This window comes from Bradyrhizobium tropiciagri (assembly GCF_018130505.1).
Lineage (GTDB): Bacteria > Pseudomonadota > Alphaproteobacteria > Rhizobiales > Xanthobacteraceae > Bradyrhizobium > Bradyrhizobium tropiciagri_B.
Genome location: NZ_JAFCKH010000002.1, coordinates 227,387 through 340,145 on the forward strand (window position 1 = coordinate 227,387; position 112,759 = coordinate 340,145).

Genomic DNA, 112,759 nt, shown 5'->3' on the forward strand with positions numbered 1-112,759 from the left:
CTCGACGTCACGCGCGAGGGCGATGCCGTCAACATCGTGACCTCGGCGCGCTCCTTCCTGCACAGCCAGGTGCGCTCGATGGTCGGATCGCTGGTCTGGGTCGGCGAGGGCCGCTGGAGCGCCGACGATCTCGCCGCCGCCCTCAAAGCCCGCAACCGCGCCGCCTGCGGCCCGGTCGCCCCGCCCGATGGCCTCTATTTGATGCGGGTGGATTACGAGTGACCCCCAACCCCTACTGTGCATGGGGTTGTTTTCGAGGTTTTGTCGGTCGCGTAGGATGGGTGGAGCGAAGCGATACCCATCATCCCGCCCCTAACGCGATGGGTATCGCTGCGCTCCACCCATCCTACGGCTGCGGGCTTAGCTGAAATACCGATCCAAAATCCCGCGATAGATCCGCGTCAGCTTCTCGAGGTCGGACACCGGCGTGCGCTCGTCGACCTGATGCATGGTCTGGCCGACCAGGCCGAATTCGATCACCGGGCAATGGCTGAAGATGAAGCGCGCATCCGAGGTGCCGCCGGAGGTCGAGAGCTCCGGCTTGCGGCCGGTAACCTCCTCGATCGCCGACACCGCGAGGTCGGTGAACGCGCCGGGTTTGGTGACGAACACGTTGGAGTTCGACGGCGCCCAGTCGATGCGGGCGCGGATGCGGTTGCCGCAAGCCTTTGCGAGGCGCTCGTCGACCAGCCGGCGCAGGCTCTCCTGGCTGTGGTTGTCGTTGTAGCGGATGTTGAACTTCGCCCGCGCCTGGCCGGGGATGACGTTACCAGCGGTATTGCCGACATCGACCGTGGTGAATTCGAGGTTCGACGCCTGGAATTGCGCGCTGCCGCGATCGAGCGGCTCGTCGCTCAGCGCCACGATCAGCCGCGAGATATCGGGCACCGGGTTCGAGGCGCGATGCGGATAGGCGACGTGGCCCTGCACGCCGTCGACGATCAGCGTGCCGGATTGCGAGCCGCGCCGGCCGATCTTGATCATGTCGCCGAGCACCTCGACATTGGACGGCTCGCCGAGCACGCAATGGTCGAATTTCTCGCCGCGCTCGGCGCACCATTTGAGCAGCTTGACGGTGCCGTTGATCGACACGTCCTCCTCGTCGCCGGTAATCAGGAACGAGATCGAGCCGCTGCCGTTGGCCGTTGGCTGGCCGCCATGGTCCTTCAGATATTGCAGCACTGCCGCGACGCTGCAGGCGATGCCGCCCTTCATGTCGACCGCGCCGCGGCCGTAGAGGTAGCCGTCCTTGACCTCGCCGGAGAACGCGCCCAGCGTCCATGCGGCTTCATCGCCCGGCGGCACCACGTCGGTGTGGCCGGCGAAGGTGATGTGCGGCGCCGTGGTACCGATGCGGGCATAGAGATTGTCGACGTCGGCGGTGCCGGGCTCGGAGAAGGTCACGCGATGGACCTCGAAGCCGGCAGCCTTCAGCAGCGCTTCGAGAACGCCGAGCGCGCCGGCATCGGCGGGCGTGACGGACGGACAGCGGACGAGATCGCGGGTAATCGAAACGGCATCACTCATGCCCCCCGCTTAACACGCCACACCGGAGGTGGACCAGCTTTGTGCGGCACGATTTCGATCTCGCTCTGCTGATCCCAGCCCTGCGCTGTACGCGGCCTGTTGTCGCGGTCGTCGCGCGGTCTTCCCTGGACTTTTCCGAGCGGATTGGGGCCGTAGAGATTGGGATGACGGGTGCCGCTCAAGCATGCCAGTTCGATGAAGGCCCAGATGTACAGCGCGATGGCGATCGCACCGGCGATCGAGTATGCGTAGACGCTCTCCGGCAGCCGGTCCGCGAACTGGTTGATGAGCCCCGGCACCACGAAGAACGGGATCATCCACCACGCGCTCCTGTCGCGGTCGTGCAGGCGCTTGATCGAGATCGCGAGATAGACCCAGGTGAACAGCGCCGTTCCGCCGGCCTTGACGAGCAAGGTGGGTATCTGGCCGGCGGTCAGGGACTTGTAGGTATCGGGATCGAGGGCCCTGAAGATGTCCTCGACATTGAAGCCGAACGACGTGCCTTTGCCGCCACCAAGCCCGAGCGCGATCAGCAGCGCCGCCAGGAAGACCATCCAGCAGACGATGATCAGCCCTCCGAGCCAGAACTTGGCGCGGTTGATGCGGCCGTTGAAGCGGAACAGGTACCAGACCCAGTCCATGGCGAAGCTCCGGGCGGCGGGTGTTGCGGCCCGGAGATTGGTCGTTGCTGACGGTATTCTGGTTCGAGACCTTCAATCCCGTCACCCTGAGGAACGCGTAGCGCGTCTCGAAGGGTGCACGGCCATCAGTCGGGCCGCGACCCTTCGGGACGGCCACTTCGTGGCCTCCTCAGGGGTGACGGTGACAGGCTGAACGTCGGGGCTATCGCCGCTCAATCCCGAGCAGCTCGTTGATGCTGGTCTTGGCGCGCCCGGCCTTGGCCGGGACGACGGGTGGAGAGATCAGGGCGCCAGCCGCTGCAAGAACCCGGTCAGATCATCCGTGACGTGGTCGACATGCGCGGCATCGCGGCCTTCGAGCTCCCAGGTCTCGCGCACCACCTCCTGGCTGCCGTCGGGCACGACCAGCACCGTGGTCATGCCGAGTTCGTGTGGCACCACGAGGTTGCGCGCGAGGTCCTCGAACATCGCCGACCGCGTCGGATCGACATCGTGCAGCCTGAGGAATTTCTGGTAGGTCTGCGGCGCCGGCTTCGGCTCGAGCTCGGCGGCGATGATGTCGAACACGCCGTCGAAATGATTGGTGATGCCGAGCCGGTCGAGCACCGCATCGACATGGTCGACCGAGCCATTGGTCAGGATCAGCTTGCGCCCGGGCAGTTGCTCGATCGCAGCCCCCATCGCCGGATTGGGCTGCAGCGGCGAGTGGTCGATCCTGTGCACATAGGCGAGGTAATCATCGGCGTTCACGCCGTGCTCGGTCATCATGCCGCGCATCGTGGTGCCGTAGCGCAGGTAATAGTCCTTCTGCAGCACCCGCGCTTCCTCGGGCGTGATCTTCAGCCAGTTGCTGACGAATTCGCCGATCCGGGCGTCGACCTGCTGCCACAGATTGACGTGATGCGGATACAGCGTGTTGTCGAGGTCGAACACCCAGGTGTCGACCTGGCTGAACGCGCGGGGAGTTTTCATCGTTCGCTCCATTACGGCAGCGCAAAGCGCAGCGTCTTGCCGCCGGTGGTCATGTCGACGGTGGTGAAGCCCGTTGCGGCGAGGCCGCGGCTGGCGCAATCGCCCTGCTCGTTGACCTCGAACTTGCTCTCGCGGGTGCAGAGCTGTACCGCGCCGCCCCAGTTCAGCGGCTTGTCCTTGATGCGGATGGTGCGGTTGTCGCTGTCGACGGCCTCGGCGAAGGAGTAGATCTGCTTCGGGGTGCCCGACACGTCGGGATGCAGGCACTTGCCGGGATCGATGCGATACCAGCCGCGGCTGGTCACGGCCTTGCCGTCATCGGTCGCAACCGCCGCCATCACCTTGTACGACGTGTCGTTGCACCAGGTCAGCCCCGATGCCGACGGCTTCTGCACGGCATCGACCATCGCGGTGAAGAAGTTCGGCGACTGCACGATATCGCTGTTGAGCCCGCGGCTCTTGAGGAACGCCGACAGCGCAGCCTGGGTCTTCGGGCCGTCGACGCCGTCGATCGGCGCCGCGTCGTAGCCCGCAATGACAAGCAGACGCTGGATGCCGGCGAGCCGCGCCTGCTCGTCGTCATATTCGCTGTCCTCGGCGAGGTACGCGACGAAATTGCCGTCGTCGGTGCGGGTCGGCGTGATCTGGGTGAATTGCGCCGGCGTTTGACCGGAGCGGCACTGGCGTGCGGCCGCGATCACGAAATTGTCCTGCGCGACGCAGAGCGTATCGGTGCCGCTCTGCGGGATCGGCGAGGCGCCGTAGACGCCGAGCGCGCGGGCATTGAGCAGCACGCGATCGGCGGTCAGCGCGCCCTGCACCACGACGCGGCAGGTCGCCGGATCGATCCGGAACCAGCCGCGCGTCGCGCTCGCCGCCTTGTCGTCGATGCCGATCGCGGCCTCGATCACATAGCTCATGCGGTTGCAGAGCTTGAGATCGGCGTGCGCCGGCGCCGCCGAGACCAGGAACGAGATCGCGGCGGCAGGCAGCGCCATCATCAGCCGCGCGGGCGGCGACCGGCGCGGCCGCCGGGCCGTGAGCCCTGCGACGACGGTCTGCACTCGCGCGGCCGCGGCTGCCATCACTTGTGGATCAGCGTGCCGGTGCCCTGGTTGGTGAAGAGCTCGAGCAGCACCGCATGCGGCGTCTTGCCGTCGATGATCACGACGCCCTGCACGCCCTGTTCGAGTGCGTAGATGCAGGTCTCGACCTTCGGGATCATGCCGCCCGAGATGGTGCCGTCGGCGATCAGCTTGCGGGCGTCCTTGATCGAGAGATCAGAGATCAGCTTCTTGGACTTGTCGAGCACGCCGGGCACGTCGGTCAGCAGCAACAGGCGCTTGGCCTTCAGCGCGCCGGCCACCGCGCCGGCGAAGGTGTCGGCGTTGACGTTCAGCGTCTGGCCGTCCTGCGAGGTCGCCAGCGGCGCCAGCACCGGGATCAGCTCGTAGCCGATCAGTTGGTTCAACAGCGTGAGGTCGACCTTCTCGGGGTCGCCGACGAAGCCGAGATCGACCGCCTTCTCGATGTTGGAATCCGGATCGACCATGGTGCGCGTCGTCTTCGACGCCTTTACCATGTTGCCGTCCTTGCCGGACAGGCCCACGGCCTTGCCGCCGGCCTCGTTGATGTAGCCGACCAGCGACTTGTTGACCGAGCCCGCCAGCACCATCTCGACGATCTCGATGGTCGCGGCATCGGTGATGCGCAGGCCCGCGGCGAATTCCGACTGAATGCCGAGGCGCTTCAGCATGGTCGCGATCTGCGGCCCGCCGCCATGCACCACCACCGGATTGATCGCGGTCTGCTCCAGCAGCACGATGTCGCGGGCGAACGCCTTCGCGGTGTCCTCCGCGCCCATGGCATGGCCGCCATATTTGATGACGATGGTCTCTTCGTCATACTCCTGCATGTGCGGCAGCGCTTCCGACAGGATGCGGGCCTGATCGAGCGGGCTGATGTGCTGGTCGGTCATGGGGCTGGTCTCGTCGTCAGCAGAGGGGTCGGCGCGGTTCTAGCTGATTGCCGGGCAGGGCGCAAAGCGGGGCGGGTATTCGCAGATTTCCGTAGCTCGGATGGAGCGAAGCGTAATCCGGGAATACAGACCCCGGATTGCGCTGCGCTCCATCCGGGCTACGGATCACCGCTTCGGCCACATCGCGGCGACGGCCAGCGCCACCCAGCTCAGGATCAGCAGCGTTCCGCCTGTTGGCGCGGCCATCGGAAACAAGCCGTGGCCGGCATATTGGCGCAGGGTCAGGTCGCCGGCGAACAATGACGCCGCGATGACGAAGCTGGCCGCCGCCACGATGCCGATTTTCGCGTGAACGATCGCGCGGTCCGCAACCGAAACGGTCGCGATCGCCGCGCAGGCATGAAACAGCAGCATCGAGGAGGCCGACGCCAGCCGCGAGGCGTCGGGCAGATGGGCCGCGGCGGCAGCCAGCATCACGCCGCAGGCGCCCATGATGGCGGCGAGGCCGATCAGCAGGCGAGACGGGCCGCTCACCGGCGCCGCTCCTCGATCAGGCGCACCATCGCGGCGCGCAGTTCGGGCATGCCGCCGCCGGTGCGGGACGAGGTCACCAGCAGCTCGGGGAATGCCGCGGGATGCTTTGCCAGCGCCGCCGTGGTGCCGGCGATCATGGCCGTCAATTCGCCGGCCTTGACCTGGTCGGCCTTGGTCAGCACGACCTGGTAGCTGACGGCTGACTTGTCGAGCGTCTTCAGCACATCGAGATCAACATCCTTGATGCCGTGGCGGGCATCGATCAGCACGTAGACCCGCGCCAGCGTCGCCCGCCCGAGCAGGAATTTGTGGATCAGCTCGGTCCATGACGCGACCTTGGACTTGGCCGCCGCCGCATAGCCGTAGCCGGGCATGTCGACGAGGCGGAAGGCTGCGTTCTCCGGTCCCTCGAAGAAGATCAGTTCCTGGGTGCGGCCCGGCGTGTGCGAGGTGCGTGCCAGGCTGTTGCGGCCGGTCAGTGCGTTGATCAGGCTCGACTTGCCGACATTGGATCGGCCGGCAAACGCGACCTCGAGCCCCGCCATCGGCGGCAGCGTCGCGATCGAGGGCGAGGCCCAGATGAAGCGCCAGTCGCCGGCGAACAGCTTTCGCCCCTGCTCAATCAGTGCTGCGTCCGGTTCGGTGCTCATGCGTAATGGTCTCGGATACGTTCATGCCCGGCACGGGGCCGGGCATGATGAAGTGCAGGCTGACGATGCGGAAGCGCTAGGTCGCCTCAGTCGTCACTTTTTTTTTGAACACGTTGCGGATGTTGTCGAACAGTTCCACCTTCACGCCGTTGAGGCGCATGATGTAGCTCTGCTGCGCGACAGACAGCGTGTTGTTCCAGGCCCAGTAGATCACGAGACCCGCCGGGAAGCCCGCCAGCATGAAGGTGAAGATCAGCGGCATCCAGTCGAAGATCATCTTCTGGGTCGGATCCGGCGGCGCCGGATTGAGCTTCATCTGCACCCACATCGTGACGCCCATGATCAGCGGCCAGACGCCGAGCCACAGATAGTGGCCGATGACCGGCAACTGCGTCGGATCGTAGTGCAGCAGGCCGAACAGCGTGAACAGATTGGTCGGATCGGGCGCCGAGAGGTCCTTGATCCAGCCGAAGAACGGCGCGTGCCGCATCTCGATGGTGACGAACAGCACCTTGTAGAGCGAGAAGAACACCGGGATCTGCAGCGCGACGGGAAGACAACCGGCGATCGGGTTGATCTTCTCCTTCTTGTAGATCTCCATCATCTCCTGCTGCTGCTTCACCCGATCGTCGGGATAGCGCTCCTTCAGCGCCTGCAGCTGCGGCTGCACCGACTTCATCTTCGCCATCGAAGCGTAGGACTTGTTGGCGAGCGGGAAGAACAGCAGCTTCACGATCACGGTCACGAGCAGGATCGAGACGCCGAAATTGCCGAACAGGCGGAAGAACCAGTCGAGCGCCAGGAACATCGGCTTGGTGATGAAGTAGAACCAGCCCCAGTCGATCAACAGGTCGAAATGGTTCAGCCCGAGCTGCTTGTTGTAGCCGCCGAAGCCGACCAGCGGGAAGTTGATGCCGACGACGCTGGCTTCCTTGGCGCCGGCGAACAGCCTCGCATTGGCGCTGATGGTGCCGCCGATCGGCAGCGTCTGCGCGTCCTGCAGATAATCGGTCTGGTAGTTGTGGCTGGTGCCGACAGCGTTCGACCGGTAGGTCACATGCAGCTTGGCCGAGGTGTCGGGCAGCAGCGCCGACGCCCAATACTTGTCGGTCATGCCCATCCAGCCGTTGGTGACGTCGAACGTCACCGACTTGGTCTCGTCGATCTTCTTGTAGGCGTATTCCTGCAGGCCCTGTTCGCCGAGATAGCCGATCAGGCCTTCATGCAGGATGTAGTAGCCGGAGACCTGCGGCGTGCCGTGGCGCGAGATCAGCGCGAACGGATAGAGCGTGACCGGCGCGCTGCCGAGATTGCTGACCTCGTCCTTGATCGTGAACAGGTAGCGGTCGTCGACCGCGATGGTGCGGCGGAAGGTGAGGCCTTCGCCATTGTCGTATTTCAGCGTGATCGGGGTCGTCGGCGTCAGGCTGCCGGAACCCTCCTGCTGCCACACCGTGTTCTGGTCGGGAATCTTCGTCGTCGTGCCGCTCGCGGGCACCCAGCCGAACTCGGCGTAATAGGGCGCGGCGGTCTGCGACGGCGCGAACAGCACGATCGGCGGCGAATTCGGGTCGACCGTCTCGCGATACTGCACCAGCGCGATGTCGTCGACGCGCGCGCCCTTCAGGGCGATGCTGCCGGCGAGACGCGGGGTCTCGATCTTGATGCGCGGGCCGGCTTCGAGCGCGGCTTCGCGGCTGACGACCGGTCCGGGACCTGCCGCCTGCGCCGGAGCGGGCGTGCCGCCGGCCGACGGGGTCGGCGCCGTCGAACCCTGGCCCGGCTGCGCCGGGGTCGGCTGCGGCGCGGACTTCTGCAGCTCGGCCTGCCGCTGCTGCTCGGCGCGCTGCTTCTCCATCTGCGGCATGTTGTAGAAATATTGCCAGGCGATCAGGACGAGGCCGGACAGGATGACGGCAATGATGGTGTTGCGGTTGTCGGACATCTCTTAAGGTCTCGTCATTCCGTTCGGATTACGCGCTCTGGTTACGCGCTTTTGGCGCAGGCCGGTCGAGCCGGCGCAGCGCCGACCGCAGGTCGTCAAGCATGGTCGCAAAATCGCGTGTCAGCGCATCACGGCGGCCGACTAGCACATAATCATGATGGGGTCGCATCGATACATCGTCGATACGCTTCACGACTTCGCGGAGCCGGCGGCGGATGCGGTTGCGCTCGGTCGCGGTTCCATTCTTCTTGGTGACGGTGAAGCCGATGCGGGCCGGGCCGTCATCGTCGCGGCGGCGGCCCTGCAGCACAAAGCCTGCGGTATTCGCCCGCGCGCCATTGGCAACGGCGAGGAAGTCCGCCCGCTGCCTTAGCCGATCCATAAAGAATCTCCTGAGGAGGAGACGTCCGGGCTCAGGCGCTCAGGCGCTTGCGGCCACGCGCACGGCGCGCGGCGAGGACCTTGCGGCCACCGGCCGTGGCGAGACGGGCGCGGAAGCCGTGACGGCGCTTGCGCACCAGTTTGCTGGGTTGATAAGTCCGCTTCACGGGTAAGTCTCCGCTGACCGGGCAATTTGCCGTTGAATTGAGATGAAGTCCGGTGATGCTGGCGGGCTCAAAGCAGGCCGTTTGCGGCCCCAAACGAGCCGCCCCCGGTCAAGAACCGGGCCATCGCGGACAGTTGGCGCGGCTTATAAGGGAGTGCCCAGTTTTCGTCAATCTCGGAGCGCGCCGCAAAGCGGCTTCTTTGAAACGTCGCAATTGGGGCGAATATATCTGTTTTCGCGGGGTTTTTGCCGGTGAGGGAGCGCGTAACGGCGCCGGGGAACCCGGCCGACATTAGCGATCCGTAATTTGACCGGCTTGGGGGCCGGACGGCATCTTCCAGCCCCGGAGCCAAACAAGGCCTTGTCTGTGGCTGATACTGACGATCAGGCTGCACCGCAGATGCCTCGGCCCAAGCCGTCTGTCCGGCTGGGGCTGTCGGGCAAGCTTCTGCTGCTGACCATTCCCCTGGCGATGATCGCCGGGATGCTGATCTATGTGCCTGCGATCGCCAACTTCCGCGTCAACCGCCTCAACGACCGGCTCGCCGCCGCCAACACCGCGGCGCTGGTGCTGGACGCGGCGCCCTCCGGCATGGTGCCGGATTCGCTGGCACGGCAGATCCTGTCCAGCATCGGGGCGCGCGCGGTCGCCATCAAGCTGGGGCAGCAGCGCCGCCTGCTCGCCAGCGCCGATCTGCCGGCCGCGATCGACCATGACATCGACATGCGGACCATGACGATATGGTCGGCGATCGTCGATTCCTTCGAGATGATGCTGGAGCACGGCGACCAGACCATCCGCGTGGTCGGAGCCGCGCCGGGCCAGGCCCAGTTCATCGAGGTCGTGATCGATGAGAAGCCGCTGCGCCAGGCGATGTACCGCTTCTCGCGCAACGTCCTCGTCGTGGCACTTCTGATCGCCGGCCTGACCTCGGGCCTGGTCTACCTCGCGCTGCATTATCTGTTCGTCCGGCCGATGCGACGGCTGACGGCGAACCTGATCGGTTTCCACGAGAATCCGGAGAGTTCGGCGCGGATCATCGTGCCGAGCCAGCGCGGCGACGAGATCGGCGTCGCCGAGCGCGAGCTATCGGACATGCAGCGCGACCTCGTCTCGATGCTGCATCAGAAGAGCCGGCTCGCGGCGCTGGGCCTTGCCGTCTCCAAGATCAACCACGATCTGCGCAACCTCTTGGCGTCCTCGCAACTGCTGTCGGACCAGCTCGCCAGCGTGCCCGATCCGCGGGTGCAGCGCTTTGCGCCGAAGCTGCTGCGCTCGCTCGAACGCGCCATCGCGTTCTGCCAGTCGACCTTGTCCTATGGCCGCGCCCAGGAGGCGGCGCCCGACCGCCGCATGATCCTGGTCGAGCCGGCGGTCTCCGAGGTGCGCGAATCCGCCGGGCTGGCGACCGACGCTTCGATCACCTGGATCAGCGCGATCGAGCGCGGCCTCACCATCGATGCCGATCCGGACCAACTGTTCCGCGTGATGCTCAATCTGGTGCGCAACGCGGCGCAGGCGCTGGAGAGCCGCACCGGCGGCGATGGCGGCGCGCAGCAGATCCGCATCACCGGCCGCCGCGAGGGGACGGTCGCGATCATCGAGGTCTCCGACACCGGCCCCGGCGTGCCGGCCAAGGCGCGCGAGCACCTGTTCGAGGCGTTCCAGACCTCGGGCCGTCCCGGCGGCAGCGGCTTGGGCCTTGCGATCGCCGCCGAACTGATCCGCGCCCATGGCGGCAACATCCACCTGGTCGAGGGCACCATCGGCGCCACCTTCCGGATCTCGATCCCGGACCGCCCGGTGGAACTGCTGTCGATCCGCAGCGAGCGGGCGAGGGCGTAGACCCCGGTCTTGTTTTCGGTGAGCACAGAAACTCGAGATTCCGGGTTCATCGCTGGCGCGATGCCCCGGAATGACGAAAAAACGAGGCTCTCCCCGCCAAATCGCCGTTCCAAACATGCCAGCCAGACACTTGCCAACGGGACCGGGACGCTGTAGCTAGAGCGCTCTTTCGCGATGGTTCGGGCCTCCCGGATCCCCGCGGGCTTTGAGCCCTGCCGCGAAAATGCGCCCGTAGCTCAGCTGGATAGAGCACCAGACTACGAATCTGGGGGTCGGACGTTCGAATCGTTCCGGGCGCGCCACGCACCTGAGTTCCTATTGAAAATCAATAACTAACGCAGATACAAGCGTTTAGCTGCCGTGTGGTGGTCACAGGCGGTGGTGCTAATCGTGCGTGTATTGATGGGCGTGATCAAAGACAGACACGGGACGTATTGTGTTCGGAAGACGGTGCCAGAGAAGCCCAAGGGACTGCAGGCGGCAGTCGCGCGCGAACTGGACAACGGCAAATCGGCGCAGAAACACTTGAAGCGCTCGCTTGGCACCAAGAGCCTCCGCGAGGCCAACATACGTGCCAAGCCGGTGCTGGTAGAGTTCGACAGGATCATTGCCCGGGCAAAGGCCCGCCTCGCCGAATCCACAGCTCCGCTGATCAAGCGCACCAGCCTGAATGACACCGAAATCAAACGCATGGCCGAGTGGGTGTACGCCAAGGCGCTGGCTTGGGATGAGCGCATACGGTTTGGCGGGCGCGACGAGCAGGCGCGGATTAGAGCCGAGGTCAAGGCTGAGCGTCCATGGCAAATGGCGCGCCCGGAACGAGGCGACCAACACCCAGCCTTCACATTGAAAAATCAGCGCAAATCAGCGTAGCTGCTTGCTTGCTCGTACCACCTTTTGTGACCACCGGCAACGGCGCAACGAAGCCAAACGGTAGTGCCTCGCTGGTTCATCCAGCTTTGCCGCGCGGTGCCAACTCATGGCGCAATCTCCACCCGATAGGGCGGCGGAAACTCGGCATCGATCTGCTGGATAACGGCTGGTAGATATGACTGGTCTATGCCAAACGAAAACTTAAGTCGTATCGGCGCCACGTGGTCGGCAACTATCTGGACGTGGACGCCAATGCCGCCCCTCCCATTTCCGACCAGAACTACTTCAAGCCCTTCATAGCTGCTGAGTTTGGCTTCACCCTTCAGGGTTTTATGAAGCGCGATGAGCTGGGTGCGGAAGGGCTCGACACCGACAGTCTCGTCCAACACAGCGCCTTGGAATGGACCTGCCCGAGCATCGATGATGGTGGGATAGCCCAGTTCATTTGCAGGGCCGCTCTTCGTTAGACGAACCCAACAACGGCCGTCGCCGATCAATACGCCTTCGCCCACGTCTGCCAACCCCCTGGCGTGCCAATCCAATCGCAAGAGCCCTACGATGGGCTGCAAGTACCTATCTCTATGTAAAGGTCGTCTGGCTTCGACGGATCGCCCGCGCGCCCAGAAGCAAGAAGCCTCGCGAACTGCTCGGGCGCTTCTCGTCGAAACTGCTCCCAGAACCCTTGGGTGATGTAGCCGTTGCTAACTACGACCTCAAATCGGCGAGTATCCTTGTCAAAGTGCGCGTCGTGGATGATCGGTTGGCACCTGAAATCTTGGGATAATCCTGCGCCTTCCTTAACTTCAACGCATGCGGTCAATGGCATCGGGTCATCTTTGCCGTGCTCATTGTTGTTTTCGTTGCGCTTTTCTTGCTGCGCCACCGCTTACCTTGATTGCACGGCGGTCTTTGGGCCGTCGGTTTGCGTCGCGTTTGCTGTCTTCTTTCAGCCTACAGCATGAGGCCGTCGAAGAACGCCGCGAGCGCGGCGTAAGCGTCGAGCGGCAGCACATGGGCGACATATTGATCGGGCCGCACCACGACCATGCATCCCGCCTCGCGGTCGATGCCGCGCGTGGCGAAGATGTCGTGGCCGCTCTTCAGGTCGGGGCAGAACATCTTTTCATAGTCGCGCAGGGCGTAACGTCCCTTACGCGGCAGCAGCACGGCGGGCATTGCGTCAAGCGCGAGCTCGCGATGGGGCTGCTGGAGGATGGCGCGGACATCGATCACCGCATCGATGTCGGCTCCATGTGGCGTGTAGCGCCGCACCGGCGATTGCGGGCCCTCGGCGAGGAAGTCGCATAAGCGGCGGACGCCGGAGTCGGCGGCGGTCGGATCGCCGCTGCCGGCGAAAGCGTAGATGCGCCAGCGGCCGTCGGCTTCGGCAACATGACCGAGGTGAATCGGCTTGGCATCGGCAAGACGAATGACTGGCGCCGAGTGGAAGCGCTTGCCGATCACGAAGCCTTTGGCCAGATGCTGGTAGCGCGCTTCGCCCGTGAGAGCCGACTGACGGTATTGCGCCGCCGTGCCCGCCGTGTAGCGTCCGTGCTGGACGAAATAGTGCTGGGTCCTGGCGGGATCGGCACCTTCGGCAGAGCCCAATATTGCCGCCCACTCGCGGTCGAAGTCGATCAACTCCTTCGCAACCGCCTGGCGTTCTGCGGAGTAAGTATGCAGCAAATGCGGCGCGCAGCGCTTGTGCAGGACTGCAGCCAGCTTCCAGCCGAGATTGAAGGCGTCCTGCATGGACACGTTCATGCCCTGGCCCGCCTTCGGGCTGTGGGTGTGGCAGGCATCGCCGGTAATGAAGACGCGCGGCAAGCGGCTTGCCACCTGATCCTCCGGCACGTCGTCGAACTTGTCGGCCAGACGCTGGCCGATCTCGTAGACCGACCACCACGGGATCTCTTTCACCTCCAATGTGTAGGGCGCGAGAATCCGCTGCGCCTTCGCAATCACCTCGTCGGAGGTGATGTTGCGGTTCGCGACACGCTCGCCGACCTCGAGCTTGGCAAGCTCGACATAGAGCCGCACCATGTAGCCGCCTTCACGGGGAATGATGAGAACGCTGCCTTCTCCGGCCGACTGGATCAGCGACTTGAAGCGGATGTCGGGAAAGTCGGTGACCGCAAGCACGTCCATGACGCCCCAGGCGTGGTTGGCGGAATCGCCGTGCAGCTCGCGGCCGATTGCCTTGCGCACGGTCGAGTGCGCGCCGTCACAGCCAACGACATGACGCGCCTTGACGGTTTCGACCTGCCCCTGATGCTCGGGATCGATCCGTTCAAGCCTTGCCGTTACCGCATGATCTTCGAAGCGCGCGGCTGGATCGATCTGAAGGTCGAGCAGGCGGCGCGAATAATGCGGCTCGAGCTTGGCGGGCGAGTGACGCATGACATCAAGGAAGCAGTCGTGCACGCGGGCCTGATTCAGGATCACATGCGGAAACTCGGACAGTCCGTCCTCGACATCCTGCACCCAGCCGCTGCGGACGATATTGTGCTTGTTGCGGTCGTCGGGCTTCCAGAAGCTCGTCTCGTTGACCCAGTATGCCTCCTTCAGCACGCGCTCGCTGAAGCCATAGGCGTGGAACATCTCCATGGTGCGGCAGGCGACGCCGTCGGCCTGGCCGACCAGGAGCCGGCCGGGCTTCTGCTCGACGATGCAGGTCGTGATGTCGCCGAACGCGGCGAGTTGTGCCGCGAGTGTCAGGCCTGCCGGACCGCACCCGACGATAAGGACGTCGACCTCCCGCGGCAGGGGCTCGGAGGTAGAGGGAGCCGGATGACGCTCCGCGGGATCGGAGATGGTAGGATCGCCCGGCACAAAGCCATTCTGGTGAAACTGCATCGATGCTCCCTCCGTCATCTGGTCGCAGTTTAACAGTATACTTATCATCAGTATGCTGTCAATTAGGAGCCAAGCCGACGCTGCGCCATCATCAGGCCATCTTCGTCGACGGCAAGGCAATCATGTTCAAGGGGAACACTGATCGGATCGTTGCGCAGAGGCCCGCACCTAAGGCCGCTGCCGGAAGCGGCGTCGACAGCAATGAGCCGAGCACGGAGCCCTGGACGCCGCATCCCAATATCAGTTTCCCAATCGCCAATCCCTGACATGCTGCTCGTTAGGTCGTTGTAGCGATCAGGCCAGATCAGAACCGCGGCTCTTGCTGCGCGTCCCGTACCTCACGGGATCCTTGCCGCAACGTTGGCCGGTTTTTCCTGAGCCAGGCGAGGGCCTCGGGTCCGTCGACGACGCACTCAAAGGTGTCCCAGGTCGGGTCCTCCAGCGATTCCCCTTGCAGTCGCTTCGCTGCATATTCGACGAGGTCGTGCAGGCCTTCATCCGCGTCGGCGCTCGAGCGAATCTGCAATCGCCGGACTGGCCCAACCTCGTTGGGCCAGATCGACGATGCTCGGCGCGTCGGCCTCGTTGAACCACGGCGTCGCATCGAACTCGATGCAGCGGACATTGTCGGCGGTATGGCAAGTGGCATGGATCATTGGATTCCTCCGTTCGCCGGCTACGCCCCCACTTGCATTGCACGTCCTACATCGCGGTCTCTCAGGCCTTGACCAGGTCCCCCAGCAGGTTTGCCGCCACCGTCAGCTTGGCGAGGGTCAGGCCACTGGCGGCGATCTCCTCGACCGAGCGGCGGATGCGCGCCGCTTCGGGGTGGGCCGCGAGCCAGGTCTCGACGGCCTGCTGGCCGGACTGGCCGGTCGCCAGCATATCCGCAGCCAGTCTCCTTTCAGCGCCGGCGATCTGCTCGACGGCGCGATCGATCGCCATGCGTTCGAAATAATCGTTCGCCGGCACATTGCGTGCGGCGGCGATGATGCGGTCGAGACGGAAATTCGCCTCGGCGGCGTAGAAGGTCGCGGCGGCATCGCCGATGGGGCGCGTGGTGCGCTCGGCAACCGTCACGATGTCGGGCGCCGAGACCAGGGCGTCGAGATCGGCGAGCTCGCCGGCGAGGCCGGCCGGGACGCCGGCGTCGGCGAGTTCCTGCCGCCGCTTGACGCGCGCGGCCTGCAGGTCCGGCGGTAGCGCAGTGTCGAGCCCGGCGACGATCTGGCGGATGGCCGGGCCGAAGCGCGCGACGACGGTCTCCAGTCCATCCTTGAAATCGACATTGCGCACGTACCAGACCATGCGGGAGAGCAGCAGGTCCTGAACCGAAGCGTAGAGGGACAGCTGCAGCTGCCCGTCGATGCAGGCGTCGAGTGCATCGATCGCGTCATTGAGCCATCTCAGCCCGTAGCATTCATCGACCGCCACATAGGCCATGACGATGGTCGCGACATCGGCGTCGGTCTCGTCGATCAGGCGCACCACACAGGCCGGGCCGCCGCGATTGATCACCGCATTGGCGAGACTGGTCGCGATGATCTCCCGCCGCAGGCGATGCATTTCGGCCGCGGTCGGGAATTTGTCCTCAACCTCGCGCGGAAAATACTGGGAGAGCTCGCGGGCAAGATAGGGATCGTCTGGCACGCCGGTCTCGAGCAGGTCGTCGTAGAGGGTCAGCTTGGCGTAGGCGAGCAACACGGCAAGCTCGGGCCGCGTCAGGAACTGGCCGCGCCGTGTGCGCTCCGTAAGCGCGGCGTCGTCGGGCAGGAACTCGACCGCGCGGCTGAGCAGGCCGCGAAGTTCGAGCGACTGCATCAGGCGGGTGAGGAAGCCGGTCTCGGCCACACCCTTGCGCTCGGCCAGCGAGAGCGCCAGCGTCTGCAGGTAGTTGTTGCGCAGCACCAGCGTGCCGACCTCCTCGGTCATCGCGGCAAGCAGGCTGTTGCGGTCAGCCGGACTGAGGCGTCCCTCGCGCTCGGGGCGCGCCAGCGCGACCTTGATATTGACCTCGACGTCGGACGTGTTCACGCCGGCCGAATTGTCGATGGCGTCGGTGTTGAGCCTGACGCTCTTCTGCGCCGCTTCAATGCGGCCGCGCTGGGTCACGCCGAGGTTGGCGCCCTCGCCGATCACCCGGGCGCGCACGTCGCCACCGGTGATGCGGATCGGATCGTTGGCGCGGTCCCCGGCCTGATCGTCGCTTTCCGCGGAGGAGCGGATGTAGGTGCCGATGCCGCCGAACCACAACAGGTCCGCGCGAGCCTTCAGGATCGCCGTCATCACCTCGAAAGGCGTAGCCTGCGGCTTGTCGAGATCGAGCAGCGCGCGTACTTCCGGCGCGAGCGGGATCGCCTTGAGCGAACGCGAGAACACGCCGCCGCCCTGCGAGATCAGCGATTTGTTGTAGTCCTGCCAGCTCGATCGCGGCAGATCGAACAGCCGCTTGCGCTCGGCGAAGCTGGTCGATGGATCGGGCGAGGGATCGATGAAGATGTCGCGATGATCGAAAGCCGCCACGAGCCTTGTCGCCGGCGAGAGCAGCATGCCATTGCCGAACACGTCGCCCGACATGTCGCCGACGCCGACCGCGGTAAACGGCATGGTCTGAATGTCGGTACCGAGCTCGCGGAAGTGGCGCTTGACCGCCTCCCAGGCGCCGCGCGCCGTGATCCCCATCTTCTTGTGGTCGTAGCCCTGGCTGCCACCGGACGCAAAGGCATCGCCGAGCCAGTGGTTCTTCTCGGCCGAGATCGCGTTGGCGACGTCGGAGAAGGTGGCGGTGCCCTTGTCGGCGGCAACGACGAGGTAGGGGTCATCGCCGTCATAACGCACGGTGGATTCGGGCGGCACGACGATGTCGCCGTCGAGATTGTCGGTGAGTTCGAGCAGCGAGCGAACGAAGATGCGATAGGCTTCGGTGCCCTCCGCGAGCCAGGCGTCGCGATTGGAAGGTGGCGGCAGGCGCTTGGGCACGAAGCCGCCCTTGGCGCCGACCGGCACGATCACGGCGTTCTTGACCTGCTGCGCTTTCACGAGGCCAAGGATCTCGGTGCGGAAATCCTGCGGCCGGTCGGACCAGCGCAAGCCGCCGCGCGCAACCTTGCCGAAGCGCAGGTGAATGCCTTCGACACGGGGGGAATAGACGAAGATCTCGTAGAGCGGCCGTGGCGCGGGCAAGTCGTCGATCCGGCGCGCCTCGAACTTGAAGGAGATCACCGGGCGCGGATGTCCGTCCTCGCCGGTCTGCCACAGATTGGTGCGAACGGTCGCCTGCACCAGATTGGCGAAACGGCGCAGGATGCGGTCTTCATCGAGCGAGGCGACGGATTTGAGCTGCTCCTCGAACTCGGCGAGCAACGCCGTCTCGCGTGCCGAGCGCTCGGCATCCGTCAAGACGAGGCGCGGATCGAGGCGGGTCTGGAATAGCGCGACCAGGGTGGCCGTGATCGCGGCGTTCTTGCGCAGGGTCTCCCACATGTAGTCCTGGGTGAACGGAGCGCGGATCTGGTGCAGATAGCGCGACAACGCCCGGATGGTCGAGACTTCCCGCCAGCTCAGCGCGGTGCGCAGGATCAGGCCGTTATATCCGTCGGATTCGGCGCGATCGGTGACCACAGCCATGATCGAGGCTTCCAGGCGATGGCTGAATTCCGGGTTGATCTCGATCGGCTGGCCGTCGCTGGTCTCGATCGTCATGTCGTGCAGCCACACCGGCTCCGGTCGGTTGCCGGGCGTGATCTTGTAGGTGCGTTCATCGACCACGCGCAGGCCGTGATTTTCGATCACCGGCACGCGATAGGACAACGACAGCGGTACGGCGTCCGAGAACACCTTGAGGCCGAAATGTCTCGGATCGTCGCCAGCGACGCGGTAGACCGAGATCGTCACCGGACGAGCCGACGTCAGCTTTTCGACGGTCGTGATGTCGGTGATCGCCTGCTCCGCGCCGAACACCTCGGTGTAGCCGCCGCTAAAGGCCTGGCCGTATCGGCTGGCAAGCATGCGCGCCCGCATGCCGTCGGTCGACGCAGCGAGTGCGGCCTTCAGCTTGTCAGCCCAGGTTGCGGCAATGGCGCTGATCCCGGCTTCAAGCGCGGTGTGCTCGACGACGGGCGTCTTGCCTTCATAGCGCCCGATGATGAAGTGGACGCGCGCCAGCGCTCCTTCGGGGAATGATACGTAGGAGGCGGACAGCCTGCCCTTGTAGGCCTGCGCCAAAAAGCTTCCGACCCGCGTGCGGACGTCGGTGTCGTATTTGTCGCGTGGAATGAAGGTGAGGATGGAGACGAAGCGATCGAACTTGTCGACCCGCGCCAGCGCCCGGACGCGCGGGCGCTCGTAGAGGATCAGGATCTCGATGACGAAATTGTAGAGCGTGTCGACGTCGATCTGGAACAGCTCGTCACGCGGATAATCTTCCAGAATGTGCATCAGCGCCTTGCCGGAATGGCCGTTCGGGTCGAAGCCCGCGCGCTGCAGCACCCGCGAAACCTTGTGGCGCACATAAGGGATCTGCCTGACCGATCGGGTGTAGGCGCCCGAGGTGAACAGGCCGACGACGCGCAGTTCGCCCTCGAGCCGGCCGTCGGGCGAATAGAGCTTGATGCCCACATAGTCCATCCGGATGCGGCGATGGACGCGGCTGGAGACATTGGCCTTGATGACGATGAGCAGCGTCGGCTCGTGCATGAACTCGCGGATTTCCGGCGTCATCACCACCATGTCGTTGCCGCGGCGCAGCACCTTCACGTCCGGATCGCGCAGGATGCCGAGGCCTTCGCCGGTCGTGATGTCGTCCGACGCCTCGCCGTCGGGCGAGAAGCGATACTCGCGCACGCCGAGGAAGGTGAAATTGTCCGCGCAGAGCCATTGCAGGAATTGATTGGCTTCGGCGACCTCGTCGATCGGCAGCGGCGGCGGATTTGAAGAGAACGTCTTGATCGCTTCCTCGACGCGGTCCCGCATGGCGCGCCAGTCCGCGACGCAGGCGCGCACATTGCTCAACGTTATGGTCAGGCCGTCGATCAGCTTCTGGCGATCGGCATCGGCGTCCAGGCGGGTGATGTGGAAGTGAATCAGGCTTTCCCGCGCGCCCTTGGCTCCCTCCGGCAGTGCTTCCCCGTAGAACCGCAGCAGCTTGCCCTCGTCATCGCGCTCCACGGCGATGATCGGGTGCGCGACGAGGCTGACTTCGATGCCCTGCTCGGCGAGCTCCGCGATGGTGGAATCGAACAGGAAGGGCATATTGTCGTTGAGGATTTCGAGCACGGAAATCTCGCGCCCGTTCGGCAATGTCGGGTTGACGACGCGGATATCGGCGCTGCCGGCCGTGCGCCGCTGGACGTGCTCCCAGGCCTGCTCCGCCAGGAGCGCGAGCGAGGCGGCATCGTAATTGGCGAGATCCTCGATGTTGGTGTAGCCGAACAGGGGCTCGGCAAAGGCACGGGGGCTCTTGCCCGCTGGTACGCTGCCCGCGGCATCGCGGATGAGGGTTGCCCGGGCCTTGTCATCGCGCCACGCCATAATGTCCTCCATTTTGCCGTGCCGTCCGATCGCAGCCGCGATCATCAGCTTGTTCTGGAGTGCATCCCTTCGAGCGCCGCGATCGATTGATCGGCGGTATCGAAGCTTCGACGGCTTTCGACGACAATACACGATCCCGCAGCGAAAGGTGCACGCTGTCGTAAGGCGTGCCGAACTTCCGGACGACTACGGGTGAGGCCGAAGTCGGCGCCCACGGCGGTCGACCAATACGGTGAGAAAATCGCGTGTAATTTCAATTATGTATGAGTTTCGTGGATTTGTCCTGAATGGCGCGCCATTCCGCAAGGATTGTCGTGGACGGAAGAAACCTCCGCCGCTTCACCTCGCAGGCTGAACCGAGTCCAACTCGGCTTTCGTTAGCGAACCTTAGCGCAGTCGATAAGAATTTCGGTGGTGCCGGTAGGCGGGCCGAAAGGACCGTGCCGTATCAATCAGCCGTCAAATGCCGAGTTCACGATGCGCAAGGAACGCCAGAAGCCGCTCAAGGTTCGTCCGAGCCTAATCTACAGGATGCAACTGGCGGCATCCTCTGGCCGGAAGGTCGATGGGATTTGGATCGGATCCTACTTTGCGCCGGAGCACTTGTCGCGCGTTGAACATGCGCTTCTCCTAGTAAAGCAGCATAGTCCCTTGCACTACTCACGCATTACTAGGGATCTTGAGCGCATTTGGATCTACCTGCTGCCGGACGGGCTTGCCGAATACAAGCGTGCACTGAAAGCCTGTGTGCTCGACGAGCGATTTGTCGCCAATTCGGCAACGAGTGTAGAGCGCATCGCTTCGGCTATCGTACACGAAGCCACGCACGCAAGACTGGAGCGATACGGGATCGGATATGATGAAGAGCAGCGCGCGAGGATCGAAGCAATCTGCTTTCGTCGAGAACGCGCCTTTGCTGTTCGATTGCCGGACGGCACCGGACTACAGCAAGACATTGCAGGATATTTGCATTCGTATCCGGCCAATACAGACTACTTTAGCGATGCTCACGCCAGCGAGCGCTATGCTAATGGTGAAATCGAGGTGCTTCGCCATATCGGGGCGCCGGACTGGCTTATCCGGATGATGCCCGCGCTCAAATCAATCATCGGCGGGGCAAAGAGGCTGTTCCACATCGCCTCGCGTCCGGGTTCTAGCAGCTAGCACGAGATCGTCGCCGACTATCCAGTCGGAGATCGACTGCGGCGCATTGCGCTACAGGCACGGTAAAGCGCGCTGGCCTGAGCGACACCGAAATCAAGCGCTGCCGAGTACGTCTGCGAGCGCAGCTCTGATGGCGCCATGGGCAGACGTTGGTAGCTGGGCGGCGGTCGCCTCGTTCCGGGCGCGCCAATCCGCCGAATCCATCATTGCCGCGATGCGCAATGCCGGGCCGTGCCGGGCACGCGCCAGGATTCACGCGGGAGCGTAGGTCAGTCTGACCGTGTCCTCGCCGACGCGCTCGTTGGCGATCAGGCGCAGCGGTGGGCGGGGGCCGGTGAAGAATGGTCTGCCGTGACCGAGCACGACGGGGCGGACGTAGAGCTGATACTCGTCGATTAGGCTAGGGTCGGCGAGGCTTCCTGCAAGGACAGGTCCGCCAATGTCGATCCTCCCGACGTGCTCGGCCTTCAGCCGGCGTATCGTCGCCTCGACGTTGTCAGCGACGAGCGTGGCGTTGGGGCCGACCGACTTCAGGGATCGTGAGACGATCCATTTCGGCTGGTTGCGCCAGGCCACCGCGAACTCGCGCAGCTCCGGCGTCCACTCGGGATGGTTATCATCCCAATAGCGCATCAGCTCGTACAGGCCGCGGCCGTACACGCTGCCGGTCAGGCCGCGCACCTGCTCGATGAAGTGACGGAACAGCGCGGGGCCCGGCGCAAATCTGTCATGGTCGACATAGCCGTCGAGCGACACGTTCATTCCGAACACGATCTTCGCCATCTTGCACAAATCTCCATCCCGGGCCTATCAGGATAGCTTGAGGGGCCGCTCCGTGTAAGTGGAGGCTGTTACCATGCGCCATTTCACCGCTGGAACTGGCTCAGGATGCTGCGGTCGGTGATCTCATCGTCGGCAGCGAGCATCGCCGCCTTCGAAAGGATGATCGACAGCATGTTGTCGCCCTCGAACGGCAGGCGCACTTTGACCTCGCCCGCGGACGCCGGGACGATGCACAGATACTGATCGGTGGGCTCGATCAGGATGTTGCCGGAGCCGAGGTGGATCTTGTATGCGCGCAGCTTGCCCTCGACGCGCAGATATTTGTCGTCGATGATGCGCGAGACCTTGCCGATGGCGAGACGAGGCAGCAGCGCGCGCAGCAGCGCGAGGCGCGTTTCGGCCATCATGCCGAGATCGCCGAACGCCTGTGACCGCCAGTAATTGGCGCCGACCGTGCGGCGCCACTGGTTGGGATGTTCGGCGGCCTCGCCGCCGTCGGTCCAGTTGGGATCGTTCGCCACGGAAGCGACGCCGACGAACAGGTCGCAATGGCGCATCACCTCGGACAGCACCAGCGGCGGGACATCCGCGATGCTGACGGCTTCTCCCCGTCGCGGGCCGCGCGCCGCCGCGGTGACCTTCTCGGCCGGATCCGCGATCCGGTAGAAGCCGACCCGGTCGGTGGTCAGATAGAGATAGGCCTGCGCATCATTGACCTCGGGATCGTCGCCGCCGGCGCCCTCGGTCCAGAGCTCGGCGATCAGGCCGTGCCGCGGCAGCACGATGTGGGTCGGCTCGTCGTTGGGCCGATCGGCCCAGATCCGGTGCGTCACCATCCAGCCGTTGAGGCGCGCCAACGCCATGAACTGGTGCTGCTTGACGATGTGCCCGGCAAACCGGTTGGAATAGGCGCTGGTGCGCCGTTCGGCGTCGGTTAAGAGATAGACTTCGCGGTGCGCCTGCTTGAACGGCTGCGTGATCTCCATCGCGTCGAGCCTTGCGCGCCAGGCCATCACTTCCTCGACCGTGCAGCCGATCGGATGCCACAGCGTAATGTCGGCACCGTCGATCGAGACCGGCTTGCCTCGGACGTCGGTCATGCCGTTACCGGTCCACACGCCGGCGACGCGGTCGTCTGCGTGGTGCACGTTCCAGATCAGCCGGCGACTGAGCGCGCCGACCAGCGGATGCTCCGCGTAGCGCTGCCGCCAGGTTTCGGCCGTCCAGCGCCGGTCTTCGAGCCACGAACGTTGCAGGCGTTGCGGCTGCACCGAGAGATCGGCCTCGATCTCCTTGGCGAGCGCCTTGACCGACTTGATGGCGTCCTTGTGCTCCTTGAGCGCGGCCGGAACCGATCTGGACACTTTCCCGTTGGCGGCGCGCCACGTCACCTCGACCGAAGCGGTGCCCGCGATCGAAAGCAACGCCGCGCCGTCGCCGACCGCGATCTCGGCAGTGCCGCGCGCGTCGAGGTCATGAGTCGGGATCGACAATTCGTCGAGCTCGCCGCGGCTGATGCCGGCGGCGGCCGTCGCCTCGTTCAGCGCCGCCTCGATCCGCTTCTTCACCTTCGGATATTTCACGCGCGACAGCAGGCGGGCGAGATAGCGCACGCCGCCGCCGTCAGGCAGATGGATCAGGGCCCACAGACAGGCGTTGCCGAGGCGCTCGTTGCGCATGCCCCAGCTGGGAATGGTATCGAAGCAATGCTGCTGCGCGTGGCGGGTCAGGATCGGCCCAACGACATCCGCCGCCCAATCGGCCGAGAGATAGATGATCGCGCGCGCGAGCAGATCGGTCGGCGATCCCAGCTCCGGTGTCAGCAGGTCGAGGACCGTGGTCAGAAACGCGACGCGCTGATCCGCACTCAGGCTCGCCATCGACTGGCGCGCGGCCTTGAGCCATTTTTCCGACGGCGCACTCTTGCCCTCGAGCTCATAGGTGTGGAGATGCAGCTCCTTCCACGCCGCGTGAAACTCCGCGGGGACCTCTGCCGCCTTCCGCATCCGGTCCAGGAGTGCCGGCCGGAACAGCCGCGAATAGGTCGCCCAGTGGCGTATCGCCCACTGCTCGTCGAACTGTTCCTGTGTCGTCTCTTCGGTGACCTTGTATGGCGTCGCCGGGCGCTCGGGTCCCCTCAGGTAGTTCTCGACGAAAGCGATATCCTGCCGGGTACATTTGCGCAGCTCGGTGAGCTCGCCATAGTAGGCCGTCAGCGCTTTCTCGAACGCAACGGAGTTGGCCCACCCGTTCAGGACCGGGCGCGGCGGCAACGGCTCCTCGGCTGCAGGCTTGCCGCTTGCCGCGGCGCCGGTGTCGGCGAGCGCGGTCTTGAGGCGGTGCACGGCCTGGACGCCATAGGACTTTTCCTTGGCGGAAGCCCAGCTCCAGTCCTTCTTTTCGAGCCACGCCAGATATGCGCCGGCGGCTGCGATGGTTTGCGGAGCTGCTTCGGCTTTCATCGTTGCGATCGCGGTGTTGACGATCCGAAGGTCCTCCAGGATCTTCACGACGGGCATCGCGGTGAGCAAGGCGGCCGCCGCGGCGTCGCCGGCGACAAGCTTGGCCTTGAGAAGCTGGCGCAGCAAATTCCCAAACGGACCGGAGCCGTAATAGGTCACGCTGCCGATCGATGCGTAGTTTGAATACTCCGCAAAGGATGGAAAGTCGGCAATCTGCTTTGCCTCCAGCGCCTCCTTGCGGCGGTTCGCTTCGGCCATCATGCCGAGCGCGTCTGCCTTTGCCGATGCGGTCAACGCCAGGACCTCCGCCGGGAACGAGTTCCGCAGCTCCTCTGTCTTGCTATCCGGGGATCTCTGGCAAAGCGCCTCGAGCCAGGCCTTGATCGGTGGGCTTGCCCCCTCGCAGACATAGGCGACGGCGAGACGCGCCGTCTCCGTGGCCCGCTCTCTGCGCTGAAACAGCACGCTGTCGGAAAACGCACGCCCGAGCCGTTGGTACAACGGCTCCACGGCGCGGATCGCATCTGCATAGCGATGCGGATCCCAGGCCAGCCCATCAATCAGGTCGGCGACGTCGGCGAGCGCCTGCCGCTGCGCGTCGCTCATCGGCTCGGGCGTGCAGCCGGCGAGGATGTCGGCGACATACAGCGGATGAACCCTGCCGGCTTTCTCCAAAGGCATCAGCGCGCTGATGCGTGCCGCGCGCGCCAGTGCCGCGGCCGTCCGGTCGTCGAGCGGCGGCTTTGTGTCCGCGATCGAAGCCACGGCATTTTCAACGAGGCCGGCCCAGCAGCGGGCCTTGCCGGTTTCAATCGTCTCGGGCCATGTCAGGTGAATATAGGTGACGAGCGCCGCAGTCTGCGCCGCGCGGCCGAGCAGCAACAGCCTGTCGGTCTCGGGCAGTGCGCCGGCGATCTGCCATGCCCGAAGATAGTCGACGATGAAGGGCACCCTTTCGCCATCGAGGCACTCTCCCGCAAACTCGTCGAGCGCCGCAACACCCGACCGGCGCATGTCGGCGAGCAGCGCGGCCATGTCGATGTGCGCGCGATCAACGTGCGGCGACCAATCCTCCAGCGTACGCACCCTGGTGGTCGACATATCGAGCATCGTCATCTGCGATGATCCTTCAGGCGCGAGAGCGCATCGGGTTTCTCAGCCGCCGACCAGCGGCACCAGCCGCAGGAAGGTCACGGCGCTGTGCTGTTCGACGGTCAGGACTTCGTCGAGATCGACGACCTGCCGGCCGTCGAAGATCATGAAGAAGCCGTTGCGCGCGAACGCCGCGAGCGCGATCTCGATCAACGGCTCGCTCTCGATCAGGGGTGCGCGCGGCTTGATGCCGGGGCCGTAGGCGCGCGGGCCGTTCAGGGCGCGTTCGACCGCGCCAGGAGTCACCAGCCATTGGTTGCCAGCGTCGCGGTTGGCGTCCTGCGCGGCGATGGCGCCGCCGAAGCGCGCGCGCTCGATGGCGTTATGGATCGCGACGTCAGCCTCGATGCGGCAACGGATCAGGTCGCGCGCCGTCATTCGTGCGCTCGGCAGTTCGAGCCGGTGACGCAACTCGGGTTCGGCGCCCGGTCGCTGCTCGTCGTAGATCTCCAGCACCGCACTCATGCATCGCTCTCCGTGCACAACCAGTCCGGGAGAATGATCCCGCGAGATTACGATTCTGAGAATGCGGTCTGTTGTGTTTACGGTACCATAGTAAGCCGGTTGCAAGCCTTGGCGAGCGCTCTCACGCACCGGCGCCGAACCGAAGGGCGCAGTCGCGGCCCAGGCCTTCGCAGGGATCGCCGGGTCGAACGATGCCGCGCGGCAGCTACTTTCATTGCACCGGGAGAACCTGTTAACCGTGGCGCGCGACCAATATCGCGAAGCAAATGCGGATCGGCCCGCTCCGATCCGGGAGATGAAGTCATGTCGGACAGAGCCTTGATTGCCAGCATCGTCTGCAGCGTCGTGATCCTCGGTGCGCTCGGCGCGCCGGTCCACGCGCAGACGCCTTCGAACTGCAGCAAGCAGCCGCAGACAGGCACCAAGCGCGTCCCGATCCTCTCGCCGCCGCTTGCCGGCGTGGTGACCGGAACGCGGCGGGTGCAGTTCTATTCGTCGCCGAACCTGCACTGTCCGGTCCGCGGCGTTTTCGTGGTGCCAAGGGACGAACTCGTCGCCTATGCGCAAACCCGCGATGGCTGGTCGTCCGTGATGTACCTCAACCCCAGCACCGGCAAGGACGTCTCGGGCTGGGTCAGGTCGGCGCGGCTGAAGCTCACCGGCACGGTCGGCCCGAAGCAATAAGCGGCCGCGCGATGCTTGCGCGGCGCGGGGTTGCCGGCCTGCGATCGTCGGGCGCGGAAATTTTTCCGGTGAATCGCTTCGCGTTAGCCCGTCTCGAACGGTCTTATAGTGTGACATCCAGTTCAGCCGGCTTCGCCCGCGTGCGGCAGGCGAGGCATCATGCGTCCGGATGCACTAGATTTGCTTGCCGGGACGGCACCACGTCAGTTCCGGTCGGAGCGCCGTGGCCGCTTGCCATGAACGGGCCCGAACCGTCGGTCCGTGTCGCCGGCCTATTGGCCCGCGGTTAGACAGCCGTCACATTCCGGATATAAACAAAGCTGATACCGGGGGCCGGAAGGCCGATCCACGCACACATGCTGGCCGAGTTCATCCGCGGTCACGTTTGGGCCGAAGCAAGGCTATGACAGCAGTTGGGTTACATGACGCTGGCACAGCGAGCGGGTTCGATCGTGCCGCCGCGCGGCCGCGATGCCTGCTCGGGATCGGCGCGGTGCTGTTGATGGCCAGCATTTGCGCCGCCGCCGCGCAGCAGCGCGAGGTCGCCGCCGCTTCTCCGCCGGTCGAATTCCACATTCCCGCACAGCCGCTCGCCAGCGCGCTGCAAGCCTATGGTCAGCAGGCCGGCATTCAGGTGCTCTATGAGAGCGGCTCCGCCAGCGGCCGCAAATCCATGCCGGTCGACGGCAAGCTGTTGCCGGAGGATGCGCTGCATGCGCTGCTGGCCGGGACCGATCTTCGGGTCCAGTACATCCGGCGAGATGCCATCACGCTCGCCTTGCGCACTTCGCAGCCCGACCACCCGCCGGCGAGTCCGCTTGCCTCTGCGGATTTGTCGCTCGGAACGCTGCAGGTGCGGGCGACCAGCGACGGCGACGATGGCAGCGCACTGCATGATTACAGCGAAAGCCTCCAGACCGACATCCAGAAGGCGCTGCAGAAGCATGCCGGGACCCGCGGCGGCAGCTATCGGCTGATACTCGATCTGTGGATCGATTCATCGCGCACCATCCTGCGGACCCAGCTGCTGCGCTCGACCGGCGATCAGGACCGCGATGCGGCCGTGGCCACCGCGCTGCGCGGGTTGACCGTCAGCCGGGCGACGCCGGCGAATGCCCCCCAGCCGGTGCGGATCGCGATCCGCGTGACGTCACTGCAATGAACCCCGGCGACACACGCGCACGCAATCACGTTCCCGGCGCCGGGCCGATGACCGCGCTGTTCTATCCAGACGACCCGAGTGCCTGGACCTCGCGCGAGGTGCTGCGGCTGCTGCTGGTGCCGACCATCGCGACGCTGTTGTTCGTCGGCGGCATCTACTGGATCCGGTTGCAACCGCCGGCCGGTCCGGCGAGCCGCGAGCAGAACTCGATCGTGCAGGTGCGGCTGCTGCCGAGCCCGTCTCCGGCACCGATCCCGGTTGCGCCCGTGACGCAGCCGCCGGCCGCGGCGCTCGCCAGCCGGACCGACGTGACGCCGGAGAATTCCGATCAGGCGCCGGACAACACGGCAGCGACGCCGACGCGCGAGCCGATGCCGACCGAGCCGACGGTGCCGAGCCTGCGTCCGACGCCGTCGCCCGCCGATGCGCCGCCCAACAGCATCGCCGCGAAGTTTCAACAGGCGTTGCTCCGCCACGTCGCCCGCTACCAGCGTTACCCGAACGCGGCGCGGCTCGGACGGCTGCACGGCGCCGTCGAGACGTTCTTTTCAATGCGGCGGGACGGCACTCTGCTGGACGTCTGGGTCAAGACCAGCTCCGGACAATTGGTGCTCGACCGGGCCGCGGTGGATGCGATCCGGCGCGCGCAGCCTTTGCCGTTGATCCCATCCGAGCTGCCCGACCGGCTCAACATTCAGATCACGCTGGTATTCGAGCCCACCTGATCCGGGTGCTGTGATGCCCGCTATCAACTTTTGGATGATGCCCGGCGACGTGATCCGCACTCGCATGTGATCGTATTGCAGCATACGAACGGTTGTTTCGCCGCCATCTTACTACCGTCATAAATGTGTTGTGCGGGGCCGCTACGACGACGCCACGTTCAAGAAGAATTCAATTCTGGATATCGGGCTGGTGTCTGGGGGGCCGCGAAACGTGGCTGGTGTCAATCGAGTGCGGCTGCGGGGCCAACTCGTCGAGAACTATGACGGTCTTGTCAAGAAACTGACACGCCGCCTGGGATCGTCCGACTTTGCCTATGAAGCCCTGCACGAAACTTTTCTGCGGCTGGAGAGGGTGACCGACGCGGTGCCTATCCGCAGCCCGGCGGACTATATTTTCCGGATCGCCATCAATATCGCCAAGGATCGTCAGAAGGCGCAGAACCAGCGGGTCAGCGCCGCCGAGGTCGACGCGCTGCTCGATGTCTGCGATGACGGCCCTAGCCCGGCAAGGATCGTGGAGGCGCGCTCGGATATCGACGCGTTCAAGCGCGCGCTGGCCGATCTGCCGGCGCGGCCGCGCGATGTGCTGCACAGCATCGCGGTCGAGGGACGATCGCCGCATGACGTTGCAACGCGGCTGGGCGTCAGCGTGCGCACCGTCGAAAGCGATTTGAAGCTCGCCTTGAGCCATTGCGCGGATTGTCTTGATTATACATTGATCCGGCGCCTCGGAGGCCCGCGGCCGCGTTCGTGATCGCGCGCGGCCGGTCGAATGCCGCCGGGCGAACAAAGCGACGTGGTGAGCGCTCGCTCACGCGTGCCGGGACTTTAAATTTGCTGCAGAGAGATTTGCGCGCGGCCCGGGACTTGGTATCAAGAATAATAATCTAAAGGAATTTCAACTTCCGTTCTGCGGGTTAGCCCGCTTTCAGTCGTCTATCGAATAGAGAACCATCTCATGGAACCGTCGGGGGCCTGGGAAGGGTTCACTGAAATGTTGAGCCGTTTGAAAACAGGCCCGGATGAAAATCACCGGTTGAGCAGTCTTCTACGCGAGACCTCGCGCAGGCTGCGATTGCTGGATGTTTCTGTTCGGGATTTGCGCAGCCATGCATTGCGGTCCCCGAACACCGCAGGAATCATCTATATGACAGCCTCCGACATGCGTTCGCTCGACACGACCGGAGGCCGGGCATTGACGAGCATGGTGATGAGCAATCCATCGTGACCGAGCCGTTTCGAACATCCGACACCGATCCGTTGCTGGACGAGGCGCTCGATTGGGTTGCCCGGCTGAAGGCCGGCGCGCCGACGCGGGCCGATGTCGATGCCTTGCAGACCTGGCGCGCGCAGAGCCCGGCGCATGAGGATGCCTTCAGGAAGGCCGCACGGCTGCTCCGCACCGCCACCATCGCGGCGCAGGAACTGGCCGGCGAGCATGGCGCGGTGGCCGCGGGCGCGATCGTGCAGCGGCGGCCGCCGCATTTGCTCACGCGCCGCCTGCTGCTCGGCGGCGCCATCGCCGCCGCTGCCGGCTACTTGATGATCAATCCGCCGCTCGACATGTGGCCCTCGCTCGAGGAGTTCTCGGCCGATTACCGGACCGGAAAAGGCGAGCATCGCAAGGTCATGGTGACTGCGGATGTGTCGGTCGAGTTGAACACCCAGACCAGCCTTTCGCTGCGGCCGGTGCCGAACGAAACCCGGATCGAACTGATCTCCGGCGAAGCGTCGGTTGCGGCCAGGCGGTTGTCGTCGATGCCGCTGGTGATGCTGGCTCGTGACGGCCGCATCAGTGCAGTGCAGGCCAATTTCAACGCGCGTTGTCTCGACGGGGTGGTCTCGGTGACCTGTCTCGACGGCATCGTCAGTGTCGAGCAGGACGGCCGCACCGTGCAGCTGCGCAAGGCCGAGCAGGTCAGCTATTCGCGTGCGGGATTGCAGCCGTCGCGTCCGGTCGACGCATCGCAGGTCACGGCATGGCAGACCGGACTTCTGATCTTCCGCGACCGGCCGCTGGCGAACGCGGTCGACGAAGTGAACCGTTACCGTTCCGGCAAGATCATCATCACCAGCACGGAACTCAAGCGCCGTCTGGTCAACGGCACCTTCCAGCTCGACAAGCTCGACAGTTTCGTCGCCCAGGTCGAGCAATTGTTCGGCGCGCGCATCACGTCGCTGCCTGGCGGCGTCGTGCTGATGAGCTGAGCCGGCCGAACGGCAAAAGCTTGATTCCCTAACAAAACGAAAATTTCTTTCGCTAAGCGGCAAAATCTTTTGCAGGTTAGCGCGCGCCCAGCCGTCTTCTGAGTAAGGCGTCGTCATCCCGGCTATTCTGCCGCGATGGCGCGCGCCTGCTTGAGGCGAGCGAAGTTGGTGCGTAGTCGAACAGATCATCGGAGCGTTGGGCATCGCAGGCGGTGCCGGGTTGGATTGCGTGCCTCGGCCGCGGCGATCACCGTGGCTGGAACCATGGCCGCGATCGTTCCGGCATATGCGGCGAAGGATTCGGCAGATGCCGCGCCGGCCGCGGCCGCCAAGCCCACTCAGGGTAAGCCACCGGCAACCGCCAATGCACCGGCCCAGGCCAATGCACCGGCGCAAAAGCCCGCCGCACCGCTGCAGCATTTCGATATCGACGACTTCGCGGTGCAGGGCGCCGACACGCTGCCGCAGATCGAGATCGAGGAAGCGATCTATCCGTTCCTCGGGCCGAACAAGACCGCCGAGGACGTCGAGAAGGCGCGGGCTGCGCTCGAGAAGGCGTACCACGACAAGGGCTTTCAGACCGTCAGCGTCGCCATCCCGCAGCAGAACGTGCAGGGCGGCGTGGTCTCGCTGAAGGTGACGGAGCTGAAGGTCGGGCGGCTGCGGGTCAAGAACTCGCGCTATTTCGATCTCGACAAGGTCAAGAACGGCGCGCCCTCGCTGAAGGAGGGGAGCGTTCCCAATTTCGGCGACGTCACCAAGGACATCGTGTCGCTCAATCAATGGCCGGATCGCCGCGTCACCCCGGCGTTGCGCGCCGGCGTGACGCCCGGCACCGTCGACGTCGATCTCACCGTCGAGGACAAGGCGCCGCTGCACGCCAGCCTCGAGGTCAACAACCGGCAATCGCCGTCCACCACGGCGAGCCGCATCGCCGCCACGGTGCACTACGACAATCTGTGGCAGCTCGGCCATTCGCTCAGTTTCACCTATCAGGTCGCGCCGGAGCGTCCGAGCGATGCCGAAGTGTTCTCCGGCTCGTATTTGGCGCGGACCAACCTCGACTGGCTCAACATGCTGTTCTACGGCGTCAAGTCGAACAGCAATGTCGCGACCGTCGGCGGCACCAACGTGATCGGCCCCGGCGAGATCATCGGCGAGCGCGCCGTGATCACGCTGCCGACCCGCGAAGGCCTGTTCCACACGCTGTCGTTCGGCATCGACTACAAGCATTTCGACCAGACGGTGAAGCTCGGAACCGACGGCTTCTCGTCGCCGGTGACTTATTATCCCGTCGTCGCGACCTACGGGGCTTCGTTCCAGGGCGAGAAGTTCACCACCCAGCTCAATGCCGGCATCACCTACAATATCCGCACCCTGAGCAGCCCGACCGACGAGTTCGACGCCAAGCGCTACAAGGCATCGCCGAGCTTCACCCATTTCAATCTCGACGTCTCGCATACCCAGGAATTGCCGGAAGGCTTCCAGGTCTACGGCAAAGTCCAGACGCAGCTGGCCGACGGGCCGCTGGTGTCGAGCGAGCAGTTCAGCCTCGGCGGTCTCGATACCGTGCGCGGCTATCTCGAATCCGAAGTGCTCGGCGACAACGGCGTGGCCGCCAATTTCGAGTTCCGCACGCCCAATGTTGGCAATTTGCTGCAGGCCGAACTCAAGGACGAAACCGGCCAGGGCAAGCCGCGCTTCATCACCTTCAACGACTGGCGCTTCTTCACCTTCGTCGACGGCGGTTACGCGGCGATCCAAGACCCGCTGATCGATCAGCAGTCGACGTTCCGGGAATGGAGCTACGGCCTCGGCACACGCTTCAAGACCCTCGAATATCTCAACGGCATGGTCGCGCTCTCGGTGCCGATGATCAGTCAAGCCTACACGCAGGCACGCAATCCGCGCGTGAATTTCCGGATCTGGGGTGAATTCTGATGGGGACGAGTCTTGATTTCACGCGGCGCATGCGCCGGATGGCGCTGCGGCGGGACATCGCGAACGTCGCGACCGGGCTGCTGATCGCGCTCGGCGTGCTGCTGACGTCGATTTCGCCGGCCAAGGCCTGGTGGAACGATGAATGGCAGCTGCGCAAGAAGATCACGATCGATGTCAGCGCATCCGGCGCCAACGTCACCGATCCGATCGGCGCCACGCCGGTGCTGGTGCGGCTGCATGTCGGCAATTTCCGCTTCAACTCGGCCAAGGACGACGGCGGCGACCTGCGCTTCGTGGCCGGCGACGACAAGACGCCGCTGAAGCATCACATCGAGAAATTCGATTCGCTGCTGGGCGAGGCGCTGGTCTGGGTCGCCGTGCCGAACATCGCGCCGGGCACCAAGAACGACATCTGGCTCTATTACGGCAACAAGAAAGCGATCGCGACCAGCGATCCCAAAGGCACCTACGAGCCGGAAACCCAGCTCGTCTATCATTTCAACGAGCGCGGCACGCCGGCACTCGATTCCTCGGTCTGGGCCAACAATGCCCAAAGCGTCGGCCAGCCCGCCGACGGCGCGCTGATCGGCACTGGCCTGCGGCTGGATGGCCGCACGCCCCTGACACTGCCCGCCTCGTCGTCGCTGGCCTGGGCCGAGGGATCGGCGCTGACCTGGTCGGCCTGGATCAAGCCGGCGGCGCTGCAGCCGAACGCCGCGCTGTTCAGCCGGCGTGATGGCGCAGGCGCACTCGTGATCGGTCTCGACAACGGCATTCCGTTCGTCGAGGTCACCAATGCCGGCACCACGCAGCGCAGCGGCGCTGGCGCACCGATCGCGGCCGGCACCTGGCACCACGTCGCCGTCATCGCCGCGAACGGCCAGCTCACGCTCTATCTCGACGGCGCGTCCTACGCCTCGCTCGGCGCGACCGTGCCGGCACTCAACTCCGTTGGCCTGATCGGAGGAGACACGTCGACCTCCAGCGCTGCTCCGATCGCGCCTGCGCCGGCCCCGTCCGCAGCGACATCATCAGCGCCCCCTGATGCATCGACTGCGGACGGTGGCGCCGCGCCCGCCGCCACGCCGGATGCGGCTGCGACACCCGCACCGGCGCCTGCCGCCGCGATGGCGGGCTTCGCTGGCGACATCGACGAATTGCAGATCAGCAAGATCGCGCGCCCCGCCGGTTTCATCAAGGTGATGGCGATCGGGCAGGGCCCCGACCAGGCCAAGCTGATGGCGTTCAGCGTCGACGAGGAAACCGCGAGCTGGCTGTCCGGCTACTTCGCGGTGATCCTCAAATCGGTGACGCTCGACGGCTGGGTCGTGATCGGCATCCTCCTGATCATGGCGGCGATCAGCTGGGTCGTGATGATCGACAAGGCGGCGTATCTCAACAGGCAGTCGAGGGCGAACACCCAGTTCATGAAGGGCTTTCGCGAGATCGCCGCCGATCTGACCATGCTCGATCGCGGCGATGCCGACGAAGTCTCGACCTTGGGCGGCCGCCTCACCGAGGCCGACGCCAAGATGATGCGCGCGTCCTCGCTGTATCGCATCTATCACATCGGCGCCGCCGAAATCCGCCATCGCTTCGTGAACAACAACGGGCAGCAGCGTGCGCCGGTGCTGTCGGCGGCGTCGATCGCGGCGATCCGCGCCTCGCTCGATAGCGGCGTCGTCAAGGAGATGCAGCGCCTCAACCGCATGATGGTGGTGCTGACGATTGCGATCTCCGGCGGACCGTTCCTCGGCCTGCTCGGCACCGTGGTCGGCGTCATGATCACCTTCGCGGCGATCGCCGCGAGCGGCGACGTCAACGTCAATGCGATCGCGCCCGGCATCGCCGCGGCGCTGGTGGCGACCGTCGCAGGCCTCGGCGTCGCGATCCCGGCGCTGTTCGGCTACAACTATCTGATATCGCGCATCAAGGACCTGACCAGCGACATCCAGGTGTTCGTCGACGAGTTCGTGACCAAGATGGCGGAGTTCTATTCCGCCGACCGGCCGGACCCGGTCGAACACCGCATCGCCGCGGAGTAACGGCGATGCAGGTCCAGAGCGACGCCAAGCCGTATGACGACATCAACATCACCCCGATGTTGGACCTCGCCTATGTGCTGCTGGTGATCTTCATCATCATGACCACGGCGACGGTGCAGGGGCAGAAGGTCAACCTGCCCAAGGCCTCGGCGGCGCCGAGCCTTGCGACCCAGACCACCAAGGCGATCACGGTGGCGAATGACGGCAAGATCTTTCTCGACACCGTTCCGGTCACCCTGGCCGAGCTCGAGCAGCGCCTGATCCAGCAGAAGGCACTGACGCCGGAATTTCCGGTGGTGCTGCGCGGCGATGCGCAGGCGCAGTACCAGAGCGTGATGGATGTGTTCGATCTGCTCAGTCGCATCGGCCTGACCCAGGTCGGGCTTGCGACCAAGCCGCTGGTGAAGTGAGCGGGGGCCAGGGAAGTGCTGCCATGATCACGCTGACACCGCCATTCGTACTTCGACAGCACAGGACGCTGCGGTCCTGGCTGAGCAGTGTGCTGCGGTCGCTTGATCATGGCAGCGATAACGCGGGCGGCGCAGCCGAAGCGCCGCCGCTGTCGCCGGCGCTGCTCCCGCCGGCCACGGCTCCGGAGTTCGGCGCGCTCCCGCCTCGTACGGACGGCAGCGAGACGCCGCGCGGCGAGGTGGTGGCGTTTCCGCTGCATGGCGAGGCCGTGCTGGTCAGGCTGGCGGACGTGCTGCGCCAGCGCGTCGCGGACCGGCAGCCCGCCCACGATCCGCTGTGGCTGACGATCTCGCGCGGTCCGTGGACCCGGCTGTCGATCGATCGCTCGGCCTATGTGGACTATGTCAGCGAGGCCGCGGTCTATCGCGCCGCGATCGAAGCCGCGCCCGACACCAAGGTGATCCTGAAGACCACCAATTTCGACACGCTCGTCAGCTTCATCATGCAGTACATCGATGACCGGCTGCTCGACGGCGCGTCCGCGGAGGCCTCGCGATGAACGTGCCGGTCCGCAATCCGAACAGGCAGGCTGAGGACGCCACCCGATCCGGCGACGATCGCGACGTTGCCGCAGCGCCCGGGGCTGCGGCCGCCGCACCGCCGCCGCGGCCCCGGGCCGGCAAGACCGTTGCCGACAGCAGGGACCGTCGTTCGCTGCTGCGCTACGTCGCCGTGGTGGTGCCGGCCGCACTCTTCATCTCGGGCCTGATCTATTACTTCGCCCGGCCGGACGAGATGCCGCCGCCGCGTCAGGTCCGCGATCTCACCATCGTCAACGTGACGCTGCCGCCGCCACCTCCGCCGCCCCCGCAGCAGCCGCCGCCCGAGCAGAAGATGGTCGAGCAGCCCAAGATGGCGGACCCCGAGTTCAAGGAAGAGAAGCCGGTCGACAAGCCGAAGGACGAGCCGGTCAAGGACGCCAAGAACGATGAGCCGCCCGGCCCGCTGTCGCTCGATGCCAAGCCGACCGGACCCGGCGATCTGTTCAATCTCGGCGGCAAGCCGGGCGGCAATCCGTATGGCGGCGGTGGCGGCGGCGGCAGCCGCTGGGGCTGGTACGCCACCATCGTGACCTCGCAGATCGAGGCGGCGATCCGCGCCAATCCGAAGACGCGGAACATGACGACGCAGATCCAGGTGCGGTTATGGGCCGACAGCTCCGGCCGTATCAACCGGGTCGTGCTGACGCCGTCGACCGGCAGCGCCGAGATCGATGCGGCGCTCCGCAACGAGGTGATCGGCAGCCTGACGCTGCGCGAGCCGCCGCCGAAGGACATGCCGATGCCGGTGGTCACGCGCGTCACTGCGCGGCGGCCGACCTGACCAACGCAATTTTCTAACTTGATGTGCGAGTGAGAACTGGGGGACTGATGTTTAAGAACAGAGCTGACGCGGAATGGCGCGCGTTGCCGCTTGCGGTGTCGTTGAGCGCGCTGATCTGCGCAACGCCCGCCTTGGTAACTCCCGCCCTGGGTCAAACCGCGGACGAAGCTCCCGCGACCCCGGCCAAGCGCACCGATACCAAGCGGCCGGCGGTGTCGAGCACGAAGCCGACATCGCCGAACGCCACCATCAATCTCGTCAATCTGCTGGTGAAGCAGGGCGTGCTCAAGGAAGAGCAGGCGCAGGCGCTGATCAAGCAGGCCGAAGACGAGGCCTATGTGTCGCGCCAGGCGGCAAAGGACGCATCGAGCAAGGCTGACGAAGCGGCCAAAACCGCCACCGCGGCCGCCGCGGCGGCGCAGCCGGCTGGAACCAAGCACGTCACCTATGTCCCCGAAATCGTCAAACGGCAGTTGCGTGAGGACATCAAGAAAGAGGTGATGGCCAAGGCACAGCAGGAGAACTGGGCGTCACCCGGCACCTATCCCGAATGGGCGCAGCGCATCCGCTTCTACGGCGACGCGCGCGTGCGCTATCAGGGCAACTATTTCCCGACCGGCAACGACCAGGCCGGTGCGGCCAATTACAACGCGATCAACACCGGCCCGCCGTACGACGTGTCGAGCACGAGCTTCGGGCCGACCTATGACGCGACGCAGGACCGCAACCAGTTCCGTTTCCGCGGCCGGCTCGGCATGGAAGCGGATTTGCTCTACGGGTTCACGGCGGGCTTGCGTATTGCGACCGGCGAGAACAGCTCGCCGGTTTCGACCAACCAGACGCTCGGCGGCGGTGGTGGCAATTTCTCGAAATACGGCGTGTGGCTCGATCGCGGCTACATCAACTGGCAGACCTGGGGCGGCGATCTCAGCGTTTCCGCGGGCCGCTTCGACAATCCGTTCTGGTCGCCGACCGATCTCGTCTGGTACCGTGAGCTCGGCTTCGACGGCTTCGCCGTTCAGGCCAGGCATGAGGTCTTCGAAGGCTTCACGCCGTTCGCGGTCGCCGGCGCTTTCCCGATCTACAACACCGATTTCAACGCCGGCAACAATCTGCCGTCCGACCCGACCAATCCCGATGGATCGCCGCCGAGCAAGTTCCCGAGCCACGACAAGTGGATGTTCGGCGGCCAGCTCGGCTTCAACGCGCGCGTCAGCCCGGAATACGCGTTCCGCTTCGGCGTGGCCTTTTACGACTTCGACAATGTCCAGGGGCAGCTCTCGAGCCTTTGCCAGGTCCGATCGGCATCCGATGTCTGCGATACCGACCTGACCCGGCCGTCCTTCGCGCAGAAGGGCAACACTTATTTCCCGCTGCGCAACATCCTGCTCGATCCACCAGGAACGGGTAACAATACCGGCGGCACCAATGTCGGCCTGTATCAGTATTTCGGCCTTGTCAGCCAATACCGCCCGGTGGTGGCCAGCGGCCAGCTCGACATCGGAGTCTTCCATCCCGCGCACATCGTGCTCGACGGCGAATACGTCTACAACACCGCGTTCAGCCGTTCCTACATGAATGCCCAGGCGGCCATCTACGGCAGCCTGATGAACAACCGCGGTCCGAGCCCGGATGGCGGCACGACGCCCGGTCCGTTCAACGGCGGCAACCAGGGCTGGCTCGGCCGCGTCACCGTCGGCAACAAGGAGATCAGGCATCTCTGGGATTGGAACGTCCACGCCGGCTACAAATATCTGGAGTCGGACGCGACCCTCGATGCCTTCGCCGATGCCGATTTCGGTCTCGGCGGCACCAACCTCAAGGGCTATTTCCTCGGCGGCAATGTCGGCCTCGGCGAGAACGTCTGGGCGACGTTGCGCTGGATGAGCGCCAACAGCATCGCCGGCAATCCCTACGCCGTCGACGTCCTGCAAGTCGATCTCAACGCAAAGTTCTGACCATGCGCATCGCTCTCCTCATCCTGATGGCGGTGATCGGAGCATTGAGCTCCGGCACCGCGTCCGCCCAATCCGAAACCGACCGGCTGCGCGACGCCCTGCGCAGCGCGACGGCGCAGACCCGCGCGCTGGAAGACCAGCGCACCGCGCTGCAGGCCAAGGTCGCCGACGCCGAGCGCAAGACGGCGGAGGCCAAGAAAGAGGTCGAGAACGTCAAGGCGCAGCTGAAGAAGACCGAGAAGGAACATCGCGACGCGGTGGACGAGTTCAACCAGCGGCTCGCCGAGCGCGATGACACGCTGGAGAAGTGGAAGACGGCCTATGAGGAGGCCGCCACCGTCGCCCGCAGCAAGGACGCGGAGCGCGCCAAGTTCGAAGGCGAGGCCACGGCCTACAAGGCCTCGACCAAGAGCTGCGTCGCCAAGAACACCCAGCTGGTCAAGGCAGGCAAGGACTTGGTGCAGCGCTACCGGGACGTGACTATCGGCGAGATCGTCGTCGCGCGCGAGCCGGCCCTCGGGCTGCGGCGGGTGGAGATCCAGAACCAGCTGCAGGAAACCCAGGACAAGTTTCTCGATCAGAAGGTGAACCCATGAGCGCCCCTCACATCGCGAAGTCGCTGCGCTCGATCGGGATCGCCGCCGCGGTGACGGTTCTCGCCGCGCCGGTCGATGTGTCGGCCCAGCCGATGACGCCGCAGCAGCAGCCGCGGGCGGCGCAGGCTCCCGCGAGGCCGAAGCCGCAACCGCAGGCCGCCGCGCAGGCTGCCGCCACACCAGCGCCCACCGCCGCTGCGCCCGCTGCCGCCGCGGCGAAGACGGTCGCCGCCGACGACATCATCGCGCGCGTCGGCGATACCAACGTCTCGGCCGATGATCTCCGCAGCTACGTCGCCGCGCTCGCGCCACGCGAGCAGGCGGCGCTGGCCAAGGATCCGGCCGTGCTCAGCCAGGCCGTCCGCCTGCTGCTCGCCAACCGTCTGGTGCTCCAGGAGGCGCAGGCCAAGAAGTGGGACCAGCAGCCCAATGTCGCCGCGCAGCTCAATCGCATGCGCGAAGGCGCGCTGGTCGAGCTCTATCTGCAATCGGTGTCGACGCCGCCGGCCGGCTTCCCGAGCGAGGACGAACTGCAGAAGGTCTATGAGGCCAATCGCGCCGCCTTCCTGATGCCGCGCCAGTTCCAGCTGGCGCAGATCTACATCGCCGCGCCGAAGGAGGGCGACAAGGCCGCCGAGGACAAGGCCAGGCAAGAGCTCGACGACGTGCAGCGCAAGCTGAAGGCGCCGGGAGCGGATTTTTCGGCGATCGCGCGCGGCGACAACAACGGCGCGAAGGACTCCGGCGACCTCGGATGGGTTGCGGAAACCCAGATCCGTCCGGAGATCCGCAGCCAGGTGATGGGGCTGGCCAAGAACACCGTGTCCGAGCCGATCAAGCTCGACGACGGCTGGCACATCATCAAGCTGATCGACACCAAGGCGTCCTACACCCGCACCTTGCCGGAGGTGCGCGACCAGCTGGTGCAGCAGATCCGCGCCGAACGTTCGACGATCATGCGGCGCGCCTACCTCGCCGAGCTGCTCAAGCAGCATCCGCCCGTCCTCAATGAACTCGCGCTGTCGAGCCTGCTCGACGGATCCAGGAAATAGCACGGAGACCACGATGTCCGAGACCATCACCAGCCTTACCCTCGAGGCATTGCGCGACAGCTTCCAGAACGTCGGCTATCGCGTCGAGACGCTGACCGATCCGGTCGCCGGCACGAATTATCTGCGTTCGGCGACGGCGGGGCTCGGCTTCGAGATCCGGCCAGGCAATCAGCTCGCCGGCGAGGACCAGGGCTTCCTGGATATCATGCTGGTCGCCGCGCTTCAGGTGCAGGGCGAACTGCCGCTCGACCTGGTCAATCGCTGGAATGCGACGCGGCGGTTCGGGCGGCTCCAGCTCAGCCCTCCGTTCCTGGCGTTCTGCCTCGATGTCTCCGTCGCCGGCGGCGTGGCGCCGAACTATCTGCGCGCGCAGATCGAGATCTGGGACCGTCTGGTCCAGGAGCTGATCGGCTATCTGCGCGAGGAACTGCCGAAGGTCGCTGCCACCAACAATGCGGCCGCGGCCGGCGCGCAGCCGGCGCTCGAGCGCACAGTCGAGCAGGGATCTGGCGCCACGATCCAGTAGTTGTGCCGGCATTCGGCGATCGAAAGGCCGCGACGATGACCGGTGGCTTCACGATGAGCGAGAGCTGTTTCGGGCAGAGGCGGATGTCGCCCGGCCCGGCGCGTCGTGCAGGCAGGCGTATTGTCGCGGTCGCCGGCGTCATCGTCATGCTGCTCGGCCTGCCGCCGCCGGCTGCGGCGGAGGGAGAAACGGCGCCGTCGTCGTTCAGCGCGCGATTCGCCGCAGCGGAGGAGCCGGCTGCCGATACGACGCCGGCGCCAGCGGCCGAATCTGCGAAGCCGGCCGAACCGGCCAATGATGCGGCAAAGGGCTCCGGCAAAACCGCCGATACGCCGCCGCCCAAAATTCAGGTCAGGCCTCAGGCCAATGGTCCGATCGCCGGGCCCGATGCGCGGTCGCGCTACCGCGCCGCGATCGAGAAGGAGGCGGCCGGAACGGGGCTCGCGCCGGAGATCGCGGAAGCCGTGATGGGCGTCGAGAGCGGCTACAATCCCGACGTCATCGGCGGCGTCGGCGAGATCGGGCTGATGCAGATCCTGCCGTCGACCGCGCGCATGCTCGGCTTCAGCGGCACGCTCGCCGAGCTCGCCGTTCCCGAGGCCAACATTCATTACGGCGTGATGTATCTTGCGCGGGCATGGCGGCTCGCCGGCGGTGACCTCTGCACCGCGACGATGAAGTATCGCGCCGGCCACGGCGAAACCCGTTTCTCATATCTGTCCGTCAATTATTGCGTCGCGGTGCGCGCCAAGCTGTTCGCGCGCGGCTTTCAGGTCACGGGGACCGTCCCGGTCGCGAGCTTCGGCGAGCCCGCGCGCGGCGGCGGAGGAGGCGGTGGCGGCTGCGGCCGCAAATGCCTCGGCGGCGCGCGGATCGGCCGGGTCGATCTCGCCGCGCTCAACACGCGGCTGAATGCGCTCGTGGTGCAGGTCCGCGCTGGACGGTAACCGGCGACGCATTGATATCGTAGTTCGGCTTCCTATCGTTCTCTACAATCAGGTTCTGCAAGGAGCGGCACCGATGAAGTCAGTGATGTCGGCGATTGCAATGGTCGTGCTGGCGGGGGCGCCGGTGCAGGCGCAGCAACAGACGCAAGAGCGCACGCCGCTGCCGGGGATCATCGTTGGTGCGCCACCACCCGCGGTCGATCTCAACCGCGATGGCAGCGCCGGTGCGGGCCGCACCGTTACCGGACGGGGCGCCGGCCAGGAGCGCTGCGGCGATGCCGCGGGGGGCGGCCAATCGCTCGGCTGCATCAACGAGCGGCTCAGGCGTCAGGTCGATCGCGTCAATCCGCCGGTGACCAACACGCCGCCGATCGATGCGAAGTCGCACGACCTCAAGGTCGGCGTTGTGAACGTCCCGGCGGTGCAGCAGCAATATGGCCGCAACTTCGGCGTCTCCGCTTTTCCCTATCGTCCGCCGGCGCCGGTCTACACCTCGCCGGTCGGGCATCGATGAAACGACGGCGGCTCGTGAAGACATCGTCTCCGCGGCGTGGCGCGTCACATTTCCGACGACGGGTTTATGGGAGAATAAGCCAAGCAACGGCTTGCTGATTCCCATGCGCGCATCGGATGTGACCTGTCCCCAATGCCAGGCTGATTATCGCCGTATCGAATTGACGTCGAAGGGCGGCGTCGCCGGTGAGTTTCGATGCCTGGTTTGTGACTATCTGCTGGAGTTGATGGACGGCTCAACCGACATCGCCCTGCGATTGACCGTGCAGCCGAACAAGACCTCCTACGCTTATTAGGCCTTGATGAGACTTAGTCCTTGATGAGGCTTAGGCCTTGATGAAACGTTCGGCCGGTCACTCCGCCGCGTGCGGCACGCCGGACTGCCTGTCGGCCTCGACCTTGCCGCGCGGCAGCAAGGCGACCGCAACGAGTGCCGCCGCAAAGCCCGCGGCTGCGCCGACGCCGAGTGCCCAGCGCGGGCCGAGATGATCGGCAACCCAGCCGACGATCGGCGCACCGATCGGTGTGCCGCCGAGCGCGACGCCGAGCCGCAGCGCCATCACGCGTCCGCGCATCGCCGGTTCGGTCGAAAGCTGCATCAGCGCGTTCGAGGTGTTGGTGACGGTCAGCGCCGCGACGCCGATCACAACAAGCGCTGCGGCGAACAACCAGTAGTTCGGCGCCAGCGCGGCCAGGGTGCAGCCGAGGCCGAAGATCGCGGCGCCCTTCAGCAGCGAGGCGAAGCGCGGCCGTTCACGGCTCGCGGCCAGCAGCGCGCCCGACATCGTGCCGACCGCCATCATCGACGACAGCAGGCCGAAGCCGCGCGCATCGGTGTGGAAGACGCCGACCGCCATGGTCGAGATGAAGATCGGAAAGTTCAGCCCGAACGTCCCGATCAGGAACAGCATGATCATCATCACGCGCAGATCGGAGCGGGACCAGACATAGCGAAACCCTTCCGTCAGGCCGCCCTTGGCGCGATGCGCGCGCGGATTGGGCCGCAGCTCGGAGCGCCGCAGCAGCGACAGCGAGGTCAGCACCGCCATGAACGACATGCCGTTGCACAGGAACGCCCAGCCGGTGCCGACCGAGGCGATGACGAGGCCGGCGACCGCGGGGCCGATCATGCGCGCGGCGTTGAACGTGGTCGAGTTGAGCGCGATTGCGTTCGACAGATCGGCATCGCTGACCAACTCGGCGACGAAGGTCTGGCGCACCGGCGCGTCGAACGCCGCGCTGCAGCCGAACAGGAAGGCGAACACATAGACGTGCCAGAGCTCGACCAGCCCGGTGACCGTGAGAATGCCGAGGATCAGCGACAGCGTGCCCATCGTCGCCTGCGTCACCATCAAGAGCCGGCGCTGGTTGAAGCGGTCGGCGGCGAGACCGGTCCAGGGCATCAGGAGCAACTGCGGCCCGAACTGCAGCGCCATCACGATGCCGACGGCCGATGCGCTGTGATTGGTGAGCTGGGTGAGGACCAGCCAGTCCTGCGCGGCGCGCTGCATCCAGGTCCCGATGTTGGACACCAGCGCGCCGGCGGCCCAGACCCGGTAGTTGAAGTTCCGTAGCGATCGAAACACGCGTCTCATGGTCGCCCGGGCCGGTTGCCGCCGTGAAACCGGCCGAAGTGCCGTGCGAGGTAGAGGCCGATCAGCAGTCCGCCGAGCAAGAGCGCGGCGACGTGGCTCGTCGTCCGCAAGCCGAATTCGCCGACGCGGCAGATCAGGAGATATCCGGCCAGCAGATTGAAGAAGCCCCACACGATGTTGACGGTCGACGAGGAGAGGCCTTCGCCGCGCGGTTTCGCGAACGGGGTCTGGAACGGCTCGCCCATCATCCCGGACACGACATGCGGAATGGCGTTGGTGAGGAAGGCGCCGCCGAAGAAGTAGGCGACGAGGTCAAGCCAGATCATGCGCGTCCTTCCGATGCTTGCATCAATCGTCGATCAGCCGCTTCAGCAGCCCGACGGCGGCGGCCAGTTCATCCTGCTCGCGTGGCGTCAGCCGTGCCGTGATGGTGCGCGACAGCCAGTCCTGCCGCGCGGCGCGGCCGGCGCGGATCCGCTCGCGGCAGGCGTCGGTGAGCGACATCAGGGTCTGCCGTCCGTCGTCCGGATCGGGCGTGCCGCGGACATGCCCGGCGGCCTCCAGCGCCGCGATCGCCGAGCTCATCGACTGCGGACGCATGCCTTCGGCGCGCGCGAGGCTCGACACCGTCGCGGGACCATCCTTCTCGATCCGCAGCAGCACCGCGACCTGGGACGGCGTCAAATCGCCGTGGTCGCCCTGCTCGCGCAGCCGGCGCTTCATTCGTCCGACCAAGAGGCGCAGATCTTCGGCAAGCGCGGAAACACGCGCGGAGGCGGGGCGGCCCGTTAAGCTGTTCATCGGGCCTCGATAGCAGATATGAAGCTAAACTGTAAAGATAATCTTTGCAGTTTACCTGCGGAGCGAACGCGGGCGCCTGGAGCCGCCCGGCATCGGCGTTTCGCGCCGGACCCTAGTGGATCGCCGCGTACATGATCTTTTCCTCCGTCGCCTCCAGTGCGGAGAACTCCTCGACCACCTTGCCCTGGCGCGAAACCAGGATGCGGTCGGAAAGCGCCAGGATCTCGGGCAGGTAGGACGAGATCACCACCACGGCCTTGCCCTCGTCGGCAAGCTGGTTGATCAGTTCATGAATCTCGACGATCGCGCCGACGTCGACGCCGCGCGTCGGCTCGTCGAAAATGATCAACTCGGGCTCCTGCACCAGCGACTTGGCGATCACGACCTTCTGCTGATTGCCGCCCGAAAGCTCGACGACCTTGGCCTCGTCGCCGATCGCGCGAACCTTCAGCCGCTGGATCCAGCTCTTGCCGACCGTATTGGTCTCGCGTCGCGACAGCAGCATCCGGCCGTTCGGAAACTTGGAGAGCAGACCGAGATAGATGTTGCGCGCGATCGAGGCGGTCTCGAAGAAACCCTCGACCTTGCGGTCTTCGGTCACATAGGCGATGCCGGCCTTGACCGCCGGCGCCGGAACCCGATAGCGCACCGGCTTGTCATGCAGCAGGATCTCGCCGCCGTGGAAGAAGTCGCGCTTCAGGACGCCCGACACGATCTTGAACGTCTCGGTGCGGCCGGCGCCGACCAGGCCGAATACGCCGGTAATCTGCCCGGCAAACACCGACAGCGAATTGTTCTTCACCATCGGCGCCATCTTGAGATTCTGCACCGTGAGAACGCGCGCGCCGGCAGGCCTGATGCTGGCCTTCCTCGCGCCGTAGAGCGTGTTGGACAGATCGCGGCCGACCATCGCCTGCACGATCGCCGCGCGGTCGAATTTCGCCGCATCGTCGGTAATGACGTGCTTGCCGTCGCGCAGCACGGTAATGCGGTCGGCGAGCAGCAACGCCTCCTCGAGCGCGTGCGAGATGAAGATGATCGAGACGCCGCGCTTCTTCAGGTCGCGCACGAGATCGAAGAAGTACTTCTTCTCCTCCGGCGTCAGCGAAGCGGTCGGCTCGTCGAAGATGATCACCTTGGCCTTGTGCAGGACGGCGCGCGCGATCTCCACCATCTGCTTCTTGGCCGCGCCGAGCGCGCTGACGGTCGCGGTCGGCGTCACGTCGAAATTGAGCGATTGCAGGAATTGCTGCGCGGCGATGTAGATGCCGCGTAGCCGGTTGTAGAACTTCTCCTGCCCGAGAAAGAGATTCTGCGCCACGGTCATGGTCGGCACCAGGCTGTTCTCCTGGAACACCATGGCGATGCCCAGATTGCGCGCCTCGAGCGGCGTGCGCGGGGCGACGTCGGTGCCGTCGACCGCCATGGTGCCCGAGGTCAGCGTCACGACCCCGGCCATCACCTTGGTCAGGGTCGATTTACCGGCACCATTCTCGCCGACCAGCGCGTGGATCTCGCCGCGGCGGAGATCGAAGTCGACGCCATCAATGGCAGGCACGCCGCCATAATGCTTGGTGGCCTTGCGCAGCGAAAGGACCGAATCGCTCATGAGCCGAACTCCTCGGCAAGCCCGGCGAGGGGCAGTTTCAGCACGCGGCCGGGTCCCTTGGCGATCAGGACGAGATCGTTTCCGATCTCGAGCGCCGCGACGACACCGTGATTGACGCCGTCGACACGGCTGTGCAGCGAATACAGCGGCTTGCCGTCCTCGCTCAGCCGGACGACAAGGCCATAGGAGCGCGGCGGCGCCCACGGCTTGATGACGCCCATCGTCTTGATGTGCGCGCCCTGCATCGGCTCCTTGAAGGAGAGGCCCGAGCGCAGGCGCGGTGCGACCCAGTACGCCGGGTCGATCTCGGCCATCATCCTGCGCCGGTAGCCCGGCTCGCGCAGGACGAACTCGACGAGTTGGGTCCGCGCCGTGAACGCCGTGAGCCAATAGCCGCCGCTTGCGGCCTTTGACAGCCGCGACGGATAGACGGGCAGGTGGCCGAGTACGATCTGCGGCGGTCGGCCCTCCGCGACGAGGACCAGGCGATGCCGCCAGCTTTCGCTCACCAGCAGCCCATCGCCGTGCGCGCCGGCGCCGAATGCGTAGCCGAGTCCGGATGCCAGCGACTTCACCGACCGGGTCTTCGGATCCAGCCTGAACACGCGGCCGCTTCGGTTGAGCTGCATCAGGTCGCGCGCCCAATCGTCGACACCGCAGGTGGCCGAGCCGTCGGTCGCGATCAGGCTGCCGTCACGCGCCTGCGTGAGCGCATTGACCGCGTTGAAGGCGGCGTCATGGAACGTGGCGCTCGGTTCACTTGAAGCGGGATTTGGATAGAGCCGGACCTCGCGGCCCGCGAGCGCCACCGCGATGCTTCCGTCGGCCAGCACGCAGAGCGCCGAGATCGGTTGGTCGAAGGCGCGGATCTCCGTCGCCGTGCTGCCGTCGAGGCGTAGCAGGCGTGGTCCGTCTGCGACGTAGAGGCTGCGCCCATCGGTTGCGAGGTCCTCGGGCGCTTCGCATTCCAGCACGGTGGTCGCGGATTCCAGCGCCTGGTTCGGCTTGAGCGCGCCGTCGAACGACGGCACCGTGATGGTGGCCTCGCCACGGCCGAGGAAGCGGTTGGCGAATTCCCTGACGGCCGCGATCACGACAGCTTCCCCCAGCGCTTGTCATACTGCACGAAGGCCGGATCGGCGTTCTCGAGCTTGTAGCGGCCGATCCGGTTGTTGGCGATGCCGCCGAGATAGAGATAGCCGCGATGCTCGCGCATCGAGGTGATCATCGGATGGTTTTCGCCGCGCAGGTCCCAGAACGATTCGAGGATCTTGCCCTGCTCGTTGAACTTGACGACGCAGCCCGTATTGATGTTGGGGAACAGCCATTCGTCGACCGGGACGCGCTTGGCCATGCGCCGGCGGAAGCCGGGCATCTTCCAGGCCAGATCGAGCGAGGGGCTGCGCATGCCGACCAGCGCCAGCCAGTAATTGCCGTCGGAAGCGAGGTTGATGTTGTCCGGGTAGCCCGGCAGATTGTCCATCACCACCTCGACCGCACCCTTCTTCGGTCCTGCGAACCAATAGCGCTTGATCGAGCAGCCGAAGGTTTCGGCGAACAGGATCGACTGGCCGTCGCTGGCGACGCAGATGCCGTTGGGGAATTTGAGTCCGCGCACCGCCGTGTGCGTGGCACCGGTCTTGGTGTCGTAGCAGATGATGCGGCCGTTGCCGCGCGCCTCCAGGCCGTCGATCGGCCACTCGTCCATCTCGTAGCGTACGGTCGCCTCCGAGAAGAAGATCAGGCCGTCATCGGTGATGTCGAGGTCGTCGGCCAGCCTGAGCCGGCTGTCGTCGTTGACCGAACGCATGCTGCGGTTGGTCTCATCGGTCGCCTTCTCGACGATGCCGTCAGGCCTGATGCGGTAGAGGCCCATGCCGCCGATGCAGACATAGAGATTGTCCTGCCGGTCGAAGGCCATGCCGAGCGGCTGGCCGCCGATATGGGCGAATACCTCCATCCGCTGATAATCGGGGGCGAGGAAGCGGATGATGTCGCCGTGGCGCGAACCGGCGTAGAGATTGTCGTTGCGGTCGAGGATCACGTCCTCCGGCGCCTCGATGCGGCCGAGGCCGATCAACTCGACGTCGCGCAGCTTGTCGTTCTGCTCGAACGGGCCGCCCTGGCCGACCTCGGTCGGCGGAGGCGGCGGCAAGGCATGATAGGTCGGCGCGACATAGACCTTGCTGATGATGCGGGTGCGGTTCTTCTGCCAGCGGATGTCGACCATGGCCGCCACCAGCAGGATGCCGGCCAGCGCCATGCGGTTGATGCCGCCGCGCGCGTTCAGCGTGGTCAGGCCGTTGGTGATCAGCAGCACGATCAGCACGCCGACCAGCGATTTGGCGACCGAGCCCTTGCCGCCGCCGAGCGTGATGCCGCCGAGCACGGTTGCCGTCAGCACGATCACCTCGAGGCCGACGCCGATGTCGCCGCCGACGGTGCCGAGCCTTGCCGCGAAGAACAGCCCGGCGATGCTGGTCAGCACGCCGCTTGCGACATAGCAGAGCGCGATGGTGCGGCGGACCGGAATGCCGGAATTGTAGGCCGAACGGCGCGAGCCGCCGATCGCGGTGATGTGCCAGCCCGGGCGCAGCCGCGTCATGAAGACGTGGCCGAAGATCGCGATCACGATGTAGACGAGTGCGACGCTCGGAATGCCGAACACGTCCCCGCCGCCGATGAAATTCCACGACGGGATGTCGGGGAAGGCCGCCGCAATCGAATTGGAGTGACGCTGGATCAGGAGATCGAACGCGGAACGGTAGATGATCAGCGTGATCAGGGTGGTGATGAAGGCGCGCAGCCGCAGATATCCGATCAGGACGCCGTTGACGGCGCCGAGCAGCGCGCCGCAGACGAGGGTGGCCACCACCACCGCCGGCACCGGCCAGCCGAGCACGTCAAGCAGATAGAGCGCGCAGAAATCCGTCAGCGCGAAGATCGATCCGACCGACAGGTCGATGCCGCCGACGATGACGACCAGCGCCATGCCGAGCCCGATGAAGCCGATCTCGCCGGCCTGCCGCGCGGTGTCGGCAAGGCTGGACGGCGACAGGAAGTGATCGATGGAGCGGCTGAGCGCGAAACCGACGATCAGGAGCAGGATCACCGGGATTGCGGTTTCGGTCCATCGCTTGGACAGGATCTCGCCGAGGAGATGATCCGGCCAATAGCGGTAACGCAGGCTCGTCAGGGTGTCGCGCATCGGCATTCCAGCAAGCTGTTCGATTTCGGAGATCGACGTCCCGGGTGGCGCACCCGGGACGTCGTTGCGGGAGGGCTGGCTATTTCTTCAGGTCGCTGAGATTCCAGCACGCGGTCTGGCTGTCCGCGTTCTCCTTGGTGATCGGGATCAGCGTCGTGTATTCCGACCCCTTGATCGAGCCGGGCTTGGCGCCGGACGACAGCAGCCATTTGATCGTGCCGGCCATCTGCGCGGCCTGGGTCGGCACGTCGTAGCTCATGTCGAGGTCGAACGCGCCGGACTTCACCAGCTCGCAGGCGCCCTTGCGCTCGCCGCCGCCGGAGGTCGCGACGAACACCTTGCCGGTCAGGCCGGCTTCCTTCACCGCGGCCGCGGTGCCGATGTCCATGCCGTCCCAGAAGCCGACGATGCCGCAGAGATCGGGGTTCTGCTTCAGCACCGTCTGGGTGATCGCCTTGGCCTTCGCGGCGTCCCAATCGGCCGCCTGGCTCGAGACCACCTTAATCTCCGGATGCTTGGCGAGCACGTTCTCGACGCCCTTGAGCGTGTAGGCGCTGGCGGCTGCCGAGAGCGCGCCTTGCACCACGGCGATCTTGTTCGATTTGCCCTGGCAGGCCTTCACCACCGCTTCGGTGTCCCTCTCGCCGATCTCGATCCAGTTGGCGCCGACGAAGGCCGAAGAGCGATAGGCCGATCCCATGTTGATCTGGATCACGTAGATGCCTTCGTTCTCGGCGCGCTGCAGCAGCCTCGCATAGGTCTGCACGTCCGGATTGTGGATCACCATCACGGCCGGCTTCTCCGAGATCAGCGAGGTCACCGCCTGCGCGCCGGCATTGGTGTTCCAGTTGGGATCGCGGATCTCGAACTTCACGCCGAAGGGCTCGAGCTCCTTCTTCAGGCCGGCATACCAGCCTTCGGTGAGATCGAAGTTCATGGCCACCGGCACATAGGCCACCGTCTTGCCGGCGAGCGCTTCCTTGAACGGTTTCTGGAACGGCTCGTCCAGCCCCTGCTGGGCCAGAGCCGGCGCGGCGATGGCCGCAAGTCCGAGCGCCGTGGCGATCACCTTTGCAGTCCTGACAGCGTACTTCATTGCTTCCTCCTTGGTCGTGATTGATGTTGTTGTGGCTTGAGTCAGATGTCGCCCTGCTGGGCCGTTTCTTCGTTGCGCGGATTCAGGAATGAATCCGTGAGGACGGCGAGCAGCAGGACGACGCCTTTGACGAGGTTCTGGCCGGCGTAGGAGATGTCCATGATGGTCATGCCGTTCAGCATGGTGCCGATCAGCAGCGTGCCGATGATGACGTTGAGCACGCCACCGCGGCCGCCGGAGAGGCCGATGCCGCCGAGCACGACGACGAGGATGACGTCGTAGATCAGCGTCGAGTTGAAGATGCGGGTCGGCATCGAGTTGACGGAGGCCGCCATCACGAGACCCGCGAAGCAGCCGATCAGCGCCGCGACCACATATTGCAGCACGATGATCGGGCGCGAGGGGATGCCGGTGACACGCGCCGCATAGGGATTGTCGCCGATCGCGTAGATATAGGCGCCCCAGCGCGTCCGGCGCAGCAGGAAAGCAACCACCGCGCACGCGATCGCAAACATCACGATCGACGTCGGGATGCCGAGGATGGTGCCCTGTCCGAGTCGCTCGAAGCCCTTCATGCCGTCGCTCCATTGCACGACGTCGAGCTGGAACAGCGCGGCCTGCCCGAGACCGGCGAGCAGCAGGCCGGTCGCCAGCGTCGCGAACAGCGAAGGCACCTCGGCGTAGGCGATCAGCCAGCCATTGACCAGGCCGAAGGCGATCGTCAGCAGCACGGCCGTCAGCAGCGAGGCCGGCAGCGAGTGGCCGTTCTGCACCATCTGGAGCACGAGCCCGGGCGGCACCGCGAGCGCGGCGATCAGCGAGATATCAATGCCGCGCCCGATCACGACGATTGCCATCGCGAGGCCGAGGATGCCGAGCACCGCCACGTTCTGCAGCAGCGTCAGCATGTTCTCCGGGGACAGGAAGCCGCGCAGGAAGATCGAGAATGTCAGGAACAGCACGGCGAAAACGGCGAACACGATCTCCTGCTGATTGAACCGAATTCGCTTCATTGCCGCGTCCCTCTTGCAACTATGCGTGCGCCGTCGTCCTGGATTTCGAGCGGACGTTAGCCGTGCGGCCGGTCCGGCTCTTGCCTGACAGTGCAGTGTCGACGAATGTCGTGACGACGTTGATGTAGGCCTCGATCGAGGTGCCGCGCCTGCGATACTTCGCGCGCTTCACGTACCAATCCTGCAGCAGCGGCTTGATCAGCGACGCCGTCAGCGTGACCTCGTCGATCGCGAAAACGCCGCTCGCGACGCCCTGCTTGAGGACGTCGGCGATGATCTTCTCGGTCATCACCTCCATCTCGATGGCGCGCTGGCGCTCCGTCGGCGGAAACGACTTTGCTTCCATGAAGGAGAAGACGAACCAGGGCTGCATCGCCTCGCTCATGCGGACGTGCGTTTCGATGATCCAGTGCAGGTGGTTGCGGGGATCTCGTTTGACCTTGTCGGGCGGCGCGGCAAGGACACCGATCACCGTCTCCGCAACCTCGCCGAGGATCATCGCCAGCAGGGTCGGCTTGCTGTCGAAATACGTATAGAGGCCGCCCATGCTGAGCCCGGAGGCTTGCGCGAGCTGGCGCAGCGTGGTGGCGTGGAAGCCGTGCTTGTTGGACAGCGTCAGCGTCGCGCCGATGATGCGCGTGAGGTTCGGAACGGCGAGATGTGGCTTCTGGACCTTGATGGAATCGCGATGGCGCTCGAGGATGCGTGCGCAAAGCACGTCCATCGCAAACGCATTCGTCCCCGGCCGCTGGCGCGCCAGACCCACGTTGCCTCCCAGGCTATGTTGCCGGACCATTTCGTTTTGTTTCAGGTCCGGTGCGCGCTTTTGCGCACTTGACTAAGTCCTAGCCTACCGACGGGCCATCGGAAAAGGGGGGATCATCAAATTTTCTGAGAGAGCGCTCGCTCGTTTTTTCGGTCTTTGGTCGCAAAGACCCGACGCGAGCTGGTATACAAGACGGAAATCGTATCGGCGCTTTACGCCTTGCCGTCGACAACCGGGGCCGAATAGATGTCCCGCGCGCGTTTCGTCACGGTCGCGTAGCGCGCCGTCGCGCTCAGACTCATCAGGCCGGCGCGCACCAGTCCGAGAATGGCGCGCCGTGAATGGAATGGCCCGGTTTTGCTCGCGGCGTAGCCGCGCGGGTAGAGCTGCAGGCGGCCGGCCAATGCGGCCTGCAGCGCCAGCTTCTGCGTCGCGCTGACGCGGCGTCGGCGCACCGGCTTTGCCGCGTCGACCAGCATGCGCAACTCCGTGCGCGACAGTTTTTGTGGCGCGGCCGTCATAGGTCAGCTCACACTTCGATCGGTCCGCACAGCCTTCCCGAGGCGCGGCCCACCCGGCATCGCCGTGTCGCGGGCGTGCGCCCATCGCGGCGTGCGGATTTCGCTCATGGTGAATCAGAACCGCATTTCGAGCGGCGGTAACACCTGACGAAGGTCAGGATCGGTTGTGACGAAAGTCATATTCGTTTGCGGCCGCTGGTGGCTTACGCCAGAGTGGGCGGGCTCGCCGAGCTGGATTTGGGCAACGCATGATCGACCTGAGCGCGGACTTGCTTGCGGCCGCAGAAGCCGATGTGATCGGTCTCGCCGTGATCGGCGCCGACCGCAAGATGCTGCGGAAGATGGGGCGCCTGGTCGAATGGCTTCCCGCCACGGGCGCCGATTGCTGCGAATGCATGCTGCTGGTCGGCATGGAAGACGAATTCGCCGCGCTTGCCGCGGGGCGGCGCGACAACATCGCGCTCGCCGGCGTGCGCGGCGCGTCACCCGGGATCGCGCAACCCGTGACCGCCGTGGTGCTGTGGAACGGCGCGCAGTCGCATTATTTCGTCATCGCCATGCCCGACTTCGCCGCGCGCCAGGTCGAGACGCTGCTCGGCAGCGAGCGGCGAGCCCGCCGCCTGATGGAACAGCAACTCGAGGCCGCGAGCGCCGAGGTGCGCTTCGCCTCGCTGGCGCGGACGCGGCTGCGGCTGGCGCGCGATCTGCACGACACGCTGGTGCATTCGATCGTGGCGCTGCTGACCCAGATCCGGCTGATCAGGCATTTCCTGACGGCCGATCCGGCGCGGGTGGCGGACGGCCTTGCCACCGCGGAGGACGCCGCGGCCAGCGGGCTATCGCGTGCCCGCGAGGCGATCGCCCGCCTGCGCATGCCCGATGATCTGAAGCTCGAGCCCGACGTCGAGGGCGTGCTCGCCGATTTCGCTGACCGCAGCGGGGTTGCGGTCTCGACCCATATCGACGAGCGGGCGCGTGACGGATTGCGCGATTGCGGCCTCACCGTGCAGCGGATCCTCAGCGAAGCGCTGCGCAATGTTCAGACCCATGCAGAGGCGCGGCAGGTGACGTTTCGCGCCTTCGAGGAGCCGGCGGCTGCCGGCCGCAGGCTGATCGTCGAGATCCGCGATGACGGCCGTGGCTTCGATCAGGCGATCCCGACGCCAGGACATTTCGGATTGATCGGCATGGCCGAATTTGCTGAACTCGTCGGCGGTACCTGCGCGGTGCAGAGCGCGCCGGGGCTCGGCACTCTGGTGCGGATCGCGCTGCCGGTTGCGGTGCCGCCGGCGGCATCGCGCGGCGTGCTGGCGGATTGAGCTGCGGCCTGCGATAGTCGCGATGACTTCAAGAGGATGACGAAAGACCCCGTGAGCAAGATCGACAAGGTGCGGGTGCTGATCGCCGAGGATCAGGCGTTGATCCGGGAGGGCATCGCGACGCTGCTCGCCCAGCAGAACGACGATTTCGAGATGCTGCCCGGCGCGGCCGACGGCGAGCAGGCCATCGAGTTCGCGCGCCGCTACCGGCCCGACGTCATCCTGATGGATCTGCAGATGCCGCGCGTCGACGGCATCGCGGCGACCCAGCGTATCCTGCGCGAGCTGCCGCAGACCCACATCGTGGTGCTGACGACGTTCGAGACCAACGACCTGATCTTCGAGGCCGTGAGCGCGGGCGCCAAGGCGTACCTGTTGAAGGACGCCAGGATCGAGGAGATCGCGACCACGATCCGCGCCGTGATGAACGGCCAGTCGGGGCTGTCGCCCAGCGTCGCCGCGCGCATCCTCGACGAGTTCAAGCGGCTGCGCGGCCCGCGCGTCTCGGCCAAGCTGCCGGTGCGCGACGGGCTGACGGCACGGGAGAATGAAATTCTCACGCTGATCGTCGAAGGCAAGAGCAACACCGAGATCGGCGAGCGGCTGCATTTGGCCGAGGGCACGGTGAAGAACTATGTCAGTACCATCCTGGAGAAATGCCAGGTCAAGAACCGCACAGAACTCGCAATAAAGGCAATAACTTACTAGGATTAATTGCCCGCATTCGCGCGCCTGCCGGTTTCATCCCCGCAGCATTGCTCGCCTTGCTCTGGGCCACGCCATCGAAATTGGCTATAGGTTTACGCTGGAATGGCTTTTCGGCGTGGAGCCGGATCGCGCACTTTGAGTGAGTAGGGAACGACAATGAACGGTATCGAGCGCCAGACCAACGGGTCGGATGGACTCGCAAGCGCGACAGGCAACGGCGCGGATCCGGCGGCCCATGCCGTGGCCACGATCGATCAGGTCCGTGACCTCTTGTTCGGCGGCGCGCAGCGCTCGATCGAGAGCAACCTCGCCGGCCTGCGCGAGGAGATGCAGGCGTCCCTCAAGCAAATGCAGGCCGATTTCTCCAACGAGCTCGCCGCGCTGTCCGCGAAGGTCGCGGACCTCGCGCGCGACACCGAGCAGAAGCGGCTCGACTCGCTGAAGGACGTCGGTTCGGCCATCTCGCAGCTCGGCGCTGTGATCAGCGGATTGGGATCGGGCCGCACGGGCGAATAGCATGGCAGCTGCTGCCGGCCAGAACCGCGAGATCGAGCAGCTCAAGACATTGCTGTTTCAGCCCGAGGCGACGCGTTTGCAGTCGCTGGAGGGCGAGCTCGAATCGCTGCAGCAATATGTCGGCAACGCCGATCGCCTGGAGGCGGCCACCGCCGGCATCCTGGTCGAGGCGCTGGAGCGTGCCGAGGTCAATCGTCCGCGCGAGCTCGCGAACGCCATAGCGCCCACCGTGGTCTCCGCGATCAGGAGCGAGATCAAGAATTCGCGCGAGCTGATGGTCGAGGCGCTCTATCCGATCGTCGGCCGGCTGGTCAGCGCTGCGGTCGCGAACTCGTTCCGCGAAATGGTCGCCTCGCTCGAGCAGCGCATCAACAACCTGACCTCGGCCCAGCTCTGGGTCGGGCGCATCAAGTCGCTGGTGACGGGACGCCCGATCAGCGAGTTCGTGCTGGCCGACCATCCGCCGCGGGTGAAGCGCCTGTTGATCATCGAGCGCGGCAACGGCCGGCTGGTCGCGGACTGGAAGCGCGACCAGACGCCGGACGAGCGTGCCGATCTGCTCAGCGCGATGGTCGCCGCCATCCTGGAGTTCTCCGTCCAGGCGCTCGCCGGCGAAGGCAATCTGCAGACGCTCGATTTCGGCGGTCGCGAGATCGCGCTGCGCGCCTCGCCGCGCTTCATCCTGGCCGCGGAGTGCCTCGGCCCGCTGCGGCCGGCTGACAATGCCAGGATCAATTCGGTGTTCTTCGATGCGATCGAGCGCATCGACCGCGGCGCCGATTGCGACGTCAAGATGCTGGCCTCGCTCGCGACCTCGATCGAGACCGACGAATTGCCGCGCAAGGCAACGAGCCGGCGCGGCAAGATCATCCTGTTCGGCCTGCTCGCGGGTGCCGCTGCATTGCTGATCTGGTTCGCCGCAGTCTCCATCACGCGCAGCCAGTTGGAAAAGCGAACCCAGGCGGCGCTGGCGCAGCTCACGGCCACGCAGCCGCTGCTGGTGTCGTTTCCGCTGCGGCTCGACTTCGATCACGGTGGCGGCAGCGTCACGGTCTCCGGTGTCGAGCCGAGCCAGCTTGCCACCGCGCCGCTGATCGAGTCGCTCGCGGCAGCCGCCGCGCCATACCGACTCGTCGACCGCATCGGCCTCGTCTCCGGCCCGGAGCAGCAGGCCGCGGCGGAGGCCGGCATCGCCGGCCTGCAGCAGGGTCTGGCGCGTCTGCAGGCGAGCCTCGACCAGATGCGCGAGTCGATGGCCGCGCAGGCGAAAACCGGCGAGGCGAACTATGCCGGGCTCAACGCGCAATACGACAAGCTCGGCGGCCAGCTCGCGAAGCTCGGCGAGCAGGCGGCCAGGCTCGAGTCCGTGGTCGATAGCCCGGCCGCGCGGCTCGACCGCTTCATCGCGTCGGGCGCGATCTTCTTCAACAACAATTCCGACGTCTTCTCCGACAATGATCAGGCCGAGCAGCGCATCCGCGAGCTCGCGGATTTGCTGGCGAACAACGACCTCAAGGTTCGCATCGTCGGCTACGCCGATCAGAGCGGCACCGAAGGCACCAACCGGACGCTCGGCCGCAAGCGGGCGGAGCAGGTGATGAACCGGCTGACCGCGCTCGGGGTCGATCCGTCGCGGCTGATCCCGGTGTCGCGCGCGGCGACGATGCCGATCACCGACCGGCTCGATGTAACGACCGGCGGGAACCGGCGGGTGTCGTTCGAGACGGTCTATCGAGGCGAAGTGGCGCGCTGATGCTGACCGCGAAAGTCATGCTGCTCGGCGATATGGGGGTCGGCAAGACGTCGATCCTGCACCGCCTCGTCTACGACCGCTTCGAGGGCCAGTACAGATCGACGCTCGGCGTCGAGATCCTCAGCCACGACGTCGCGCCGGCGGACGGCAGCGAGCCGACGCGCCTCGTGCTGTGGGACACCGACGGCGACTTCGGCACGCAGATCTTCGACACGGTCTACGTCACCGGTGCGTCGGCGGCGATCATCGTTTCCGATGTGACGCGCCCGCAGACGGTGACGCGCATGGTCGAACTGGTGCGCGGCTTCGAGGCGAGATTTCCGGGCAGGCCGTACAAGGCGCTTCTGAACAAGATCGACCTTCCGGAGGCGGCGGGCAGCGCCGGCGCGATCGGCGAGCTCGCCAAGTCGAGCGTCAAATCGGTAAGCGCCAAGACCGGCGCCGGCATTGCCGAATGCTTTGCCGAACTCGCCCAGATCATCCGGCGCCGGCAGCTCTGAACCCGGGTCTGATTCTCGTCATTGCTCGCAATGACGGATTGAACGCTGGCCGTGTCATCGCGACGCGTGGGGCTTTGTCAGCCGCCCCGGTTCACGGGGCTGGCGAATCGGGACCGGAGCGGCTGACTTCATCGCACGTGGGGCGCGCGATGAAACGGTTTCGGCGCGCAGTTTCTTCGCGACTGCACGCTCCGCCTCGGACTGCATCACCCTCGCGCGCTTTCCGAAAGTGACGTTGGTCATCTTCCGCGGCTCCGGCCGGCTGCCTATCGTTCGTCCCATCGCTGGACCCAGCCACGCGATTTCAGGCGCACGGAGCGAACGATCATGAGCATTTTTGGAAGCATCATGGGTGCCATCTTCGGCCACTCGGCCCAGGCCCAAACCGCTCCGGCGGCGACGCAAGCGGGCGCGCCGGCCGGCTCGTCTGCGCCTGCCGCGCCCGGTGCCGCCGTGCCGCAGACCGTCGACGTCGCCGCGATCGTCGACAAGGTCGCGGCTGCGACCGGCGAGCGGCTTGCGTGGCGCACCTCGATCGTCGACCTGATGAAGGCGCTCGGTCTCGACAGCAGCCTCGCCGCGCGCAAGGAGCTTGCGAAGGAACTGAACTACACCGGCGACACCAGCGACAGCGCCACGATGAACGTCTGGCTGCATCAGCAGGTGATGACGAAGCTCGCCGCCAATGGCGGCAAGCTGCCGGATGACATCAAGAAGGCCTGAGCGCTTCGAGTACAATCTTGCGAGACGGACCCGCACCGCGCGGGTGAGGATCAGGCCCGCGTTGCGGTTGCGATCAGCGCCGTCGACGGAATCGGGAAGATGTCGCCGACGCGGCCACGCTCGATTTCGCTCCAGAATGTGCGTGCGACTGTGGCGCGCTGCGCATCGTCCAGCGCGCTCCAGTGCGAGACGAACGGGAACAGCCGGTCGACGCCGTCGAGATCGCCGACATTGAGCTCGAAGTCGCGCGTGACTTCGGTGATTGCCGGATGCGCGAAGCCGGCAGCCCTGACCGCAGCAGTGAGGCGCGCGGCGTCGGCGAGCTCGGCGAGGCCCGCCGCCGGCGGCGGGCCGATGCGGTCGGGGTACAGCGTCCGCACGATCTGCGCGACCAGCATGTGCACCGCGCCGCCGTCGGCGCTGTTCCAGACCGCGATCGCCGCCGATCCGCCCGGCCGCGTCACCCGCGCCATCTCGCGCAGGCCGGCGCGCCAGTCTGGAAACAGCATCACGCCGAACACCGACAGCACGACGTCGAACGCTGCGTCCGGCAGTGCGAGCGCCTGTCCGTCCATCTGCTGCGCGTCGATATTTGGTACGCCGTACGCGCGCACCCGTTCGACCATGCCGGCGGAGAAGTCGATCGCGGTGACCGCGGCGCCGGTGCGGGCGGCGGCAAGCGCGGCGGCGCCGGTGCCGGTCGCGACGTCGAGCACCCTTGAGGCCGGGCCGATCGCCAGTGTCGCGAGCGCGGCCTCGGCGAAGTGCGTCGTGAACGGCTGCGACTGCGCCTCATAGGTCGCGACCATGCGGTCCCAATGCGCGGGATCGTTGAACGGCTGATGGTGCGCCGGTTCACTTTGCGACATGGGTCTGGTCCTCGATGGTCTGCCGGTGTTTTGCCAGCCGGCGCTTGAAGTCGCGAGCGAGCGTATCGAGCGTCACGGCGCCGAGCCGCTTCATGAAGATCGCCTCGACCTCGCGGAACGTGTCGCCGAGCGCGTCGTTGACGGCCTGCTCGACCAGGCAGCCGGGATTTTCCGAGCGATGTCCCATCGCGACGATCGTCGGCGCGCCCAGCGCGCGATAGATCTCCGCGAGCGTGATGGTGGATGTATCGCGCGCCAGCGTCCAGCCGCCGCCGTGGCCCTTTTCGGAGCGGACGATGCCTTGCTCGCGCAGCCCCGCCATCACGCGGCGCACCACCACGGGATTGGTCGCCATCGCCTTGGCAAGCTGCTCCGACGTGACCGGCTCGCCCGCTCCGATCATGTGGAGCAGGCCATGCAGCACGCTGGACAAACGGCTATCGCGTATCATGTAACGTCATATGTTGCATGATTGCGTGTACGTCAAGGTGTCTTTTCCCGTGCCGGAATTGGCGCCTCCGCCCGTTTAATCCCCATCGGGGTTTGTCGGGTGGGGAGCGGTAGCGTGGGACATGCGGCGGTCGAACGGATGTTGCGGGATGCGGTGGCGCATTTCGGCGCGGGCCGCGCCGAAGAGGCCGACGCGCTGTGCGGCGATATTCTTGCCGGCGATCCCGATCACGTTGCCGCGCTGCATCTGTCCGCGGTCATTGCCTTCGTCTCCGATCGCGCCGCCGCCGGCGCGGTACTGCTGAATCGCGTGTTCGGCCTCGTGCCCGATCATGGGCCGGCCTTCGCCACGCTCGGCGATGCGCTTGCGGTGAAGGGCGAGCGCGACGGTGCGGTGGCGGCGTTCCAGCGCGGCGTGGGCTTGCTGCCGCAGGACGCGGGCCTGCACGTCAAGCTCGGCGTCGCATTGTGCGAAGTGTCGCGCTTCACGGAGGCCGAGGCGGCGTTTCGCCGCGCGATCGCGCTCGATCCCGCGCTGACGCGGGCATGGTTCAACCTCGCCGTGGCGCTGGCCGGGCAGCAGCGCCTGGTCGAGGCGGAAGCCGCCTATCGCGAGGTGATCGCGCGCGATTGCCGTCATCGCGGCGTCTGGCAGAATCTCGGCAATGCGCTGGCTGACCAGACCAGGTTCGATGAGGCGATCACCGCCTATCGTCGTGGGCTCGAGATCGATTCCGATAATTGCGGGCTGCATTGCAGCCTCGGCGGCGTGCTCTATCGCCAGGGTCGGCTTGGCGATGCGATCCGGCATTATCGCCGCGCCACCGCGCTCGATCCCGGCAACATGGCGGCGCTGCGCCTGCTGGCGCTGGTGCTGCACGAGGCCGGCGAGCGCGAGGAGGCCGTCCGGCTCTACCGGCAGATCACCGCGCGCGATCCGTCCGACCATGTCATCCTCAACAATCTCGGCGCCTGCCTGTTCGAGCTCGGACGGCTCGACGAGGCGATTGCCTGCAGCGAGCTCGCGCTGGCGCTCAACCCGGACCACGCCCCCGCGCACACCAATCTCGGCATCATCTTCGAGGCGCAGAATTTGGTCGAGGCGGCGGTAGCGGCGCATCGGCGCGCCGTCGACATCGATCCCGACTACGCCAAGGGCTACGCCAATCTCGCGGTGGCGCTGCGCAACGCCGGCGACATCGATGCGGCGCTCGCGGCCTCGCGCCGCGCCATCGCGCTCGATCCCGAGCTGCCGCTGGCGCGCTACAACCACGCGCATTTCCTGCTGATGAACGGTGAGTTCGAGCAGGGTTTTCAGGAATATCAGTGGCGCCGCAAGGCGAAAATGCTGGTCGACGGCGACCCCGTCTTCGGTGAGCCGGAATGGCAGGGCGAGCCGCTGGCGGGCCGGACGCTGCTGCTGTTCGCCGAGTACGGCCTCGGCGATGCCATCAACTTCGTCCGCTATGTGCCCGAGGTGGCGGCGAGCGGCGGCGGCCGGATCATCCTGCAGGTGCAGCCGGCGCTGGCGTCGCTGTTGCGGCCGATGTTATCAGACGTCGCGGTGTTCGCGCGCGGCGAACCGTTGCCGCCGTTCGACCTGCAGCTGCCGCTGCTGAGCCTGCCGCGGATCTTCGGCACCACGGTCGAGACGATTCCCGCCGCCGTGCCGTATCTGCATCCCGATCCCGTCAAGCTTGTGCGCTGGCGCCAGGCGCTTGCCGATGTGACCGCGCTCAAGGTCGGCGTGGTCTGGGCCGGCAATCCCAGGCACAAGGGCGACCGCCAGCGCTCGCTGTCGGCGGCGGCGGTGCTGCCGCGGCTGATCATGCCGGGCGTTCAGCTCTACAGCCTGCAGAAGGAGCCGCGTCCGGACGATACGCCGGTGCTCGCGCGTCTCGCGGGCGATGTCGTCGACCTCGCGCCGACGCTCGGCGATTTCGCCGACACCGCGGCCGCGATCTGCGCACTCGACCTCGTGATCGCCGTCGATACCTCGGTCGCCCATCTCGCCGGCGCGCTCGGCCGCCCGGTCTGGATGCTGTGTCCCTACGCGCTCGACTGGCGCTGGCTGCGCGATCGCGCCGACACACCGTGGTACCCGACGATGCGGCTGTTCCGCCAGGACAAGCCGCAAGCCTGGGAGCGCGTACTGACGCGGCTATCCGCCGAGCTCGCCCGCGTCGCGGCCGGCGAGAGGACGTTGATGTTGCCGGCGCGGGGTTGACGATCAGCCGGGCCGTTTCGCTTCGTCACCCCGCACTCATGCCCTGCGCGCCGCCGAGCAGCTTGGCGTTGAGCCGGCCGCCGTCGAACAGCATCTCGCTGACGGCCGTGTCGATGTCGTCGGCGGTGACCGCCTGACCGCCGTCCCTGATGATGCTGGCCTGGGCGAGGCGGCGCATCAACTCCTTGATGAAGGCGGCACTGACGCCTGCGGTGCGCCGCACCGCCTCGTCGATAATCGGCGGCTCGAGCGGCAGGTCCTTGCCGTAGAGCCGGATCAGCTTGCCGCGGCCGATCTCGTCCGGCAGCGGCACTTCGATCGCCTGGTCGATGCGGCCGGGCCGGCCGGCCAGCGCGCTTTCCAGCTCCTCCGGCCGGTTGGTGGTGAGCATGAACAGGATGTCGCAATCCTCCTTCAGGCCGTCCATCTCGTTGAGCAGCTTGTTGAGCAGCGATTCCTCGCAGGGCCCGGCCATCTCCTCGCGGCTGCGCGCGATCAGGTCGACGTCCTCGATCACCACCATGCTCGGCTGCAGCAGGCGGGCGAGGCTCATATAGGCGTCGAGCAAGCCGACCTGCTCGGCGGTGATGATCAGCGTCGTATGGCCGGGCAGGTTGGTGGCGAGATAGCGGATGGTGTGGGTCTTGCCGGTGCCGGGCGGGCCGTAGAGCAGGACCCCCTTGCGGGTCGACTGGCCGAGCTTGCGCAGCAGTTCGCGGCTGCCGACGAAGTCGAGCACGTTGCGCTCGAGCAGCCGCAGCGTCCGGTCCGGCAGGATCACCGCGTCGCGCGCGACCGTCGGCAGGCGGTGCACGGTCACGCCCCGCGAGCGGCCGCGATAGTCGGCATCCGCGTCGAGCGACAGGATCTTGCCGCGGTAGGACCGCGCGGCATCGACCGCGGCCTCCAGGTCCGCAAATGTCCGCTGCACGAAGACGTTGCCGGCGGCGCCGGCGGGCACTGCAAGCTCGATCCGCAACACCGGCTCGCGGCCATAGTCGCGATGGAAGGCGAGCAGCACCGCGTAGCGCAAGTCGCCGCTGCGGCACAGCCATAGTCCGTTGACCAGGCATTTCACCGGCTCGGCCTCGCCAATATCGACATCTTGGTATTGCGGCGGCGCGATCGCCGGCGCGTTGCTGCCGAATTTCATCAGCGCTGCGATATCAATCGTCTCGTAGCGACGTTCTTCATGGATACCGAAGAAATGGATCGGGTCGGCGAGCAGCCTATCGATCGCGAGCTGAACGTCGGCGCGCATGTGGCCGGGAAACTGCCGCGACCGCGTCAGGATCTGATTGCGCGGCAGTCCGGCAAAATGCCAATCGAGCGCGGTCACGGCATATTTGAACTCGTCGCCCGGAAGCTCTTCCGAGCTCCTTCTGACGGCCAACAGGCAATCGCTGCACAAGCACACCCTCCTGTCGTTGAGAAAGACAGTCGTTGCCGATCTTTGCGCTTCACAGAGATCGCAGGGGCGCACGGCATCGGCGGCCTCGGCCGTGATCAGCAGTGGCTGCTCGTCGTCGCGGATCAATTGCTCTGCGGCCTCCAGCAGCGCCCTGGCCACTTGAGCGGGAAACGGACCGCAAGTGATGCCGTACTGGTCTTCGATTTGCGCCGCGACCGTGATCGCTTCCCGCTCGGACTTGCCGAACACCACGCGTAGCAGATGCCGGACGAAGCGCAGCGGCGTATCGCCGTCGTCTCGGATGAAGAGGTTGACCGGCCCGGTCTCGGTGAAGACGTCGTGCATGCAAGCTCCAAACTGCAACTGGGATCAAAAGGAACAAAACTAGAACATCATGAAGCCCAATGCCCGTCAAGCGAAAGATTTGCGCGATGCAGCCGTGGCGTGTGGCGAAGAGATGCGTCGTTTGCAAACTGGATTCGGAGAGTTCTTCGCGTTAAGCGCCGCCTAATACCTGTGACGCTTTTGTGCCGCGGCAAATTGCCAAGATCCAAATGCCAAGACATCGCCGCTGCAGCGGCAAACTTCCGACACATCATCGGGGCGAAAAGGGGCGCATCGACATGATGCGAGCGCGAGGGCAGATTCCCCCACGAATCGGCCGTCGCGCCATTTATTTATGAGGCTCTCGTGTCGCAGAAACTTCGTCTTGCGATTCTGCTCGCTCTCACGCTGTTCATCTCTCCGGCCTTCGCGCAGCCGCCCGCCAAACCGGCGCCGCCAACGCAGAATACCAGCGATGCGCTGACCCCCGAGCAGGCCAAGCGCGCGCTGGAGACGCTGCAGGACGACAAGAAGCGCGGCGAGATCATCAACACGCTGCGCGCGATCGCCACGGCCACGCCCCAAGCGCCGCAGCCGGCGCCGGAGCAGTCCCCGATTCCGCTCACCGCCGACAGCCTCGGCGCTCAACTGTTGTTGATGGTGTCCGAGCAGGTCACCGAGATCTCGCACGAGGTCGCCGATGTCGCGCGCACGCTGACGCATTTCCCGGCGTTCTATTACTGGTTCCTGCGTACCGCCAATGATCCCGCCGCCTATGGCCTGCTGATCGACATCGCCTGGAAGCTGGCGCTGGTGTTCGGCTGCGCGCTGGCGGCCGAATGGGTGGTGTTCCGTCTGATCAAGCGGCCGGTCGCGTTTCTGGAATCGCGGTTGCCGCAAACCGCGCGCGTGCCGGTGCAGGTGCTCGCGAGCGCCGATCCGCCGTCGTCGGTTGCCGACGTCACGCCGCAGGGCGAGCTGCAGCGCCGCCGGCTCAGCCTGGCGCGAGCCTGGCAGTCGCTGATCCGGCTGCCCTTCGTGCTTGGGCGGCTCGTGCTCGAATTGCTGCCGGTGATCGTCTTTGTCGGCGTCGCCACCGCGCTGCTCGGCACCGAGATCGGCGAGCAGTCGACCACGCGGCTCGTGATCCTCGCCGTGGTCAACGCCTATGCGTTCTCGCGCGCGCTGATCTGCGCGGTGCGGGCGCTGGCCGGTCCCTTCGGTCTGATCCGGGTTCGCGCCGAGACCGCCGCCTATATCGAGATCTGGGCGCGCCGCATCGTCGCCGTCGGCGTTTCCGGCATCTGCTTTGCCAATGTCGCGCTGCTGCTCGGCCTGCACCGCGCCGGCTATGCCGCGATCCTGCGCCTCGTGATGCTGGTGGTGCATCTGTTCGTCGTCGTCATCATCCTGCAATGCCGCCGCCAGGTCGCGGACGCCATCCGCGCGCCGGCCGACCGCAGCGGCCTCGCGGCGCGGATGCGCAACCGCGTCGCCAGCCTCTGGCATGTGCTGGCGATCGCGCTCGATCTCGCGCTGTGGGCGGTGTGGGCGCTCAACATCCGCAACGGCTATTCGCTGCTGCTGCAATATTTCGTCGGCACCATCGCGGTGCTGCTGATCACGCGCCTCGTCACCATGGTGGTGCTGAGCCTGATCGACCGCGGCTTCCGCATCTCGCCGGATCTGCTGCAGCGGTTCCCGGGACTGGAGTCGCGTGCCAACCGCTATCTGCCGCTGCTGCGCAAGGTGGTGACGGCGATCATCGCCTTCATCGGCTTCGTCGCGCTGCTCGAGGTCTGGGGCGTCGACGCCATCGTCTGGTTCTATGGCGGCCAGATCGGCTCCAGGCTGATCTCGGCGCTGGTGACGATCGGCATCGCCGCGTTCGCCGCCGCGGTGATCTGGGAGGCCGCCAATGCGCTGATGGACCGCCAGATCAACACGCTGTCGCGCGAGGGGCACTTCGCCCGCGCCGCGCGCCTGCGCACCTTCCAGCCGATGCTGCGCACCGCGCTGTTCTGCATCATCGTCGCGGTGGTCGGCCTCACCGCGCTGAGCGAGATCGGCGTCAATGTCGCGCCGCTGCTCGCCGGCGCCGGCATCGTCGGCATCGCGATCGGCTTCGGCTCGCAGAAGCTGGTGCAGGACCTCATCACCGGCCTGTTCCTGTTGATCGAGAACACCGTGCAGGTCGGCGACACCGTCACCGTGTCCGGCCTCTCCGGCGTGGTCGAGAACGTCTCGATTCGCACCATGCGGCTACGCGCCGGCGACGGCTCGGTGCATGTCGTGCCGTTCAGCGCGGTGACGACGATCACCAATTCCAGCCGCGGCGCCGGCAATGCCTCCGTGAGCATCAACGTCGCCTACAAGGAGGACACCGACCGCGCCGGCCAGATCCTCAAGGACATCGTCGCCGAGATGCGCCAGGCGCCGGAATTCCGCGCGCTGATCCGCGGCGATCTCGAATTGTGGGGCGTCGACAAGGTCGACGGCGCGATGGTGACGATCGTCGGCCAGATCCGCTGCACCGACGGCGGCCGCTGGGCCGTGCAGCGCGAGTTCAACCGCCGCATGAAGCGCCGCTTCCAGGAGGAGGGGATCGAGATCGCCTCCACCGGCCAGACCATCCTGATGCAGCTTCCGCCGCCGCCGGAGCCGGAGGCCGGCGCGATGCCGCGCCGCGCGGCGGGGTGACCCGTCAAGCGTAAACCCAACGCGACAACCCGAAAGCCGCGCATCGCATGCGCGGCTTTTGTTTTGATTTGATGACATGCGTTCGCCGGATGGAACCGCGCGCATCACCCGGACGGATGATGACGCATGGTAGCGGCTTGCCGTATTGCCGAACCGTCATCTCCGCCCGGCCGTCGCCGGTGATCTCGATCACGCGGGAGGTTTTGCGATGACCAGGCTGTCGGCTGTCGGAGCGCGTTCCCCGGTGCGTGCGCATCATCTGCCTGCGGAAGACCGTTTGACCTACCGGCGATGGGCGCGCCGCGCGGCCATTGCCTATTGTATCATCATCGCCGTGCTGGCGATCGGCCTGTCCCTGCACGACCGGGGCGATGCGCAACTCGCAAGTCGCGATCAAACCACCGGAACCGGAACTGCGATGAAGGCAGCGCCGCGAGTGACCGGAACCATCATCACGCACCAATAGCCGGATCGTTTTCGGCCGCGAATGTGAAGCAGTTCATGGCGCAGGCAGCGCAGTCCGCGTAACATAGGGAGATTGCAAACAGGCGAATTTTGACCGAGCGCTGCCGTCACCCGAACGGGTGATATGCCGAGGGGCAAAGTCCTTTGTCGAAAGCGTACCCCTCAGGCGGAGCGGCGGCCTCGGAAGGGGGCGCAGGTGAATTTCTCCGGCGAGAAGATCGATCGGGTCCTCGACCTGATCTACGACGCGGCGGCCGAGAATGAATTGTGGGCCGATGCGCTCACCGCGGTCGCCGACCTGACGCACAGCGAAGGCGGCATCCTGTTCGGCCAGTCGTTCACCGCACAGAAGATCTATTTCGACTTCAACGGCAGGCTCGATGAAACCTGCAACCGCGCCTACCAGGAGCGGCACATGCGCAATCCGTGGTCCGCCTACATGGAGCGCCAGCCGGTGGGACGGCTGGTGTCGTCGGACCAGGCGATCGAGGTCGCGGAGCTGCGCAAGTCGGCGTTCTACGACGAAGTGCTGCGGCCGCAGGGCATCGCGCATAACGGAATGATGGCGCTCGCCGCCAAGGAGGATTTTCGTGCCGCCTTCAACATGTGCCGGAGCGAGCGGGACGGCCCGCATGACGACGAGGAGCAGCGGCTGCTGGAATGGCTGTCGCCGCATCTCTGCCGTTCGGTGACACTGGGATTTCGGATCGACGGCTACCTCGCCATGCAGCACGCGGCATTCGACGTCCTGGAGCGGCTGTCCGACGGCGTCATCGTGCTCGACCGCCGGTTGCGGGTGTCGTTCGCCAATGCCGCCGCGCGCCGCTTCGCCGCCGAGGGCCTGTTGCGGCTGCAGCAGGCGGTCGCGACCTATTCGATCTCGCATTCGCAGCGGCTCGCCGAACTGATGCGCTCGGCGCAGCAGGGATCGGCCGGCGGCACCATGAGCCTGCCGCACAATGCCGACGGGCGGCTGCTCACCATCCTCGCCACCTCGGTCCGCAGCAAGGATCTCGGCCGGCTCTCGGATGCCGGCGTGAAGGATGCGGCGGTGCTGCTGTTCGTGATCGATCCGGCGGCCCGGCGCGCGATCCCGCTGGCGCAGCTGATGGATGCCTACGGGCTGACCCAAGCCGAAGCGCGGGTGGCACTCGCGGCGTCGTCCGGCAACACCATCGTCGAGACCGCGCAGCTGCTGAAGCTGTCGCCCAACACCATCAAGACGCATCTGCGGCGCGTGTTCGCCAAGACCGCGACCGCACGCCAGGCCGAACTCGCCGGCCTGATCGCCGCGGTCGGCAGCGTGCGCATCGGCGAGACCGACACCGGATCGTGAGATAGCAGGTGGGCGGGGCTCCGATCACCTCGCCCCGCGTGCGGGGAGAGGTCGGAACGCATCGATAGATGCGTTCCGGGTGAGGGGGAGTCTCCGCGAATCCAGCTATCACCGTATTTGCGGAGGCAGCCCCTCACCCCAACCCTCTCCCCGTAAGAACGGGGCGAGGGAGCGCGCTGCCGTCGCGTCGTAGTTCAAGGCGCTCTCTCGTCTCACCGTTGCGACAGCGTCTTGCGACCGTGAGACGGCGGAGCGCGTGCGCGCCGACGCAGCGGCCGTAGGCGGCCGAAAAGCGCGCGTTTCTCCGGCGTCTCCGTGATTTCCTCGCTGGCACAGCGCTTGCTCAACGCATCGGTGAATGCGCGGCAAGACGCATTGCACGACTGTGTCTTAACACCAGAAGGAAACACACATGGAGCTTGGATATTTCACCATGCCCTCACACCCGCCGGAGTGCGGATTGAAGGAGGGCCACGACTGGGATCTGCAGACCCTGCGCTGGCTCGATGAGCTCGGCTACCAGGAGGCCTGGATCGGCGAGCATCACACCGCGCCGTGGGAGCCGCATCCGTCGCCCGATCTGTTGATCGCGCAGGCGCTGTTGCAGACCAAGAATTTGCGCATCGGGCCCGGCGGTTTCCTGCTGCCCTATCATCACCCCGCTGAACTCGCGAACCGCGTCGCGATGCTCGATCACCTCTCGAACGGCCGCCTGAACTTCGGCGTCGCCGCGTCGGGCCTGCCGAGCGACTGGGCGATGTTCAACGTCGACGGCATGTCTGGCCAGAACCGCGACATGACGCGCGAGGCGCTCGAGATCATCTTGAAACTCTGGACCGAGCCGGCGCCGTTCACCCACAAGGGCAAGTACTGGACGGTGAGCAAGCCGGACACGATGTTCGACTTCCTCAAGCCGCACATCAAGCCGCAGCAGGCGCCGCATCCGCCGATCGGCGTCGCCGGGCTGTCGAAGAATTCGGATACGCTGAAACTCGCCGGCGAGCGTGGTTTCATCCCGATGAGCCTCAACCTCAACCCGGCCTATGTCGGCAGCCACTGGGACTCGGTCGAGGCCGGCGCGGCCAAGACCGGCCGCAAGCCGAGCCGCAAGGACTGGCGGCTGGTGCGCGAGGTGTTCGTCGCCGACACCGACGAGGAGGCCTGGAAGCTCTCGACCGGCGACATGATGGGCCGGATGATGGGCGAATACTTCCTGCCGCTGCTCGGCCATTTCGGCTTCAAGGACTATCTGAAGCACGCGCCCGACGTGCCGGACAGCGACGTCACCGTCGAATATTGCGCGCGCCGGAATTGGATCGTCGGCTCGCCCAAGACGGTCACCGAAAAGATCGAGAAGATCTATCAGGAGGTCGGCGGCTTCGGCGTGCTCTTGGTGTTCGGCTTCGACTACAAGCACAAGCCGGAGGCCTGGCGGCACTCGCTGGACCTGCTCAAGAACGAGGTGATGCCGAAGCTCAAGCACCTCGGCGCCGAGTTTGAGAAGGCTGCATGACAGCCAAGCGGGGTGCGGGCTTGCCTCGCACCCCGTGTTCCATATGTTACGGAAAGTCTTTGTTTTCCGAGGTCAGGCATGTCGGTCGACGCACAGGGTTTCAAGCAGGCCATGCGGCATTGCGCCGGCGCGGTTGCGCTGGTGACGGTGGGCAGGGAGCCCGGAAAGCGTACCGGGCTGACTGTGACCTCGGCCTGCTCGCTGTCCGACAACCCGCCCTCGGTGCTGGTCTGCGTTAACCGTAACGCCAGCGCCCATGAGCGCATCCGCGAGGAGCGCCATTTCGTCATCAACTTCCTGAACGAGGAGCACGCGCTGCTGGCGCTGACCTTCTCCGGCCAGAAGGGCGTCAACGGCGACGACCGCTTTGCATTCGGCCGCTGGACCACCGGCGCCACCGGCGCGCCGGTGCTGGAAGACGCGGTCGCCGCGTTCGATTGTGTGCTGAGCCAGGAGCTGGAGACCAAAACCCATTCGGTCTTCATCGGCGAGGTCAAGCATGTCCGCGCGGTGACGACGGTCGATCCCCTGATCTACCTGCGCAGCGGCTTTCAGAGCGTGCGGAACATCCACGATCCGGTCGTGCTCGGCGACCTCGACGCGCGCCGCGTCAGCTGGAACGAGTTTTCCTGACGTTTTCCTATTTCAGCCACACCAGCATCGGCACCGGCGCACGCCCCTCACACGACAGCGTCCCCTCATAGGCGTGCGTCTTGCGCGCGCTGTACTTGCAGGGGGCATCGTCCAGCACCAGCTCCGCCGTCACCTGCGCGCTGGAGCCCGCGACTTGCAGCCGGATCTCGCCGGCCCGTTCATCCGGTCCGTCCTGGGTGCAGATCCCGACATGCTTCATCTTCAGCGGACCGGCGAATTGCTTCGCCGGCCCCTCGCTTTCGGTGAGATTGCCGGTCAACTCCCATTCACCGAGAACGCCTGCCTGCGCCAGGAACTCCATCGCGCGGAGATCCGGCGCGTGGCAAAGCCAGAGCGCGGCGGCGCCTGATAGCGCCGCCCAAACGTCGCGCCGGATCATCCGCGGCATCACAGCTTGCTTCCCGTCGTCTGACGGATCTCGATCAGCTCCGGTCGCGAGACGTTGGCATCCGCCGTGAGCCGGGCGATCTGCGCCGCGCATTCGCTGGTCTTGGCCTGGTCGCCGGCCGCCTTGGCGCTCTTGCTCATGCCGATGTAAGCGGCCAGCCGGTTCGGCTCCTTCTTGAGCACGGCCTCATAGGCGGCAAGCGCCTCCTTGGCCTTGCCGTGGTCGAGCAGCATCGCCCCGTAAAGCTCGCGCGCCGGCGCCAGCGGACCCGGCGTCACCGGATGCTTGTCGGTCTTGTCTTCGGCGTCCGCCGCGGCGCTCATCGCTTCCAGCGCCGCGTCCTGCTTGCCTTCGGCATAGAGGATCCAGGCGGCCGCAACCTGCCGCTGGATGTCGACGATGTTCGACCAGTAGGCATCCTTTGCGTCCTTCAACTTGTCGCGCAGCTCGGCGAGCTTGGCGACATCGCCCTGCGCGGCCGCCGGATCACCGGAGCGCGCGGCGCCGACCGCCCGCGCGAAATAGGTGATCGCATCCGCATAGGCGTATTTGGTCTGCTTCGGCTGCAGCGCGGCGGCCGCCTTCCAGTCGCCGCGTTCGAACACATAGCGCGCCTGGCTGGCCGCGACCGCGTAGGGGCCGGCGAACCGTTCGAGCTTGAACTGCATCTGGCCGAGTTCGTCGACCACCGCGCGTGCCTCGTCGTCCCGGCCGAGCTGGAGGTAGGCATAGACGAGGTAGTCCATCGCGTGCGCCTGGTCCTGCTGCTCGCCGTCCTCCTTGGCGATCCGCGCCGATTCCGCGTTCGAGGCGATCGACTCCTTCCAGTAGCCGACGCGAGTGAAGATGTGCGATGGCATGTGCTGGGCATGCGGCGCGTGCGCGGCGATCTTCGCATAACGCGTCGCGGCGTCGAGGCCCTTCGCCGCCAGCGCCGGATAGTCGTAGAGATGGATCAGATAGTGGGCGACGCCGGGGTGATCGGGCTGGCGTTTGAAGATCGGCTCCAGCAGCGCGGCGCCTTTCAGCTGGTTGGCGTACGTCTTGTCGGTCGGCAGAGCCGCGACATTGAGCGTGATCGCGTAGGCGATCTGCGCCTCGTCATCGTCGGCATAGCGGGTCGCGACCTGTTCCTCGGCGGCGAGGAATTTCTGCACCCGCGTGCGATGGTCGAGCTTGTCGTAATCGACATACATCGCGGCGATCGCATCGATGTAATCCCGCTCGCGTTGCGTCTTGGCACTCAGCGCCTGGCCCTTCTTCACCGCCTCGAGCCCGAGCGGCAGGTTCTCCGGCGGCGGCGGCGCGTGCGGATTATAGAGATAGCTGAGCGCGATCCCCCAATAGGCGATGCCGCATTGCGGGTCTTCCTTGAGAACCTCCTCGAAGGTGCGTCGCGATGCGCTGTACCAGAACGAGTGCTGATACCGCATCGCATAATCGAAAAGCTCCTGCGCGGGCGGCGTGCAGGACGTTGCGAAATGAACGGTGCCGAGCTGTTGTTCGGGCGAATGCGAAAAAGCAGGTTGCGAAATGGTCGCGGCAATGAGGCCAACGACCACAGAGAGAGGAAGCCGCGTCATGGGACCCACTCCGTGCCGTCGATGAAAGTGGCGACGATATCACCATTCGCGCATGACGGGAAATATGACGGTCCAATCGCAGTCCGTACTGGATTTGTGACGTTTGATGTCGTCCATAAACGATCAGCAATGCTGACCGGTCGAAAATCCGGGCATCATGATATGGTGCGGTTGCGCGTGGCGCAGGCGATTTGAGGCCCAAGCGCGTCTCATGACTGAAGGAGTGCCAACCATGAAGATCGTCGTGATCGGCGGTACCGGCCTGATCGGCTCGAAGACCGTTGCCATCCTGCGCGAGCGCGGCCACGAGGTCGTCGCCGCATCCCCGAGGAATGGCATCAACACCATCACCGGCGAAGGCCTGAAGGAGGCCATGGCCAATACCGGGCTTGTGATCGACCTCGCCAACTCGCCCTCGTTCGAGAACAAGGCGGTGCTTGAATTCTTCGAGACGTCCGGTCGCAATCTGCTCGCGGCTGAATCCGCCGCCGGTGTCGGCCACCATGTCGCGCTCTCGATCGTCAACACCGACCGCACGCCCGAGAACGGCTACTTCCGTGCCAAGGTGGCCCAGGAGAAGTTGATCGAGGCTTCCTCCATTCCCTACACCATCATCCGCGCCACCCAGTTCATGGAGTTCATCGGCGCCATCGCCGATGCCGGCGCGGACGGCAACACGGTCCGCCTCTCGCCCGGCCTGTTCCAGCCGATCGCGGCGGAAGACGTCTCCGCCCTGGTTGCGGAGATCGCGCTCGAGCCGCCGCGCAATGGCATCGTCGATATCGCCGGCCCCGATCGCGCGCCGCTCGACGAGATTGTCGTCCGCTACCTGAAGGCAAAAGGCGACCCGCGCCAGGTCGTGCGGGACCCCGATGCGCTCTACTGGGGCGGCCGGGTCGAGCAGCACTCGCTGGTGCCGCTAGGCGAAGCCCGCCTCGGCCGCATCGATCTGAGCGAATGGCTCCGCCGCCCGGGCAAGAGCAGCTGAATTCGGCTGGACGACCGATCAAATCTGCCTCTGGCGTGGGCTTTTTCGGCCCGCGGGGCATGGTGATTTGGCCGCATTTGGCGTAAAGCAGCCGAAATCACAAATCGCTACGCGCGCGGCCGTGCCATTGCCGGACTTGCCGCTTCATGCCACGCGGCGCCTTGCGCCGTGCCAACCAAGGTTTTTCCCGTGTCATTTTCGACCACTAGCCCGCCGCTTGCCCGGGCGCTTGCCGAGCGCAGCTACGACAAGCCGACCCCGGTTCAGGCCGCCGTGCTCGACGACGAGGCCGCCGGCCGTGACCTCTTGGTGTCGGCCCAGACTGGCTCCGGCAAGACCGTCGCCTATGGCCTGGCGATGGCCAGCGATCTCCTCGGCGAGGCCGAGCGGTTCGAGCGGGCGGCCGCGCCGCTGGCCTTGATCGTCGCGCCGACGCGCGAACTCGCGCTGCAGGTCCACCGTGAACTGGCGTGGCTTTATCAGCATGCCGATGGGCGCGTCGTCGCCTGTGTCGGCGGCATGGATCCGCGCCGCGAGCAGCGCGAGCTGGCTGCCGGCGCGCATATCGTGGTCGGTACGCCGGGCCGGCTGTGCGATCATCTGCGCCGCGGCCATCTCGACACCTCGGAATTGAAGGTCGTCGTGCTCGATGAGGCCGACGAAATGCTCAATATGGGCTTTCGCGAGGACATGGAATTCATCCTCGAATCGACGCCGGAGACGCGCCGCTCCCTGCTGTTTTCGGCGACGTTTCCGCGCGGCATCATCGCGCTGGCAAAACAGTATCAGCAAGACGCGTTCCGGATCGAGGTCGCAGGCGACGAGGGCGGTCACGCCGATATCGACTACCGCGCCATCCGGGTCGCACCCGGCGATGTCGAACACGCCGTCGTCAACGTGCTGCGCTTCTTCGAGGCGCCGAGCGCGCTGGTGTTCTGCAACACGCGCGAGGCGGTCCGGCATCTGCAGGCGGCACTCTTGGAGCGCGGCTTTGCCGTCGTCGCGCTGTCGGGCGAACTGACGCAGAACGAGCGCACCCAGGCGCTGCAGTCGTTGCGCGACGGACGGTCGCGGGTCTGTGTCGCGACCGACGTCGCGGCGCGCGGCATCGATCTGCCGAGCCTCGATCTCGTCATCCATGCCGATCTGCCGAATGATCCGGAGGTGATGCAGCATCGCTCGGGCCGTACCGGCCGAGCCGGCCGCAAGGGCGTCAGCGTCCTGCTGGTGCCGCCGGCACGGCGCAAGCGAGCGGATATGCTGCTGCATCTGTCGGGCATCGATGCGCTCTGGGGCACGGCGCCGCAGGCGGATGAAATCCGCAAGCTCGATCACGAGCGCATGCTGAAGGATGCGGTCTTCGAAGAAGAAGAGACGCCGGACGATCTGGCGCTGGCGCAGGCCTTGCTCGCCGAGCGGACGCCCGAGCAGATCGCCGCTGCGCTGGCGCGGCTCTATCGCGCGCGGCTGCCGTCGCCCGAGGACATCATCGATCCCGGCGAGGTCCGCAGCCGGACGCGTGACGATCGCGGCCGGGACCATGCACGAGATGCGCGCGGCGATGACCGGTCGGAGCGGCTGCGATCGAAGCCGGGAAAGTCGTCGGCGCGCCACGGCATGGCCGAGCCCAGCGTCTGGTTCCGCGCGGCGATCGGGCGGCGCAAGAATGCCGAAGCGCGCTGGCTGCTGCCGATGATCTGCCGCCGCGGCGGCATCGACAAGCGCGACATCGGCGCCATCAGGATCTCGGATACCACCACGGAGTTCGAGATTTCCGCGCGGGTCGCCGACTCGTTTGCCGCGAAGATCCAGCGCCCCGACAAGGAGGACAGCATCCGCATCGAGCCGCTGCCGCACGCGCCGCAAGCCGAGGCGCCGCCGGAGAAGCGCGCACACGCGCCGCGGCGCGAGGCCGGCGATGTGGATCGCGCCACCCGTCGCGACGACCGGCCGCGCGAAACAGCAAGGCCGAAGCACCGCGGCAAGCCTGATCGCGATGGCGGCACGAAATCTACCGACGATTGGGCTCCCCGGAAGAAGGACAAGCACCGTAGCAAGCCGGGTCACACGGGACCCGCGGTCGGCGTCACGGCGTGGTCGACAAAAGCTGCACCCGGAAAGAAGAAGAAAAAGCGCCGCGGCTGAGCGAGTGTGAACGTTTGGCTGCGCGAACGGCATTGAACATTCAGTGTCGTCCCTGCGAAGGCCGGGACGACGGCCGGTGTGTTGCACCGCTGTTCAACCCGTCATCCTGAGGAGCGCGTAGCGCGTCTCGAAGGATGCACGGCCCAGCTGCTGGCCATTTCGGAATATTGGAAGAATACCCCTGAGTTGCCCGACGTGTCAAGCTGCATGGTCGGAGGCCGGCCGCGCGCCGGCTACTTTGCATGGGGTTGTTCTTCAGTATTTTGGCAACAGCGCCTCCGCCGCCGCCAATTCAGCCTGACTTCATCACGCGCTAGCCATCCAGCCCGATCCTCAGCGCCTTGATCTTCCGGTACAGCGTCGCGCGGCTGAGCCCGAGCGCCTTTGCTGCTTCCGTCACCCGCCCGCCGCTCGCACGCAGCGCTGCGACGATCGTCGCGCGCTCGCTCGCGTCCTGATCCGCCGCAGCGGATCGCGTGCCAAGCGGCGGCAGGTCGAGATCGGCCTCGGTGATGACGCCGCCCTCGGCGGTAGCGCCGGCGAGCCGCAGCACGTGGCGGAGCTGGCGCATGTTGCCGGGGAAGGGATAGGCGACGAGCTGCGCCCAGGCCGCGGGCGCGATCCGGCAGTGCGGCGCTTCCTCGTCGGCGATCTGCGCGATCACCTCTTGCTTGTCGGCGCGCTCGCGCAGCGGCGGCAGCCGCACCTCCATGCCGCGCAGCCGGTAGTAGAGGTCGGAGCGGAAGCCGCCGTCCTCGGCCATCTGCGCCAGATCGCGGTGCGTGGCACTGATCAGGCGGATGTCGACCGCAACAGGCTTCAGCGCGCCGAGCGGCCACACCTCGCGGTTCTCCAGCACGCGCAGCAGCCGCGTCTGCAGCGCCAGCGGCATATCGCCGATCTCGTCGAGGAACAGCGTGCCGCCGCTCGCCTGCACGATCAGCCCCTTCGATCCTTCGCGCCGCGCGCCGGTGAAGGCGCCGGCCTCGTAGCCGAACAGCTCGGCGTCGATCAGGCTCTCCGGCATCGCCGCGCAGTTCAGCGCGACGTAATTGTTGTGCGCGCGGCTGCTCGCGGCGTGGATGGCGCGCGCGAACACGTCCTTGCCGGCGCCGGTCTCGCCGTGCAGCAGGATCGGCAGATCGAGATGGCCGACCGTCATCAGCCGCTTCACGCCCTTGATCAGCACGGGATCGCGGCCGGCGAGGCGGTGCAGGCCGTCGAATTGTGTGGCCGGCTTGCTCCGCGGCGTCGCGGGTATCGGACGTGGGGATCGTGCGCGCAGCGGCGGCGCGATGCGGCCGCGTCCCCACGGCGTGCCGTCGGCGCGGCGCAGCGCGATGCCGTCCTCCGCGCCGCGCGCCGCGCTATCCTCGAAGCGGATCAGATGCGACAGGTCGATGCCGTCAGACAGCATCGCGTCGGTCAGGCCGAATGCGGCACGCGCAGTGCGGCAGGCGCCGACGACACGGCGGTCGTCGTCGTAGGCGAGCATGCCGTGGCCGTCACTGCCGGGCAGCGTCGCGATCCACGAGGAGCGATAACGGCGGCGGAAGAAGGCGCGTTCGATCCGCCGCGTCGCATCCGTGGTCACCGCGAGCGCCAGCTCATGCGCGCCACGACCGAGATCGCCGCGGCACGACGAGATGTTGACCGCGCCGGCGAGCCGGCCGGCATGGTCGAACAGCGGCGACACCGCGCAGGTGAACATGTGCCACTGCTCGCGAAAATGCTCGTCGCCATGCACGATGATCGGCCGCTGCTCGGCGAGCGCGGTGCCGAGCCCATTGGTGCCCTCGAACGTCTCGGCGAAGTTCGAGCCGGTGTAGATCTTCCACTCGAGGAACATCCGCGCGTAATCGCCTTCGGGCAGGCGGCTCACCAGCATGGTGGCGTTGGGGTCGGCGAGATTGACGCAGTAGCCGGACTCGCGAAGCAGGCGCGCAAGATCCTCCAGTTCCGGCAGCGCGACCTGGATCAGTTCCTCCATCGGCTCGGCGACGTGCCGGACCTCGGCCTCGGTCAGCGTCTGCGGCGGCCCACGCCGCGCCGGATCGAGCTTGTGGCTGACCACGCAGCGCCGCCACGAGGCGGCAATCCGCGATTCAGTGTCGACGCCGGCCACCTGGTTGGCCGTCGACAAAACACGGGCGACATGATTCGAGGCCGATAGATTGGCCATCCAGACGTCTCCACCCCTGTATTTTCGCCGAAGTCTGGCAGCCGGCCGGCGAATGTCAATTGGCCGGCAGGGTCGCGGGGGAGGGGACGTTCGGTCGCGAGCTCAATCGGCCGGCTGTGCCTCGGGAAATGTCCAGCTGCCGTCCAGCACAGCCGGGCGCGGCCGAAACAGGCGGGCCGTGTAGTTCCACCCCGCCGTGATCGGCAGGCAGTTGGCGACCTTGCCGTCGCAGCCGCCGAACTGCATGGTCACCGACCCGTCCGCGGCCTTCGCGGCGGTGAGGCTGTTGATGGCATAGGCGCCCGCCGGGTTCGGCTGCAGATATCCCTCGGCATTGTAGACGGTGAGCGACCAGAAGCCGTCGACGGGAATGTCGCGGACCGTCAGCCGGTAGATCGTGCTGCCGTCGTTGCGCGCGGGCGTGATCGGAAGATACAGCGCGTCCGGCTCCGGATTGCCGCCCCAGAGCATCGCGGTGCCGATGAGGTGCTTCACCGGATCGACGTGATCGCGGTCGACGCCGAACATGTGCCGCGTATCCGAGACCGTGGTTCCGAGTTGCAGCAGCGCCGCCTTCACCTTGCCGAGGCTCGCCTCGTCCCAGTTCGGGATCTCGAACGTGCCGGTGCGCGGCTGGCTCGACGTGACCTTGTCCTGCAACGCGTGGACCCGCCTGATTTCATCCTGGTTCGCGAAGTCGACCAGGAAGCGGACCACCGCGATGGCGTAGCGCGTGCCGACCTTCTCCCGCGTCAGGCTGGAGCTGCCTGCGCCGTAATGGACGTCCGTCGTGTACTGATCCTCGTTCACGACCTGCATCGCCATGAAGCGCTTGGCGCCATCGGGCAGCGTGACCGTCACCGGCCCGGCATCGAGATCGAAGATCGCAAACGAGTACAGCGTATCGCGGTTGGGACGGACGATGCCGCTCTGGACCACCTGCGCAAGCTCGCGGCCGTGGCGGAATTTGCCGAAGCCGCCGCCCTTGACCACGCCGGCGAAATAAACGTCGGTCTGCGCGCGATTGTAGTTCGCGACGGTGACGCGCTCGGTGGGTGACGTCGGCGTCTGTGCCGACGCGCTCGAACTCGCCAATGCGATTGCCATGGCTGCCAGGATCCTCGGTGTCATCGGTGCTCCAGGTCGAAATTGCTTTCGACCGGCTAGCTAAGGCAGCCAAATATGAAAAGGAATAGCCGAGATTGGCAATCAACCTACCAGACATGGTAGGCTGGTCGGATGGATCTCAACGCCGTCAGAATGCTCGTCGCCGTCGTTCAGGCCGGCAGCCTCTCGGCGGCGGCAACCCGCCTCAGGATGCCGCTTCCCACCTTGAGCCGCCGTATCCGGGACCTCGAACGGCAGCTCAAGGTTCAGCTGCTCGAGCGTTCGGCGCGCGGCGCCAAACTCACCGACGCCGGGGCGCGGCTATACGAGCACGCCGGCCGCGGCATCGAAACGCTGCTGGACGCCGAGCAGGCGGTGGTGAGCGATCAAGCCCGCCTGAAGGGGCGTTTGCGCCTGTCGCTGCCGCAGACGTTCGAGCCGTGGTGGGATCTCTTGGCCGCCTTCCAGCGCCGCTATCCTGATATCGAGGTCTATCTCTACTCGACCGAACGCCGCGTCGACCTCGTCGAGGACGGCATCGATGTCGCGCTGCGCGTCGGTGCGATCGTGCACGAAGCCATGATCGCGCGGCATGTCCTGTCGTTTCGGAACGTGCTGGTAGCCGCTCCGCAGCTGGTGAAGCGCCACGGCGTGCCGAACCGTCCCGACGCGCTGCAACGCCTGCCATGCGCGGTATGGGCGACGCGCGTCGACGCGCCGGTGCGATGGGAATTGGGCGAGCATGTCGTCGAACCCAGGACGGTGCTGTCCACCAACGACTATCATCATTTGTGTACTCGCGCGCTCGGCGGCGACGTGGTCACGGAGCTGCCGCCCTTCCTCGCGGCCGGACCGATCCGCGACAAGCGCCTGCTACAGTTGCTGCCGCAGTACCCTTTGCCCGAGTGGTCGCTCAATCTGCTCTATCCGCCGCATCGTCACCAATCGACCATCGTCAGGGCCTATCTGGACTTCTGCCAGGGCTATCTTCCGAACATCGTCCAGGCCTGCACGATCGCCGCACCGGCCGCCGCGGATCGGCGGACCAGGCGAAGGCCGGGACGATAGCGGACGGGCGCGACGCCCGGGCGGAGCGCTGAGCAACGAGACAACACGACGGACGACTCGGCTCGCGAGAATGCGAGATCGCGCCCCACCCACACTGTCATCGCCCGGCTTGACCGGGCGATCCAGTATTCCAGAGACGGTGGTTATCGAGCCGAGAGGCCGCGGCGTACTGGATCGCCCGGTCAAGCCGGGCGATGACACCGCGTTGTTGGGAGGCGATGCAAGACCAAACTCTCAGTGTCGTCCCTGCGAAAGCAGGGACGACGGTACGCGCTACATCAACCGCATCCCCTTCAGGCTCGCGTGCCCGTTCTTGCCAACGATAATGTGGTCATGCACCGCAATCCCGAGCGGCTTTGCGATTTCGACGATTGCTTTCGTCATCTGGATGTCGGCCTGCGACGGGGTCGGGTCGCCGCTCGGATGGTTGTGTACCAGGATCAGCGCGGTGGCGGATAATTCCAGCGCGCGCTTGATCACCTCGCGCGGGTAGACCGGGGTGTGGTCGACGGTGCCGGTCTGCTGCACCTCGTCGGCGATCAACTGGTTGCGCTTGTCGAGAAACAAGAGGCGAAACTGCTCCTTGTCGGCGAACGCCATGCCGGAGCGGCAATAGTCGATCACCTCGTTCCACGACGACAGCGCGACGCTGCGCTTGATCTCGCCCTTGGCGATCCGGCCGGCGGCTGCCGCGAGCAGCTTGAGCTGGTTGATCGAGGCATCCTTGACGCCGTCGACCTCGCGCAGCCGCGCCACCGGCGCATGCACCACTTCGGCGAACGAGCCGAACTTCTTCAAGAGCGCCTTCGCCAGCGGCTTGGTGTCGCGGCGCGGGATCGCGGCGAACAGCGCCATCTCCAGCAGCTCGTAGTCGCTCAGCGCCTCGGGGCCGGCCGCATAGAACCGCTCGCGCAGCCGCTCGCGATGGCCGTGATAATGCGGCGTCTCGTCGGAAGTGTCGTTGAGGTCATCGGGCTTGGCGGGCATCGGCCACAACCATGCCGTGCCGGCCGCGATTTGCAAGCGCCGGTTTGCGTTGGCCGGAGCGCTGAATTACCGTTCGGCCCTCGCCGGGAAATCCAACAAGGTGTCCGCATGACGTCGTTCAAGGTGATCCGCGCCCGCGCCGAGAAGCGCAAGGGCGGGCCGAAGGCGCTGGAGAAGCTGCTGCATCCGCCGGCGGGTGCGAAGGCGCTGGCGAAACTCGGCGACGACCGCGTGCTGGCCGAGATGACGCGGCGCGTGTTCTGCGCCGGCTTTGCCTGGAGCGTGATCGACGCGAAATGGGAAGGTTTCGAGACGGCTTTCCTCGGCTTCGCCCCGGCCAAGCTCGCGTTCAAGCCCGACGAATTCTGGGAGAAGCTGACCGGCGATACAAGGATCGTGCGCAACGGCGCCAAGATCATGTCGGTGCGCGACAATGGCCGCTTCGTGCAGGAGATCGCGCAAGAGCACGGCAGCTTCGGCAAATTCCTCGCCGCCTGGCCGTCGTCGGACGAGATCGGACTCTTGGATCTGCTCGCCAAGCGCGGCAGCCGGCTCGGCGGCAACACCGGGCAGATGCTGCTGCGCTTCCTCGGTTGGGACGGTTTTGTCACCTCGCGCGACGTCACAGCCTGCCTGCGCGATGCGGGCCTCGATATCGCCGAGGAGGTCAAATCGAAGCGCGATCTCGCCAAGGTGCAGGCGCAGTTCAACACCTGGGCGGAGGAGACCGGTCTGCCCTATCTGCATCTGTCGCGAATCTGCGCGATGTCGGTCGGAGAAAACTACACGCCGCAGCAGATCGAGGACCGCACCCGCAGCGATTACTGATCGCGCTTACACTTGCACCCACGGCTTCTCGCCGTGGCGCTCGGACAGCGTGAAGATCTCGACGCCGTCGGTGGTGACGCCGACCGAGTGCTCGAACTGCGCCGAAAGCGAGCGGTCGCGTGTGACAGCGGTCCAGCCGTCGGACAGGATCTTCACATGCGGCTTGCCGAGATTGATCATCGGCTCGATGGTGAAGAACATGCCGGGCCGCAGCGGCACGCCCTCGCCGGGGCGGCCGATATGGATGATGTTCGGTTCGTCGTGGAACAGGCGGCCGAGGCCGTGGCCGCAGAAGTCGCGCACGACGCTCATGCCCTGCGGCTCGACGAAGCTCTGGATCGCGTGGCCGATGTCGCCGGTGGTGGCGCCGGGCTTCACCGCCGCGATGCCGCGCATCATCGCCTCATAGGTGACTTCGATCAGCCGCTCGGCCTTCCGCGCGATCGGGCCGATCGCGTACATGCGGCTGGAATCGCCGTACCAGCCGTCGACGATGAAGGTGACGTCGATATTGACGATGTCGCCGTCCTTCAGCGGGCGGTCGCCCGGCATGCCGTGGCAGACCACGTGATTGATCGAGGTGCAGGTCGAGTAGCGATAGCCGCGATACATCAGCGTCGCCGGATAGGCGCCGTGGTCGAATGCGAAGGCGCGGACGAACTCGTCGATCACGGAGGTCGGGATGCCCGGCTTGACGATGTCGGTGAGCGCATCGAGACACTTCGACACCAGCGCGCCCGCCTTGCGCATGCCGGCAAATCCGCTCTGGCCGTGCAGCTTGATTTGGCCGGTCTTGCGGAGCGAGGTGTCGGTGGCGTCGATATAGCTCATGGGCGAGAGGTTTTCCGGGGCAAAGGGCTGGATTTGGGCCCTAATTTAATGATCGGCGCGCCCGGCGCAAGCCAAGCTTGGGCATGGGGACGATGTTCAAACCGGTCAATTTTAGCTCGAAACCTCCACGACGCTCTCGACCGGCAGCGCGCCGCCGCGGACACGGAGTTCCCGGACCGGGTAGGGGACACGGATGCCGTTGGCCTTGAAGGCGTCCCACAGCGACAGCATCACGTCGCTCTTCACCGTGTCCATGCCGTCGGGGTCGGCGATCCAGAAGGTCAGCGAGAACTTCATCCCGGCCTCGGCGAACTCGTTCAGGATGCAGTTCGGCGTCTTGCCCTTGGTGGCGCGCGGATGCGCCGATGCGGTCTCGACCGCGAGCTTGCAGACCTGCCGCGGATTTGCGTCGTAATTGGTCGAGAAGGCGATCTTCACCAGCGTGTTCTTGTCGGTATAGGTCCAGTTGGTGACCTTCTGCGTCACCAGATCCTCGTTCGGGATCAGGAACTCGCGGCCGTCGCCGGCGGCGACCGAGATGTAGCGGGTCTTCATCGCGCTGATCTTGCCGGAGTTCTCGCCGATCGTGACGAGGTCGCCGGGCTTCACCGATTTGTCGACCAGCAGGATCAGCCCGCTGATGAAATTGGCGACGATCTTCTGCAGGCCGAGACCGATGCCGACGCCGGCCGCGCCGGTGAACACCGCGAGCGCCGCAAGGTTGATGCCGACGGCGCCGAGCGCGATCACGATCGCCGTCACCATCAGCCCGATGCGGATGATCTTGACCAGCAGCACCTGGATCGACGGCGTCAAATCGGTGGCGCGGTTGATCTGGCTCTCGGCGAAATTGCTCGCCATGTTGGTCGCCCAGAGCGTCACGATCAGCAGCGCTGCGGCCTTGATCAGCAGCAGCGGCGTCAGGCGCAGCCCGCCGACCACGATCGCGAAGGAGTCCAGCGTGTCGGCGGCCCAGTCGAGCTGGTCGATGATGCTGAGCGCCGCGACCAGCCAGGCCGCGATCGACACCAGCTTGACGATGAAGGCGTTGTCGATCACCGAGGTGACGAGGCGGATCACCAGCCAGGCCAGCGCCAGCTTGGCGGAGACCGCGATCAGATAGCTGCGGCTCGGCCAGGTCGCGTGGTACATCACGACGCGCGAGATGATCATCAACAGCGCGAACACCGCGGTGGAGGCGCTCGCCACCATGACGCGGGCGAAGTGCCGGAGCGGCAGCGGCCAGCGCGTCGCCAGCGCCGCCATGTTGACCCGCGCATGGATCGTAGTATCGGCCGCATAGGCGATGCCGGCGGCCGCGAGGATGATGCCGAACTGCAGGTAGAACCAGGGCGAGGCGATCTCGGCGCCGACCGAGCGCAATGCCATCTGGATCGATTCCAGGACGTCCTTCAGGCTCATGTCCATCGGCAAAGTCTCGATTTCAGGCGCGGGTCAGCCAAATGTGATTCGAAGCCGCGTCGAGAATCCCACAAACGCGCGCATGCGGCCATCGATACAACACCGCATCGTGGCGACCTAGAGCATGATCCGGAAGAGCGTGAGGCGGGTTTCCGGGTGGATCATGCTCAGACACGCGCCTTCGAAACCGGGCACATTGCCGCTCATCCCAGAAATCGTTTGGCGATCAAGTGTGACGACGATAAGGATGCAATTGCAAGTACTTGATGGCTACGAAGGCGCATGGCTTCCCTCGACTCGGTCAGTATAGCGATCCTGCTCGGCGCGGTTCTGGTGATGGCCGGAATCCTGTCGAGCCTGCTCGCATTGCGGTTCGGCGCCCCCCTGCTGCTGGTGTTCTTGCTGGTCGGCATGCTGGCGGGCGATTCCGGGCCCGGCCGGCTGCAGTTCGACGACGTCCGCACCACCTATCTGGTCGGCTCGGTGGCGCTGGCGCTGATCCTGTTCGACGGCGGGCTGAAGACGCGGTTCGCCAGTATCCGCACCGTGCTGGCGCCTTCGATGGTGCTGGCGACCGCGGGCGTGCTGCTGACCGCGCTGATCACGGCGCCGGTCGCAAAATATGTGCTCGATCTCAACTGGGCCGAGTCGCTGCTGGTCGGCGCCGTGGTCGCCTCGACCGACGCCGCGGCGGTGTTCCTTCTGGTGCACACCCAGGGCCTGCGGCTGCGCCCCCGCGTCGGCGCGACGCTGGAAGCGGAATCCGGCACCAACGATCCGTTCGCGATCTTCCTCACCTTAATGCTGGTCGAGTTCATCTCGATCGGGCAAAGCTCGGCCTCCCACATCGCGATGGAGTTCATCCAGGAAGCGGTGCTTGGGGCCATCATCGGGGTGATCGGCGGCCGGCTGGTGGTGCTGGCGCTGAACTATGTGGCGCTGCCGCAGGGCCTGCACGCGCCGTTCGTCACCACGGCGGCGCTGGTGATCTTCGGCGGCTCGCAGATCGTCCACGCCTCGGGATTCCTCGCGGTCTATCTCGCCGGTATCATCATCGGCAACCGGCCGACCCGTGCGCATAATTCGGTGGTGACGTTCCTCGACGCCGCGACCTGGCTGGCGCAGATCGTGATGTTCGTCCTGCTCGGCCTCCTGGTGTCGCCGCACCGGCTGGTGTCCAGCGCCGGCGGCGCGGTGCTGGTCGCCTTCGCGCTGATGCTGGTGGCGCGGCCGCTGGCGGTGATGATCTGCCTCGCGCCGTTCAAGTTCAATTGGCGGGAGAAGATCTTCATCGCCTGGACCGGGCTGCGCGGCGCGGTTGCGATCTTCCTCGCCTCGATCCCGATGCTGGTCGGCCTGTCGAAGGCCTATCTGTATTTCGACGTCGCCTTCGTCGTCGTCATCATCTCGCTGCTGCTGCAGGGCTGGACGCTGGCGCCGGCGGCGCGGCGGCTGCATGTCGCGCTGCCGCGCGCCGAGCGCGGGCCGCGGCGCGTCGAGCTGGATCTGCCCGGCCAGCTCGAGCAGCAGCTGGTCGGCTATCCGGTGCGGTCGAAGAGCCTGTATTTCCGCCGCGGCCTGATCCCGTCCTGGTCGAAGCCGACGCTGGTGATCCGCGACGAGCGCATACTGACGCCGACCGAGGCCGATCCGGTCGCACCGGGCGACTACATCTATCTGCTGGCGCCGCCCGAGCGCGCCGAGGCGCTCGACCGCTTCTTCGTCGACATGCCGCCCTCGGCCGAGCCCGACCCGCATCTGCTCGGCGACTTCATGGTCTCGGGCGAGCATACGCTCGGCGAGCTCGCCGAGATCTACGGCGTCAAGGTCGACGTGCACGAAGCCAAGCTGACGCTGTCGGACTATTTCGACATCTATCTCGACCGCGCGCCGAAGCAGGGCGCCGAACTCGGGCTCGACACCATCGTGCTGGTGGCGCGCAACATCAGCGGCGGCCGCGTCAATGTCGTGGGCCTGCGGCTGCCGGAGGAAGACGAGGAGGTCGTGCCGCAGACCCGCATGCAGGTGGTGAGGCGCAAGCTCGCCGACATCTGGGCGTCGGTCGCGGGAGTCTGAGCGCGCTCACTGCTTGCGCAGGAAGCTGGAATCCGGCGCGAACTTCTTGATCATCGCGCTCAACTCGTCGTCGGCCGGCGGGTCCTTGGATGTGGCCTCCGGCTTGGTGGGGTCCAAGGGCTTTTGGCCGGATATCTCGGCGAGCGCCGCGAGCAGCGATTCGTCGAGATCGTCAGCCGCCGCCTTGCCTGGCGGCCTGGTGAGCGGCTTGGCCGGTGGGGCAGGCGGCGGGACAGGTGGTGCCGCCGGCTTCAGTGCCCCCGGCGTACGGCGAATCTCGGGCTCCGGCTTCGCCGCAGCCGGCGGAGGTTCTGGCGGTGCGGCAGGCTTCAGCGGCTCGGCCCGCTTGGCGGCGGTGACGGCGGCGATCAGCGAGGCCTCGATATCGGCGGGTGGCGATGTTTGCACGGGCGGCGGAGGCCGGTCAGGCCTCTGCTCCCGCGCTGCGCGCCCGAAGGCGCCGCGCGGGGACGTAGACGCGCCGCCCGGCTCGCTACGTTCGGCCGCGGCCTTGGCGGCGGTGGAGGCCTCGACAGCGGCGATCAGTGAGGCTTCGAGCGCGTCGGCCGGATTGGCCGGCAGAGGCGGCGGCGCGGCCGGCTTGACCGCGTCTGGCTTGGGCGTGTCCGGCTTGGGCATGGCAGGCTTGGGCGCCGCGCCCTCGGGCGCGACGACCGGCCGGGACGACGGCGGCGGCCGTGATGCCTCGATCGGCTTAGGCGGCGGGGCCGGCTGGGTATCGCGTGCCCGTGCGACGATGCCGTCGACGATCGCGGCGAGCCGGCTCTTGTCGGGCATGGCAAGGTAGCTGGCCGCCAGCTCGTCGACATATTGCGGGCCGTAATCGGCAAGGACATTGGCGATCTGCGCAATGTCGCTGTCGCTCTCGACCAGCCGGCGCCAGGCCTCGCGGTCATAGGGCGCGTCATTGCTGGGGGCCGGCCACGCCATCCGGCGGGGCAAACGCTGTGGCGCACCGTCATGCGGGACAGGTTCGAAGACCGGCGGCTGCAGCCCGGCGCCGACCGACGGTGGTGTCAAGCCGGTGGGAGCGGCCGGCGCGACCTCGGCCCGGCGCTTGCGCCGCTCGGCGACTTGCAGCGCGATCAGGCCGACGCCCATCAGCAGGAAGCCGACCGCCGCCCACGCGATCGTCGCGCATGCGAGGGCGCCTATCAGCAGCAATATCCAGCCGGTCAGCCGCACAATTTGCCTTTCCCCTTCGCCCCGATCCTACGCTCGGACAGGTGCCTAACGGACAAGCTGGGCTATCTTATGCTGCTTTCATGCAAAACGGCCAGCTACGCGCCGCTTGTCAACACCTTGACACCGCCGAAGGCGGTCACCCGGCCGTGGCGCAGCATCACGATCTGGGTCGCGAGCTGGCGCAGCTCGGCGGCGTCGTGGCTGACATAGACCATGGGCACGCCGGCCTCGTCCCGCAGCCGCACGAGGTAGGGCAGGATCTCGAGCTTGCGGCCTTCGTCGAGCGCGCCCAGCGGCTCGTCGAGCAGCAGCAGGCGGGGCTTCGACAACAACGCCCGGCCCAGCGCAACGCGCTGGCGTTCGCCGCCTGACAGCTTGCCGGGGCGGCGGTCGAGCAGGCTGCCGATGTCGAGCAGGTCGACGACGCGCTTGCGCTGCGCGGGGTCCTCGGTGAGGCCGTTCATGCGCCGGCCATAGTCGAGATTGCGCCCGACATCGAGATGCGGAAACAGCCGCGCGTCCTGGAAGACGTAGCCGATGCGTCGCCGATAGGCGGGGATGTGGATACCGGCCGCGCTGTCGTCGACGGTTTCGCCGTCGATCACGATGGTGCCGCGGTCGGGCCGCAGCAGCCCGGCGATGATGTTGATCAGCGAGGTCTTGCCGGAGCCGGAGGCGCCGAACAGCCCGGTGACGCGGCCTTCGCTCTCGAACGAGGCCGCCAGCGTGAACTCGCCGAGCTGCTTGCTGATGTCGACGCGCAGCATCGCTACTGCCCATGCAGCCGCGCGGTGGCGCGGCGGGCGAACACCTCCGCTGCGACCAGCGCGCCGACCGCGAGCACCACTGAGATGATCACCAGCCGCGCAGCGGCGGTGTCGCCATCCGGCGTCTGGATCAGCGAATAGATCGCCGACGAGATGGTCTGGGTCTCGCCGGGGATGTTGGAGACGAAGGTGATGGTCGCGCCGAACTCACCGATCGCCTTGGCAAAGCCGAGCACCATGCCGGCGAGGATGCCGGGCAATGCGAGCGGCAGCGTCACGGTCGCGAACACCCGCCAGGGTGCTGCGCCGAGCGTCTCGGCGGCCTGCTCGAGCCGCCGGTCGATCGCCTCGATCGAGAGCCGGATCGGCCGCACCAGAAGCGGAAACGACATCACGCCGCAGGCGAGCGCAGCACCGGTCCAGCGGAACGCGAACACGATGCCGAGATGCTCGGCCAGCCAGCCGCCGACCAGGCCGCGCTTGCCGAAGGTCAGCAGCAGCAGATAGCCGGTGACGACCGGCGGCAGCACCAGCGGCAGATGCACGAAGGCATCGAGCAGCGACTTGCCCCAGAAATCGCGCCGCGCCAGCAGCCAGGCGAGCGCTATGCCGAACGGGGTCGCCACCAGCGTTGCGATGATAGCGACCCGCAGCGACAGCAGGATCGCCGTCCATTCGGTCGGCGAGATCTCGAACACGCGTCAGGTCGTCGGGCTGATCAGGAACTTGAAGCCATACTTTTCGAGGATCGTCTTCGCCGCGGACGAGCGCAGGAAGGCGAGATAATCGTTCGTCTCCGGCTTCGCGGTCGTGGTCGCCGCGACCGGGTAGATGATCGCGGGATGGCTGTCGGCCGGGAAGGTGCCGACGATCTTGACGCCGGGCTCGACCTTGGCGTCGGTCGAATAGACGATGCCGAGCACGGCCTCGCCGCGGGCCACCAGCGTCAGCGCGGCGCGCACGCTTTCAGCCATCGCGAATTTCGGCTCCGCCGCCTGCCAGGCGCCGAGCTTCTCCAGCGCCGCCTTGGCGTATTTGCCGACCGGCACCGCCTTGACGTCGCCGGTCGCGATCTTGCCATCGCCGGCGAGCTTGGCGAGATCGAAGCCGTTCGCGATGGTGACGTTGTCGATCTTGGAATCCTTCGGCGCGATCAGCACGATCGAGTTGCCGAGCAGGTTCACGCGGGTCGCTTCATTGATGTTCTTCTGCTTGATCGCATAGTCCATCCAGTCGGTGTCGGCGGAGACGAAGACGTCGGCCGGCGCCCCCTGCTCGATCTGCTTGGCCAGCGCCGAGCTCGCGGCGTAGCTGGCGCTGACCTTGACGCCGGTCTTGGCGGTATAGGCGGCGTCGATGTCGTCGAGTGCGTTCTTCATCGAGGCGGCGGCGAAGACGGTGATCGTCTTGTCCTGCGCTTTCGCAGGCGAATGCACTGCGCCAAGCAGGATGACGAAGGCGGTGAAAAGTCCGGCAAGTCGTGACATGGAGCGCTCCGTGCAAGCTTGCGCGCGAAAATGCACGCGCAAATCAGGCGTTGGTGGGGTCTTGCTTGCGACGGACGGAAGCGCTGTTCCGCTGGTCCCCGAAGGACTTACGGTCCTGGGGGATATCGCAGTGCAAACATAACAGGCTGAGGCTTACGGTAAAGGCGACCGTTTGTCTAACGGGTCCGGCGGTCTGACAGCTCTGCCTATTCGGCCGTGGGCTGAATCGCGATCGACAGCGAATTGTCCTTGGCGCCGCTGACCTGCACGACGAAGGGGCTGGCGGCGAGTTCGAACTTCACGGTCTTGCGGATACCGTCGCAGTCGGTGGCGCCGGAAAACGCCTTCGGCTTGAGGAAATGCCCGTCCTGCACCACGTCGAGCCAGGCACCGGCCGAGAGGCTGATGGTGTAGAGCCCGGCCTTCGGCGCGGCCTTGAAGCTGGTGAAGCCGGCGAAGGTGCCGTCCTTCGGCGCGCGCTCCGGCGGCGTCGGCAATTTGGCATCGGCAGGGGTCACCAGCGCCAGCGTGATGGCGGTGGCCGGCAGCGCCGTCTGCTCGCTGCCCGATGCGAGCTTGGTGCGATCGGGCGCGGTCAGCGCAGCGCGTGCGCTGTCGATCGACCATTTGAACTTGTCACAGCCGCTCGGCTCCTCGGCCGCGAAAGCGGGAACAGATACGAGCAGCAGCGTAGCGGCGAGGAGCGATTTGCGCATGTCTGGTCCACTGCAATCATGACGCCGGAGGGCTCGACCACGCGATGGCGGCCCCGCATCGACAAATGGGGATGATCGAAGACCAGGTATCCTGATCGGCGGCTCGAACGCGCTTACGGCGCGACGACGGGCGATCATAGCGCAGTTCGCGCCAACAGGCATAGCCGCCTGACGAAGATGTTATTGCCGGGCTCTTATTGCTTGGCGTCCGCCGCGTTCAGCACGGTCTTGCAGGCTGTCGGCAGCTGCGCCAGCGTCATCGGCGGCCGCGGTTTCGGCGGCTTGGACGGCGGCTTCGGATGCAGCACCGAGTCCTTGAACCAGAAGGCGAGGTCGGAGGGCTTGCAGCCTTCGCCCTCGGATTGCTGCTTCTGTCCCTCGCATTGCGGGCTGCCGGGCGGGCAGCGCATGCGGATGTGGAAGTGATAGTCGTGGCCCCACCACGGCCTGATCTTCGACAGCCAGCTGCGATCGCCCTTGGCCTCGCGGCACAGTGCCTTCTTGATCGCGGCGTTGACGAAGATGCGCTGCACCGCCGGCTCCTGCGCGGCGTCGCGGATGACAAGCACATGACCCGGCGTGAACACGCGCGGATCGATGTCGAGCCGGTCGTCGCGCACCATCATCACCGCCGACATGTCCTCGCGGTCCTCGCGGGATAATTTGCGATCCGGCATCGGCGTCAGCCAGATGTCGGCGTCGAGCCCGATCTGGTGGCTGGCATGGCCGGACAGCGCGGGACCGCCGCGTGGCTGGCCGATGTCGCCGACCAGGATACCCGGCCAGCCGGCGTCCTTGTGCGCCTTGGCGGCAAGCCGCTTCAAGAGCGCGATCATGCCGGGGTGACCCCAGTAGCGGTTGCGCGACAGCCGCATCACCTGCCAGGTGTCGCCGTTGAGCGGCATCTGCGCGGCGCCGGCGAGACAGCCCTTGGCATAGCCGCCGATCGACTGCGTCGGCAGCGCGGCCGGCAGCACCTTGCGCGCGAACAATTCCTTCGCGCCGAGCTTCGGGTCGTTAGGGTTAGCGAGCGGCGGCAGCGGCTTCGGATTGACCGAGCCCTTGTCCTGCGCCTGCGCGGATACGCTGCAGGCGAGGAAGGCGCAGAGCATGAGCGGGATCAGACGCAGGCGGGGTGTCATTTCGGAGCACTCTGTCTGCGCAAGGCTAGCATGGATTTGCCGCGCGCGAACCGCGCACGCATCGCAATTGCTTGATCGCCCACAGCCTGGATTAAGATTACCCGCGGCTTTGCGGCCCGCGTGTGACGTGTAGCACTTTACAATTGCGCGCCCCGGGCGACATATGCCCGCAATAATTTCAGGCAGGCGTACTATGTGTAGCGTATTTGGCGTACGGCTGGCATTTGCAGCCGCGATCGTTGTCGCGACATTGGCGCTGTCACCGGCGCAGGCCGGCGTCGTCGTTCACATCGATAAGTCATCGCAGCGCATGGCCGTCAGCGTCGACGGCGCGATGCGCTACAACTGGCCGGTGTCGACCGGGCGGCGCGGCTACGGCACGCCGAGCGGCGTCTATCGTCCGCAGATGCTGGCTCGGCGCTGGTTCTCGCGAAAGTATTACAACTCGCCGATGCCGTATTCGATCTTCTTCCACGGCGGCTTCGCCATTCACGGCACCTACGATCTCGGTCGGCTCGGCGGCCCCGCCTCGCATGGCTGCGTGCGGCTGCATCCGTCGCACGCCGCGATGCTCTATGGCCTCGTCGAGCGCAACGGCCGCGGCGCGACGCGGATCGTGATCACCAACTAGTCTGCAAGCTGCAAAAGCGGCCGATCGCGTCGCCGCTTAACCGCGCGATAACCCTGTTGCGCGTTGACGCATATTGATGCGCGCAGGAGCCTCTTCGGCGCGTTCATTGGGCAATCGCGCCCCGATTTACGGATTCGTCATCATGGATGGCGGCTCCCGCCCTCGTGAATCCGCTGGCACGACGCCGATCGCTCGCGCGATGCGCGAAACCGCCTGCAAAGCGGGCAGGCCGCGACTTCTCATCCGGCGCAGCTGCGTGTCGAGAGATACCAATTTTTCAGACACTTATCGCAGAAATGTCACTGATCTGGAATGCGCGTGGGGCGTGCGATGCCGATGATGCGGCCGAAGAAAACCAAGAAGCCGAAGCTGGCCAAGGCATCCCGTCTCGGGGATCGCAGGTCCAAGCCGGTACCGCGACTCTCGGGCCGTTCGCGCCGCGCCGCCGCCGAGATCGGCGAGCTGGTGCGCCAGCGCGCGCAAGCCGACGCGGCCATTGCGGACGCGCGCAAATCCAATGCGCGGCTGCGCGAGGCGATCGATCTCCTGCCGCAGGGCATCGTGTTCCTGGACTCCAGCGGCCGCTACACCCTCTGGAACAAGAAATACGCGGAAATCTATCAGCGCAGCTCCGATCTGTTCGAGCACGGCGCGCGGCTGGAAGACACCATCCGCGTCGGCGTGGCGCGCGGCGATTATCCGGAGGCGGCGGGCCGCGAGGAGGCATGGATCGCCGAGCGGCTGCAGAAGATGTATCAGCCGGGCGAACGGCATGAGCAGGTGCTGGCCGACGGCCGCGTCGTGTTGATCGAGGAGCGGCTGACCTCGGATGGCGGCATCGTCGGCCTGCGCGTCGACATCACCGAATTGAAACAGCGCGAGGCCTCGTTCCGCCTGCTGTTCGACGGCAATCCGGTGCCGATGATCCTCTGCACGCTGGACGGCGAGCGAATCCTCGCCGTCAACGACGCGGCGATCGCGCATTATGGCTATGTGCGCGCCGAATTCGAGCGGATGACGGTCCGCAGCCTGCAGGCGTTCGACGCCGAATTGCCCTGGGCCGCCGGCCGCAGCAGCGACGAGCAGGCGGCGCGGACCTGGAAGCATGTGCGCGCCGACGGCACGCTGATCGACCTTGCGATCTATTCGCGCCAGCTGATGCACGGCGACCAGCCGGCGATGCTGCTGGCGCTGATGGACATCACCGAGCGCAAGCGCGCCGAGGCGCGGCTCGCCTTCATGGCGCAGCATGACAGCCTGACCGGGCTGCCGAACCGCAATCTGCTACGCCAGCAGATGGACGAGATGCTGCAGCACACTCGCCGCTCGACCGACAAGGTCGCGGTGCTGATGCTTGGGCTCGACAATTTCAAGGCGGTCAACGACACGCTCGGCCACGGCATCGGCGACAAGCTGCTGCGCGGCGTCGCCAAGCGCCTGCGCTCGACCTTGCGTGATGAGGACGCGCTGGCCCGGCTCAATTCCGACGAGTTCACGATCGTGCAGGCCGGCGTGACGCGGCCCGAGGACGTCGTGCTGCTGGCGCGGCGGATCCTCGAGGCGATCAGCGAGCCCCATCTGCTCGACGGCCATTCGGTGGTGATCGGCGCCAGTATCGGCATCGCGATGTCGCCCGGCGACGGCGAGGATTCCGAGAAGCTCCTGAAGAGCGCCGACATGGCGCTGTCGCGCGCCAAGAGCGAGTTCCGTGGCACCTTCTCCTTCTTCGAGGCGGAGATGGACGCGCGGGCGCAGAGCCGGCGCAAGATCGAGCTCGACCTGCGCGATGCGATCCAGAACGAGATCCTGCGGCCGTACTACCAGCCGCTGGTCGATCTTTCGAGCGGCCGCATCACCGGCTTCGAGGCGCTGGTGCGCTGGCCGCATCCGGAGCGCGGCATGATCTCGCCCGGCGAGTTCATCCCGGTCGCCGAGGAGACCGGCTTGATCAACGCGCTGGGCGGGCTGATGCTGCATCGCGCCTGCATGGATGCGGCGCAGTGGCCCGACGACGTCCGCGTCGCGGTCAACCTGTCGCCGCTCCAGTTCCGCAGCGGCAATCTGCTGTCGGTCGTCACCGACGCGCTCAGGCAATCCGGCCTGCCGGCGCGGCGGCTTGAACTCGAGATTACCGAGACGTTGCTGCTTGAGAAGAGCAGCCAGGTGCTGGCGACGCTGCATGCGCTGCGCGCGCTCGGGGTGCGGATGTCGATGGACGATTTCGGCACCGGCTATTCGAGTCTGAGCTATCTGCGCAGCTTTCCGTTCGACAAGATCAAGATCGACCAGTCCTTCGTGCGCGACCTCGGCGCCAACCCGGATGCGCAGGCGATCGTGCGCTCGATCGTCAGCCTCGGCATCGGGCTCGGCGTCACCATCACCGCCGAGGGCGTCGAGACCGAGTCCGAATTGAGTTGCCTGCGCGCCGAGGGCTGCCACGAAGGCCAGGGCTTTCTGTTCAGCCGCGCCCGGCCGAACGCCGAGGTGGTGAGCCTGCTGCTGGCTCAGTGCGGCGCCACGGCGCTGGTGGCGTAGTAGCGCGCGCAGAAGCGTAGGATGGGTGGAGCGCAGCGATACCCATCATCTCACAAGCGGCACGAAAGCGATGGGTATCGCTTCGCTCCACCCATCCTACGGTCTACTTGGGAGCCTTTCCCCGCAAATGATACGTCAGCGCGAGCGCCACGCAGTGGCGCAATGCGGCTTCCGGAAACTTGCCGGCGACGTCGAGCAGGATCGCGCGATTGCCGCCGTAGCTGAGCTCCGGATAGAACTCGCGGAATGTCTCGACCAGATTGGTCTGGCAATGGAAGTAGATCGCGACCTGGTCCGCGGCCGGCTTGACCTGATCGATCCGGATCGTGCTGCCGCTGCCGGTTTCCGGCGTGAGGTAGCTCGGCTGGCCCCACTTCAAGGTTTCCTCCAGCGCGCCGACACCCTTCGTCGCCTTCGCGGTCTCGAGGATCAGGCGCCGCAGCGCCAGCAGCCGTGCCTTCACGGGCGCGGGATATGCGGCGAACAGCGCCTCGCCGGATGGCGGCTTTGCCCGCGCGCTCTGCGATCCTCTGCTGCTCGCTTGTGCCGGCTTGCGCATCATGGGTCCCCGCGACGACATCAGCTCAATCTAACACAACGCCTTGAACGTCATGTAGAGCGCCATCAGCGAGACGAAGAAGATCATCGCGATCCGCAGGTGCGCGCGGTCGATCCGGTTGGCGGCGCGCGCGCCGAGATCGGTGCCGGCGAGCAGGCCGATGATGACGCCTGCCAACACGGGCCATGATGCGAGCGAGCCTTCGCTCCAGTAGATCCAGGCCGACGGGATCGTGGTCGGGATCAGCGACATAGCAAGGCTCGCCATTTGGGCCTGATGCTGCGGCACGCCGAGCACCGCGCTCAGCCCGACGACGGTGGCAAGGCCGCCGCCGATGCCGAGAAAGCCCGACGACAATCCGGCCAGCAGGCCGACGGCGAGCAGCGCCGGCCAGGACAGATCGCGTGTCGCGGTCGCGTCGTCATACTCCTTCTTGTCGCGGCTGCCGCGCAGCACCAGCATCGCGTCGAGCGCGACGAGATAGGTGACGTAGCTCCAGCGCAGCACCGTTTCAGGCGCATGGTTCGCCGCCAGCGCGCCGGCCGCGCCGCCGCCGACGAAGCCGATCGTCAGCAGGCCGATCCAGCGCAATGGCGTGCGGTTGCCGCTCTGCCAGTAGCGGCGGATGCCGGTGAGGCTGGTCGGCGGCACCTGCGCGACCAGCGAGATGCCCTGCGCGACGTGTTGCCCGGCGCCGAGCAGCAGCACCGAGAACACGACCAGCCCGCCGCCGGGGCTGACGCCGAGCAGTCCGGCGGTGAGGCCGCCGGCGAGGCCGGTGACGATGCCGGCGATGAGATTGTGCATCGCGCCGCTCCGTCAGCGTTTGGCGGCAAGGCCGGCGAGGAAGATGTCGAACGCCTGCATCGCCTCCGCCGTCGAGACCGTCTCGCCCCACAGCCGCTGCAGCACGAGGCCCTGGAACATCGCGACCATCGCGCGCGCCGCGCCGCGCGGCTGGATGCTGCGGTCGATCGCCCCGCTCTTCTGGCCGCGCCGCAACAGGTCGATGATCAGGGCGATCGGCTGCCGGATGCCGTCGGTCACCTGCGCGCGGACCACGTCGTCGCGCAGCGCCTCAGCCCAGAGCTGCAACGCGACGCGGCGGGCGCGCAGTCCGTCCTCCTTCTGCAGGTCGCCGAGAAAGGCGCGGGCGATCGCACGCAGGCTCTGCAGCGGGTCGTCGCTCTGGCCCTTGACCGCGAGCAGCGCGCCGTCGCGGCCGTGCCGGCTCTCGCCGATCGCCTGGATCAGGTCCTCCTTGCCGGAGAAATGTCCGTAGATGCAGCCGGCGCTGAGCCCGGACTCCTTGATCACGTCCTGGATGGTGGTCTGATGAAATCCCTGGCGCGCGAAGCAGCTTTCCGCCGCGCGCAGGATCTCCTCGCGGCGCAGCGCCAGGGTCTCGGGTTTCACCTTCGGCATTGTCGGTCCTTCTTGGGTCGTGACGCGGCGGCCGGCCAATCGCCCCGGTCGAAGCCGCGGCCTTGACGATCGCTCGGCCTCATTATAAAGAACAAATATTCGTTTTGTAAAGGGAGGAGCACTCGGCATGGTCGGTTTCGCAAAGCTTCTGTGGCATCCGGGCGCCGGCGGGATGGCGCATATTGAGCTGCCCTCGACCGGCGCACGCCTCGCGTTCCTGCTGGCGAGCTTCGCGCTGGTGCTGCTGTTCGAGGCGCTGTTTCCGCTGTTCAGTTACGGCCGAGGCGAGCGGCTCAGAAACATCGGCCGCAACGCCGCCATCACCGTGATCTTCCTCGGCGTGAACCTCGCGCTCAACCCACTCTCGCCACTGGCGGCGCAATGGACGCTCGATGCGAAGTTCGGCCTGTCGCACTGGCTCGGCCTGTCGCCGGTCAGCCAGTTGCTGCTCGGCATCATCGGGCTCGACCTGTTCGCCTATTTCGCCCATGTCTCGATGCACAAGCTCGGCTGGATGTGGCGCTTCCACCGCATGCATCACGCCGACCGTTTCGTCGACGTCACCACCGCGTTCCGCGAGCATCCCGGCGAAACGTTGTGGCGGATCGGCTGGCACATCGCCGCCGTGCTGGTGTTCGGCACGCCGGCCTGGGTGCTGGTCACCTATCTGACGCTGTCGGCGCTCAATGCCCAGTTCGAGCACGCCAACATCCGCCTGCCGGAGCGGCTGGATCGCTGGTTGCGGCTCGTCTTCGTGACGCCGAACATGCACAAGATGCATCACTCCCGGCATCAGCCGGAGACTGACAGCAATTATTCGAACCTGCTCTCGATCTGGGACCGGCTCGGAGGCACCTACAACCGCGGCCCGCGCTTCGCGGAGCTGCGCTACGGCCTCGACGGCTTCGACGATGCCAAGAAGCAGTCGCTGCGCGGGCTGCTCAAGATGCCGTTCATGGGCGATTGGGGACGGCCCGAGATGGGCCCCGACGACAAAGCCGATCGACCGGCTCCGCCGCCAATGCTGCCGTGGCCTTGACCTGAAGTTCAGCGCCGCCGGTTAGGGGCGCTGCGCAATCCCGCGAGGAACGTGTCGACGCTATGCGACAGCGCGGATGCGTGATCGCCGAGCTGGCTCGACGTATCCAGCACATTGCCGGTGAGGGCGCGGGACTGGCCGGCGGCCTCGCTGGCGCCGGCGATGTTGGCGGAGACTTCGCCGGTTCCGGAGGACGCCTGCTGCACGCTGCGGGCGATCTCCCGCGTCGCCGAGTCCTGCTGCTCGACGGCGGCCGCGATCGCGGTGGCGATGCCCGAGATCTCGCGGATCGTGCTGCTGATGTCGCCGATCGCGGTGACGCAGTCGCCAGTGGCCGACTGGATCGCGCCGACCTGGCCGGCGATCTCGTCGGTCGCCTTTGCGGTCTGGTTGGCCAGTTCCTTCACCTCGGCGGCGACCACGGCGAAGCCGCGGCCGGCTTCGCCGGCGCGTGCGGCCTCGATGGTGGCGTTGAGCGCCAGCAAATTGGTCTGGCTGGCGATCGCACTGATCAGGCGCAGCACGTCGCCGATCTTCTCGGCCGATGCGGCGAGGCTCGTCACCATCTCATGGGTCTCCATCGCCTTGGCCACGGCATTGTCGGCGACGCGGCTGGAATGGGTGACCTGGCGGCCGATCTCGGTGATCGAGGATGCCAGCTCTTCGGTCGCCGCAGCGACCGCGTTGACGCTGGCCGACGCCTCCTCGGACGCGGCGGCAGCCGCCGAGGTCCGTTCGGAGGTGCCGTTGACGCTGCTGGTGATCTCGCCGGCGACGCGCTGCATCGCGCTCGACGATTGCGCGACGGCGGCGACCATGCCCTTGACGTCGGATTCGAAGCGGTCGGCCATCCGCCGCTGCAGCGCCTGCCGGTCGGTCTCCGCACGGATCTTGTCGGCCTCCTGCGCCTCGCGCAACGAAGAAGTCTCGATCATGCTGCGGCGGAACACGTCGACTGCCTTCGCCATGGTGCCGAGCTCGTCGCGGCGCTCGCTGCCGGGGATCGTGACGCTGGTGTCGCCGCTGGAGAGGCGGTTCATCACCGCGGTGATCGCGGTGAGCGGCCGCGACAGGCCGCGGCCGAGCAGGAACGCGAGCAGCATAGCCGCGGCCAGGATCGCGATCGTGCCGAGGATCAGGTTGCGCTGCGCGCTCGACGCGGCGGCCTCATAGTCGCTGGTGTCCTTGACGATCTCGAGCACGGCGACCGGCTGACCGGCATAATTCTTGATCTGCCCGAGATAGAGCTCCACCGCGTGGCCGTCGAGCGTGGCGTCACGCAGCAGGGCTGCCCCGCTCATCACGCGCTTGAGCTCGTCCTGGGTCGCGACCACGGTGTCGCCGAAGGTCGAGGACAGCCGCTTGAAGCTCTGGCCGTCAAACGAATGCACGGCGAGGTCGATGCCGAAGCGCTTCTTGGCGCGATCGACGAATTCCTTGCCGAAGGCGGCGCCGACATCGACATTGGCCAGCGTCTTGCCGTCGCGCACGATCGGGGTCATGCCGAAGATCGACAGCGCTTCGCGGCCGGGCTCGACGCCGACGATCGGCTTGCCGGCCTTGATCGATTCCACCACCGTGGTGCGCCGAGCGGAGGCGTCGTCGCCGAACACCTTCGGCGCGTGGATCCGGTAGAAGCTCACAGCCGGCGCCTGCCAGAACGTGATCAGCGGGATGCCCTGTTCCTTCATCGCCGTCCAGGAGGGGCCGAGCAGCTTGCCGAGGCCGTCGCGATCGCCCTTGGCGATGGCGTCTCCGACCGGCGGCAGGGCCGCGATCGCCGCCGAGACGGCGAGCGCGGCGCGCCCCTCATAGTCGATCGCCGCGATCACGCTGTCATATTGCAGCTTGAGCTGCTGATCGAGCGCGAGCCGGGTCAGCGCGCGCTGCTGGCTGATGGAGAAGCCGCCGAGGATGGCGCAGGCGACCGCGACAGTCAGGGCAATCGCCAGGATCAGGCGGGCGGCAATCGATCGAAGCGTGAACATGGGACCGGCGGAACTCCAGGGAATTTCAGGTCCGCAAGGTCGCAGAAAATGCTTAACAACCGGGTGTTGCCGCCGCCGGGATCGGCTCGGAGGCGAGGGAACCGGCGCGACTTTGGTATCAGGTGATGAGGGGCCGGCCGGATCGAAATCCTGCGACACTTGGACCGGTTCCCATGGGATGAACCGGACAAGGTGCCTCAGCAACTAATCGTGAGGGGAGCCGAGCCTGCGCACTGCGCGAGCATGCCAGCGGCATTGGTTGCTTCCGAAGGCGCAGCAAGGACTAATCTCATGCCATACATCATCGTGCTGACCGCCGTGATCGGCATCCTGGTTCTGCAAATGACCGGTGCGATTCCGATGGACGCCGTCGGTGGCGGGCTGGTGATCGCGGCGGCTACGTTCGTTGCCGTACTGGCTCTCGCAGTCCACGAGGCATGGACGAACAAGCGGGGTGTGCTCGGCTGGATCGTGAACATCGTCGTCTCGCTTGTCGCCGCCTTCTTTGCCGCCCAGTTCGGCGGCCCGCTTGTGGCCATTCCGCTCCTGATGCTCGCGGGCGAGGGCAGCAGCTCGCTGGCGGCCGCGGGAAGTGGCGTGATGTCGCTCGCGCTCGTCCTCGTGATGGTCGTCACGCTCGCGGGATCGTCGGGCGCGCTGTGGCTGGTGAACCGGCGGCGATGAGTTCGCTCAATGCGATGGTGCGATAGCGACGATGCTGCGATTGGTCTTCTCGTTTCCGATTGTCCGATGGACGCTACTGGCCCGTAGCCGATCTTTGCTCAGAAGGCCGCAATGTCCGCTTCGAGGATGGAATCCGACCAATACCAAGCGGGCTGCCCAAGTCCGCTCGTGACCCGAAGCGGACATGGTCTGCTAATCGAGATCCACTAAGGATTTGTCTTCACGAGGTCCAAGTCCTCGCCGAACGAATTGCACTATGGCGGCACCTTGCGCATCTGCGATCTGTTCAGTTTTGCTGCCAGACTTTTCTTCGCTCGATATAGTCCAGACCGCCAACAGATTGGGCAAGACCTCGACTATGGCTGTACAAAATGGCGAATGTTGATCGCAGCCTATTTTAGTCACTCCTAATGGAGGCGTTTTTCCACCGATCTGATCGAGCATCCGTTCTCTGCCGACCGTCCAATAATCTTTGAGAAGATCGAGTCTGCCTTCATCTAACAAATCGAATTGCTCCGGCAGACGACGAAGCAAGCCGCGTCGCGGTCCTTGACAAATAGTCTGCGACCAAGTGCGCTTCAGGAGTGGGCAGATGGCCGTGGATGCCAGCATTTCTCCTGTGTATTGATATTCCCGAATTATGAGATCGAGCTTATTCGCCTGCACGGGATGATATGAATCGGGAGAGACCTCCGATGCGTTGGTTCTTTCGGTCGCATGTGCGCCTAAGTTGAAGACATGACCGGGACCGCGAAGCGCAACGACGGGCACGGTGATGTGCTGACCACCGATGACAAAGTAGCGATCGGATGCAAAGTGCTGAGCACGCGATGCACCCTGATCGCCAAAGCCCGCAAATGAGGCAAGCAGCGCAAGAATTACCGCTCCAATTGCCATGTAAAGCAACTGCTTCATGCGACAAGTATTCCAAAGCCGTCTTAAAATTGTTCCGAAGCAAGTATACCATCTAGCGTGGTATGAGGGTGTAGCTCTTTCTCGGCTTGGTGAAAGTCTGGTTATGGCCCATAGCCGACCGTTGCTCGGAAGGCCGCAATGTCCGCTTCGAGGATTGAAGCAGACCAGGCTCAAGCGGGGCATCGTGGTCGGCTTTTGATCCGAAGCGGGCTCTGGCGAGCAATAACAGGCTTGACGCAATGGGCGTGCATCGCGTTCATCCCCACATGAGCAAGATCAAAGCAGTCTGCGTCTATTGCGGTTCCTCACCCGGTCACGACGTTGCCTACGTCGAGGCGGGCGAACGATTGGGACACGCTCTTGCGGCGTCGGGACTAACGCTGATCTACGGCGGCGGCACCCATGGCGTGATGGGCGCGGTCGCTCGCGGCACACTGAATAATGGCGGCAAGGTCGGCGCGATCATTCCGAAGTTTCTCACGAACTGGGAAACGACGACCGATGCGCTCAAGATGTTCGACGACGTGACGATCACCGACACCATGCACGAGCGCAAGCATAGAATGTTCGAGCGCTCCGATGCCTTCGTGGCGCTTCCGGGCGGCATCGGGACCATCGAAGAGATTGTGGAGATCATGACCTGGGCCCAGCTCGGGCAGCACCGCAAGCCGATGGTCCTGGTGAACATCAAGGGCTTTTGGGCGCCGATGATGGCGATGCTGGACCACATCCGCAGCGCAGGTTTCCTTCATCGAGACCACCTGCTTCGGCCGATCGTGGTTGATCGTGCCGAGGACGTCGTCCCCGCGATTGTCGCTGCCGCTGCCAAGGAAGGCGCGTCGGAAGACGGCGTCTCGTCGATCATCGACAAGATGTAGATTTCTGCGTTCTCTAGAGCGCGATGAGTTTTGGCCGACTCGCCATCGCGCTCCAGCTCTTTATTTGGGCATGATCTTTTCGGAAAACCGCTTCACACTTTTCCGGATCATGCTCTAGCGCGCGGTCGGCGACGCGGTGAGATTGCCCGCCAGGATTGCCTTGCCGGCGTCCTCGAACTGGGTGTCGCGGGCCTGGATCTGCTGCGCGATCGCATGCATGTCGCGAAACCGCCGCTCGAACGGATTTCTTGCGAACACCGCCGTCGCCCCCGACATGTGGTAGGCGATGTCGACCACCGAGGCTGACTGGTGGATGGTCCAGGTCGAGGCGATGCGGATCGCGATGCGATGCGCCTCGGTGATGGGCTCGCCGCGCGCCAGGTCGCGCCAGACCTCATTGGCGGTGGTGTAGAGATAGGCGCGGGCGGCGCGCAGGCTGGCCTCGGTGCGGCCGATCTGGCCTTGCACCGCATTGTTCTCGCGCATTGCCTTGAGGCCCTGCGGGGTCTTGCCGCGCGCGAGGTCGGTCGCCGCATCCAGCATGGCGCGGGCGACGCCGAGCGAGGTCGCGGCAAAGCCCATGCTGAACACCATGTTGGTGGAGAGCTTGTAGAGCGGACCAGGTTCGCGGCACGCGCTGGGCTCGTCGCGCAGCGCGGCGAATTTGTCTGATATGAAGAGGTTCTCGACCGAATAGGAATCGGTGCCGGTGCCCTTCAGCCCGATCACGTCCCAGACGTCGTACATCGTCGCCGAGGACATCGGGAACAGGATGGTGCGGATCTCCGGCGAACCGTCCGGCTTCTTGCGCGGCGAGCCGTCGGCCTCGACGACCCGGACGTGGGCGCCGAGCCAGCTCGCCTGCCGCGAGCCGGAGGCGAAGTCCCAGCGCGCATTGGCACGATAGCCGCCGGGCTCGGCGCGAACCTCGTGCGCGATCGCGCCCCAGGCGAGGATGCCGGGCGCGGTGTTGAAGATCTCGTTGGCGGCATCGGGATCGAGATAGGCCGCGGTCATGGCGCAGACGCTGCATTGGCCGAGGCACCAGGCCGTCGACGCGTCGGCCTTGGCGATCTCCTCCTGCATCTGCATGAACACATCAAGCGGCGCCTCGGCGCCGCCAAAACTCTTCGGCAGCAGCGCGCGGTAGAGCCCGTTCTCGACCAGTCCCGCCGTCACGGCCGGCGTCAGCCGCCGCGTCCGCTCGATCTCGTCGGCTTCGCTGGCGATCAGTGGCTGCAGCGCGCGCGCCCGCTCGACGAGATCAAATCCTTGCGGCTTGTTCATGCGTTTCCTCGGCCCGTTTTCGCGTTCTTGTTGGGCGGGCGTGTGATGGTGGCCCATCCGGCTGACAAGGGCAAGGTGGGATGGTATGCGCGCAGATCAGCCATCCATCTGCAGCGTCGCTGTGTGACGTATTGACGAACGCGTCGTTACTCAGGCCGCGGCGCGGCCGAGATCGAGCGAGGGCTGGCGTTTCGACGGGAAGCTCAGCGCGACGGCGACCGCAGCGAGGCCGATGGCGAAGGAGCCAGCGTGCAGCCACGTATAGCCGTGGAACGTGTCATACACATAACCGCCGGCCCATGGTCCGAGCGCCATGCCGAGGCTGGCGAACGCCGACACCGCGCCGAACACGGTGCCCATGATGCGCGCGCCGAAGAATTCGCGCACCAGCACCGCATAGAGCGGCATCACCCCGCCATAGGCGAGGCCGAACACGACCGACAGCGCATAGAACTCGCCGAGCCGCGCCACCGCGAGATAGGTCGCGATCGCGAGCGCCTGCACCAGGAGGCCGCCGACCAGCACCGGCTTGGCGCCGAGCCGATCGGCCAGCACGCCGAGCAGCAGGCGGCCGCCGAGACCGGAGAAGCCGGCGAGGCTGTAGACAGTGACCGCGGTGAGCGGAGCGATGCCGCACACCATGGCGTAGGACACCATGTGGAAGATCGGCCCGGAATGCGCCGCGCAGCAGGCGAAATGCGCGCCGGCCAGCGCGATGAATTGCGGCGTGCGCAGCGCCTGTGCCGCGGTCCATTCGGTCTGCGGCGCGCTCGCGGCCGCGCTGCTCGCGACCTCCGATCCGCGCGGCGCCGATCGCACCAGGAAGCAGGCAGGGATCAGCAGCGTCCATGCGACGATGCCGATGACGAGCATCGCGGTACGCCAGTCATAGGCGGTGATCAAATAACTCGCCGACGGCGCGACCGTCACCGGCGACACGCCCATGCCCGCGGAGACCAGCGCCACCGCGAGGCTGCGATGCTTGTCGATCCAGGCGCTGGCAAGCGCCATCATCGGCGCATAGAAGCTGCCGGCGGCGATCCCGATCAGCACGCCGAAGCAGAGCTGGAATTGCCACAGGCTCTGCGCCTGGCTCGCCGTCACGAGCCCGAGACCGAGCAGCAGGCTGCCGGCCAGCACCACGATGCGGGTGCCGAAGCGGTCCGACAGCGCGCCCCAGGCGAACGCCGCAAAGCCCATGAACAGGAAATCCAGCGTCGCCGCGGCCGAGATGCCGGCGCGCGACCAGCCCATCGCATCCGAGATCGGCTGCAGGAACACCGCAAGCGACAGCATGGTGCCGAAGCCGATGCAGGTCATCAGCGCGCCGGCGCCGACGACAACCCAGCCATAGTCGAAGCGGGCGGCCTTGCTCATCGCGTTTCCTCAGCCCGCTTGTGTTGTCTTGTTTGCGCGGGCAGCGGGATGGTGGCCGATCCGGCCGCGCGGGGCAAGCTGAGATGATCAGTCGCAGACCGGCCATCCCGATCGCGCAATGATCGGCCGACGCGATCGCGATCCGTAGCCCGGATGGAGCGAAGCGCAATTCACCTCGCCCCGCGTGCGGGGAGAGGTCGGAACGCATCGCAAGATGCGTTCCGGGTGAGGGGGAGTCACCGCGAGTCCAACTGTCACCGATTATGCGGAAGCGGCCCCTCACCCCAACCCTCTAAGAGCGAGCTACGCTCGTCTCGACTCCGTAAGAACGGGGCGAGGGAGTACACCGCCGTCCCGCGCTACCCGCACTGCCACGCGCGGCCGATCGGCGTCCAGGTCCAGCACGGACCGAAGCTGCCGCCATTGTAGCGCCCGCGATAGAAGCCGGGCCGGCCGAAATAGTGCCAGTCGCCGCCGTAATAGTACTCGGGCGAATAGTCCGGATAGCCGCGCGCGGCGCCGCGCGGGCCGAACACCGGAATGGTCTCGTTGGGCGGCTGCCGATAGCCGGGCAGGAAGCCATAGCCATGCCAGCGGGCGGTCTGCCGCTTTTTCTTGGAGGCGGCGGAGCTCACGTCCGGCTGCAACAATGCGAGGATGACGATCGAGAGGGAGAGAATGCGCAACATGGACCGCAGCATAATCGTCACGCCGTAAGATGGCGATTCAAATCGTGGTGCGTTTTGTTGCCGGGACACGGATGGACATCATGCCGCGCCTTGCGGAGACCGCCGATCGAAAGGCGGGCGGCCCGCTGCCCGGGATCGCGTGCGAATGATTGCTCAAGAAAGCGCGTGAGGCCCGGCGCGCCGTGGAGGTGGAGGAGTGTCTTGCAGCTCCCGGCGCGCCATTGCCTTCATAGGGTCCGTCATCCGATGAGGAGCCAACTCACACTGACAATGAGCGCCACGAAAGACATTCCCGCGAAGCCCAGGAAGCAATACTCGATGCTGTCGAAGCTCAACATGGGTCCAGTCTGCGCTTTGGTCCCGGACGGGCGCATTTAGATATGCAAGTCAGAACGGCTGTCTAACCTGCGTTAGTGACGTCGCAGTCCGCTTCGATCCGCACCGGGAAAAAGCAGCAATTATTCGAGCAGGATTCACACGCGTTATTTTCGGAACCAGCATCTTGGCGAATGATCCAAACGCTGGGCAGGGAAGTTTTCATTTAAGGACAGTTTTTAAGGCCCAGAGGGTCCGCCTGAATTATCGGCGATGGCGGTTCGGTGACCAGGAATAAGAGCGGCCCCAGCATTGCCTCCAAGGGTGCTGGGGCCGTTCCATCTGGCGGTCAGTATTGCGCGTTGTGAATCGAGGAGACCGTCTTGAATTGCATAGCACCTCAACAGGCTAGATTTCTCGTTCGGCGGGGCGGCACCGGCTGGATGGTCTACGATCGAGAACGCAAGGGGACTGCGCTCTTGAGAGCTGGAGCTGCGGAAAAGTTGACGAGAGATCAGGCCGAAAACCTCAAGCAAAGACTGACGGTCGATCCCTCATTGTGCTTCTCCCCTGACAGGTTCGCTTGACGGCGCGGCAGACTTGGACACGCTCGGGCTGAGCACGCAGGCATTGCTAGAGAACGAGAGCGAGCAGGCCAACAACGGTCATAGCAAACGAGAGGAATCCGGCGGCAGCAACCCAGTCCATGCGATCCAAAGGAATCCGATCCACCCGCTCGCCCGCATGGTTTCCCACGGCAGCAGCGTGCCGAAATTGTTTGGGGTGACGTTTTTGACCCAATGGCGTCAACTCCGCGTGGGTTCGCTGAGTGCGTCGTTCGGCAATGGTTTCGCACAAATCCGTCCGCCGGCCGTCGCATCTGCATGAGATCAGCGCACCGGAGTGGCTCAACACCCGATTAGAAACCGAAGAGAGAAATAGGCGCCAATCGCGACAACCCCGGTTGTCGCGATTGAAAACAGGACGCGCCAAACGTCGAATTGTTTGGGCTCGAAGGCCGGTTCGTTCTGCTGAGCCACGCTTACCTCCCGGAAAGTCATCATGGTAGGTGGCGGAGGCCATCGTCCGCTTTAACATGGGTCAATCAGTGGGGCAGTTACCAGCGCCTCGCTCTGCGGCCGCCATGCGGACAGCCGATTCCCCGGCTGCAGCTAGCGGCCAAAGGTGACTATTGCCCGCCGCTTTTTTAGCGTCCGGACTCCTACGGTGTTGGCGGAACTTCGGGACCGTTCTAACCATTACTTACACACGGCATGTAGGTGAGGAATATGTCCTTTGACCCGATGGCCGCTGCGGTTGATTGGCTGGACGCCTACCGCGCGCGCGACTTGGAAGACATCCTTGGAATGTACGCCGATGATGCGGTGATCTACTGCGGATGTGGGGGTCACAAGACGCTGACCGGCCGGAGCGCCGTCCGCGCCTATTGGATTGACAGGCTAAAGCGATATCCGGCCTTCGCGCTGAACGACCTCCAGCCAAAAGGCAACGGGGTCACGATTTCTTACATCACGGCCAGCGGCTTCGTCAGCGCGGTACTGTCCTTCAATGGGGCGGGCAAGATCAGAGCCATTCGCTGCGGTCCTGCAAACTGAGGCCGCCTCGCCCTCAGCCTTCGCTGGCTCGTCCGAACCTTGCTCGTCATAGAATCCGCAGCGCTGCTTCGATCGCCAGCAGCGCGATCACGAACGCGGCGGTGCTGGCGAGGATGAATCTGCCAGTTTGGTCTGTGATCACGGCCGAGGTCTCGGCTGACTTGCGATAAGCGCGCTCAGCCGCATCGCAGCCGGCTCCTAGATCCATGATGATGTTGGGAAGCGTGCGAACCTTCTGGTTTTCGGAGTGAGCGTTTGTCTCCTCCATGATCCTCGCAGCCAATCGGGCCTCGCTCACCAACAGCGCATGCCCGGTTCGTTCAAACGAAACCAGGATCGCCGCCTCGCCGGCGCTACGGCCCACCCTGATTTCGATGTCGGCATCGTGCGGCGCGTCATGCAGCGCGGTAAGGAACGCCATCACGCGGCGCTTCGAGGTCGCCGGCACTTTGGGCGGTTTCACCGCCTTGCGGCGATCGTGCCTGTTCATGCTGGTGGTCCGATCGGATGAACGGCGTCGAGTACGGCTTTCTCAGCTTTGCGGGAGTGTCGTTGGTCGCGCTGATCATCGGCGTGAGCTAGCTCCTGTTCGGCTGAGCAGCCTGCCTACCTTCTCGCGAACTATTGAGCCTCAGGATGTACTCTTTCCTGAGGCCCTTTTCTTTCACATATGCAAAGGCGGTGGCGCTATCTCGCGCGTACGCTGGGCGTGGATGTACGACTTGGCCTCAGCGTGTACCCCTCGCTGGGGTCTCTTCTTTGGTGCGCAAAGGCGCCTAACACAGCGCGCCTCAGGCCAGCCGCAGTTTGAACTGGCGTCGATCGCCAAGGTGTCGATAACCGACTAGGCTAGCCCGGCGTCGATCTGTTCAATCAGTTTGGCGATGCTGCTGCGGCGCTCCCTCATCGTGGCCAAGACAGCCTCGAAGTCGCTGAGCTGCCTGACGGCTTCCGCCGTATCGTGACCATCGTGCTTGAGCCGCTCAACCATCGCGAGCTGCTTACTCACGGCAATTTCGCCGCGCGAGATGTGCCGATCCGCTTCGTCCAGCCGGTTCACTTCCGCCTGGCGGTTCATCATGGCGTGGGCCGGTTGTATGGCGAACGCCGCGTCATGAGGCCGCCATTTCGGTCAGGGGTGATTTGAAATCACGTCGCCATTGTTCGGCTCGCTCAGCGAGCTGATCGTATTCCAATGCCACCTTCAGGAGTTTTTCCCTCTCGCCGTGGCTCACCCGGAATCCGTCAGCCTTCGCGCGCGTCTCTTCGGCGCGCTGGCGCCAATAGGCCGGATCGAGCATGCGGGTATCTGCCATGATCAACGCCTCCGAACGTTTCCTGCGAGGGGTTAACTCTCGGCGGTGGACAGCGTTTCTGGAACTCGGTTCGCGCTTGGAGAAGGCCGGATATTTCGGCCCAAACTGCATCGTCTACCGTCCCGACCGGGCACGCGACGCTACGGTGGTAATCCGGCCGCGCCATCGAACATTGCCACTTTTTCCCGATAGCGTGCATGTGCGTTCCGGATGGAGCGCGGGACGGTCTTGGCGTGTCTTGGAGGAGTGAGCACCCCATAGGCACGCCAAGCCGTTTTTCTTCACATATGCGAATGCGGGATTGGCAACGCGCGTGCCACGCTGGCCTCGGATGTACCTGGGCCTCAGCGCTACCCCTCGCTGGGGACTTTCCTTGAGTTCGGGCGGCTTACTTTCCAATGCCGGCAAACAGGAGGCGCAGCACTAACAGGCTACCGTTACTTTGCATGGGGTTGTTTTTCGACTTTTGTTGTTTGGTCCCGAGGGGCGCAGGTCATGCCCGCCTCGTCACGCGCCTTCGCCTCAGCTGTCCACCTTCAGCGCGGCAATGAAGGCTTCCTGCGGGATGTCGACCTTGCCGAACTGCCGCATCTTCTTCTTGCCTTCCTTCTGCTTCTCCAGAAGCTTGCGTTTGCGGGTGATGTCGCCGCCGTAGCACTTCGCGGTGACGTCCTTGCGCAGCGCGCGGACGGTTTCGCGCGCGATCACCTTGCCGCCGATCGCCGCCTGGATCGGGATCTGGAACATGTGCGGCGGGATCAGCTCCTTCATCTTCTCGACCATGGCGCGGCCGCGGCCCTCGGCGCGGGTGCGATGCACCAGCATCGACAGCGCGTCGACCGGCTCGGCGTTGACGAGGATCTGCATCTTGACGAGATCGGCCGGCTTGTAGTCGGTGAGGTGATAGTCGAACGAGGCGTAGCCCTTGGAGACCGACTTCAGGCGGTCGTAGAAATCGAACACCACTTCATTGAGCGGCAAATCGTACTTCACCATCGCGCGCGAGCCGACATAGGTCAGCTCCTTCTGCGCGCCGCGGCGATCCTGGCACAGCTTCAGCACGCTGCCGAGATATTCGTCGGGGGTGAGAATCGTCGCCTCGATCCACGGCTCCTCGATCTCGGCGATCTTGACCACGTCGGGCATGTCGACCGGGTTGTGGATCTCGAGCTCGGTGCCGTCGGTCAGCTTCATCTTGTAGATCACGCTCGGCGCGGTCGCGATCAGGTTGAGATCGAACTCGCGCGACAGCCGCTCCTGGATGATCTCGAGGTGCAGCAGCCCGAGGAAGCCGCAGCGGAAGCCGAAGCCGAGCGCGGCCGAGGTCTCCATCTCGAACGAGAAGCTGGCGTCGTTCAGCCGCAGCTTGCCCATTGCGGCGCGCAGCGTCTCGAAGTCGTCGGCGTCGACCGGGAACAGGCCGCAGAACACCACCGGGATCGCCGGCTTGAAGCCCGGCAGCATGTCCGTCACCGGCTTCCTGTCGTCGGTGATGGTGTCACCCACGCGCGTGTCGGCGACTTCCTTGATCGCCGCGGTGATGAAGCCGATCTCGCCGGGGCCGAGCTCGTCGACCTGCTGCATCTTCGGCGTGAAGAAGCCGACGCGCTCGATGTCGTAGGCCGCGCCGGTGCCCATCATGCGGATGCGCTGGCCCTTCTTCATGGTGCCGTCGACGACGCGGATCAGGACGACGACGCCGAGATAGACGTCGTACCAGCTGTCGACCAAGAGCGCCTTGAGCGTCGCGTCGCGGTCGCCCTTCGGCGGCGGCAGGCGGGTGACGATCGCCTCCAGCACGTCGGGCACGCCGATGCCGGTCTTGGCCGAGATCATCACCGCATCGGAAGCGTCGATGCCGATCACGTCCTCGATCTGCTGCTTGACCTTGTCTGGCTCGGCGGCCGGCAGGTCGACCTTGTTCAGGACCGGCACGATCTCGTGGTTGTTGTCGAGCGCCTGATACACGTTGGCGAGCGTCTGCGCCTCGACGCCCTGGCTGGCGTCGACCACCAGCAGGGAACCCTCGCAGGCCGCCAGCGACCGCGAGACCTCGTAGGCGAAGTCGACATGGCCGGGCGTGTCCATCAGGTTGAAGATGTAGTCCTTGCCATCCTTGGCGCGATAGTTCAGGCGCACGGTCTGCGCCTTGATGGTGATGCCGCGCTCGCGCTCGATATCCATCGAATCGAGCACCTGCTCCTTGCCCGCCATTTCGCGATCCGACAGGCCGCCTGTCATCTGGATCAGGCGGTCGGCCAGGGTCGATTTGCCATGGTCGATATGGGCGACGATGGAGAAGTTGCGGATGTTGGAAATCGGGGCAGTTGTCATGGGGCGCGGGATAGCATCCGCACCCCCGCGCGGGCAACCATAATGCAGTATTTTGCAGGGGCATGACGGCGAATCACCGCGGCGTTCCGGCGGGCTGCCGTAATGCTTTCCGTTCACGTTTCTGCTAGGCGTGCCGGACGCCGCTTTTCTGAAAGATCGTGCTCCGGCCGCCCAACGACGCGGCAGCGCGTCTCACGCCAAGCTGATTACACGGGCCGCAAAAACACGCTACCCAGAGACCCATGTCGACTGCCTCCTACCTTCCCGCCGCGCGGCGCGCGCGCCGCAGACTGACGGTCCGCCGGAGCGCCGCGTGGCTTGCCGCGCGCGCCTGCGATCCCAAGGCCGGCCTCTGGCTGGTGATCGGCTTCGCGGTGGTCCACGCGCTGCTGTGGACCGCGATCCTGGTCAAGCTCAAGGCCGCGCAGGACGTCCATATGGACGTCGCGGAGGCCTATGCCTGGGGCCAGCGCTTCTTGCTCGGCTACGGCAAGCATCCGCCGCTGTCGGGCTGGATCGCCGGCGTCTGGTTCAGGATTTTCCCGGTCACCAACTGGTCGACCTATCTGCTCGCGATGACGACCGTGAGCTCCGCGCTGGTGGTCTGCTGGCTGATCGCGGTGCGCGTCGTCGACCGCCGCCGCGCGTTCTTCGCCGTGGTGATGCTCGCGCTCTACCCGATCTTCAATTTCAAGGGCTTCAAGTACAACGCGGACCTCGCGCAGCTGGTGCCGCTGCCGCTGCTGGTGCTGGCCTATCTGAATGCGTTCGAGAAGCGCACCGTGAAATCCGGCCTGTGGCTCGGCTTTGCCGGGGCGCTGGCGCTGATGACCAAATACTGGGTGGTGACGATGATCGGCGCCATCGGGCTCGCCGCGCTGATCCATCCGCAGCGGCTCGCCTTCCTGCGCTCGCCGGCGCCGTGGGTCGCGATCGCCACGATGCTGGTCGCCATGATCCCGCATCTGGTTTGGCTGGAGGAGGTCGACTTCCTGCCGTTCACCTATGCCGGCGAGATCTACGCGCTGCCCAGCCGCGCGCTCAATGTCCAGCACGTGATCGGCTATATCGGGCACAATCTGGCGCTGCTCGCCGCGCCGGTCGTGCTGTCGCTGCTCGCGCTGCTGGTCGTGGTGCTGGTGCGCTGGCAGCGAACCGGCGTGCTGGCATGGGTGTGGTCGCGCGGGCCCAATCCGGCGGTCAATCTGCCGCAGGCGATCAACATCTGGCTGATCCAGCTGATCGTCGCGATCGGGCCGCCGCTCGGCGCGCTGGCGTTCTCGGTCTACATCAAGACCGACTGGGGCATCCCGCTGTTCTTCCTGGTGCCGCTCGCGCTGGTCGCGATCCCGACGCTGCGGCTGCCGCGCGTTGCGCTGTTCGCGATGTTGGCCATCTGGTTCGTGGTCACGATCGCGACGCTGATCGCGGCGCCGAGCATCGCCACGCGGGAGATGGCGTCGAACCGCACCGGCGCCTCGACCTACGCCGCGCGCTCGGAGCTCGCGCGCGAGCTGACCGAGGTCTGGCAGCGCAAATTCCATTCGCGCTGGGCGGTGGTCGTCGCGCGCTCCGACATCGCCGAGCCGATGACGTTCTACAGCCCCGACCATCCGGCGGCGATCATGCCGGGCGAGGCGTGGTCGTCAGGACTGACGTCGCTCGATGAGGCGAAGCGACTCGGCTTCATCGGCGTCTGCGACACCAAGGAGCCGGAGTACCTGGTGCCGTGCGAGCCCTGGATGGCTGAGCACGCCAAGGGCGCCGAGCAAGTGGTGATGACCACGCAGCGCTTCTTCCAGGGCCATCCCGGCCCGTCCACGGTCTGGAAAGTCTATCTGGTGCCGCCGGCGAAGTAGCGGCTCTGCGCGCCGCGCCCTACGTGCCTTCTTCGTTGAACTTGCTGGCGACGAGCTCGGCGATGGCATCGAGCGCCTGCTGCGCTTCCTCGCCCTTGGCGGAGACCACCACGGTGGTGCCGGGGCCCGCGGCGAGCATCATCAAGCCCATGATCGAGGTGCCGCCGACGGTCTCGCCGCCGCGGGTGACCCAGACCTCGGCGTTGAAGCGCTCGACCATCTGGACGAATTTTGCCG

At 65.7% G+C, this 112,759-nt stretch carries 105 protein-coding genes and 1 tRNA gene (2 of these 106 cut by a window edge); 49 read left to right on the plus strand and 57 right to left on the minus strand.

Annotated elements, in window-relative coordinates; genetic code table 11:
• On the plus strand, positions 1-222 hold the 3' end of the coding sequence (gene truA, locus JQ633_RS05350; protein WP_211983192.1) for a tRNA pseudouridine(38-40) synthase TruA. The gene continues 519 nt to the left of window position 1, outside the view; 222 of the gene's 741 nt are visible here — the last part of the coding sequence; its start codon lies off the left edge, out of view; its stop codon occupies positions 220-222.
• A gap of 138 nt (positions 223-360) precedes the next feature.
• On the opposite strand, the gene dapE is transcribed toward truA, so the two are convergent.
• From dapE to rpmH, 10 genes are all read right to left on the minus strand, one after another.
• Positions 361-1,527, minus strand: a complete 1,167-nt coding sequence (dapE, locus tag JQ633_RS05355) for a succinyl-diaminopimelate desuccinylase (RefSeq protein ID WP_211983200.1) — start codon at positions 1,525-1,527, stop codon at positions 361-363.
• Positions 1,524-2,168 carry a DUF805 domain-containing protein gene (locus JQ633_RS05360; protein WP_211983202.1) on the minus strand — a complete coding sequence of 215 codons (645 nt, stop codon included), beginning with the start codon at positions 2,166-2,168 and terminating at the stop codon, positions 1,524-1,526. Before JQ633_RS05360 ends, dapE begins: the two co-directional genes overlap by 4 nt.
• Before the next feature lie 282 nt (positions 2,169-2,450).
• Positions 2,451-3,140, minus strand: coding sequence for a pyrimidine 5'-nucleotidase (locus JQ633_RS05365; protein ID WP_211983204.1), 690 nt, complete (start codon positions 3,138-3,140; stop codon positions 2,451-2,453).
• A gap of 11 nt (positions 3,141-3,151) precedes the next feature.
• The gene (locus JQ633_RS05370; protein ID WP_211984117.1) at positions 3,152-4,138 is read right to left on the minus strand and encodes a DUF1036 domain-containing protein; all 987 of its coding nucleotides are present in this window, start codon (positions 4,136-4,138) and stop codon (positions 3,152-3,154) included.
• A gap of 86 nt (positions 4,139-4,224) precedes the next feature.
• Positions 4,225-5,118 (minus strand): acetylglutamate kinase, encoded by an 894-nt coding sequence (gene argB, locus JQ633_RS05375; protein ID WP_211983206.1) that lies wholly within the window; start codon positions 5,116-5,118, stop codon positions 4,225-4,227.
• 165 nt (positions 5,119-5,283) lie between these two features.
• Positions 5,284-5,652, minus strand: coding sequence for a DUF423 domain-containing protein (locus JQ633_RS05380; RefSeq protein WP_349631522.1), 369 nt, complete (start codon positions 5,650-5,652; stop codon positions 5,284-5,286).
• Positions 5,649-6,302, minus strand: a complete 654-nt coding sequence (gene yihA / locus JQ633_RS05385; protein WP_211983208.1) for a ribosome biogenesis GTP-binding protein YihA/YsxC — start codon at positions 6,300-6,302, stop codon at positions 5,649-5,651. Before yihA ends, JQ633_RS05380 begins: the two co-directional genes overlap by 4 nt.
• Positions 6,303-6,378: 76 nt before the next feature.
• Complete coding sequence (yidC, locus tag JQ633_RS05390; protein WP_211983210.1) at positions 6,379-8,247, minus strand: membrane protein insertase YidC; 1,869 nt, start codon at positions 8,245-8,247, stop codon at positions 6,379-6,381.
• Between the two features lie 28 nt (positions 8,248-8,275).
• Positions 8,276-8,629 carry a ribonuclease P protein component gene (gene rnpA / locus JQ633_RS05395; RefSeq protein ID WP_211983212.1) on the minus strand — a complete coding sequence of 118 codons (354 nt, stop codon included), beginning with the start codon at positions 8,627-8,629 and terminating at the stop codon, positions 8,276-8,278.
• Between the two features lie 31 nt (positions 8,630-8,660).
• Entirely contained in the window at positions 8,661-8,795 is a 135-nt protein-coding gene (gene rpmH / locus JQ633_RS05400) for a 50S ribosomal protein L34 (RefSeq protein ID WP_008542748.1), read from the minus strand.
• A 399-nt stretch (positions 8,796-9,194) separates the two neighbouring features.
• Here rpmH and JQ633_RS05405 point away from each other — a divergent pair, with 399 nt between their 5' ends.
• The 3 genes from JQ633_RS05405 to JQ633_RS05415 all read left to right on the plus strand — a co-directional run bounded on the left by JQ633_RS05405 (position 9,195) and on the right by JQ633_RS05415 (position 11,513).
• On the plus strand, positions 9,195-10,640 hold the full coding sequence (locus JQ633_RS05405) for a sensor histidine kinase (protein WP_211983214.1): 1,446 nt from the start codon (positions 9,195-9,197) through the stop codon (positions 10,638-10,640).
• Between the two features lie 225 nt (positions 10,641-10,865).
• Positions 10,866-10,942 (plus strand) — tRNA-Arg (locus tag JQ633_RS05410).
• Positions 10,943-11,042: 100 nt separating this feature from the next.
• Positions 11,043-11,513, plus strand: coding sequence for a DUF6538 domain-containing protein (locus JQ633_RS05415; RefSeq protein ID WP_349631534.1), 471 nt, complete (start codon positions 11,043-11,045; stop codon positions 11,511-11,513).
• A 104-nt stretch (positions 11,514-11,617) separates the two neighbouring features.
• Here the strand turns inward: JQ633_RS05415 and JQ633_RS05420 are convergent, their stop codons facing one another.
• The 5 genes from JQ633_RS05420 to JQ633_RS05440 all read right to left on the minus strand — a co-directional run bounded on the left by JQ633_RS05420 (position 11,618) and on the right by JQ633_RS05440 (position 19,910).
• Positions 11,618-12,025: a WapI family immunity protein gene (locus JQ633_RS05420; RefSeq protein ID WP_211983218.1), complete on the minus strand. Its 408-nt coding sequence runs from the start codon at positions 12,023-12,025 to the stop codon at positions 11,618-11,620.
• A gap of 41 nt (positions 12,026-12,066) precedes the next feature.
• A complete protein-coding gene (locus tag JQ633_RS05425; protein WP_211983220.1) occupies positions 12,067-12,396 on the minus strand; it encodes a hypothetical protein in 330 nt (109 codons plus the stop codon).
• Between the two features lie 68 nt (positions 12,397-12,464).
• On the minus strand, positions 12,465-14,369 hold the full coding sequence (locus JQ633_RS05430; RefSeq protein ID WP_211983222.1) for an FAD-binding monooxygenase: 1,905 nt from the start codon (positions 14,367-14,369) through the stop codon (positions 12,465-12,467).
• Positions 14,370-14,863: 494 nt separating this feature from the next.
• Positions 14,864-15,025, minus strand: a complete 162-nt coding sequence (locus JQ633_RS35145) for a hypothetical protein (protein WP_249158843.1) — start codon at positions 15,023-15,025, stop codon at positions 14,864-14,866.
• 61 nt (positions 15,026-15,086) lie between these two features.
• Positions 15,087-19,910, minus strand: coding sequence for an NAD-glutamate dehydrogenase (locus JQ633_RS05440; protein ID WP_211984121.1), 4,824 nt, complete (start codon positions 19,908-19,910; stop codon positions 15,087-15,089).
• A gap of 465 nt (positions 19,911-20,375) precedes the next feature.
• Between JQ633_RS05440 and JQ633_RS05445 the strand changes: the two genes are divergently transcribed.
• Positions 20,376-21,062, plus strand: a complete 687-nt coding sequence (locus tag JQ633_RS05445; protein WP_211983224.1) for a hypothetical protein — start codon at positions 20,376-20,378, stop codon at positions 21,060-21,062.
• Positions 21,063-21,314: 252 nt separating this feature from the next.
• Here the strand turns inward: JQ633_RS05445 and JQ633_RS05450 are convergent, their stop codons facing one another.
• From JQ633_RS05450 to JQ633_RS05460, 3 genes are all read right to left on the minus strand, one after another.
• A complete protein-coding gene (locus JQ633_RS05450; protein WP_211983226.1) occupies positions 21,315-21,845 on the minus strand; it encodes a dihydrofolate reductase family protein in 531 nt (176 codons plus the stop codon).
• A gap of 83 nt (positions 21,846-21,928) precedes the next feature.
• Complete coding sequence (locus JQ633_RS05455; protein ID WP_211983228.1) at positions 21,929-25,423, minus strand: DUF4132 domain-containing protein; 3,495 nt, start codon at positions 25,421-25,423, stop codon at positions 21,929-21,931.
• A gap of 39 nt (positions 25,424-25,462) precedes the next feature.
• Entirely contained in the window at positions 25,463-25,924 is a 462-nt protein-coding gene (locus JQ633_RS05460) for a hypothetical protein (protein WP_211983230.1), read from the minus strand.
• Between the two features lie 303 nt (positions 25,925-26,227).
• Here JQ633_RS05460 and JQ633_RS05465 point away from each other — a divergent pair, with 303 nt between their 5' ends.
• The 18 genes from JQ633_RS05465 to JQ633_RS05550 all read left to right on the plus strand — a co-directional run bounded on the left by JQ633_RS05465 (position 26,228) and on the right by JQ633_RS05550 (position 42,371).
• Positions 26,228-26,608 (plus strand): hypothetical protein, encoded by a 381-nt coding sequence (locus tag JQ633_RS05465; RefSeq protein WP_211983232.1) that lies wholly within the window; start codon positions 26,228-26,230, stop codon positions 26,606-26,608.
• A gap of 502 nt (positions 26,609-27,110) precedes the next feature.
• Positions 27,111-27,770: an energy transducer TonB gene (locus JQ633_RS05470; protein WP_211983234.1), complete on the plus strand. Its 660-nt coding sequence runs from the start codon at positions 27,111-27,113 to the stop codon at positions 27,768-27,770.
• 47 nt (positions 27,771-27,817) lie between these two features.
• Positions 27,818-28,495 carry an energy transducer TonB family protein gene (locus JQ633_RS05475; RefSeq protein ID WP_249158845.1) on the plus strand — a complete coding sequence of 226 codons (678 nt, stop codon included), beginning with the start codon at positions 27,818-27,820 and terminating at the stop codon, positions 28,493-28,495.
• Between the two features lie 130 nt (positions 28,496-28,625).
• Positions 28,626-29,249, plus strand: coding sequence for an RNA polymerase sigma factor (locus JQ633_RS05480; RefSeq protein ID WP_349631523.1), 624 nt, complete (start codon positions 28,626-28,628; stop codon positions 29,247-29,249).
• A gap of 204 nt (positions 29,250-29,453) precedes the next feature.
• Positions 29,454-29,723, plus strand: coding sequence for a hypothetical protein (locus JQ633_RS05485; RefSeq protein ID WP_211983238.1), 270 nt, complete (start codon positions 29,454-29,456; stop codon positions 29,721-29,723).
• Complete coding sequence (locus tag JQ633_RS05490) at positions 29,720-30,703, plus strand: FecR family protein (RefSeq protein ID WP_211983240.1); 984 nt, start codon at positions 29,720-29,722, stop codon at positions 30,701-30,703. Before JQ633_RS05485 ends, JQ633_RS05490 begins: the two co-directional genes overlap by 4 nt.
• 264 nt (positions 30,704-30,967) lie before the next feature.
• Entirely contained in the window at positions 30,968-32,644 is a 1,677-nt protein-coding gene (locus JQ633_RS05495) for a ShlB/FhaC/HecB family hemolysin secretion/activation protein (protein ID WP_211983242.1), read from the plus strand.
• The gene (locus JQ633_RS05500) at positions 32,644-34,689 is read left to right on the plus strand and encodes a DUF2341 domain-containing protein (protein WP_211983244.1); all 2,046 of its coding nucleotides are present in this window, start codon (positions 32,644-32,646) and stop codon (positions 34,687-34,689) included. The genes JQ633_RS05495 and JQ633_RS05500 overlap by 1 nt, the downstream gene beginning before the upstream one ends.
• A 5-nt stretch (positions 34,690-34,694) precedes the next feature.
• Positions 34,695-35,099: an ExbD/TolR family protein gene (locus tag JQ633_RS05505; RefSeq protein WP_211983246.1), complete on the plus strand. Its 405-nt coding sequence runs from the start codon at positions 34,695-34,697 to the stop codon at positions 35,097-35,099.
• A gap of 23 nt (positions 35,100-35,122) precedes the next feature.
• Entirely contained in the window at positions 35,123-35,659 is a 537-nt protein-coding gene (locus JQ633_RS35150) for a hypothetical protein (protein WP_249158847.1), read from the plus strand.
• The gene (locus tag JQ633_RS05515; protein ID WP_249158849.1) at positions 35,656-36,483 is read left to right on the plus strand and encodes an energy transducer TonB; all 828 of its coding nucleotides are present in this window, start codon (positions 35,656-35,658) and stop codon (positions 36,481-36,483) included. Before JQ633_RS35150 ends, JQ633_RS05515 begins: the two co-directional genes overlap by 4 nt.
• A gap of 47 nt (positions 36,484-36,530) precedes the next feature.
• Entirely contained in the window at positions 36,531-38,441 is a 1,911-nt protein-coding gene (locus JQ633_RS05520; protein ID WP_211983247.1) for a putative porin, read from the plus strand.
• A gap of 2 nt (positions 38,442-38,443) precedes the next feature.
• Positions 38,444-39,037: a hypothetical protein gene (locus tag JQ633_RS05525; RefSeq protein WP_211983254.1), complete on the plus strand. Its 594-nt coding sequence runs from the start codon at positions 38,444-38,446 to the stop codon at positions 39,035-39,037.
• Positions 39,034-40,089: a peptidylprolyl isomerase gene (locus tag JQ633_RS05530; RefSeq protein ID WP_249158851.1), complete on the plus strand. Its 1,056-nt coding sequence runs from the start codon at positions 39,034-39,036 to the stop codon at positions 40,087-40,089. Before JQ633_RS05525 ends, JQ633_RS05530 begins: the two co-directional genes overlap by 4 nt.
• A 13-nt stretch (positions 40,090-40,102) precedes the next feature.
• On the plus strand, positions 40,103-40,615 hold the full coding sequence (locus tag JQ633_RS05535) for a YbjN domain-containing protein (RefSeq protein ID WP_211983256.1): 513 nt from the start codon (positions 40,103-40,105) through the stop codon (positions 40,613-40,615).
• Between the two features lie 53 nt (positions 40,616-40,668).
• Positions 40,669-41,562: a lytic transglycosylase domain-containing protein gene (locus tag JQ633_RS05540; RefSeq protein ID WP_249158853.1), complete on the plus strand. Its 894-nt coding sequence runs from the start codon at positions 40,669-40,671 to the stop codon at positions 41,560-41,562.
• 73 nt (positions 41,563-41,635) lie between these two features.
• A complete protein-coding gene (locus JQ633_RS35155) occupies positions 41,636-42,076 on the plus strand; it encodes a hypothetical protein (RefSeq protein ID WP_249158855.1) in 441 nt (146 codons plus the stop codon).
• A gap of 103 nt (positions 42,077-42,179) precedes the next feature.
• Positions 42,180-42,371, plus strand: a complete 192-nt coding sequence (locus JQ633_RS05550; RefSeq protein WP_211983258.1) for a hypothetical protein — start codon at positions 42,180-42,182, stop codon at positions 42,369-42,371.
• Between the two features lie 57 nt (positions 42,372-42,428).
• On the opposite strand, the gene JQ633_RS05555 is transcribed toward JQ633_RS05550, so the two are convergent.
• The 10 genes from JQ633_RS05555 to JQ633_RS05600 form a co-directional block, all read right to left on the minus strand.
• The gene (locus tag JQ633_RS05555) at positions 42,429-43,670 is read right to left on the minus strand and encodes an MFS transporter (protein WP_211983260.1); all 1,242 of its coding nucleotides are present in this window, start codon (positions 43,668-43,670) and stop codon (positions 42,429-42,431) included.
• Positions 43,667-43,996: a hypothetical protein gene (locus tag JQ633_RS05560; protein ID WP_211983262.1), complete on the minus strand. Its 330-nt coding sequence runs from the start codon at positions 43,994-43,996 to the stop codon at positions 43,667-43,669. Before JQ633_RS05560 ends, JQ633_RS05555 begins: the two co-directional genes overlap by 4 nt.
• A 22-nt stretch (positions 43,997-44,018) precedes the next feature.
• Positions 44,019-44,471 (minus strand): MarR family winged helix-turn-helix transcriptional regulator, encoded by a 453-nt coding sequence (locus JQ633_RS05565; protein WP_211983264.1) that lies wholly within the window; start codon positions 44,469-44,471, stop codon positions 44,019-44,021.
• A 112-nt stretch (positions 44,472-44,583) separates the two neighbouring features.
• Positions 44,584-46,080: a sugar ABC transporter ATP-binding protein gene (locus JQ633_RS05570; protein WP_211983266.1), complete on the minus strand. Its 1,497-nt coding sequence runs from the start codon at positions 46,078-46,080 to the stop codon at positions 44,584-44,586.
• Complete coding sequence (locus tag JQ633_RS05575; protein ID WP_211983268.1) at positions 46,077-47,174, minus strand: SMP-30/gluconolactonase/LRE family protein; 1,098 nt, start codon at positions 47,172-47,174, stop codon at positions 46,077-46,079. Before JQ633_RS05575 ends, JQ633_RS05570 begins: the two co-directional genes overlap by 4 nt.
• Positions 47,171-49,294: an ABC transporter permease gene (locus tag JQ633_RS05580; protein WP_211983270.1), complete on the minus strand. Its 2,124-nt coding sequence runs from the start codon at positions 49,292-49,294 to the stop codon at positions 47,171-47,173. The genes JQ633_RS05575 and JQ633_RS05580 overlap by 4 nt, the downstream gene beginning before the upstream one ends.
• Before the next feature lie 73 nt (positions 49,295-49,367).
• Positions 49,368-50,384 carry a sugar ABC transporter substrate-binding protein gene (locus JQ633_RS05585; RefSeq protein WP_211983272.1) on the minus strand — a complete coding sequence of 339 codons (1,017 nt, stop codon included), beginning with the start codon at positions 50,382-50,384 and terminating at the stop codon, positions 49,368-49,370.
• A gap of 41 nt (positions 50,385-50,425) precedes the next feature.
• Entirely contained in the window at positions 50,426-51,397 is a 972-nt protein-coding gene (locus tag JQ633_RS05590; protein WP_211983274.1) for an ABC transporter permease, read from the minus strand.
• A gap of 19 nt (positions 51,398-51,416) precedes the next feature.
• Positions 51,417-52,121, minus strand: coding sequence for a TetR/AcrR family transcriptional regulator (locus JQ633_RS05595; RefSeq protein WP_211984133.1), 705 nt, complete (start codon positions 52,119-52,121; stop codon positions 51,417-51,419).
• Positions 52,122-52,375: 254 nt separating this feature from the next.
• A complete protein-coding gene (locus JQ633_RS05600) occupies positions 52,376-52,642 on the minus strand; it encodes a hypothetical protein (protein WP_249158857.1) in 267 nt (88 codons plus the stop codon).
• A gap of 290 nt (positions 52,643-52,932) precedes the next feature.
• On the opposite strand from JQ633_RS05600, the gene JQ633_RS05605 reads away from it, so the two are divergent.
• From JQ633_RS05605 to JQ633_RS05630, 6 genes are all read left to right on the plus strand, one after another.
• Complete coding sequence (locus JQ633_RS05605; protein ID WP_211983276.1) at positions 52,933-54,003, plus strand: sensor histidine kinase; 1,071 nt, start codon at positions 52,933-52,935, stop codon at positions 54,001-54,003.
• 51 nt (positions 54,004-54,054) lie between these two features.
• Positions 54,055-54,711: a response regulator transcription factor gene (locus JQ633_RS05610; RefSeq protein WP_211983277.1), complete on the plus strand. Its 657-nt coding sequence runs from the start codon at positions 54,055-54,057 to the stop codon at positions 54,709-54,711.
• Positions 54,712-54,867: 156 nt separating this feature from the next.
• Entirely contained in the window at positions 54,868-55,227 is a 360-nt protein-coding gene (locus tag JQ633_RS05615; protein ID WP_211983279.1) for a hypothetical protein, read from the plus strand.
• Position 55,228: 1 nt separating this feature from the next.
• Positions 55,229-56,980, plus strand: a complete 1,752-nt coding sequence (locus tag JQ633_RS05620; protein ID WP_211983281.1) for an OmpA family protein — start codon at positions 55,229-55,231, stop codon at positions 56,978-56,980.
• The gene (locus JQ633_RS05625; RefSeq protein WP_211983283.1) at positions 56,980-57,480 is read left to right on the plus strand and encodes a Rab family GTPase; all 501 of its coding nucleotides are present in this window, start codon (positions 56,980-56,982) and stop codon (positions 57,478-57,480) included. Before JQ633_RS05620 ends, JQ633_RS05625 begins: the two co-directional genes overlap by 1 nt.
• 327 nt (positions 57,481-57,807) lie before the next feature.
• Positions 57,808-58,203 (plus strand): DUF3597 domain-containing protein, encoded by a 396-nt coding sequence (locus JQ633_RS05630; RefSeq protein ID WP_211983285.1) that lies wholly within the window; start codon positions 57,808-57,810, stop codon positions 58,201-58,203.
• 50 nt (positions 58,204-58,253) lie between these two features.
• Here JQ633_RS05630 and JQ633_RS05635 read toward each other — a convergent pair whose 3' ends face one another.
• Entirely contained in the window at positions 58,254-59,072 is an 819-nt protein-coding gene (locus tag JQ633_RS05635) for a class I SAM-dependent methyltransferase (protein ID WP_249158859.1), read from the minus strand.
• Positions 59,059-59,523 carry an Rrf2 family transcriptional regulator gene (locus tag JQ633_RS05640; protein ID WP_211983287.1) on the minus strand — a complete coding sequence of 155 codons (465 nt, stop codon included), beginning with the start codon at positions 59,521-59,523 and terminating at the stop codon, positions 59,059-59,061. The genes JQ633_RS05635 and JQ633_RS05640 overlap by 14 nt, the downstream gene beginning before the upstream one ends.
• A gap of 138 nt (positions 59,524-59,661) precedes the next feature.
• Here JQ633_RS05640 and JQ633_RS05645 point away from each other — a divergent pair, with 138 nt between their 5' ends.
• Complete coding sequence (locus tag JQ633_RS05645) at positions 59,662-61,749, plus strand: tetratricopeptide repeat protein (RefSeq protein WP_211984137.1); 2,088 nt, start codon at positions 59,662-59,664, stop codon at positions 61,747-61,749.
• 25 nt (positions 61,750-61,774) lie between these two features.
• Here the strand turns inward: JQ633_RS05645 and JQ633_RS05650 are convergent, their stop codons facing one another.
• Positions 61,775-63,505 (minus strand): ATP-dependent Clp protease adaptor ClpS, encoded by a 1,731-nt coding sequence (locus tag JQ633_RS05650; protein WP_211983289.1) that lies wholly within the window; start codon positions 63,503-63,505, stop codon positions 61,775-61,777.
• A gap of 345 nt (positions 63,506-63,850) precedes the next feature.
• On the opposite strand from JQ633_RS05650, the gene JQ633_RS05655 reads away from it, so the two are divergent.
• From JQ633_RS05655 to JQ633_RS05675, 5 genes are all read left to right on the plus strand, one after another.
• Entirely contained in the window at positions 63,851-66,184 is a 2,334-nt protein-coding gene (locus JQ633_RS05655) for a mechanosensitive ion channel domain-containing protein (protein ID WP_211983291.1), read from the plus strand.
• A gap of 208 nt (positions 66,185-66,392) precedes the next feature.
• On the plus strand, positions 66,393-66,650 hold the full coding sequence (locus tag JQ633_RS05660) for a hypothetical protein (RefSeq protein WP_211983293.1): 258 nt from the start codon (positions 66,393-66,395) through the stop codon (positions 66,648-66,650).
• 195 nt (positions 66,651-66,845) lie between these two features.
• Positions 66,846-67,985, plus strand: coding sequence for a helix-turn-helix transcriptional regulator (locus JQ633_RS05665; RefSeq protein ID WP_211983295.1), 1,140 nt, complete (start codon positions 66,846-66,848; stop codon positions 67,983-67,985).
• A gap of 412 nt (positions 67,986-68,397) precedes the next feature.
• Positions 68,398-69,498 carry an LLM class flavin-dependent oxidoreductase gene (locus JQ633_RS05670; RefSeq protein WP_211983297.1) on the plus strand — a complete coding sequence of 367 codons (1,101 nt, stop codon included), beginning with the start codon at positions 68,398-68,400 and terminating at the stop codon, positions 69,496-69,498.
• A 78-nt stretch (positions 69,499-69,576) separates the two neighbouring features.
• Complete coding sequence (locus JQ633_RS05675) at positions 69,577-70,131, plus strand: flavin reductase family protein (protein WP_211983299.1); 555 nt, start codon at positions 69,577-69,579, stop codon at positions 70,129-70,131.
• A gap of 7 nt (positions 70,132-70,138) precedes the next feature.
• On the opposite strand, the gene JQ633_RS05680 is transcribed toward JQ633_RS05675, so the two are convergent.
• Positions 70,139-70,540 carry a hypothetical protein gene (locus tag JQ633_RS05680; RefSeq protein WP_211983301.1) on the minus strand — a complete coding sequence of 134 codons (402 nt, stop codon included), beginning with the start codon at positions 70,538-70,540 and terminating at the stop codon, positions 70,139-70,141.
• On the minus strand, positions 70,540-71,973 hold the full coding sequence (locus JQ633_RS05685; protein WP_249158860.1) for a hypothetical protein: 1,434 nt from the start codon (positions 71,971-71,973) through the stop codon (positions 70,540-70,542). Before JQ633_RS05685 ends, JQ633_RS05680 begins: the two co-directional genes overlap by 1 nt.
• Before the next feature lie 48 nt (positions 71,974-72,021).
• On the opposite strand from JQ633_RS05685, the gene JQ633_RS05690 reads away from it, so the two are divergent.
• From JQ633_RS05690 to JQ633_RS05700, 3 genes are all read left to right on the plus strand, one after another.
• Positions 72,022-72,318 (plus strand): hypothetical protein, encoded by a 297-nt coding sequence (locus JQ633_RS05690; RefSeq protein ID WP_211984205.1) that lies wholly within the window; start codon positions 72,022-72,024, stop codon positions 72,316-72,318.
• Between the two features lie 37 nt (positions 72,319-72,355).
• Positions 72,356-73,111, plus strand: a complete 756-nt coding sequence (locus JQ633_RS05695; protein ID WP_211983303.1) for an SDR family oxidoreductase — start codon at positions 72,356-72,358, stop codon at positions 73,109-73,111.
• Between the two features lie 189 nt (positions 73,112-73,300).
• Positions 73,301-75,256 carry a DEAD/DEAH box helicase gene (locus JQ633_RS05700; protein ID WP_211983305.1) on the plus strand — a complete coding sequence of 652 codons (1,956 nt, stop codon included), beginning with the start codon at positions 73,301-73,303 and terminating at the stop codon, positions 75,254-75,256.
• A 313-nt stretch (positions 75,257-75,569) separates the two neighbouring features.
• Here the strand turns inward: JQ633_RS05700 and JQ633_RS05705 are convergent, their stop codons facing one another.
• Together JQ633_RS05705 and JQ633_RS05710 are read right to left on the minus strand one after the other, a co-directional pair.
• Entirely contained in the window at positions 75,570-77,438 is a 1,869-nt protein-coding gene (locus tag JQ633_RS05705) for a sigma-54-dependent Fis family transcriptional regulator (protein WP_211983307.1), read from the minus strand.
• 102 nt (positions 77,439-77,540) lie between these two features.
• The gene (locus tag JQ633_RS05710) at positions 77,541-78,545 is read right to left on the minus strand and encodes a DUF1254 domain-containing protein (protein ID WP_249158861.1); all 1,005 of its coding nucleotides are present in this window, start codon (positions 78,543-78,545) and stop codon (positions 77,541-77,543) included.
• Between the two features lie 132 nt (positions 78,546-78,677).
• Between JQ633_RS05710 and JQ633_RS05715 the strand changes: the two genes are divergently transcribed.
• Entirely contained in the window at positions 78,678-79,613 is a 936-nt protein-coding gene (locus JQ633_RS05715) for a LysR family transcriptional regulator (protein ID WP_211983311.1), read from the plus strand.
• 273 nt (positions 79,614-79,886) lie between these two features.
• Here JQ633_RS05715 and radC read toward each other — a convergent pair whose 3' ends face one another.
• Positions 79,887-80,600 (minus strand): RadC family protein, encoded by a 714-nt coding sequence (gene radC, locus JQ633_RS05720; protein WP_211983313.1) that lies wholly within the window; start codon positions 80,598-80,600, stop codon positions 79,887-79,889.
• A 108-nt stretch (positions 80,601-80,708) separates the two neighbouring features.
• On the opposite strand from radC, the gene JQ633_RS05725 reads away from it, so the two are divergent.
• A complete protein-coding gene (locus tag JQ633_RS05725) occupies positions 80,709-81,428 on the plus strand; it encodes a DNA-3-methyladenine glycosylase I (protein WP_211983315.1) in 720 nt (239 codons plus the stop codon).
• Positions 81,429-81,434: 6 nt separating this feature from the next.
• Here the strand turns inward: JQ633_RS05725 and map are convergent, their stop codons facing one another.
• Both map and JQ633_RS05735 read right to left on the minus strand, forming a co-directional pair.
• Positions 81,435-82,259: a type I methionyl aminopeptidase gene (gene map / locus JQ633_RS05730; RefSeq protein WP_211983323.1), complete on the minus strand. Its 825-nt coding sequence runs from the start codon at positions 82,257-82,259 to the stop codon at positions 81,435-81,437.
• 111 nt (positions 82,260-82,370) lie between these two features.
• Positions 82,371-83,687: a mechanosensitive ion channel family protein gene (locus tag JQ633_RS05735; protein ID WP_211983325.1), complete on the minus strand. Its 1,317-nt coding sequence runs from the start codon at positions 83,685-83,687 to the stop codon at positions 82,371-82,373.
• 276 nt (positions 83,688-83,963) lie between these two features.
• Here JQ633_RS05735 and JQ633_RS05740 point away from each other — a divergent pair, with 276 nt between their 5' ends.
• A complete protein-coding gene (locus JQ633_RS05740; RefSeq protein WP_211983327.1) occupies positions 83,964-85,757 on the plus strand; it encodes a potassium/proton antiporter in 1,794 nt (597 codons plus the stop codon).
• Positions 85,758-85,763: 6 nt separating this feature from the next.
• Here JQ633_RS05740 and JQ633_RS05745 read toward each other — a convergent pair whose 3' ends face one another.
• The 6 genes from JQ633_RS05745 to mepA all read right to left on the minus strand — a co-directional run bounded on the left by JQ633_RS05745 (position 85,764) and on the right by mepA (position 91,075).
• Positions 85,764-86,963, minus strand: coding sequence for a hypothetical protein (locus JQ633_RS05745; protein WP_211983329.1), 1,200 nt, complete (start codon positions 86,961-86,963; stop codon positions 85,764-85,766).
• A gap of 95 nt (positions 86,964-87,058) precedes the next feature.
• The gene (modC, locus tag JQ633_RS05750; RefSeq protein WP_211983331.1) at positions 87,059-87,730 is read right to left on the minus strand and encodes a molybdenum ABC transporter ATP-binding protein; all 672 of its coding nucleotides are present in this window, start codon (positions 87,728-87,730) and stop codon (positions 87,059-87,061) included.
• Positions 87,731-87,732: 2 nt separating this feature from the next.
• Positions 87,733-88,428: a molybdate ABC transporter permease subunit gene (gene modB / locus JQ633_RS05755; RefSeq protein WP_211983333.1), complete on the minus strand. Its 696-nt coding sequence runs from the start codon at positions 88,426-88,428 to the stop codon at positions 87,733-87,735.
• Positions 88,429-88,431: 3 nt separating this feature from the next.
• Positions 88,432-89,217 (minus strand): molybdate ABC transporter substrate-binding protein, encoded by a 786-nt coding sequence (gene modA / locus JQ633_RS05760; RefSeq protein WP_211983335.1) that lies wholly within the window; start codon positions 89,215-89,217, stop codon positions 88,432-88,434.
• Between the two features lie 206 nt (positions 89,218-89,423).
• Positions 89,424-89,933 carry a hypothetical protein gene (locus JQ633_RS05765; protein ID WP_211983337.1) on the minus strand — a complete coding sequence of 170 codons (510 nt, stop codon included), beginning with the start codon at positions 89,931-89,933 and terminating at the stop codon, positions 89,424-89,426.
• Positions 89,934-90,127: 194 nt separating this feature from the next.
• Entirely contained in the window at positions 90,128-91,075 is a 948-nt protein-coding gene (gene mepA, locus JQ633_RS05770; protein ID WP_211983339.1) for a penicillin-insensitive murein endopeptidase, read from the minus strand.
• Between the two features lie 193 nt (positions 91,076-91,268).
• Between mepA and JQ633_RS05775 the strand changes: the two genes are divergently transcribed.
• Positions 91,269-91,706, plus strand: a complete 438-nt coding sequence (locus tag JQ633_RS05775) for a L,D-transpeptidase (RefSeq protein ID WP_249158862.1) — start codon at positions 91,269-91,271, stop codon at positions 91,704-91,706.
• Positions 91,707-92,036: 330 nt separating this feature from the next.
• On the plus strand, positions 92,037-94,241 hold the full coding sequence (locus tag JQ633_RS05780; RefSeq protein WP_211984142.1) for a putative bifunctional diguanylate cyclase/phosphodiesterase: 2,205 nt from the start codon (positions 92,037-92,039) through the stop codon (positions 94,239-94,241).
• A gap of 103 nt (positions 94,242-94,344) precedes the next feature.
• Here JQ633_RS05780 and JQ633_RS05785 read toward each other — a convergent pair whose 3' ends face one another.
• Genes JQ633_RS05785 through JQ633_RS05795 form a run of 3 tightly spaced genes read right to left on the minus strand, consistent with a single transcriptional unit; the run spans position 94,345 to position 96,225 of the window.
• Positions 94,345-94,803, minus strand: coding sequence for a DUF1801 domain-containing protein (locus JQ633_RS05785; protein ID WP_349631524.1), 459 nt, complete (start codon positions 94,801-94,803; stop codon positions 94,345-94,347).
• Between the two features lie 27 nt (positions 94,804-94,830).
• Complete coding sequence (locus tag JQ633_RS05790; protein WP_211983341.1) at positions 94,831-95,607, minus strand: sulfite exporter TauE/SafE family protein; 777 nt, start codon at positions 95,605-95,607, stop codon at positions 94,831-94,833.
• A 12-nt stretch (positions 95,608-95,619) separates the two neighbouring features.
• Entirely contained in the window at positions 95,620-96,225 is a 606-nt protein-coding gene (locus JQ633_RS05795; protein ID WP_211983343.1) for a TetR/AcrR family transcriptional regulator, read from the minus strand.
• 127 nt (positions 96,226-96,352) lie between these two features.
• On the opposite strand from JQ633_RS05795, the gene JQ633_RS05800 reads away from it, so the two are divergent.
• Complete coding sequence (locus JQ633_RS05800) at positions 96,353-97,264, plus strand: sterol desaturase family protein (protein WP_211983345.1); 912 nt, start codon at positions 96,353-96,355, stop codon at positions 97,262-97,264.
• Positions 97,265-97,272: 8 nt separating this feature from the next.
• On the opposite strand, the gene JQ633_RS05805 is transcribed toward JQ633_RS05800, so the two are convergent.
• Positions 97,273-99,252 (minus strand): methyl-accepting chemotaxis protein, encoded by a 1,980-nt coding sequence (locus tag JQ633_RS05805; protein ID WP_211983347.1) that lies wholly within the window; start codon positions 99,250-99,252, stop codon positions 97,273-97,275.
• A 291-nt stretch (positions 99,253-99,543) separates the two neighbouring features.
• Here JQ633_RS05805 and JQ633_RS05810 point away from each other — a divergent pair, with 291 nt between their 5' ends.
• Entirely contained in the window at positions 99,544-99,936 is a 393-nt protein-coding gene (locus JQ633_RS05810) for a hypothetical protein (RefSeq protein WP_211983349.1), read from the plus strand.
• A gap of 192 nt (positions 99,937-100,128) precedes the next feature.
• On the opposite strand, the gene JQ633_RS05815 is transcribed toward JQ633_RS05810, so the two are convergent.
• Positions 100,129-100,851 (minus strand): hypothetical protein, encoded by a 723-nt coding sequence (locus tag JQ633_RS05815; RefSeq protein ID WP_211983351.1) that lies wholly within the window; start codon positions 100,849-100,851, stop codon positions 100,129-100,131.
• A 266-nt stretch (positions 100,852-101,117) separates the two neighbouring features.
• On the opposite strand from JQ633_RS05815, the gene JQ633_RS05820 reads away from it, so the two are divergent.
• Complete coding sequence (locus JQ633_RS05820) at positions 101,118-101,729, plus strand: TIGR00730 family Rossman fold protein (RefSeq protein WP_211983359.1); 612 nt, start codon at positions 101,118-101,120, stop codon at positions 101,727-101,729.
• Positions 101,730-101,843: 114 nt separating this feature from the next.
• Here the strand turns inward: JQ633_RS05820 and JQ633_RS05825 are convergent, their stop codons facing one another.
• From JQ633_RS05825 to JQ633_RS05835, 3 genes are all read right to left on the minus strand, one after another.
• The gene (locus tag JQ633_RS05825; protein ID WP_211983361.1) at positions 101,844-103,016 is read right to left on the minus strand and encodes an acyl-CoA dehydrogenase family protein; all 1,173 of its coding nucleotides are present in this window, start codon (positions 103,014-103,016) and stop codon (positions 101,844-101,846) included.
• 150 nt (positions 103,017-103,166) lie between these two features.
• A complete protein-coding gene (locus JQ633_RS05830; RefSeq protein ID WP_211983363.1) occupies positions 103,167-104,393 on the minus strand; it encodes an MFS transporter in 1,227 nt (408 codons plus the stop codon).
• Between the two features lie 359 nt (positions 104,394-104,752).
• Complete coding sequence (locus JQ633_RS05835; RefSeq protein ID WP_211983365.1) at positions 104,753-105,082, minus strand: hypothetical protein; 330 nt, start codon at positions 105,080-105,082, stop codon at positions 104,753-104,755.
• Between the two features lie 915 nt (positions 105,083-105,997).
• Here JQ633_RS05835 and JQ633_RS05840 point away from each other — a divergent pair.
• A complete protein-coding gene (locus JQ633_RS05840) occupies positions 105,998-106,285 on the plus strand; it encodes a hypothetical protein (RefSeq protein ID WP_211983367.1) in 288 nt (95 codons plus the stop codon).
• A 401-nt stretch (positions 106,286-106,686) separates the two neighbouring features.
• Positions 106,687-107,013, plus strand: a complete 327-nt coding sequence (locus tag JQ633_RS05845) for a nuclear transport factor 2 family protein (protein ID WP_211983369.1) — start codon at positions 106,687-106,689, stop codon at positions 107,011-107,013.
• 46 nt (positions 107,014-107,059) lie between these two features.
• Here the strand turns inward: JQ633_RS05845 and JQ633_RS05850 are convergent, their stop codons facing one another.
• The 4 genes from JQ633_RS05850 to lepA form a co-directional block, all read right to left on the minus strand.
• Positions 107,060-107,503 carry a hypothetical protein gene (locus JQ633_RS05850; RefSeq protein WP_211983371.1) on the minus strand — a complete coding sequence of 148 codons (444 nt, stop codon included), beginning with the start codon at positions 107,501-107,503 and terminating at the stop codon, positions 107,060-107,062.
• Positions 107,504-107,857: 354 nt separating this feature from the next.
• The gene (locus tag JQ633_RS05855) at positions 107,858-108,094 is read right to left on the minus strand and encodes a hypothetical protein (RefSeq protein ID WP_211983373.1); all 237 of its coding nucleotides are present in this window, start codon (positions 108,092-108,094) and stop codon (positions 107,858-107,860) included.
• Between the two features lie 31 nt (positions 108,095-108,125).
• Positions 108,126-108,329 carry a hypothetical protein gene (locus tag JQ633_RS05860; RefSeq protein WP_249158863.1) on the minus strand — a complete coding sequence of 68 codons (204 nt, stop codon included), beginning with the start codon at positions 108,327-108,329 and terminating at the stop codon, positions 108,126-108,128.
• A 522-nt stretch (positions 108,330-108,851) separates the two neighbouring features.
• A complete protein-coding gene (lepA, locus tag JQ633_RS05865; RefSeq protein ID WP_211983380.1) occupies positions 108,852-110,663 on the minus strand; it encodes a translation elongation factor 4 in 1,812 nt (603 codons plus the stop codon).
• A gap of 242 nt (positions 110,664-110,905) precedes the next feature.
• On the opposite strand from lepA, the gene JQ633_RS05870 reads away from it, so the two are divergent.
• A complete protein-coding gene (locus tag JQ633_RS05870; protein WP_211983382.1) occupies positions 110,906-112,522 on the plus strand; it encodes a glycosyltransferase family 39 protein in 1,617 nt (538 codons plus the stop codon).
• Between the two features lie 19 nt (positions 112,523-112,541).
• Here the strand turns inward: JQ633_RS05870 and JQ633_RS05875 are convergent, their stop codons facing one another.
• A protein-coding gene (locus JQ633_RS05875) for an HPr family phosphocarrier protein (protein WP_211983384.1) crosses the window boundary here: on the minus strand, positions 112,542-112,759 show its 3' portion. Its footprint extends 109 nt past the window's final position; only the last 218 of its 327 coding nucleotides appear in the window; its start codon lies off the right edge, out of view — the gene reads right to left on this strand; the stop codon is at positions 112,542-112,544.

Excerpts from the sequence above, each read along its gene's own strand:
- JQ633_RS05825 (WP_211983361.1), bottom strand. The coding sequence starts at position 103,016 with ATGAACAAGCCGCAAGGATTTGATCTCGTCGAGCGGGCGCGCGCGCTG.
- JQ633_RS05620 (WP_211983281.1), top strand. The coding sequence starts at position 55,229 with ATGGCAGCTGCTGCCGGCCAGAACCGCGAGATCGAGCAGCTCAAGACA.
- JQ633_RS05830 (WP_211983363.1), bottom strand. The coding sequence starts at position 104,393 with ATGAGCAAGGCCGCCCGCTTCGACTATGGCTGGGTTGTCGTCGGCGCC.
- JQ633_RS05500 (WP_211983244.1), top strand. The coding sequence starts at position 32,644 with ATGGGGACGAGTCTTGATTTCACGCGGCGCATGCGCCGGATGGCGCTG.
- JQ633_RS35145 (WP_249158843.1), bottom strand. The coding sequence starts at position 15,025 with ATGATCCATGCCACTTGCCATACCGCCGACAATGTCCGCTGCATCGAG.
- JQ633_RS05690 (WP_211984205.1), top strand. The coding sequence starts at position 72,022 with ATGAACGGTGCCGAGCTGTTGTTCGGGCGAATGCGAAAAAGCAGGTTG.
- yidC (WP_211983210.1), bottom strand. The coding sequence starts at position 8,247 with ATGTCCGACAACCGCAACACCATCATTGCCGTCATCCTGTCCGGCCTC.
- JQ633_RS05530 (WP_249158851.1), top strand. The coding sequence starts at position 39,034 with ATGAGCGCCCCTCACATCGCGAAGTCGCTGCGCTCGATCGGGATCGCC.
- JQ633_RS05365 (WP_211983204.1), bottom strand. The coding sequence starts at position 3,140 with ATGAAAACTCCCCGCGCGTTCAGCCAGGTCGACACCTGGGTGTTCGAC.
- JQ633_RS05470 (WP_211983234.1), top strand. The coding sequence starts at position 27,111 with ATGGCCAGCATTTGCGCCGCCGCCGCGCAGCAGCGCGAGGTCGCCGCC.
- JQ633_RS05430 (WP_211983222.1), bottom strand. The coding sequence starts at position 14,369 with ATGCAGTTTCACCAGAATGGCTTTGTGCCGGGCGATCCTACCATCTCC.
- JQ633_RS05460 (WP_211983230.1), bottom strand. The coding sequence starts at position 25,924 with ATGAGTGCGGTGCTGGAGATCTACGACGAGCAGCGACCGGGCGCCGAA.
- JQ633_RS05495 (WP_211983242.1), top strand. The coding sequence starts at position 30,968 with ATGGCCGCGATCGTTCCGGCATATGCGGCGAAGGATTCGGCAGATGCC.
- JQ633_RS05855 (WP_211983373.1), bottom strand. The coding sequence starts at position 108,094 with ATGATGAACCGCCAGGCGGAAGTGAACCGGCTGGACGAAGCGGATCGG.
- JQ633_RS05560 (WP_211983262.1), bottom strand. The coding sequence starts at position 43,996 with ATGATCTGGCTTGACCTCGTCGCCTACTTCTTCGGCGGCGCCTTCCTC.
- JQ633_RS05585 (WP_211983272.1), bottom strand. The coding sequence starts at position 50,384 with ATGAAGTACGCTGTCAGGACTGCAAAGGTGATCGCCACGGCGCTCGGA.
- JQ633_RS05455 (WP_211983228.1), bottom strand. The coding sequence starts at position 25,423 with ATGACGATGCTCGATATGTCGACCACCAGGGTGCGTACGCTGGAGGAT.
- JQ633_RS05565 (WP_211983264.1), bottom strand. The coding sequence starts at position 44,471 with ATGAACAGCTTAACGGGCCGCCCCGCCTCCGCGCGTGTTTCCGCGCTT.
- JQ633_RS05450 (WP_211983226.1), bottom strand. The coding sequence starts at position 21,845 with ATGGCGAAGATCGTGTTCGGAATGAACGTGTCGCTCGACGGCTATGTC.
- JQ633_RS05540 (WP_249158853.1), top strand. The coding sequence starts at position 40,669 with ATGAGCGAGAGCTGTTTCGGGCAGAGGCGGATGTCGCCCGGCCCGGCG.
- argB (WP_211983206.1), bottom strand. The coding sequence starts at position 5,118 with ATGACCGACCAGCACATCAGCCCGCTCGATCAGGCCCGCATCCTGTCG.
- JQ633_RS05465 (WP_211983232.1), top strand. The coding sequence starts at position 26,228 with ATGTCGGACAGAGCCTTGATTGCCAGCATCGTCTGCAGCGTCGTGATC.
- JQ633_RS05550 (WP_211983258.1), top strand. The coding sequence starts at position 42,180 with ATGCGCGCATCGGATGTGACCTGTCCCCAATGCCAGGCTGATTATCGC.
- JQ633_RS05505 (WP_211983246.1), top strand. The coding sequence starts at position 34,695 with ATGCAGGTCCAGAGCGACGCCAAGCCGTATGACGACATCAACATCACC.
- JQ633_RS05630 (WP_211983285.1), top strand. The coding sequence starts at position 57,808 with ATGAGCATTTTTGGAAGCATCATGGGTGCCATCTTCGGCCACTCGGCC.
- JQ633_RS05605 (WP_211983276.1), top strand. The coding sequence starts at position 52,933 with ATGATCGACCTGAGCGCGGACTTGCTTGCGGCCGCAGAAGCCGATGTG.
- JQ633_RS05785 (WP_349631524.1), bottom strand. The coding sequence starts at position 94,803 with ATGATGCGCAAGCCGGCACAAGCGAGCAGCAGAGGATCGCAGAGCGCG.
- JQ633_RS05645 (WP_211984137.1), top strand. The coding sequence starts at position 59,662 with ATGTTGCGGGATGCGGTGGCGCATTTCGGCGCGGGCCGCGCCGAAGAG.
- JQ633_RS05810 (WP_211983349.1), top strand. The coding sequence starts at position 99,544 with ATGCCATACATCATCGTGCTGACCGCCGTGATCGGCATCCTGGTTCTG.
- JQ633_RS05535 (WP_211983256.1), top strand. The coding sequence starts at position 40,103 with ATGTCCGAGACCATCACCAGCCTTACCCTCGAGGCATTGCGCGACAGC.
- JQ633_RS05715 (WP_211983311.1), top strand. The coding sequence starts at position 78,678 with ATGGATCTCAACGCCGTCAGAATGCTCGTCGCCGTCGTTCAGGCCGGC.
- JQ633_RS05780 (WP_211984142.1), top strand. The coding sequence starts at position 92,037 with ATGCCGATGATGCGGCCGAAGAAAACCAAGAAGCCGAAGCTGGCCAAG.
- JQ633_RS05725 (WP_211983315.1), top strand. The coding sequence starts at position 80,709 with ATGACGTCGTTCAAGGTGATCCGCGCCCGCGCCGAGAAGCGCAAGGGC.
- JQ633_RS05705 (WP_211983307.1), bottom strand. The coding sequence starts at position 77,438 with ATGGCCAATCTATCGGCCTCGAATCATGTCGCCCGTGTTTTGTCGACG.
- JQ633_RS05615 (WP_211983279.1), top strand. The coding sequence starts at position 54,868 with ATGAACGGTATCGAGCGCCAGACCAACGGGTCGGATGGACTCGCAAGC.
- JQ633_RS05850 (WP_211983371.1), bottom strand. The coding sequence starts at position 107,503 with ATGAACAGGCACGATCGCCGCAAGGCGGTGAAACCGCCCAAAGTGCCG.
- modC (WP_211983331.1), bottom strand. The coding sequence starts at position 87,730 with ATGCTGCGCGTCGACATCAGCAAGCAGCTCGGCGAGTTCACGCTGGCG.
- JQ633_RS05675 (WP_211983299.1), top strand. The coding sequence starts at position 69,577 with ATGTCGGTCGACGCACAGGGTTTCAAGCAGGCCATGCGGCATTGCGCC.
- JQ633_RS05570 (WP_211983266.1), bottom strand. The coding sequence starts at position 46,080 with ATGAGCGATTCGGTCCTTTCGCTGCGCAAGGCCACCAAGCATTATGGC.
- JQ633_RS05370 (WP_211984117.1), bottom strand. The coding sequence starts at position 4,138 with ATGGCGCTGCCTGCCGCCGCGATCTCGTTCCTGGTCTCGGCGGCGCCG.
- map (WP_211983323.1), bottom strand. The coding sequence starts at position 82,259 with ATGAGCTATATCGACGCCACCGACACCTCGCTCCGCAAGACCGGCCAA.
- JQ633_RS05670 (WP_211983297.1), top strand. The coding sequence starts at position 68,398 with ATGGAGCTTGGATATTTCACCATGCCCTCACACCCGCCGGAGTGCGGA.
- mepA (WP_211983339.1), bottom strand. The coding sequence starts at position 91,075 with ATGACACCCCGCCTGCGTCTGATCCCGCTCATGCTCTGCGCCTTCCTC.
- JQ633_RS05405 (WP_211983214.1), top strand. The coding sequence starts at position 9,195 with ATGCCTCGGCCCAAGCCGTCTGTCCGGCTGGGGCTGTCGGGCAAGCTT.
- JQ633_RS05820 (WP_211983359.1), top strand. The coding sequence starts at position 101,118 with ATGAGCAAGATCAAAGCAGTCTGCGTCTATTGCGGTTCCTCACCCGGT.
- JQ633_RS05515 (WP_249158849.1), top strand. The coding sequence starts at position 35,656 with ATGAACGTGCCGGTCCGCAATCCGAACAGGCAGGCTGAGGACGCCACC.
- JQ633_RS05775 (WP_249158862.1), top strand. The coding sequence starts at position 91,269 with ATGTGTAGCGTATTTGGCGTACGGCTGGCATTTGCAGCCGCGATCGTT.
- JQ633_RS05835 (WP_211983365.1), bottom strand. The coding sequence starts at position 105,082 with ATGTTGCGCATTCTCTCCCTCTCGATCGTCATCCTCGCATTGTTGCAG.
- JQ633_RS05485 (WP_211983238.1), top strand. The coding sequence starts at position 29,454 with ATGGAACCGTCGGGGGCCTGGGAAGGGTTCACTGAAATGTTGAGCCGT.
- JQ633_RS05600 (WP_249158857.1), bottom strand. The coding sequence starts at position 52,642 with ATGCTGGTCGACGCGGCAAAGCCGGTGCGCCGACGCCGCGTCAGCGCG.
- JQ633_RS05805 (WP_211983347.1), bottom strand. The coding sequence starts at position 99,252 with ATGTTCACGCTTCGATCGATTGCCGCCCGCCTGATCCTGGCGATTGCC.
- JQ633_RS05475 (WP_249158845.1), top strand. The coding sequence starts at position 27,818 with ATGACCGCGCTGTTCTATCCAGACGACCCGAGTGCCTGGACCTCGCGC.
- JQ633_RS05680 (WP_211983301.1), bottom strand. The coding sequence starts at position 70,540 with ATGCCGCGGATGATCCGGCGCGACGTTTGGGCGGCGCTATCAGGCGCC.
- JQ633_RS05415 (WP_349631534.1), top strand. The coding sequence starts at position 11,043 with ATGGGCGTGATCAAAGACAGACACGGGACGTATTGTGTTCGGAAGACG.
- JQ633_RS05595 (WP_211984133.1), bottom strand. The coding sequence starts at position 52,121 with ATGGACGTGCTTTGCGCACGCATCCTCGAGCGCCATCGCGATTCCATC.
- yihA (WP_211983208.1), bottom strand. The coding sequence starts at position 6,302 with ATGAGCACCGAACCGGACGCAGCACTGATTGAGCAGGGGCGAAAGCTG.
- lepA (WP_211983380.1), bottom strand. The coding sequence starts at position 110,663 with ATGACAACTGCCCCGATTTCCAACATCCGCAACTTCTCCATCGTCGCC.
- JQ633_RS05440 (WP_211984121.1), bottom strand. The coding sequence starts at position 19,910 with ATGGAGGACATTATGGCGTGGCGCGATGACAAGGCCCGGGCAACCCTC.
- rnpA (WP_211983212.1), bottom strand. The coding sequence starts at position 8,629 with ATGGATCGGCTAAGGCAGCGGGCGGACTTCCTCGCCGTTGCCAATGGC.
- JQ633_RS05790 (WP_211983341.1), bottom strand. The coding sequence starts at position 95,607 with ATGCACAATCTCATCGCCGGCATCGTCACCGGCCTCGCCGGCGGCCTC.
- JQ633_RS05870 (WP_211983382.1), top strand. The coding sequence starts at position 110,906 with ATGTCGACTGCCTCCTACCTTCCCGCCGCGCGGCGCGCGCGCCGCAGA.
- radC (WP_211983313.1), bottom strand. The coding sequence starts at position 80,600 with ATGCCCGCCAAGCCCGATGACCTCAACGACACTTCCGACGAGACGCCG.
- JQ633_RS05695 (WP_211983303.1), top strand. The coding sequence starts at position 72,356 with ATGAAGATCGTCGTGATCGGCGGTACCGGCCTGATCGGCTCGAAGACC.
- JQ633_RS05800 (WP_211983345.1), top strand. The coding sequence starts at position 96,353 with ATGGTCGGTTTCGCAAAGCTTCTGTGGCATCCGGGCGCCGGCGGGATG.
- JQ633_RS05710 (WP_249158861.1), bottom strand. The coding sequence starts at position 78,545 with ATGGCAATCGCATTGGCGAGTTCGAGCGCGTCGGCACAGACGCCGACG.
- JQ633_RS05640 (WP_211983287.1), bottom strand. The coding sequence starts at position 59,523 with ATGATACGCGATAGCCGTTTGTCCAGCGTGCTGCATGGCCTGCTCCAC.
- JQ633_RS05795 (WP_211983343.1), bottom strand. The coding sequence starts at position 96,225 with ATGCCGAAGGTGAAACCCGAGACCCTGGCGCTGCGCCGCGAGGAGATC.
- JQ633_RS05520 (WP_211983247.1), top strand. The coding sequence starts at position 36,531 with ATGTTTAAGAACAGAGCTGACGCGGAATGGCGCGCGTTGCCGCTTGCG.
- JQ633_RS05685 (WP_249158860.1), bottom strand. The coding sequence starts at position 71,973 with ATGCGGTATCAGCACTCGTTCTGGTACAGCGCATCGCGACGCACCTTC.
- JQ633_RS05740 (WP_211983327.1), top strand. The coding sequence starts at position 83,964 with ATGGCTTCCCTCGACTCGGTCAGTATAGCGATCCTGCTCGGCGCGGTT.
- JQ633_RS05660 (WP_211983293.1), top strand. The coding sequence starts at position 66,393 with ATGACCAGGCTGTCGGCTGTCGGAGCGCGTTCCCCGGTGCGTGCGCAT.
- JQ633_RS05845 (WP_211983369.1), top strand. The coding sequence starts at position 106,687 with ATGTCCTTTGACCCGATGGCCGCTGCGGTTGATTGGCTGGACGCCTAC.
- dapE (WP_211983200.1), bottom strand. The coding sequence starts at position 1,527 with ATGAGTGATGCCGTTTCGATTACCCGCGATCTCGTCCGCTGTCCGTCC.
- JQ633_RS05650 (WP_211983289.1), bottom strand. The coding sequence starts at position 63,505 with ATGCACGACGTCTTCACCGAGACCGGGCCGGTCAACCTCTTCATCCGA.
- JQ633_RS05445 (WP_211983224.1), top strand. The coding sequence starts at position 20,376 with ATGCGCAAGGAACGCCAGAAGCCGCTCAAGGTTCGTCCGAGCCTAATC.
- JQ633_RS05735 (WP_211983325.1), bottom strand. The coding sequence starts at position 83,687 with ATGGACATGAGCCTGAAGGACGTCCTGGAATCGATCCAGATGGCATTG.
- JQ633_RS05625 (WP_211983283.1), top strand. The coding sequence starts at position 56,980 with ATGCTGACCGCGAAAGTCATGCTGCTCGGCGATATGGGGGTCGGCAAG.
- JQ633_RS35155 (WP_249158855.1), top strand. The coding sequence starts at position 41,636 with ATGAAGTCAGTGATGTCGGCGATTGCAATGGTCGTGCTGGCGGGGGCG.
- JQ633_RS05815 (WP_211983351.1), bottom strand. The coding sequence starts at position 100,851 with ATGAAGCAGTTGCTTTACATGGCAATTGGAGCGGTAATTCTTGCGCTG.
- JQ633_RS05360 (WP_211983202.1), bottom strand. The coding sequence starts at position 2,168 with ATGGACTGGGTCTGGTACCTGTTCCGCTTCAACGGCCGCATCAACCGC.
- JQ633_RS05580 (WP_211983270.1), bottom strand. The coding sequence starts at position 49,294 with ATGCCGATGCGCGACACCCTGACGAGCCTGCGTTACCGCTATTGGCCG.
- JQ633_RS05590 (WP_211983274.1), bottom strand. The coding sequence starts at position 51,397 with ATGAAGCGAATTCGGTTCAATCAGCAGGAGATCGTGTTCGCCGTTTTC.
- JQ633_RS35150 (WP_249158847.1), top strand. The coding sequence starts at position 35,123 with ATGATCACGCTGACACCGCCATTCGTACTTCGACAGCACAGGACGCTG.
- modA (WP_211983335.1), bottom strand. The coding sequence starts at position 89,217 with ATGTCACGACTTGCCGGACTTTTCACCGCCTTCGTCATCCTGCTTGGC.
- JQ633_RS05860 (WP_249158863.1), bottom strand. The coding sequence starts at position 108,329 with ATGGCAGATACCCGCATGCTCGATCCGGCCTATTGGCGCCAGCGCGCC.
- JQ633_RS05635 (WP_249158859.1), bottom strand. The coding sequence starts at position 59,072 with ATGTCGCAAAGTGAACCGGCGCACCATCAGCCGTTCAACGATCCCGCG.
- JQ633_RS05765 (WP_211983337.1), bottom strand. The coding sequence starts at position 89,933 with ATGCGCAAATCGCTCCTCGCCGCTACGCTGCTGCTCGTATCTGTTCCC.
- JQ633_RS05525 (WP_211983254.1), top strand. The coding sequence starts at position 38,444 with ATGCGCATCGCTCTCCTCATCCTGATGGCGGTGATCGGAGCATTGAGC.
- JQ633_RS05555 (WP_211983260.1), bottom strand. The coding sequence starts at position 43,670 with ATGAGACGCGTGTTTCGATCGCTACGGAACTTCAACTACCGGGTCTGG.